Origin of the sequence: Streptosporangium amethystogenes subsp. fukuiense (genome assembly GCF_042665875.1) — a bacterium.
Lineage (GTDB): Bacteria > Actinomycetota > Actinomycetes > Streptosporangiales > Streptosporangiaceae > Streptosporangium > Streptosporangium fukuiense.
The window spans coordinates 5,266,640-5,381,982 of record NZ_JBHTEE010000001.1 but is presented as its reverse complement, the minus strand read 5'-3'; the positions used below and the strand labels follow the sequence as shown (position 1 = coordinate 5,381,982).

98 protein-coding genes and 1 pseudogene (2 of these 99 running past the window's edge) are annotated in these 115,343 nt (G+C 70.3%); 62 read left to right on the top strand and 37 right to left on the bottom strand.

Translation table 11 applies throughout. The annotated features are described in order from the left end of the window. From ACFQVD_RS22975 to ACFQVD_RS22960, 4 genes are all read right to left on the bottom strand, one after another. Positions 1-1,213 carry the 5' end (the start) of a DNA repair ATPase gene (locus ACFQVD_RS22975; protein WP_343975826.1) on the bottom strand. 3,836 nt of this gene lie to the left of the window's left edge, so the window shows 1,213 of its 5,049 coding nt (coding positions 1-1,213); the start codon lies at positions 1,211-1,213; its stop codon lies off the left edge, out of view. Further along, a complete protein-coding gene (locus ACFQVD_RS22970; protein WP_343975820.1) occupies positions 1,210-3,321 on the bottom strand; it encodes a flotillin family protein in 2,112 nt (703 codons plus the stop codon). Before ACFQVD_RS22970 ends, ACFQVD_RS22975 begins: the two co-directional genes overlap by 4 nt. Positions 3,322-3,334: 13 nt before the next feature. Beyond that, entirely contained in the window at positions 3,335-3,934 is a 600-nt protein-coding gene (locus tag ACFQVD_RS22965; RefSeq protein ID WP_343975817.1) for a hypothetical protein, read from the bottom strand. A 559-nt stretch (positions 3,935-4,493) separates the two neighbouring features. Next, the gene (locus ACFQVD_RS22960) at positions 4,494-5,255 is read right to left on the bottom strand and encodes a PP2C family protein-serine/threonine phosphatase (protein ID WP_343975814.1); all 762 of its coding nucleotides are present in this window, start codon (positions 5,253-5,255) and stop codon (positions 4,494-4,496) included. 251 nt (positions 5,256-5,506) lie between these two features. On the opposite strand from ACFQVD_RS22960, the gene ACFQVD_RS22955 reads away from it, so the two are divergent. The 3 genes from ACFQVD_RS22955 to ACFQVD_RS22945 all read left to right on the top strand — a co-directional run bounded on the left by ACFQVD_RS22955 (position 5,507) and on the right by ACFQVD_RS22945 (position 9,745). Next, a complete protein-coding gene (locus ACFQVD_RS22955) occupies positions 5,507-7,090 on the top strand; it encodes a peptide chain release factor 3 (protein WP_343975810.1) in 1,584 nt (527 codons plus the stop codon). 74 nt (positions 7,091-7,164) lie between these two features. Continuing rightward, positions 7,165-8,145, top strand: coding sequence for a Gfo/Idh/MocA family protein (locus tag ACFQVD_RS22950; protein WP_343975807.1), 981 nt, complete (start codon positions 7,165-7,167; stop codon positions 8,143-8,145). Positions 8,146-9,013: 868 nt separating this feature from the next. Next, complete coding sequence (locus ACFQVD_RS22945; protein WP_343975804.1) at positions 9,014-9,745, top strand: sulfite exporter TauE/SafE family protein; 732 nt, start codon at positions 9,014-9,016, stop codon at positions 9,743-9,745. Positions 9,746-10,280: 535 nt separating this feature from the next. On the opposite strand, the gene ACFQVD_RS22940 is transcribed toward ACFQVD_RS22945, so the two are convergent. Then, complete coding sequence (locus tag ACFQVD_RS22940) at positions 10,281-10,919, bottom strand: hypothetical protein (protein WP_343975801.1); 639 nt, start codon at positions 10,917-10,919, stop codon at positions 10,281-10,283. Between the two features lie 69 nt (positions 10,920-10,988). Continuing rightward, positions 10,989-11,417, bottom strand: a complete 429-nt coding sequence (mscL, locus tag ACFQVD_RS22935; protein ID WP_343975798.1) for a large conductance mechanosensitive channel protein MscL — start codon at positions 11,415-11,417, stop codon at positions 10,989-10,991. A 229-nt stretch (positions 11,418-11,646) separates the two neighbouring features. Between mscL and ACFQVD_RS22930 the strand changes: the two genes are divergently transcribed. The 4 genes from ACFQVD_RS22930 to treZ all read left to right on the top strand — a co-directional run bounded on the left by ACFQVD_RS22930 (position 11,647) and on the right by treZ (position 21,370). Next, positions 11,647-14,949 (top strand): BTAD domain-containing putative transcriptional regulator, encoded by a 3,303-nt coding sequence (locus tag ACFQVD_RS22930; protein ID WP_343975795.1) that lies wholly within the window; start codon positions 11,647-11,649, stop codon positions 14,947-14,949. A gap of 118 nt (positions 14,950-15,067) precedes the next feature. Further along, positions 15,068-17,173 (top strand): glycogen debranching protein GlgX, encoded by a 2,106-nt coding sequence (glgX, locus tag ACFQVD_RS22925; protein WP_343975792.1) that lies wholly within the window; start codon positions 15,068-15,070, stop codon positions 17,171-17,173. After that, positions 17,166-19,640 carry a malto-oligosyltrehalose synthase gene (treY, locus tag ACFQVD_RS22920; RefSeq protein WP_343975789.1) on the top strand — a complete coding sequence of 825 codons (2,475 nt, stop codon included), beginning with the start codon at positions 17,166-17,168 and terminating at the stop codon, positions 19,638-19,640. Before glgX ends, treY begins: the two co-directional genes overlap by 8 nt. A gap of 2 nt (positions 19,641-19,642) precedes the next feature. After that, entirely contained in the window at positions 19,643-21,370 is a 1,728-nt protein-coding gene (treZ, locus tag ACFQVD_RS22915; protein WP_343975786.1) for a malto-oligosyltrehalose trehalohydrolase, read from the top strand. 20 nt (positions 21,371-21,390) lie between these two features. Here the strand turns inward: treZ and ACFQVD_RS22910 are convergent, their stop codons facing one another. From ACFQVD_RS22910 to ACFQVD_RS22900, 3 genes are all read right to left on the bottom strand, one after another. Further along, positions 21,391-21,891 (bottom strand): YbgA family protein, encoded by a 501-nt coding sequence (locus ACFQVD_RS22910; RefSeq protein WP_343975783.1) that lies wholly within the window; start codon positions 21,889-21,891, stop codon positions 21,391-21,393. Continuing rightward, positions 21,888-22,412 (bottom strand): RNA polymerase sigma factor, encoded by a 525-nt coding sequence (locus ACFQVD_RS22905; RefSeq protein ID WP_343975780.1) that lies wholly within the window; start codon positions 22,410-22,412, stop codon positions 21,888-21,890. The genes ACFQVD_RS22910 and ACFQVD_RS22905 overlap by 4 nt, the downstream gene beginning before the upstream one ends. A gap of 139 nt (positions 22,413-22,551) precedes the next feature. Further along, positions 22,552-23,466 carry a MerR family transcriptional regulator gene (locus tag ACFQVD_RS22900; protein ID WP_343975777.1) on the bottom strand — a complete coding sequence of 305 codons (915 nt, stop codon included), beginning with the start codon at positions 23,464-23,466 and terminating at the stop codon, positions 22,552-22,554. A 151-nt stretch (positions 23,467-23,617) separates the two neighbouring features. On the opposite strand from ACFQVD_RS22900, the gene ACFQVD_RS22895 reads away from it, so the two are divergent. After that, the gene (locus ACFQVD_RS22895; RefSeq protein WP_343975774.1) at positions 23,618-24,907 is read left to right on the top strand and encodes a cryptochrome/photolyase family protein; all 1,290 of its coding nucleotides are present in this window, start codon (positions 23,618-23,620) and stop codon (positions 24,905-24,907) included. Between the two features lie 87 nt (positions 24,908-24,994). Here ACFQVD_RS22895 and ACFQVD_RS22890 read toward each other — a convergent pair whose 3' ends face one another. The 6 genes and pseudogenes from ACFQVD_RS22890 to ACFQVD_RS22865 all read right to left on the bottom strand — a co-directional run bounded on the left by ACFQVD_RS22890 (position 24,995) and on the right by ACFQVD_RS22865 (position 31,232). Then, positions 24,995-25,363 carry a hypothetical protein gene (locus ACFQVD_RS22890; protein WP_343975771.1) on the bottom strand — a complete coding sequence of 123 codons (369 nt, stop codon included), beginning with the start codon at positions 25,361-25,363 and terminating at the stop codon, positions 24,995-24,997. 90 nt (positions 25,364-25,453) lie between these two features. Continuing rightward, positions 25,454-26,131, bottom strand: coding sequence for a uracil-DNA glycosylase (locus ACFQVD_RS22885; protein ID WP_343975768.1), 678 nt, complete (start codon positions 26,129-26,131; stop codon positions 25,454-25,456). Positions 26,132-26,213: 82 nt separating this feature from the next. After that, positions 26,214-27,091: pseudogene (locus ACFQVD_RS22880) on the bottom strand (carbohydrate ABC transporter permease). Beyond that, positions 27,088-28,548, bottom strand: a complete 1,461-nt coding sequence (locus tag ACFQVD_RS22875; RefSeq protein ID WP_343975762.1) for an ABC transporter permease subunit — start codon at positions 28,546-28,548, stop codon at positions 27,088-27,090. The pseudogene ACFQVD_RS22880 and the gene ACFQVD_RS22875 overlap by 4 nt, the downstream one beginning before the upstream one ends. A 12-nt stretch (positions 28,549-28,560) precedes the next feature. Beyond that, positions 28,561-29,871, bottom strand: a complete 1,311-nt coding sequence (locus ACFQVD_RS22870; RefSeq protein ID WP_343975759.1) for an ABC transporter substrate-binding protein — start codon at positions 29,869-29,871, stop codon at positions 28,561-28,563. Between the two features lie 104 nt (positions 29,872-29,975). Further along, positions 29,976-31,232, bottom strand: a complete 1,257-nt coding sequence (locus ACFQVD_RS22865) for an ABC transporter substrate-binding protein (RefSeq protein ID WP_343975756.1) — start codon at positions 31,230-31,232, stop codon at positions 29,976-29,978. A gap of 140 nt (positions 31,233-31,372) precedes the next feature. Between ACFQVD_RS22865 and ACFQVD_RS22860 the strand changes: the two genes are divergently transcribed. Genes ACFQVD_RS22860 through ACFQVD_RS22850 form a run of 3 tightly spaced genes read left to right on the top strand, consistent with a single transcriptional unit; the run spans position 31,373 to position 34,985 of the window. Then, entirely contained in the window at positions 31,373-31,870 is a 498-nt protein-coding gene (locus ACFQVD_RS22860; RefSeq protein ID WP_343976006.1) for a PadR family transcriptional regulator, read from the top strand. After that, positions 31,867-32,610: an ABC transporter ATP-binding protein gene (locus tag ACFQVD_RS22855; protein ID WP_364159115.1), complete on the top strand. Its 744-nt coding sequence runs from the start codon at positions 31,867-31,869 to the stop codon at positions 32,608-32,610. The genes ACFQVD_RS22860 and ACFQVD_RS22855 overlap by 4 nt, the downstream gene beginning before the upstream one ends. Continuing rightward, the gene (locus ACFQVD_RS22850) at positions 32,607-34,985 is read left to right on the top strand and encodes an ABC transporter permease (RefSeq protein ID WP_343975750.1); all 2,379 of its coding nucleotides are present in this window, start codon (positions 32,607-32,609) and stop codon (positions 34,983-34,985) included. The genes ACFQVD_RS22855 and ACFQVD_RS22850 overlap by 4 nt, the downstream gene beginning before the upstream one ends. A gap of 42 nt (positions 34,986-35,027) precedes the next feature. Here ACFQVD_RS22850 and treS read toward each other — a convergent pair whose 3' ends face one another. Continuing rightward, on the bottom strand, positions 35,028-36,725 hold the full coding sequence (gene treS, locus ACFQVD_RS22845) for a maltose alpha-D-glucosyltransferase (RefSeq protein WP_343976003.1): 1,698 nt from the start codon (positions 36,723-36,725) through the stop codon (positions 35,028-35,030). 474 nt (positions 36,726-37,199) lie between these two features. Further along, the gene (locus tag ACFQVD_RS22840; protein ID WP_343975747.1) at positions 37,200-38,870 is read right to left on the bottom strand and encodes an asparagine synthetase B family protein; all 1,671 of its coding nucleotides are present in this window, start codon (positions 38,868-38,870) and stop codon (positions 37,200-37,202) included. Between the two features lie 71 nt (positions 38,871-38,941). On the opposite strand from ACFQVD_RS22840, the gene ACFQVD_RS22835 reads away from it, so the two are divergent. From ACFQVD_RS22835 to ACFQVD_RS22810, 6 genes are all read left to right on the top strand, one after another. Further along, on the top strand, positions 38,942-40,849 hold the full coding sequence (locus ACFQVD_RS22835) for a glycosyltransferase (protein ID WP_343975744.1): 1,908 nt from the start codon (positions 38,942-38,944) through the stop codon (positions 40,847-40,849). A 30-nt stretch (positions 40,850-40,879) separates the two neighbouring features. Next, the gene (locus tag ACFQVD_RS22830; RefSeq protein ID WP_343975741.1) at positions 40,880-41,536 is read left to right on the top strand and encodes a DALR anticodon-binding domain-containing protein; all 657 of its coding nucleotides are present in this window, start codon (positions 40,880-40,882) and stop codon (positions 41,534-41,536) included. A 43-nt stretch (positions 41,537-41,579) separates the two neighbouring features. Further along, positions 41,580-42,392, top strand: a complete 813-nt coding sequence (locus ACFQVD_RS22825; protein ID WP_343975738.1) for a neutral zinc metallopeptidase — start codon at positions 41,580-41,582, stop codon at positions 42,390-42,392. Between the two features lie 140 nt (positions 42,393-42,532). Continuing rightward, positions 42,533-43,915, top strand: coding sequence for a diaminopimelate decarboxylase (gene lysA, locus ACFQVD_RS22820; protein WP_343975735.1), 1,383 nt, complete (start codon positions 42,533-42,535; stop codon positions 43,913-43,915). Between the two features lie 60 nt (positions 43,916-43,975). Next, positions 43,976-45,268 (top strand): homoserine dehydrogenase, encoded by a 1,293-nt coding sequence (locus ACFQVD_RS22815; RefSeq protein ID WP_343975732.1) that lies wholly within the window; start codon positions 43,976-43,978, stop codon positions 45,266-45,268. A gap of 206 nt (positions 45,269-45,474) precedes the next feature. Then, positions 45,475-46,281, top strand: coding sequence for a polysaccharide deacetylase family protein (locus tag ACFQVD_RS22810; RefSeq protein WP_343975729.1), 807 nt, complete (start codon positions 45,475-45,477; stop codon positions 46,279-46,281). 66 nt (positions 46,282-46,347) lie between these two features. Here the strand turns inward: ACFQVD_RS22810 and ACFQVD_RS22805 are convergent, their stop codons facing one another. From ACFQVD_RS22805 to ACFQVD_RS22790, 4 genes are read right to left on the bottom strand one after another with little or no spacing between them, the layout of a single operon-like run. Then, complete coding sequence (locus ACFQVD_RS22805) at positions 46,348-48,138, bottom strand: glycosyltransferase (protein ID WP_343975726.1); 1,791 nt, start codon at positions 48,136-48,138, stop codon at positions 46,348-46,350. After that, the gene (locus ACFQVD_RS22800) at positions 48,135-50,057 is read right to left on the bottom strand and encodes a glycosyltransferase (protein ID WP_343975722.1); all 1,923 of its coding nucleotides are present in this window, start codon (positions 50,055-50,057) and stop codon (positions 48,135-48,137) included. Before ACFQVD_RS22800 ends, ACFQVD_RS22805 begins: the two co-directional genes overlap by 4 nt. Further along, entirely contained in the window at positions 50,057-51,742 is a 1,686-nt protein-coding gene (locus ACFQVD_RS22795; protein WP_343975719.1) for a glycosyltransferase, read from the bottom strand. Before ACFQVD_RS22795 ends, ACFQVD_RS22800 begins: the two co-directional genes overlap by 1 nt. Beyond that, positions 51,739-52,212 carry a hypothetical protein gene (locus tag ACFQVD_RS22790; RefSeq protein WP_343975716.1) on the bottom strand — a complete coding sequence of 158 codons (474 nt, stop codon included), beginning with the start codon at positions 52,210-52,212 and terminating at the stop codon, positions 51,739-51,741. The genes ACFQVD_RS22795 and ACFQVD_RS22790 overlap by 4 nt, the downstream gene beginning before the upstream one ends. A gap of 213 nt (positions 52,213-52,425) precedes the next feature. Here ACFQVD_RS22790 and ACFQVD_RS22785 point away from each other — a divergent pair, with 213 nt between their 5' ends. Then, complete coding sequence (locus tag ACFQVD_RS22785) at positions 52,426-53,562, top strand: glycosyltransferase family 2 protein (RefSeq protein ID WP_343975713.1); 1,137 nt, start codon at positions 52,426-52,428, stop codon at positions 53,560-53,562. After that, a complete protein-coding gene (locus ACFQVD_RS22780) occupies positions 53,559-55,298 on the top strand; it encodes a glycosyltransferase (protein WP_343975710.1) in 1,740 nt (579 codons plus the stop codon). Before ACFQVD_RS22785 ends, ACFQVD_RS22780 begins: the two co-directional genes overlap by 4 nt. 531 nt (positions 55,299-55,829) lie before the next feature. On the opposite strand, the gene ACFQVD_RS22775 is transcribed toward ACFQVD_RS22780, so the two are convergent. Further along, the gene (locus ACFQVD_RS22775; protein ID WP_343975707.1) at positions 55,830-57,389 is read right to left on the bottom strand and encodes a glycosyltransferase; all 1,560 of its coding nucleotides are present in this window, start codon (positions 57,387-57,389) and stop codon (positions 55,830-55,832) included. Between the two features lie 236 nt (positions 57,390-57,625). Here ACFQVD_RS22775 and thrC point away from each other — a divergent pair, with 236 nt between their 5' ends. Then, entirely contained in the window at positions 57,626-58,684 is a 1,059-nt protein-coding gene (gene thrC, locus ACFQVD_RS22770; protein ID WP_343975704.1) for a threonine synthase, read from the top strand. Positions 58,685-58,720: 36 nt separating this feature from the next. On the opposite strand, the gene ACFQVD_RS22765 is transcribed toward thrC, so the two are convergent. Beyond that, positions 58,721-58,876, bottom strand: a complete 156-nt coding sequence (locus tag ACFQVD_RS22765) for a hypothetical protein (protein ID WP_364151991.1) — start codon at positions 58,874-58,876, stop codon at positions 58,721-58,723. An 88-nt stretch (positions 58,877-58,964) separates the two neighbouring features. On the opposite strand from ACFQVD_RS22765, the gene thrB reads away from it, so the two are divergent. The 23 genes from thrB (at position 58,965) to ACFQVD_RS22650 (ending at position 81,742) form a co-directional block, all read left to right on the top strand. Continuing rightward, positions 58,965-59,951, top strand: a complete 987-nt coding sequence (gene thrB / locus ACFQVD_RS22760; protein WP_343975701.1) for a homoserine kinase — start codon at positions 58,965-58,967, stop codon at positions 59,949-59,951. Positions 59,952-60,417: 466 nt separating this feature from the next. After that, the gene (gene rho, locus ACFQVD_RS22755) at positions 60,418-62,436 is read left to right on the top strand and encodes a transcription termination factor Rho (RefSeq protein ID WP_343975698.1); all 2,019 of its coding nucleotides are present in this window, start codon (positions 60,418-60,420) and stop codon (positions 62,434-62,436) included. Between the two features lie 130 nt (positions 62,437-62,566). Further along, positions 62,567-63,889, top strand: a complete 1,323-nt coding sequence (locus ACFQVD_RS22750; protein ID WP_343975695.1) for a sensor histidine kinase — start codon at positions 62,567-62,569, stop codon at positions 63,887-63,889. A 12-nt stretch (positions 63,890-63,901) separates the two neighbouring features. Continuing rightward, positions 63,902-64,546: a response regulator transcription factor gene (locus ACFQVD_RS22745; protein WP_343975692.1), complete on the top strand. Its 645-nt coding sequence runs from the start codon at positions 63,902-63,904 to the stop codon at positions 64,544-64,546. Positions 64,547-64,741: 195 nt separating this feature from the next. Beyond that, positions 64,742-64,960: a 50S ribosomal protein L31 gene (rpmE, locus tag ACFQVD_RS22740; protein ID WP_343975689.1), complete on the top strand. Its 219-nt coding sequence runs from the start codon at positions 64,742-64,744 to the stop codon at positions 64,958-64,960. Between the two features lie 112 nt (positions 64,961-65,072). Then, a complete protein-coding gene (gene prfA / locus ACFQVD_RS22735; RefSeq protein WP_343975686.1) occupies positions 65,073-66,125 on the top strand; it encodes a peptide chain release factor 1 in 1,053 nt (350 codons plus the stop codon). 9 nt (positions 66,126-66,134) lie between these two features. Beyond that, positions 66,135-66,989 (top strand): peptide chain release factor N(5)-glutamine methyltransferase, encoded by an 855-nt coding sequence (gene prmC, locus ACFQVD_RS22730; protein ID WP_343975683.1) that lies wholly within the window; start codon positions 66,135-66,137, stop codon positions 66,987-66,989. Between the two features lie 98 nt (positions 66,990-67,087). Then, entirely contained in the window at positions 67,088-67,753 is a 666-nt protein-coding gene (locus ACFQVD_RS22725; protein ID WP_343975680.1) for an L-threonylcarbamoyladenylate synthase, read from the top strand. A 108-nt stretch (positions 67,754-67,861) separates the two neighbouring features. Further along, entirely contained in the window at positions 67,862-70,003 is a 2,142-nt protein-coding gene (locus ACFQVD_RS22720) for a hypothetical protein (RefSeq protein WP_343975677.1), read from the top strand. A gap of 98 nt (positions 70,004-70,101) precedes the next feature. Then, entirely contained in the window at positions 70,102-70,482 is a 381-nt protein-coding gene (locus tag ACFQVD_RS22715) for a hypothetical protein (protein WP_343975674.1), read from the top strand. Positions 70,483-70,701: 219 nt separating this feature from the next. Continuing rightward, a complete protein-coding gene (locus ACFQVD_RS22710; RefSeq protein ID WP_343975671.1) occupies positions 70,702-71,967 on the top strand; it encodes a serine hydroxymethyltransferase in 1,266 nt (421 codons plus the stop codon). Positions 71,968-72,024: 57 nt separating this feature from the next. Continuing rightward, the gene (locus tag ACFQVD_RS22705) at positions 72,025-73,407 is read left to right on the top strand and encodes a glycosyltransferase family 4 protein (protein ID WP_343975668.1); all 1,383 of its coding nucleotides are present in this window, start codon (positions 72,025-72,027) and stop codon (positions 73,405-73,407) included. Positions 73,408-73,559: 152 nt separating this feature from the next. Continuing rightward, the gene (locus ACFQVD_RS22700; protein WP_343975665.1) at positions 73,560-73,985 is read left to right on the top strand and encodes a hypothetical protein; all 426 of its coding nucleotides are present in this window, start codon (positions 73,560-73,562) and stop codon (positions 73,983-73,985) included. 71 nt (positions 73,986-74,056) lie between these two features. Continuing rightward, complete coding sequence (locus tag ACFQVD_RS22695; protein ID WP_343975662.1) at positions 74,057-74,272, top strand: AtpZ/AtpI family protein; 216 nt, start codon at positions 74,057-74,059, stop codon at positions 74,270-74,272. Positions 74,273-74,339: 67 nt separating this feature from the next. After that, the gene (gene atpB / locus ACFQVD_RS22690) at positions 74,340-75,128 is read left to right on the top strand and encodes a F0F1 ATP synthase subunit A (RefSeq protein ID WP_343975659.1); all 789 of its coding nucleotides are present in this window, start codon (positions 74,340-74,342) and stop codon (positions 75,126-75,128) included. 65 nt (positions 75,129-75,193) lie between these two features. Further along, complete coding sequence (gene atpE, locus ACFQVD_RS22685) at positions 75,194-75,415, top strand: ATP synthase F0 subunit C (RefSeq protein WP_343975656.1); 222 nt, start codon at positions 75,194-75,196, stop codon at positions 75,413-75,415. Positions 75,416-75,445: 30 nt separating this feature from the next. Continuing rightward, positions 75,446-75,991, top strand: coding sequence for a F0F1 ATP synthase subunit B (locus ACFQVD_RS22680; protein WP_343975653.1), 546 nt, complete (start codon positions 75,446-75,448; stop codon positions 75,989-75,991). Further along, positions 75,991-76,800, top strand: coding sequence for a F0F1 ATP synthase subunit delta (locus ACFQVD_RS22675; RefSeq protein WP_343975650.1), 810 nt, complete (start codon positions 75,991-75,993; stop codon positions 76,798-76,800). Before ACFQVD_RS22680 ends, ACFQVD_RS22675 begins: the two co-directional genes overlap by 1 nt. Positions 76,801-76,823: 23 nt before the next feature. After that, positions 76,824-78,473, top strand: coding sequence for a F0F1 ATP synthase subunit alpha (atpA, locus tag ACFQVD_RS22670; protein WP_343975647.1), 1,650 nt, complete (start codon positions 76,824-76,826; stop codon positions 78,471-78,473). 3 nt (positions 78,474-78,476) lie between these two features. Beyond that, positions 78,477-79,379 carry a F0F1 ATP synthase subunit gamma gene (locus ACFQVD_RS22665; RefSeq protein WP_343975644.1) on the top strand — a complete coding sequence of 301 codons (903 nt, stop codon included), beginning with the start codon at positions 78,477-78,479 and terminating at the stop codon, positions 79,377-79,379. A 1-nt stretch (position 79,380) separates the two neighbouring features. Beyond that, positions 79,381-80,808, top strand: coding sequence for a F0F1 ATP synthase subunit beta (atpD, locus tag ACFQVD_RS22660; RefSeq protein ID WP_343975641.1), 1,428 nt, complete (start codon positions 79,381-79,383; stop codon positions 80,806-80,808). A 68-nt stretch (positions 80,809-80,876) separates the two neighbouring features. Beyond that, positions 80,877-81,284: a F0F1 ATP synthase subunit epsilon gene (locus ACFQVD_RS22655; protein ID WP_343975638.1), complete on the top strand. Its 408-nt coding sequence runs from the start codon at positions 80,877-80,879 to the stop codon at positions 81,282-81,284. Positions 81,285-81,328: 44 nt separating this feature from the next. Then, positions 81,329-81,742, top strand: a complete 414-nt coding sequence (locus tag ACFQVD_RS22650) for a DUF2550 domain-containing protein (protein WP_343975635.1) — start codon at positions 81,329-81,331, stop codon at positions 81,740-81,742. Positions 81,743-81,753: 11 nt separating this feature from the next. Here ACFQVD_RS22650 and ACFQVD_RS22645 read toward each other — a convergent pair whose 3' ends face one another. Then, positions 81,754-82,344, bottom strand: a complete 591-nt coding sequence (locus tag ACFQVD_RS22645; protein WP_343975632.1) for a cob(I)yrinic acid a,c-diamide adenosyltransferase — start codon at positions 82,342-82,344, stop codon at positions 81,754-81,756. A 67-nt stretch (positions 82,345-82,411) separates the two neighbouring features. On the opposite strand from ACFQVD_RS22645, the gene ACFQVD_RS22640 reads away from it, so the two are divergent. The 6 genes from ACFQVD_RS22640 (at position 82,412) to ACFQVD_RS22615 (ending at position 89,859) form a co-directional block, all read left to right on the top strand. Beyond that, entirely contained in the window at positions 82,412-85,564 is a 3,153-nt protein-coding gene (locus ACFQVD_RS22640; protein ID WP_343975629.1) for a S41 family peptidase, read from the top strand. Between the two features lie 94 nt (positions 85,565-85,658). Further along, entirely contained in the window at positions 85,659-86,717 is a 1,059-nt protein-coding gene (locus tag ACFQVD_RS22635) for an ABC transporter ATP-binding protein (protein ID WP_343975626.1), read from the top strand. Positions 86,718-86,719: 2 nt separating this feature from the next. Next, a complete protein-coding gene (locus tag ACFQVD_RS22630) occupies positions 86,720-87,517 on the top strand; it encodes an ABC transporter permease (protein WP_343975623.1) in 798 nt (265 codons plus the stop codon). A 118-nt stretch (positions 87,518-87,635) separates the two neighbouring features. Further along, positions 87,636-88,757: a sensor histidine kinase gene (locus ACFQVD_RS22625; protein ID WP_343975620.1), complete on the top strand. Its 1,122-nt coding sequence runs from the start codon at positions 87,636-87,638 to the stop codon at positions 88,755-88,757. Next, positions 88,754-89,347 carry a response regulator transcription factor gene (locus tag ACFQVD_RS22620; protein ID WP_343975617.1) on the top strand — a complete coding sequence of 198 codons (594 nt, stop codon included), beginning with the start codon at positions 88,754-88,756 and terminating at the stop codon, positions 89,345-89,347. Before ACFQVD_RS22625 ends, ACFQVD_RS22620 begins: the two co-directional genes overlap by 4 nt. Before the next feature lie 194 nt (positions 89,348-89,541). Beyond that, positions 89,542-89,859: an STAS domain-containing protein gene (locus tag ACFQVD_RS22615; protein ID WP_343975614.1), complete on the top strand. Its 318-nt coding sequence runs from the start codon at positions 89,542-89,544 to the stop codon at positions 89,857-89,859. A gap of 114 nt (positions 89,860-89,973) precedes the next feature. Here the strand turns inward: ACFQVD_RS22615 and ACFQVD_RS22610 are convergent, their stop codons facing one another. The 4 genes from ACFQVD_RS22610 to ACFQVD_RS22595 all read right to left on the bottom strand — a co-directional run bounded on the left by ACFQVD_RS22610 (position 89,974) and on the right by ACFQVD_RS22595 (position 94,388). Continuing rightward, entirely contained in the window at positions 89,974-90,555 is a 582-nt protein-coding gene (locus ACFQVD_RS22610) for a TetR/AcrR family transcriptional regulator (RefSeq protein WP_343975611.1), read from the bottom strand. Between the two features lie 151 nt (positions 90,556-90,706). Beyond that, positions 90,707-92,311 carry an aldehyde dehydrogenase family protein gene (locus ACFQVD_RS22605; RefSeq protein ID WP_425580482.1) on the bottom strand — a complete coding sequence of 535 codons (1,605 nt, stop codon included), beginning with the start codon at positions 92,309-92,311 and terminating at the stop codon, positions 90,707-90,709. Positions 92,312-92,490: 179 nt separating this feature from the next. After that, on the bottom strand, positions 92,491-93,102 hold the full coding sequence (locus tag ACFQVD_RS22600) for an RNA-guided endonuclease InsQ/TnpB family protein (RefSeq protein WP_343975608.1): 612 nt from the start codon (positions 93,100-93,102) through the stop codon (positions 92,491-92,493). Positions 93,103-93,866: 764 nt separating this feature from the next. Next, complete coding sequence (locus ACFQVD_RS22595; protein ID WP_343975605.1) at positions 93,867-94,388, bottom strand: hypothetical protein; 522 nt, start codon at positions 94,386-94,388, stop codon at positions 93,867-93,869. Between the two features lie 212 nt (positions 94,389-94,600). On the opposite strand from ACFQVD_RS22595, the gene ACFQVD_RS22590 reads away from it, so the two are divergent. Together ACFQVD_RS22590 and ACFQVD_RS22585 are read left to right on the top strand one after the other, a co-directional pair. Further along, positions 94,601-95,224, top strand: coding sequence for a TetR/AcrR family transcriptional regulator (locus ACFQVD_RS22590; RefSeq protein ID WP_343975602.1), 624 nt, complete (start codon positions 94,601-94,603; stop codon positions 95,222-95,224). Between the two features lie 10 nt (positions 95,225-95,234). Further along, positions 95,235-95,456, top strand: a complete 222-nt coding sequence (locus ACFQVD_RS22585; RefSeq protein WP_343975599.1) for a hypothetical protein — start codon at positions 95,235-95,237, stop codon at positions 95,454-95,456. Here ACFQVD_RS22585 and nucS read toward each other — a convergent pair. The 5 genes from nucS to ACFQVD_RS22560 all read right to left on the bottom strand — a co-directional run bounded on the left by nucS (position 95,453) and on the right by ACFQVD_RS22560 (position 99,095). Next, positions 95,453-96,112 (bottom strand): endonuclease NucS, encoded by a 660-nt coding sequence (nucS, locus tag ACFQVD_RS22580; protein WP_343975596.1) that lies wholly within the window; start codon positions 96,110-96,112, stop codon positions 95,453-95,455. The two genes, ACFQVD_RS22585 and nucS, sit on opposite strands and share 4 nt — an antisense overlap. Positions 96,113-96,290: 178 nt before the next feature. Next, positions 96,291-97,445 (bottom strand): ABC transporter permease, encoded by a 1,155-nt coding sequence (locus ACFQVD_RS22575; protein ID WP_343975593.1) that lies wholly within the window; start codon positions 97,443-97,445, stop codon positions 96,291-96,293. Then, the gene (locus ACFQVD_RS22570) at positions 97,442-98,320 is read right to left on the bottom strand and encodes an ABC transporter ATP-binding protein (protein ID WP_343975590.1); all 879 of its coding nucleotides are present in this window, start codon (positions 98,318-98,320) and stop codon (positions 97,442-97,444) included. Before ACFQVD_RS22570 ends, ACFQVD_RS22575 begins: the two co-directional genes overlap by 4 nt. Continuing rightward, positions 98,317-98,640 carry a winged helix-turn-helix domain-containing protein gene (locus tag ACFQVD_RS22565; RefSeq protein WP_343975587.1) on the bottom strand — a complete coding sequence of 108 codons (324 nt, stop codon included), beginning with the start codon at positions 98,638-98,640 and terminating at the stop codon, positions 98,317-98,319. Before ACFQVD_RS22565 ends, ACFQVD_RS22570 begins: the two co-directional genes overlap by 4 nt. Continuing rightward, complete coding sequence (locus tag ACFQVD_RS22560; protein ID WP_343975584.1) at positions 98,637-99,095, bottom strand: hypothetical protein; 459 nt, start codon at positions 99,093-99,095, stop codon at positions 98,637-98,639. Before ACFQVD_RS22560 ends, ACFQVD_RS22565 begins: the two co-directional genes overlap by 4 nt. Positions 99,096-99,264: 169 nt before the next feature. Here ACFQVD_RS22560 and ACFQVD_RS22555 point away from each other — a divergent pair, with 169 nt between their 5' ends. The 4 genes from ACFQVD_RS22555 to ACFQVD_RS22540 all read left to right on the top strand — a co-directional run bounded on the left by ACFQVD_RS22555 (position 99,265) and on the right by ACFQVD_RS22540 (position 102,737). Next, positions 99,265-100,731: a 3-hydroxyacyl-CoA dehydrogenase family protein gene (locus tag ACFQVD_RS22555; protein WP_343975581.1), complete on the top strand. Its 1,467-nt coding sequence runs from the start codon at positions 99,265-99,267 to the stop codon at positions 100,729-100,731. Continuing rightward, on the top strand, positions 100,728-101,048 hold the full coding sequence (locus tag ACFQVD_RS22550) for an ATP/GTP-binding protein (protein ID WP_343975577.1): 321 nt from the start codon (positions 100,728-100,730) through the stop codon (positions 101,046-101,048). The genes ACFQVD_RS22555 and ACFQVD_RS22550 overlap by 4 nt, the downstream gene beginning before the upstream one ends. A gap of 34 nt (positions 101,049-101,082) precedes the next feature. Next, a complete protein-coding gene (locus tag ACFQVD_RS22545; RefSeq protein ID WP_343975574.1) occupies positions 101,083-101,796 on the top strand; it encodes an alpha/beta hydrolase in 714 nt (237 codons plus the stop codon). 149 nt (positions 101,797-101,945) lie between these two features. After that, complete coding sequence (locus ACFQVD_RS22540) at positions 101,946-102,737, top strand: alpha/beta fold hydrolase (RefSeq protein WP_343975570.1); 792 nt, start codon at positions 101,946-101,948, stop codon at positions 102,735-102,737. Between the two features lie 162 nt (positions 102,738-102,899). Here the strand turns inward: ACFQVD_RS22540 and ACFQVD_RS22535 are convergent, their stop codons facing one another. Then, a complete protein-coding gene (locus ACFQVD_RS22535; RefSeq protein WP_343975567.1) occupies positions 102,900-104,180 on the bottom strand; it encodes a DivIVA domain-containing protein in 1,281 nt (426 codons plus the stop codon). Between the two features lie 156 nt (positions 104,181-104,336). After that, entirely contained in the window at positions 104,337-104,798 is a 462-nt protein-coding gene (gene mce, locus ACFQVD_RS22530; protein ID WP_343975564.1) for a methylmalonyl-CoA epimerase, read from the bottom strand. An 85-nt stretch (positions 104,799-104,883) separates the two neighbouring features. On the opposite strand from mce, the gene ACFQVD_RS22525 reads away from it, so the two are divergent. Together ACFQVD_RS22525 and meaB are read left to right on the top strand one after the other, a co-directional pair. Then, positions 104,884-106,071, top strand: coding sequence for an acetyl-CoA C-acetyltransferase (locus ACFQVD_RS22525; RefSeq protein ID WP_343975561.1), 1,188 nt, complete (start codon positions 104,884-104,886; stop codon positions 106,069-106,071). Continuing rightward, complete coding sequence (gene meaB / locus ACFQVD_RS22520) at positions 106,068-107,021, top strand: methylmalonyl Co-A mutase-associated GTPase MeaB (RefSeq protein ID WP_343975559.1); 954 nt, start codon at positions 106,068-106,070, stop codon at positions 107,019-107,021. Before ACFQVD_RS22525 ends, meaB begins: the two co-directional genes overlap by 4 nt. A gap of 142 nt (positions 107,022-107,163) precedes the next feature. Here meaB and ACFQVD_RS22515 read toward each other — a convergent pair whose 3' ends face one another. Then, positions 107,164-107,841: a DUF4230 domain-containing protein gene (locus ACFQVD_RS22515; RefSeq protein ID WP_343975556.1), complete on the bottom strand. Its 678-nt coding sequence runs from the start codon at positions 107,839-107,841 to the stop codon at positions 107,164-107,166. 55 nt (positions 107,842-107,896) lie between these two features. Next, complete coding sequence (locus ACFQVD_RS22510) at positions 107,897-109,321, bottom strand: hypothetical protein (RefSeq protein WP_343975553.1); 1,425 nt, start codon at positions 109,319-109,321, stop codon at positions 107,897-107,899. A 291-nt stretch (positions 109,322-109,612) separates the two neighbouring features. Here ACFQVD_RS22510 and ACFQVD_RS22505 point away from each other — a divergent pair, with 291 nt between their 5' ends. The 5 genes from ACFQVD_RS22505 to ACFQVD_RS22485 form a co-directional block, all read left to right on the top strand. Beyond that, positions 109,613-110,167 (top strand): MarR family winged helix-turn-helix transcriptional regulator, encoded by a 555-nt coding sequence (locus ACFQVD_RS22505; RefSeq protein WP_343975550.1) that lies wholly within the window; start codon positions 109,613-109,615, stop codon positions 110,165-110,167. A gap of 330 nt (positions 110,168-110,497) precedes the next feature. After that, a complete protein-coding gene (locus ACFQVD_RS22500; RefSeq protein ID WP_343975547.1) occupies positions 110,498-112,165 on the top strand; it encodes an acyl-CoA mutase large subunit family protein in 1,668 nt (555 codons plus the stop codon). A gap of 46 nt (positions 112,166-112,211) precedes the next feature. Next, positions 112,212-113,147 (top strand): tetratricopeptide repeat protein, encoded by a 936-nt coding sequence (locus ACFQVD_RS22495; RefSeq protein WP_343975544.1) that lies wholly within the window; start codon positions 112,212-112,214, stop codon positions 113,145-113,147. Positions 113,148-113,347: 200 nt separating this feature from the next. After that, complete coding sequence (locus ACFQVD_RS22490) at positions 113,348-114,760, top strand: NAD-dependent malic enzyme (RefSeq protein ID WP_343975541.1); 1,413 nt, start codon at positions 113,348-113,350, stop codon at positions 114,758-114,760. Between the two features lie 165 nt (positions 114,761-114,925). Beyond that, a protein-coding gene (locus ACFQVD_RS22485) for a YqgE/AlgH family protein (protein ID WP_343975538.1) crosses the window boundary here: on the top strand, positions 114,926-115,343 show its 5' portion. It continues 161 nt past the right edge of the window; the window shows 418 of its 579 coding nt (coding positions 1-418); the start codon lies at positions 114,926-114,928; its stop codon lies off the right edge, out of view.

The window sequence follows — 115,343 nt, the reverse complement described above, 5'->3', positions numbered from 1 at the left end:
TGGGCTCGTCGGAGGTGGCCCTGAAGACGACCAGCGTGCCGTCGTCGAACAGCGAGTAGCCGTGACAGGAGAGCGGATTCGCCACCTGCTTGCGGATCACGTTGTACGGCAGCAGCAGCGAGCGCCCCTCGGCGCGGGCGTGGAAGACGTACAGCACGTCCTCGCCGTTGGGGGAGCGGATGACCCGCTCGAACTCCAGCTCGGACACGTCGGTGTCGAAGGTCTTGCTGACCCCGGTGGACAGGTAGTAGCCGCCGGGGAAGATGATCCCCTGGTCCTCGGGCAGGCGCTGGCAGGCCTGCCCGATGCCGTCGAGGCGGACCACGTCCTTGGTCCGGGTGTTGAAGACCAGGTGCCGCCAGTCGGGCTCCTTGTACGGCCGGATCCGGAGCAGGATCAGCGGGCCGATCCTGGCGTGCTGGACCTCCGCGTCGGCGAGGCTCTGCAGCGGCTCGGTGACGGGCTCGCGGTAGACGCCCTCGCCGGACTCGGTATTGTTCTCGATCTTGATGGTGAGGTCGCCGCCGACGGTCTCGACGAACACCTCGCCCTGGATCGAGATGTGCGGGTGGCGGCCGAGCACGTGGTCGTCACGGGTGGCCGGGGTCCACTCGAAGTCGTGCGAGGGCGGGAACGTGTGGTCGCGCTCCCCCCGGTCGTCGATGTAGGTGAGCGTGCCGTCCGCCCCGACCTGCCAGCGCAGCACCCGGGTGTCCTGCGGGCCGGTCTGGAAGACGGCCAGCAGCTTGCCCTCGACCCGGCGGAGCTGGAGCAGCCGGGTCTCCCGGTAGTACCGGTAGAGCTCGGCGAAGTCCCGCTCGAAGCGCGGGTCACGGAACATCGGCGCCGGGTCGAAGCGGAACGCGTCCGCCTTGTCCCGTACGAACGTGTGCATGGAGAAGACGTCCGCGACGGCCGTCTCCGGCTTCAGCCCGATGAACACGTTGTAGCCGAAGAGCATGAGCCCGCCGACCGAGACGATGTCGCGCGGCACGCAGTTGTTCTCGGTGCGTATCCGCTCGGTGCCGATCAGGCGCAGCTCGGCTCCGCCGAACACCGCCAGGCGTTCGGCGTTGAGCGCGTCGGACCGCCTGGCCAGCTCGGCGGCCTGTTCGGCCAGCCGGGCGCGGAGCACCTCGTAGGTGCCCGCGTCCAGCCCGGCCCCCTCCGCGCCGGGGGCGTCGGTGACGGCCTCCGCCGTGGAGGACGTCACTTGACGGCGGAGTTGAGCGCGGCGACCGGGACCTCGGTGGTGGTGGCCGCGGCCTGGGCCTCGCTCAGCAGGCCGCGGAGCCGGTCGGCGTCGGGGCCGCCATCCTTGATCAGTTTCATCAGCAGCGCGGACAGCGAGAGGTTCCGCACGTCGGCGGTGTCGATCGAGCCGAGGACCCTGCCCAGGTCGGCGGGGATGCTCGACGAGCCGTTCAGGTAGGGCTCGGCCAGCGTGCGGGCGACGTCGGAGTGGTCCACGAAGCCGTCCACCGCCTTGCCCATGCTGATCGAGTTCATCAGCTTGTCGAAGAACACGGTGTCGCCGCCGACGATGTCGATGTTGGCCTTGGACAGGCCGGCGGAGACCACGGAGGCCTGCGCCTCGGCGATCTTGAGCTGCACGTTCACTCCGGCGAGACGGATCTCCTTCTCGGCCTCCAGACGCAGACGGTACTCCTCGTGGGCGCGGGTCGCGTCGGTGAGCGCGGCCATCGCCGCGGCCTTCTCGGTGAGACCCTCGGCCTCGGCCTTGAGCTTCTCCCCGACCGTCGCGGCTGCGGCCATCGCCATGGCCTGCTCGCCCTCGGCCTCCGCCTTCAGCTTCTCGCGTACCGCGGTGGCCACGGCGTGCGCCTTGGCCTGCTCGCCCTCGGCGATCGCCAGCGCCTTCTCCCGCTCGACGGCGGCCTCGGCGCGGCCGATCTTCTCGATCGCCGCGGCGTCCCGCTCGCGCACCTGCACCTCGGCCAGGCCGGGAGCGGCGGTCTCGGCCTGGACGCCCTCGGCCAGACGGATCTTGGCGCGGGCGTCGAGCTCGGCGGCCTGCTGCCGGGACTCGGCCAGCACCAGTGCCTCGCGGGCTCGGTGCTTGGACGCCGCCTCGGAGGCCTCGGCCGCCTTGATGTCCTTGACCAGGCTCTCCTGGGCCTCGGCCTCGGCCTGGATGATCACAGCCTGACGGGTCCGCTCGGCCTCCTCGACCACGCGCAGGCGCTTGATGCTCTCCTCCTGCTCGGCGACGGTCTTCTCCACCACGATCCGCTCGCGGATCACCTCGGCGATGGAGCGCTTCTCGCCCTCCAGTTCCTTGTCCTTGGAGATGCGCGACAGCTCGGTCTCGCGCTCGCGGGCGATGACCTCCAGCAGGCGGTCCTTCTCGATCCGCTCGGTCTCGATGGCGAGGACCCGCTCGCGGTTCTTCGCCGCCACCGCGATCTCGCGGGCCTGGTTCTCCTGCTGGATGCCGAGCTGCTCGTCGGTACGGAGATTCGCGGCGTGCGCCTTGAGCCGCTCCTCGGCCTGGACCTTGGCGGTCTCCGCCTCCTCGCGGGCACGCATGGTCTCGACCTCGCGCTTCTGCTTGGTCTCCGCGTCGGCCTGGCGGCGCTCAAGCTCCAGGATGGCCTCCCGCGCGTCCACGTTCTGGCGGGTGATCTCCTTTTCCTCGCGACGCTGGAACTCGTTGGTCCGCACGTGCTCGATGGCGGTCAGCTCGGTGATCTTCCTGATGCCCTGCGCGTCGAGGATGTTGTTCCGGTCGAGCGAGGTCAGCGCGGTCTGCTCCAGGTAGTCGATGGCCGCGTCCTCAAGGCTGTAGCCGTTGAGGTCGGTGCCGATGACCTGGATGATCTGGTCGCGGAACCGGTCACGCTGGGTGTACAGGTCCACGAAGTCGAGCTGCTTGCCGACCGTCTTGAGCGCCTCGGAGAACTTGGCGTTGAACAGCTCCTGCAGCGTCTCCTGATCGCTCGCGCGGGCGGTGCCGATGGCCTGGGCGACCTTCACCACGTCCTCGACGGTCTTGTTGACCCGGACGAAGAAGGTGATGCGGATGTCGGCGCGGATGTTGTCGCGGCAGATCAGGCCCTCGCGGCCGGTCCGGGCGATCTCGATGGTCTTCACCGAGATGTCCATCAGCTCCGACTTGTGGAAGATGGGCAGCACGATGGCGCCGGTGAAGGTGACGTCAACCTTGTTGATCTTCGAGATGATCAGGGCCTTACCCTGTTCGACCTTGTTGAACAGGCGGCTGATCATGATGAGCAGGCCGACGACGACGAGCAGGACGACGGCGAGGAAGATGCCGAGCCCGGTGGAGATGACGTCCAAAATGGTCCCTCGGTTAAATAGGACGATCAGGGTCGAGTTCCGCGGCGTAGGGCATCACCCAGAAGAACTCGCCAGGGGAGTCGTAGGCGAATATCAGGGCGGTGCTTCCGGCGGCGAAGACGTCGTCGCCGGTCTGACGCACTTGAACGAGAGCGGAGGAGCCGTCCGGGGCGGTGACCTCGGCCTGACCGAAGTCACTGGCGACCCGGCTTGTGCGGATGACGCACGCACGGCCCACGAAGTCGGCGCGGGAGGGGACGCGCTCCTTCGGGATGAGACGTCGCAGCGGCAGCACGATGAGGCGTGTGCACGCCCAGGCGCAGACCAGCGCCGCGACCAGTACCGCCACCAGGGCGGGGGTGCCGGTGAACAGTGTGCCGCCCACCAGGCTCGCGAACCAGGCGACGACGACCAGCAGCGAGATGACCAGTGCGGCCGGGACCCCGCCGAGTCCCAGACCGCTCAGGAAGGCTTCGGAGCCGTCGCCGTCGCCGTCGCCGTCGAACCCGAACACGCCGAACACGACGAGCACCCAGTACGCGATGATCACCAGGAGCAGGAACGTGAACAGGACGGTCGGAAAAGACAGTGTGGCATCGACGAACTGGCCCATTGGTGTGTGTGGTCCCCCTGCTGGCGTACCGGATCGCGCTCCCCCGAGCGCATGTAGGTGACTATATACAGGTAAAGATTGGTTAAAGATAATAGTTCCCAAATTGGAAAAATATCCGTATTAGTCGCTCCAGCTGCGGGTTTCCGGGGCCTGTGCGCAGGTGGCGGCGCGGAGCCGTCCGGGGGCAGGCGGAAACCGAGGAGCGCGGGCGTGGCCTCGCGTCCTCGGCGGGCCCCCGAAAGATCAGACGGGCCGGGTGATCATGTAGGCGAGACCGACGAGAATAACGACGGGGATGAGCCACACGATGGCCTCGATGGCGAATTCCTTGTACATGGGGACATCCCTCCGATGGGGGGCGGCGAGGAACGTGGGTCTCCGACGATAACCGCTGTCCTCCGGCTGTGACCAGGGCTCGCCGGGCAGCGGGAAGCGGCCGGGGCATCCCGGGGACACCCGCCGTACCTCCGTGCCGTGACCTGTCCGCACGAGCGGTGGCCGGCCACGGGCGGGCGGCTTCCGCGAGCCGCTGTAAGCCCCTGTGAGCCTCCGTGAGCGCCTATGAGGGAACGGCCGAGCCGACCACCACGGGATTGTCGGTGACCTCCCCCTCGACCACGTCGGCGACCACGCAGGTGATGTTGTCGGGTCCCCCCGCCTCGCAGGCGAGTGCGATCAGCTGCCGGGTGACCTCCTGAAGGTCGTCGACCTCGGCGAGCACCTGGCGGAGCCGTTCGGCCTCGACCACCCCCGACAGCCCGTCGGAACAGAGCAGGTAGCGGTCGCCGACCTCGGCGTCCCGCAGGGAGAGGTCGAGTTCGAGGTTCTCGCTGCCGTCGAGGACCTGCAGCAGGATCGACCGGTGCGGGTGGCGGGCGGCCTCCTCGGCGGTGATCCGGCCGTCGTCCATCAGCGTCTGGACCAGGGTGTGGTCGTAGGTGATCTGATAGAGATCGCCGTTGCGGAGCAGATAGGCGCGGGAGTCGCCGATGTGGGCGAGGGCGACGCGCGAGCCGTTCCAGAGCATCAGGGTCAGAGTGGTCCCCATGCCGGTGAGTGACGGGTCTTCGGCGACCAGTTCGCGCAGGCGCTGGTTGGCCTTGCGGACCCCGGCCTCGGCGGCGGCGGCGAGGTCGCCCGGGCACTCCTGGTCCAGGGACGCCACGGTGGCGATGGCCGCCGAGCTGGCGACCTCACCACCCACGTGACCGCCCATTCCGTCGGCGACGGCCAGGAGCCGCGCGCCCGCGTAGGCGGCGTCCTCGTTGCCTTGCCGGATCCGGCCGACGTCGGACCCTGCCGTATAGCGCAGCGTGATCATCTGCGCATCACTAGATCGTCGAGTTGCACGAGCTGAGCCGCTTTCGGACAGTTGGGATGGGCCTATGGCGAACCGAGATGTTCCACGATCCACTTAACACCATGGTGGCGCAAGCGGCCTGGGGAAGTGTTGCCACATCTGTTGACACCGGTGGTGGCGCGTAAGCTGTTTCAGTGGCCGTCCAGTGCCTCCTCAGTGCCCCCGCACTGTGCCCGGAGTTCCCCACCTTACGCACCGCTAGGAGATCAGGAATGACCGCGATCATGCAGGAGGCGGCACGTCGCCGCACGTTCGCGGTGATCAGCCACCCCGACGCGGGCAAGTCGACCATGACCGAGGCGCTGGCGCTGCACGCCTCCGCGATCAGCCAGGCGGGCGCGGTGCACGGCAAGTCCGGTCGGCGTGGGGTGACCTCCGACTGGATGGAGATGGAGAAGGCCCGGGGCATCTCCATCACCTCCGCCGCGCTCAGGTTCGAGTACCGCGGCCACATGTTCAATCTGGTCGACACTCCCGGCCACGCGGACTTCTCCGAGGACACCTACCGGGTGCTGGCCGCCGTCGACTGCGCGGTCATGCTGCTCGACGCGGCCAAGGGCATGGAGCCGCAGACGCTGAAGCTGTTCGAGGTGTGCCGGCACCGCCGCATCCCCGTCATCACGTTCGTCAACAAGTGGGACCGGCCGGGCCGCGAGGCTTTGGAACTGCTGGACGAGATCGAGGAGAAGACCGGTCTGAAGCCCACGCCGATCACCTGGCCGATCGGTACCGGCGGCTTCTTCCACGGGGTGGCCGACCGCGCCGCCGACCGGATCGTCCGCTACACCCGCACTCCCGGCGGCGCCACCAAGGCGATCGAGACCGACCTGAGCGCCGAGCAGGCCCTGATGGAGCTGGGCGGCGACTGGGAGCGGGCCAAGGACGAGATCGACCTGCTCTCCGCGATCGGCGCCGACCACGACCAGAAGACCTTCGAGGCGCACGAGTCCACCCCGGTGCTGTTCGGGGCCGCGCTGTCCAACTTCGGCGTCGGCCGCCTGCTGGACGCCATGGTCGACATCGCCCCCGCCCCCGCGCCCCGGCCGGACGTCGACGACGACCCGCGCCCGCTGGAGGAGCCGTTCTCCGGCCTGGTCTTCAAGGTGCAGGCCAACATGGACCCCTCGCACCGCGACCGGATCGCCTTCGTCCGGGTCTGCTCGGGCAGGTTCGAGCGCGGCATGGTGCTCGTCCACGCGGCCACCGCCCGCCCGTTCGCCACCAAGTACGCCCAGTCGGTCTTCGGCCAGGAACGCGCCACGATCGACGAGGCGTACCCCGGCGACGTGGTCGGGCTGGTGAACGCCAGCGCGCTGCGTCCCGGCGACACGCTGTACGACGGCTCGCCCGTCGAGTTCCCCCGAATTCCGAGCTTCGCCCCCGAGCACTTCTCCACGGCCAGGGTCCGTGACTCCAGCCGGTCCAAGCAGTTCCGCAAGGGCATCGAGCAGCTCGACGCCGAGGGCGTGGTCCAGGTGCTCCGCTCCGACGTCAGAGGCGACCAGTCGCCGGTGCTCGCCGCGGTGGGCCCGATGCAGTTCGACGTGGTCAAGCACCGGATGGAGGCCGAGTTCAACACCGAGATCCTGATGGACCGGCTGGACTTCGGTATCGCCAGGCTCACCGACGCCGAGTCGGCGCCGATCCTGGCCCGTCAGCGCGGGGTGGAGGTCTTCACCCGCTCGCTGGACGGGGCCCTGCTGGCGCTGTTCACCGACGAGTGGCGGATGCGCGGCGTCATGCGCGACCACCCCGACCTGGTGTTGAACGCCCTGCTCGCCGACACCCGGGGCTGACCGGCTCGGGTACGGCCTTTTCCGAGAGCCGTACCCGGCCCGGCTGCCTGCCGCGCATGGTGAGATATGTCGTCATGAGTGCGATTAAGTGGGGAATTCTGGCGACCGGCGGCATCGCCACCACCTTCACCGAAGACCTGAAGCTCCTGCCGGACGCCGAGGTGGTCGCGGTCGGATCGAGGTCTCAGGAGTCCGCGCGAGCCTTCGCCGACCGGCACGGCATCCCGCGGGCGCACGGCAGCTGGGCCGAGCTGGCCGCCGACCCGGACGTGGACATCATCTACGTCGCCAACACCCAGAACGCCCACTACGCCGCGGTACGGACCTGTCTGGAGGCGGGCAAGGCCGTACTGTGCGAGAAGGCGTTCACGCTGAACCGGGCCGAGGCCGCCAAGCTGGTCGACCTCGCGCGGGAGCGGGGCCTGTTCCTGATGGAGGCCATGTGGATGCGCTGCGTCCCGGGCATCCGCAAGCTCGTGGAGCTGGTCGAAGGCGGGGCCGTCGGCCCGGTCGACTCCGTGCACGCCGATTTCTCGATCTCCGTCTCCGTCGAGCCCGACCACCGGCTCCGCGACCCGAAGCTGGGCGGCGGCGCCCTGCTCGACCTGGGCGTCTACCCGATCTCCTTCGCCCACCTCGTGCTCGGTGTCCCCGCCGGGGTGCGGTCCTGGGCGCGGCTGACCCCCGAGGGCGTGGACGAGAACACCGGCGTGCTGCTCGGCTACGACAGCGGAGCCGTCGCCCTGCTCTCCTGCGGCATCACCGCGAGCAGCCCGGTCACCGCGTCGATCTCCGGTCCGCTCGGCCGGATCGAGCTGCCGAACCCGTTCTTCCGTCCCGACACCTTCGTCCTGCACCGCGTGGGCGGTGAGCCGGAGACCTTCCACGTCCCCTTCGAGGGGACCGGCATGCTGCACGAGGCGGCGGAGGCCATGCGCTGCCTGCGCGAGGGGCTGCTGGAGAGCCCACTGGTGCCGTGGCAGGCGACGTTGGACGTGATGGGCATCCTGGACGAGGTACGCGCACAGGTGGGCGTCCGATTTCCCGGCGAATGACTGATCTGGAGCTTTCCGCCGTACACCTGGGGTCCTCCTGGGGGTGTTCGATGTGATGGGGCTCCGTTGCGTGTGCGGGGTTCTCGCCGTGCCCGCTGTGGTGGGCGGGTGTTCCGGGTCGGCATCTCGTCTGACTGATTCGGGTACGCGGCTTGTTCGCCGTGCCCGCTGCGGTGGGCGGGTGTTCCGGGTCGGCATCTCGTCTGACTGATTCGGGTACGCGGCTTGTTCGCCGTGCCCGCTGCGCGGCTTGTTCGCCGTGCCCGCTGCGGTGGGCGGGTGGTCCGGCCGGCCGTCTCAGTGGCCGTCTGGTGATTTCGGCCTCCGGCCTGTTCGGGCGCGGTGGTTGCGGGCTTTTTTAAGCCGGCCGGACCACCCGCCCACCTCCGCTGCACGCGCTCTGGCCGTATGTGGTGCGGGCCGTAGTCGCTCACTTTCGGTGGGCCGGGCTACGCGCCGTCGCTGAAGCGTCCCTTTGGAAGCCGTTCAGGGTGGGGCACCGTAGCTGAAGCGCGACCGCATGACCCAGTCCAGGGCCGGGCGCCGTAACCGGTCCAAGGCCGGGGGGCCTGAGGGTCCGGGAGTGGGGGTTCTGCCGCTTCAGGGGTGTCGTAACCGGTCCAGGGCTGGCGGTCTTACGGTCCAGGGCTGGTGGTCTTACGGTCCAGGGCTGAGCGTTGTGACGGTCCGAGGTCGGGGGGCGGGTTCTGGCTTCCAGGTGGGTCGATTTGGGGGTAGGCGTTCATGTTCTGGCTTTTCCGTTCGCGTGACCTGCTGCCTGCTCTCCTGTCGGCCTGCATGATGGTGCCTGCCGCGTGGGTGGGTGTTGTGCGGGATCGCTCATGAGGAGAAGCCGCGAGGAGCGTCTGTGCTGGATGACTGGACCGCCGGTCTCCTGCTGGGGGGCATCGTCCTGTTGGGCGCGTCCGTGCAGCGGTTGGCGGGGATCGGGTTCGCGCTTGTGGCGGTGCCCGCCCTGGTGCTGCTTCTCGGCCCGGCCGAGGGGGTGGTGCTGGCGAACTGCGCGGCCGGTGCCATCAGCGCGGTCGGGCTGGCCGGCACCTGGCGGGAGGTCCGCCTGACCGCGATGGTTCCGTTGGTCGCCGCGGCCGCCTGCACCGTGCCGGCCGGTGCCTGGGTGGCCGCCCGGTTGCCCGAACCGATGCTGCTGGTCGGTATGGGGATGCTGGTGAGCGTGGCCGTACTGCTCGTGATGCGGGGCAGCCGAGTGCCCGCTCTGCGCGGCGTCGGGGGTGCGGTGGCCGCCGGCGCGGCGAGCGGGTTCATGAACTCCTCCGCCGGGGTGGGCGGTCCGGCGGTTTCCCTGTATGCGGTGAACGCGGGCTGGATGGTGCGGGAGTTCGTGCCGAACGCGCAGTTCTACGGGGTGGTGGTGAACGCGCTCTCCGTTACGGCCAAGGGCGTGCCGAAGCTCACGGTGCCGCTCTGGTTGCTGGTCGCGGCCGGGATGGCGGCAGGCACCGTGCTGGGGAAGGCACTCGCGGAACGAGTGCCGGAGCGGCGGGCCCGGGCGCTGGTGCTACTGCTCGCGCTGGTAGGCGGGTTCACCGCGATAGGCAAGGGGCTGTGGAGCCTGTGACCCTTGACCAGCGCGGACTCCACCCCTGGACCTTTAGGACCCCGGCCTCAGGATTGGTTACGCCCTTCCCCCTGGATCGTTAGGACCCCGGCCCCGGACTGGCTACGGCGCCCGGCTTCAGGATTGGTTACGGCGCCTGGCCCTGGACTGGGTCATGCAGCCACGCTTCAGCTACGGCGCCCCTCCTTGAACGACCTCAAAGGAGGCTTCAGCGACAGCGCGCAGTCCGGCCCACCGAAAGTGAGCGACTACGGCCCGCACCACATACGGCCAGAGCGCGTGCAGCGGAGGTGGGCGGGTGGTCCGGCCGGCTTAAAAAAAGCCCGCAACCACCGCGCCCGAACAGGCCGGAGGCCGAAATCACCAGACGGCCACTGAGACGGCCGGCCGGACCACCCGCCCACCGCAGCGGGCACGGCGAACAAGCCGTGTACCCGAACGAGTCAGACGAGATGCCGGCCCGGAACACCCGCTCACCGCAGCGCACAGCGAAAACCCGCCATGCGGCACACAGCGAGAACCGCACCCGGAAAAGTCAGACAAGACGCCAGTCGTGACGCTCCAGGAAAGCGCGCTCCCCAGTGGCGTACTCGGTGAAAGCGGTCTGCACCGCCTCCAGGTCGGGAACATGTGTGCGGAACATCCGGTTCCGGACGCTGTCCTTGTACTCCAGTTCGTAGCCCGAGATCTCCGGCGAACTCTGCACGAAGTGCTCGCCGAAGACGACCAGCGCCGTGAACGGGTTCTGCGGTGACATGCCGGCGAGCGCGTCACGGATGAGCTGAAGGTCCGGCGAGACCACGATCATCCCGTCACCCGTACGCATCTCCATGGCGGGATAGACGCCGCGCGGAGACAGGTTGTGCACCAGGCCGCGCTGCGGGTCGTAGCAGACCAGCCCGCACTCGGCGGCCAGGGCGAAGACCTCGGCCGCCACCTCGTCGGCCCGTTCCAGGTCCACGGTCACCAGGGCGAAGGCCGCGGAGAGCCGCTCGGCCTCGGGAAGCCGCTCGACGAACGCCGCCACCCCGGGGTGACCCTCCTCGGGCTCCTGCCCTTCGGGGTGGGACCTTCCGCCATGCGGCCTCCCATGGCGGAAGGTCTGGAAGACGTGCTCAGCGTGTTCCCTGGTGATCGGCTTGTGCTCGTGCCAGACGGCCAGTTCGAAGCTCACGCCCCCATTGTCCTCCGAAGGACCCTCCCGGCCGACCGGAAGGTCGTACCGCCCGGGGGAAGAAGGCTCCTACGCCGGGGGTCTGTCGGCGATGAGGATCTCCGACAGCACCGCGGTGCAGAACGCGCAGCGCCTGGCGGCGACCGGGATGTCGCTGAGGCACTCCGGGCATTCCTTCTCGGTGGCCTCCTTGTTCCGGTCGAAGTAGCCGATCAGCCGGGTCATCGGCATCACGACGAGCCAGTAGATGACCGCGGCGATGATCAGGAAGCTCAGCAGGTGGTTGATGAAGTCGCCGTACATGAACTTGGCGCCGTTGACGGTGAACACGTACTCCGAGAAGTCCGGTTCCCGGCCGCCGGTGACCGCCCCGATCAACGGCGTGATGAGGTCCTTGACCAGAGCCTGCACCAGCCCGCTGAAGGTCGCCCCGACCACGACCGCCACGGCCAGCTCGACGAGGTTCCCTCTCAGTAGGAACTTCTTGAATCCACCCATTCCTCATGTCCTCCACTCGTGAAGAAGGGCCGCTGCCCGGGGAGGGCGGCGACCAGAGTTCCGCTGTTTTCCGGCAGTCCACCGGAGCCCCCTGATGGGTGGTCTGGACGGAGGTTAACGCGTCCGACTGAGAATATGCGGAGCTGGAAGCCTCGGGACTGTTACGGGTTGGACGGGACAGCTGGTGTGAAAGGTTAATATCGGCGCAGTTCGCGAGCGAGGTGGCCGGATGGACTTTCGTGTGCTTGGCCCGGTCGAGGTGACCGCCGACAGCGGGGCGGTAGTGGACATCGGCCCCTACCAGCAGCGGCTGGTGCTGGCGATATGCGTCCTCGCGGCCCCGCGACCGGTCGGGCCGAACCGGATGATCGACGCCCTCTGGGAGGACGCCCCCCCTCCGGGGGCGCTCAACACCGTGCAGGCGTACGTCTCCAAACTCCGCCGCGTCTTCGAGCCGGGCAGGCCGAGGGAGGTGCCCCCGAAGGTCCTGACCAGCAGGCCGGGAGGCTACCTCCTGGACGTCCCCGCCGCCGCGATCGACCTGGGCAGGGTGCGGGGGCAGATGGCCGAGGGCAGGAGCCTGGGCGCGGCGGGAGATCACGAGGGGGCGGTGCGGGAGCTGCGGCTGGCCCTGGGGGAGTGGCGCGGAGAACCGCTCGACGGTCTCGCGGAGTCCTCCTGGGCGGCGGAGGAGCGCGCGCACCTGATCGAGTTGCGGCTGACGATCGAGGAGGACCTGGCCGAGGCGGAGCTCGCGCTCGGCCGGGGAACGGCGGCGACGAACAGGCTGGCCAAGCTGGTCGCCGCCCATCCGTTCAGGGAGCGGCTGCGGGCGCTCGCCGCCCACGCGCTCTACCAGGCGGGGCGGCAGGCGGACGCGCTCGGCCTGCTCGCCGAGGGACGCCGGTTGCTGATGGAGGACCTGGGTCTGGACCCCGACCCCCGGTCGCGGGAGATGGAGCGGCGCATCCTCGGGCAGGATCCCGCGCTGAGGCCCAGGCACACGGCGGAGCACGCGGGAAGGACAGCCGTCGTGGCGGCGGCGACCGGTGCCGAGACGGCGGCAGGGGCGGCGGGGCCGGTCGGGCCGGAGAACGGCACCGGGCTGGTGGGCCGGCAGGCGGAGGCCGGAGTTCTGGAGCGGGCGGTCACCGGAGACGGGCACCGGGTGGTGCTGCTCGCCGGGGAGCCGGGTATCGGCAAGACCAGCCTCGCCGAGTACGCGGCCGACGTCGCGCGGGCGCGGGGCCGGCGGGTGGTGTGGGGCCGCTGCTGGGACGGCACCGGCGCGCCGCCCTTCTGGCCCTGGACGCAGGCGGTGCAGGACCTGGTCGGCAGGGTCGGCGAACTGCCGCAACTCGCCGGAGCCGGAGCCGGAGCCGGGACCGGGCAGGCGGGGCAGTTCGAGTTGTACGAGGCGTTCGCCCGGCTGCTGAACGAGCACGGCCGGGTGCTGGTGGTCCTGGACGACCTCCAATGGGCGGACACCTCCTCGCTGCGGTTGCTGGAGTTCCTGGCCTCCACCCGGCTGTGCCCGGAGCTGGTGGTCGTGGCCACGTACCGCGACACCGACGTGCGTCCCGGCGAGTCGCTGGAGCGCACCCTCGGCGTGCTGCTCCGGCTGCCGCACGTGCGGCGGCTCCTGTTGCGCGGCCTGGCGGAGGAGGAGATCCGCGAGTATCTGGGACGGGCGGGCGCCGACCCGGGACGGGCCGGGGAGATGGGCAGGCTGACCGCGGGCAATCCGTTCTTCCTGGGTGAGGTGCTACAGCTGGGGGAGACCCCCGAGGCGCTCTCGGACGTGGTGCGCGGCCGGATGGCTCACCTGCCACCCGACACCGAGGAGGTGCTGACCGTCGCGGCGCTGCTGGGCAGGGAGGCGGCGACCGACATCCTGACGCACGTGGCGGAGTTGCCCGAGGGGCGGGTCCTCGACATCGTCGACGCCGCCGTGGGGGCCCGGCTGCTGGTCGAAGGGGAGGGGGCGAGCTGCCGGTTCGTCCACGACATCGTCCGCGACGTGCTGCGCGAGGCGCTGCCGCCGCTACGCCGCAGGAGGTTGCACACGCGGATCGCGGAGGTGCTCCAGGAACGGAACGGGACGCGGCTGACCGAGATCGCCCACCACTGCCGCGAGGGCCTGCTGACTCCCGCGATGGCGGGCAGGGCCATCGGCTACACCCGGCGCGCGGCGGCCCAGGCGACCGCGCAGTTCGCCCACGAGGACGCGGTGGAGAGCCTGGAACAGGCGATCGCGTTGATCGACCGGCTGCCGGGGGCCGACAACGGGCTCCGCTGCGACCTCCTGCTGGACCTGGCCGAGGCGCAGGCGGCCTCGGGGACGAGCGGCGCGGCCCACGCCTCGCTGGAGGCCGCGGCGCAGGCCGCCGAAGGGCTCGGCGACGACAACCGGCTGGCCAGGGCGGTGCTGGGTTTCTCAAACCCGATCTATCTGGCCATGTACGAGGAGATGACCGGGATCGACAGGCTGGCCGAGCGCATCGACCGGGTGCTCGCCTCCGACCTCGTGGAGGACTCGCCGTGGCGGGCCCAGTTGCTCGCCGCCGCCGCGCTGACCGGCTCCACCGGCCGGCCCGTCGAGCGAAGCGTGGCGATGGCGGAGGAGGCGGTGCGGCTGGCTCGCCGCACCGGGGAGGACCGGACCCTGTCCAGGACGCTGATCGCCCTGGAGATCCTGCTGCGGTCCGGCCACGATCACGACCGCCGGCGGGCGGTCGTCGCCGAGATCGTGGACATCGGCCGCCGCACCGGCGACCTGGCCACCGAGTGGATCGGCAGGGAGAACGAGTACGTCGAGCTGAACGCCCAGGGCGCCGCGGGCCCTGCCGCGGAGCTGCTCGTCTGGCTGCGGGAGAGCGCGGAGAGGCTGCGGCTTCCCTCGATGGTCAGCCTGGCCGCCTGGCAGAGTGCGGTCCACGCCTACCTGGCCGGGCGGTTCACGGACGCGCTCGCCGCGGCCGACGCGTCCGGCGCGGCCCACCCGGAGGGTGCGCTGGGCAGGGGCGACGCGCTGCTGCGGCGGGAGACGTTCCGCTTCCTGGAGCTGCGGGCCGAGGGCGCGGCGGGCGAGGCGCTCGCACTCTCCGATGAGATGCTCGCCCACCGTCCGGGGCAGATCCCCTGGCGGATCCTGCGCTGTCTGGCCCTGATCGACCTGGGCAGGACGGACGCGGCACGGGAGGTCTTCGCCGAACTCGCCCGCGACGGCTTCGCGGCGCTCGGCCCCGAGCTGGCCTACCGGTTCGTCCCGGACGCCGTCAGCGAGATCTGCGCGGCGCTCGGCGACGAGGTCGCGGGGAGGATCCTGTACCGCAGGCTCGCCCCGCACGCGGGACGGTTGCTCGGCTGGTCGCTGACCGACCTGTGCCTGGCCCGGCTGGCCCTGCTCGACGGTGACGAGGAGCGGGCCGGAGTTCACCTGCGGGCGGCGGAGGCGTTCGCCGCCGGGGCGGGTCCGCGCGTGTACGAACCCGCGATCCGCGCGCTGGCCCAGGAGTTTCGCCCGGCCTGACCGGGGTCCGTCCAGGCATGTCGTCGGGTGACTCCGAGATCACTTTCGCAGGAGTGGAGATGTGCGCATGGCCAGGCTGAGACGGGGCATATCTGTTCACCGCTGAAGGGGCGGTGCAATGATCGAGATATGGCCGGGTGATCCCTATCCTCTCGGGGCCACCTACGACGGCGCGGGGACCAACTTCGCGCTTTTCACCGAGGCCGCCGAACGTGTCGAGCTGTGCCTGTTCGACGAGGAGAACCGGGAGACACGGGTCACCTTCACCGAGTGTGAGGGCTTCGTCTGGCACGGCTACCTGCCCGGCGTCGGTCCCGGACAGCGGTACGGCTACCGCGTGCACGGCCCGTACGATCCGCGGAGGGGACAGCGGTGCAATCCGGCCAAGCTCCTGCTCGATCCGTACGCCAAGGCGGTCGAGGGGGACGTGAACTGGGACGAGGCGGTGTACGACTACCGCTTCAGCGATCCGGAGAGCCGCAACGACGCGGACTCGGCCGCGTTCGTGCCGCGCTCCATTGTGATCAACCCGTTCTTCGGGTGGGGGCACGACCGGCCGCCGAGCACCCCGTACCACAACACGGTGATCTACGAGGCGCACGTCAAAGGGTTGACGATCAACCACCCGAAGATCCCTGAGCGGATCCGGGGCAGCTACGCGGCGATCGGGCATCCGGAGATCATCGATCACCTGACCGCCCTCGGGGTGACGGCGATCGAGCTCATGCCGGTACACCAGTTCGTCACCGACCACGTCCTCGTCGAGCGGGGGCTGACGAACTACTGGGGCTACAACAGCATCGGGTTCTTCGCCCCGCACAACGCCTACTCCAGCACCGGGCAGCGCGGCGGGCAGGTGCTGGAGTTCAAGGCCATGGTCAAGGCCCTGCACGAGGCGAACATCGAGGTCATCCTCGACGTGGTCTACAACCACACGGCCGAGGGCAACCACATGGGCCCGACGCTGAGCATGCGGGGCATCGACAACACCGGCTACTACCGTCTGGTCGACGACGACAGGCGGTACTACCTGGACACCACGGGCACCGGCAACAGCCTGTTCATGCGCTCCCCGCACGTGCTTCAGATGATCATGGATTCGCTCCGCTACTGGGTCATCGAGATGCACGTGGACGGTTTCAGGTTCGACCTGGCCGCGACGTTGGCGCGGGAGCTGCACGAGGTCGACCGGCTGAGCGCCTTCTTCGACCTGGTCCAGCAGGACCCGGTGCTGTCACAGGTCAAGCTGATCGCCGAGCCGTGGGACGTCGGCCCCGGCGGCTACCAGGTGGGCAACTTCCCCGCCAGGTGGACCGAGTGGAACGGCATGTACCGCGACACGATCCGCGACCTGTGGCGGGGCGAGCCCGCCTCGCTGCCCGAGTTCGCCTCCAGGCTGACCGGCTCCAGCGACCTCTACCAGGACGACAGCCGCCGCCCCGCCGCCTCCATCAACTTCGTCACCTGCCACGACGGGTTCACCCTGCAGGATCTCGTCTCCTACAACGGCAAGCACAACGAGGCCAACGGCGAGGACAACCGGGACGGCACCGACGACAACCGCTCCTGGAACTGCGGTGAGGAGGGGCCCGCCTCGCTGGCCATCGAGTCGCTGCGCGAGCAGCAGAAGCGCAACTTCCTGACCACTCTTTTCCTGTCCCAGGGCGTTCCGATGATTTCCCACGGCGACGAGTTGGGCCGCACCCAGCGGGGCAACAACAACGTGTACTGCCAGGACAACGAACTGAGCTGGGTCGACTGGTCCGACGTCAGGGAGAACTGGCTGCTGCTCGAGTTCACCCGGCGGCTGGCCAGGCTCCGCGCCGACCACCCGGTCTTCCGGCGGCGCAGGTTCTTCTACGGGCGGCCCGTACGAGGCTCCGAGGAGAACCTCAGCGACATCGCCTGGCTCACTCCGAGAGGGGAGAAGATGACCGACGCCGACTGGAACGTTGGCTATGCCAGGTCGCTGGCCGTCTTCCTGAACGGTGAGGCCATCACCGAGCCCGACCGCAGGGGGCGGCAGATCGTCGACGACTCGTTCCTGCTGCTGTTCAACGCCCACCACGACGTCATCAAGTTCACCCTTCCGAAGGACTACGGTGAGATGTGGCTGACAGAGATCGACACGGCGATGCCGATCACGGTTGACACCCGGGTCTGCCGGGCCGGAGAGAGCGTGCCGGTGGTCGGCCGCTCGGTGAGGGTGTTGCGCCGTGTCTGAGCCCATCACGCAACCCACCCCCGAGCCCGCTCCGCTGGAGCCCGCGCCCACCGTGGTCCCGCCCGAGCCCGTGCCCACCGTGGTACCGCGAGAGCCGGTGCCCGGTGTGGTCCCGCCGCAGGTCGCCCACGGCGAGGTCCCGGCGGACCCCGGGGCGGCACTGTTCGGCGAGAACGTGCCGGAGCCGGTGGAATTCCCCGAGGAGGTACCCGAGCCCCCGCCCTCGCCCGACTCCTACGAGGTGCCGGTCTCGACCTACCGGCTCCAGCTGACCCCCGACTTCGGATTCGACAAGGTGGCCGAGCTGGCCCCGTACCTGCGGGATCTGGGGGTGAGCCACGTCTACCTGTCGCCGATCCTGCAGGCCGTGCCGGAGTCGCGGCACGGCTACGACGTGATCGACCACTCGCGCGTCCGCGAGGAGTTCGGCGGGATCGAGGGGCTGCGGGCGATGTCGGCGACGCTCGCCCAGCACGGGATCGGCATCGTCGTCGACATCGTGCCCAACCACATGACGGTCCCGGTGCCGGAGTCGGACAACGCGCAACTGTGGTCGGTGCTCGCCGAGGGGCAGAAGTCGCGGTACGCGTCCTGGTTCGACATCGACTGGGCCGGCGGCGACGGCAAGGTGAACATGCCGGTGCTCGGCGACTCGGGGGAGGCGGTGGTCGACGGTGACGTGCTGCGCTACCACGACCACGTCTTCCCGCTGCCGGACACCAACTACCGGCTGGTCGACTGGCGGCGCGGGCCCGGCTACCGCCGGTTCTTCGACGTCTCCTCGCTGATCGGGCTGCGGGTGGAGGACCCGGAGGTGTTCGACGCCACGCACGCCGTCATCCTCTCGCTGGTCCGGGAGGGGGTCATCCAGGGGCTGCGGGTGGACCACCCCGACGGGCTCGCCGAGCCGCGCGGCTACCTGTCGCGGCTGCGCGCCGCCTCGGGTGTGTGGACCGTGGCGGAGAAGATCCTGATCGGCTCCGAGCGGCTGCCCGCGGACTGGGAGTGCGACGGGACCACCGGCTACGAGGTGCTCAACCGGATCACCGGGCTGTTCGTCGACCCGGCGGGGAAAGAGCCGCTGGTGGAGCTGTTCACCCTGCAGACCGGTATGCCCGCCGGCTACGCCGCGGTGGTCCGCGAGTCCAAGGCGGAGGTGCTGAGCCTGTTCTTCGACGCGGAGATCGACAGGTTGCACGCCGTCGTCGGCTCCGACCGCCGGACACTGGTGGAGTTGCTCGCCGCGATGCCGGTCTACCGGGCCTACGCGGTGCCGGGCGAGCCGGTGCCGGAGATCTCGGCCCAGATCGTCGAGGAGGCCGGACAGGTCGCCGCGGGGCGGCTGCCCGAGGGCGCCCCGGTGGCGGAGGTCGTCCAGCGGGTGCTGGCCGGGCCCGCAGAGGCGGTCGTCCGCTTCCAGCAGACCTGCGGCCCGGTGATGGCCAAGGGCGTGGAGGACACCGCCCTCTACCGCTGGTACCCGCTGTCCTGCCTGAACGAGGTGGGCGGCGAGCCCGACAGGTTCGGCGAGCCGATCGAGGAGTTCCACGCGTTCTGCCGGCGGATGTCGCCGGGCACGATGACGACGCTGTCCACCCACGACACCAAGCGCTCGGAGGACGTGCGGGCCCGGCTGGCCGTGCTGTCCGAGCTTCCCCAGGAGTGGGCGGCGGCGGTCGGCGAGTGGTCCTCGAAGGTCTCCTTCGACCCGGCCCTGGACTACCTGGCCTGGCAGAACCTGATGGCCTCCTGGCCGATCGGCCCCGACAGGTTCTTCGACTACCTGTTCAAGGCGGCCCGCGAGGCCAAGACCTCGATCTCCTGGGCCGCCCCTGACCCGGCCTACGAGCGCGGCATCCGCGACTTCGTCACCCGGGCCGTCGAGGAGTGCGGCGCCTCGATCAAGGAGTTCGCCGCGCGGATCGAGCCGTACGCCAGGTCCAACTCGTTGGGCCAGAAGCTGGTCCAGCTCATGCTGCCCGGCGTGCCCGACCTCTACTGGGGCAACGAGATCACCGACTTCTCCCTGGTCGACCCGGACAACCGCCGCCCGGTCGACTTCCCGCTGCGCCGCCGGATGCTCTCGGCGGCCCAGGCTCACGCGAGCCAGGCCCATCCGGAGCAGGCACACCCGAGTCCCGCCACCGAGGGCCTGTCCTGGGACGAGGCCAAGCTGGCGATCACCAGCCGGGCGCTGGACCTGCGGCGGAGGCTGGACCCCGCGGCGCCGTACGTCCCGATCGAGGCCGGGGAGCACGCGGTCGCCTTCGCCAGGGGGGAACGGGCGGTGGCGGTGGCCACCCGGCTGCCGGTCGGCCTGGAGCGGCGCGGCGGCTGGGGGAGCAGCACGCTCACCCTGCCGCACGGTACCTGGCGGGACCTGCTCTCCGGTGCCGAGCACACCGGCAGGATCCCGCTCGCCCACCTGCTCTCGGTCCACCCCGTCGCACTCCTGGAAAGGGACTGAGCATGTTCGAGGTCTGGGCGCCGCGGGCGACGGCGGTGGATGTGGAGATCGGCGAGGTGCGCTATCCGATGTCGTCCGCGGGCGGCGGCTGGTGGTTCGCCGAGGTGCCCGGTGCCGGGCACGGCACCGACTACCGGTTCCGGCTGGACGGGGGCGAGGCGCTGCCCGATCCCCGTACCCGCTGGCAGCCGGAGGGGATCTTCGGCCCGAGCCGGCTCTACGACCACGACCGCTTCGAGTGGGGGGACGCCCTGTGGCGGGGGCGTGACCTGCCGGGCTCGGTCATCTACGAGCTGCACATCGGCACCTTCACCCCCGAGGGCACCTTCGACGCGGCGATCGGCAAGCTGGAACACCTGGCGGAGCTCGGCGTCGACTTCGTGGAGATCATGCCGGTGCCGCCGGTGCCCGGCGGGCGCAACTGGGGCTACGACGGCGTGGACCTGTGGGCCGTCACCGACAACTACGGCGGCCCTGACGGGCTCAAGCGCCTCGTGGACGCCTGCCACCGGCGCGGGCTCGGTGTGATCCTCGACGTCGTCTACAACCACCTCGGTCCCTCGGGCAACTTCCTCACCCCCTTCGGCCCCTACTTCCACTCCACCGCCTCCTCCTTCTGGGGGCAGGCGGTCAACCTGGACGGCCCCGGCTCCGACGAGGTGCGCGCCTACCTTGTCGGCAACGCGATGCAGTGGCTGCGCGACTACCACATCGACGGCCTGCGGCTGGACGCCGTGCACGCCCTGCGCGACGACCGGGCCGTCCATCTGCTGGAGGAGATCGCCGCCGAGACGGAGGCGCTGTCGGCGGCCGTGGGCAGGCCGCTGACGCTCATCGCCGAGTCCGACCTCAACGACCCCAGGCTGATGACCCCCCGCGAGGCCGGGGGGTACGGCCTGGCGGCCGCCTGGAACGACGACGTCCACCACGCCCTGCACGTGGCGGTGAGCGGGGAGCGGCACGGCTACTACGACGACTTCTACGGGGCACTGCCCAAGGTGCTGACCCGCGCCTACTACCACGACGGGACCTACTCGTCCTTCCGGGGGCGGTCCCACGGCCGATCGGCGGCCCACCTGCCCGGTTACCGCTTCGTCTGCTGCGCGCAGAACCACGACCAGATCGGCAACCGCGCGGAGGGCGACCGGCTGGCGCCCGAGGCGCTCCGGCTGGCCGCCGGGCTCCTGCTGACCTCGCCGTTCACTCCCATGCTGTTCATGGGGGAGGAGTGGGGCGCGCGCACGCCGTTCCTGTTCTTCACAGATCACGTCGAGCCGCGGCTGCGCGAGGGCGAGGCCGACCGGCGGCGGCGGGAGTTCGTCGGCTTCGGCTACGACGACTGGGCGGAGAAGGCCCCCGACCCCGGCGAGGAGCTGACCTTCCTGCGCTCCAAGCTCGACTGGAGCGAGCTGGACGACGACGCCCACCGGGCCCATCTCGACTGGTACCGGGCCCTGATCGCGCTGCGCCGGGCACATCCCGAGCTGACGGACCCGAGACTGGACCGGGTCCGGGTCGACCACGGCGAGTCCTGGCTGGTCGTCCACCGGGGAGGACTCAGGGTGGCGGCCAACCTCGGCCCGGTCCCGCTCACCGTCAGGCTCGGGCCAGGACGGTCCGCGCCCGGCCACATCCTGCTCGCCTCGGAGGCGTCGGCGACGGTGCGGGGGGAGGAACTGTCCCTGCCCGCCCGCTCCCTCGCGGTGGTGAGACTGAATCCGCCCGGCTGACCGCCGCGGTGGCCACGGGCTCAGTCGGCCACCTGGTCGCGAAGATCCTCCGAGTACGGGGAGAAGAACGTCTGGTCCCGTACGTACCGCGCGGCCTCGCCCCGGGCGTAGCCGCGCAGCAGGGCCGCCGGGACGCTCAGCGCCACCTGACCGGCCTGGTAGGAGGCGATGGCCCGGACCAGTTCAAACCGGTGCGCCGGGTCGAGCGAGCCGCCCAGCATGCCCATGCAGTGCTGCAGGACGTTGACGTTGCGGCCGATGCCGGCCTCGACGGCGAAAGCCGCGTGGAAGAGGCGCGCGTAGTCGGCGGCCAGCTCCTCGCGGGGCCGCGTGCCCGCCTGGGCCACCACCCGCCCCGCCTGCCGGTAGGCCACGGGGTGGTGGGCCAGCAGCTGCATCTTGTGCCGGGCGTGGAAGGACACCAGGTCCCGGGGGCGCCAGTCGCTCTCCAGCAGCGCGCGGAGCCGGAGGCCGGCGAAGATCCGCTCCATGACGGCCGTGCCGTCCGTCCAGCCGTTCACGCCGCGGCCGGGGTGAGGATGTCGGACAGGCGGCGCAGTCCGCGGGCGGTACGGGCCTTGACCGTGCCGAGTGGGACGCTCAGCCTCTCGGCGATCTCCCGCTGGGTCAGGTCGCCGTAGTAGGCCAGTTCGATCGCCTGGCGCTGCGGCCCGGGCAGCTTGGTCAGCGCCCAGCGCACCTGGTCGCGCTCGGCCATGCCGTCGCCGTCGATCCTGCCGTCGTCGCCGGCCGGATCCGCCACCACGTCCAGCGGCACCGTGCGCAGGGTGCGCATCCGAAGCTGGTCGACCGCGCGCTTGTGCGCGATGCCGAGCATCCAGGCGGGGAGGCTGCGGGCCGGGTCGAAGCGGTGCCGTGACCGCCAGACCTCGGCGAACACGATCTGCTGAAGGTCCTCGACCTCCTGCTGCGGCACGAATCGCCGCAGGTAGGAGCGGACGAGGGCGCCGTGGGCGGTGAAGCACTCGGCCAGGGCCGCATCGTCGCCCTCGGCGAACCGGATGTTCAGGTTGTCCGTCATGACGCCTCCGTCCGTCGAGAAAACTTATTCAAAACCTATTCATACCCGGCCGGTCGATGTGATCGCAAGCAGGGCACGGCGGCACGCCGGTCAACGGGAGGGGAGAAGGGGGTCCGGTCCGCCGGTGAAAAGCCGGAACTCAGGCCAGAGCGGCGAGGACGCGGGTGAGTGCGTCCTGGAACGACGTGACGTGGGGGACCGACGCCGGCAGTCCCTCCCACCAGCCCGGACCGCCCGCGACGACCAGGCTCGGCGGGCGGAGCACGGGCAGCGACGCGAGCGGGGCGGGATCACCGGTCGCAGGCAGCTGGGACCAGACGAAGACCACCGAGGGGCCCAACCGGCGCATCGCGTCCGCCAGCGCCGGGTACGGGGTCCTGGCACCCAGCACCCGGGTCTCCACCCGGTGGTCGGTGGTCAGCGTGGCGGCCAGCGCGTAGATCGGCAGGCTGTGCTGCTCGTCCTCGGCGCAGGCGAGCAGTACGGGGCGGGTGTTGACCGGCTGGGCGGGACGCGTGGTGAGCTGGATCAGCGCCGCCAGCAGCCGGTCGGAGAACAGGTGCTCGATCTCGACGCTCGCGCCGCTCTCGGCCTGGCGGTCGCAGATCGTCTCGAAGACCGGTATCACCAGCCGCTCCCAGGTCCACGGCACGCCGTGCCTGACCAGCGACGCCTCTATCCAGTCGTAGACGGTTCGGCTGTCCAGTGTCATCGCCGCCCGCGCCAGCATCGCCGCCGTGGGGACGCCGGGCCGCTCCGCGACGGGAGAGGAGGGGATCTCCTCGGTGCCCGCCTCCGGAGCCGCCGGTGGGACGACCTCGATCCTCAGGACCTCCCGTGCCGCGTCGGAGGGGGGAACCCCGCTCCTGATGAGCCGGTTCATCTCCTCCAGGCGCCACAGGTCGCGGGCGTCGTAGCGCCGATGCCCCCCGGGGCTCCGGCGGCTCGGACCCACGCCGTAGCGTAGGTTCCAGGTCCGCAGCGTGGGGGCGGGCACGCCGAGGCGTCGTGAGACGGCGCCGATGCCGTATCCCGGCTCCTCGTCAGCGGTCACCTGTCGCTGCCTTTCCATCCCATCCCATTTCAAGCCCGCTACCGCCGTACCAGCGTGACCGGCGACACGAGCGGCCGATCCCCGGACATTCCTTCGACTTCCGAGCTCCGGCGGATGCAACCGGCGGAGCGTGACCCGGCGAAGGGGAAACGTGACCGATACTGTGATCGTTTTGTTCAGCCGCGATCTCCGGGTGCACGACCACCCGGCGCTCGCCGCCGCGTGCGAGCGCGCACGTCATGTCATACCACTCTTCGTCATCGATCCCGACATACCCGCGGGCAACCGCCTGGGATTTCTCGCCGAATGCCTGGCCGACCTGCGCGGATCGCTCCGCGAGCGGGGCGGTGAGCTGGTGGTGCGCAGGGGTGACCCGGTCGCGGAGACGATGCGCCTGGCGGGGGAGTCGGGGGCCGGGGCGGTCCACACCGGCGTGGACGTCAGCGCCCTCGCGCACCGCAGGCAGCGGCGCCTGGCGGCGGAGTGCGAGCGCGCGGGGGTGGAGTTCCGCGCCTTCCCCGGCCTGACGGTCGTGCCGCCGGACGCGCTCAGGCCGTCGGGCGGCGGTGACCACTACCGGGTCTTCACCCCCTACTGGCGGGCCTGGAGCCGGCAACCACGCAGGGACGTGCTCAAGGCCCCCGGCGTGGTCCATGTCCCCGAGGGCCTGAGCCCCGGCAGGCTGCCCGAGCCCGGACACGAGACGTACGAGCTGTTCAGGGGGGGTGAGACGGCCGGGCGCCGGAGGATGGAGCAGTGGTTGAGACACTGCGTGGACGACTACGCCGACGGCCACGACGACATGGCGGGCAACCGCACCTCCAGGCTCAGTCCCTATCTCCGTTTCGGCTGTGTCTCGCCGCTGGAGCTGGAGTCGCTGGCCGGGGAGGCCGGGGACGCCGGCGAGTTCGTCAGGCAGCTGTGCTGGCGGGACTTCTTCCATCAGGTGACACGGGCCTTCCCGCGGATCAACCGGGACGACTACCGCCCACGCGGGCACGAGTGGTGCGACGACGAGCACGCGGCGCAGGCGTGGCGGGAGGGCATGACCGGAATCCCCATCGTGGACGCCGGGATCCGGCAGATGCTCGCCGAGGGCTGGATGCACAACCGGGCCCGCCTGATCGTGGGCTCGTTCCTCGTCAGGCGGCTGCGTGTCGACTGGCGTGTCGGGGCCGACCACTTCTTCGAGCGGCTGCTCGACGGCGACGTGGCCAACAACTACGGCAACTGGCAGTGGGTCGCGGGGACCGGCAACGACACCCGGCCCAACCGGCCCGTCAACCACATCCGGCAGGCCAAGAGGTACGACCCGGAGGGTGAGTACGTCCGCCGCTACGTCCCCGAGCTCGCCACCCTGCCGAAGCGGGTGATCCACGAGCCGTGGAAGCTCCCCTCGGGCGTCCCCGGCTACCCCGCGCCGCTCGTCTCCATGGCCTGACGTGAGTGCTCCGGCGCCGAAAACCCCGCCGGTGGGCGGCCTTTCCAGCTGGAAAGGCCGCCCACCGGCGGGGTCGCCGGGTCGCTCTCAGTGCCGGTGGTTGTGACCGGCGTGGTCGTGGCCCGCGTGGTCGTCCTCGTCCTCGTCCTCGTCCTCGTCCGAGGGGCCCTCGGAGGGCTCGACGCCCAGCACGGCCTCGCGGGGCTCGATCTGCTCGACGTGCTCGATCAAACCCAGGACGTGGTCCGGCTCGATCAGCCACTGCAGCGCCGTGGCACCGGTCTCGTCGGCCGAGACCAGTTCGGCCTGCTCCTTGCGCTCGTCGTCGTCCAGGTCGGCGTCAGGGTGGTTGATCTCCTTCAGCGCGGCGGCCTGCAGGGAGGCGATGTCCTGCACCTCCACGGTCAGCTCAACAGTCAGACGCAGATAGCGTTCAGTGCCCGATTCATCACTCATGGTGGAAATCCTAGTGCCTGGTAAGGGTCGGACAGGGCCTGCGCCCTGTCCGTTGGATCTTTTGCCCGCCGAGAGATCCGCGGGACGGGGCTAGGGGAGCTTCCACTCCACGGGGGTCGCACCCTGCTGCTGGAGAAGCTCGTTGGTCTTGCTGAACGGGCGGGAGCCGAAGAAGCCGCTGCGGGCCGACAGGGGGCTGGGGTGGGCCGACTCGATGGCCGGGATGTCGCCGAGCATCGGGCGCAGGTTGCGGGCGTCGCGCCCCCACAGGATCGCCACCATCGGCTGCTCGCGCGCGACGAGGGCCTTGATGGCCTGCTCGGTGACCTCCTCCCAGCCCTTGCCCCGGTGCGAGGCGGGTTTGCCCGGCATGACGGTGAGCACCCGGTTGAGCAGGAGCACGCCCTGCTCGGCCCAGGGGGTCAGGTCGCCGTTGCTCGGCATCGGCAGCCCGAGATCCTCGGTGAGCTCCTTGTAGATGTTGCGCAGGCTGGCCGGGATCGGGCGTACGTCCGCGGCGACGGAGAAGCTCAGACCGATGGGATGACCCGGCGTAGGGTACGGATCCTGTCCCACGATCAGCACTTTGACCTGGTCAAAAGGCTGTTGGAAGGCGCGGAGCACGTTGGCCCCGGACGGAAGGTACTGCCTGCCCTCCGCCACTTCCCTCCGGAGGAACTCGCCCATCTCGGCGATCTTCTCAGCAACGGGTTCCAGGGCCTTGGCCCACCCGGCTTCCACGACTTCGTTCAAGGGACGTGCGGCCATGTGCAGGACCCTATCGATGTTTTAGGCCCGGTACGGCGCGTGCCGGAAATCGGCGCGCGCCGTACCGGGCCTGCCCCTGTCGTTACTTCACCGAACCGGCCATCATTCCCTGCACGAAATACCTCTGGAAGGCGAAAAGAGGATCAATGGGATGATCAGCGACAGGAAAGCGCCTGGCGCAAGAATGTCCACATTGGTTCCGAATTGCCGCATCTGGGACTGCAGGGCCTTGGTCATCGGCTGGTTCTCGGTGTTGGCGAAGACCAGGGCGACGAGCAGGTCGTTCCAGACCCAGAGGAACTGGAAGATGCCGAGCGAGGCGACCGCGGGCTTGGCCAGCGGGAACACCACGGTCGAGAAGATCTTCCACTCCCCGGCGCCGTCCATCCGCGCCGCCTCGAGCAGCGAGCGGGGGATGCCCGCGAAGAAGTTGCGGAGCAGGAAGATGGCGAACGGAAGCCCGAAGGCGACGTGGAAGAGGACGACGCCCGCGATGGAGCCGAAGATGCCGACCGTGCCGTAGAGCTTCGCGATCGGGATCAGCGCGATCTGGATCGGCACCACCAGCAGGGCGACCACCACGAGGAAGAGCGCGTCCCTGCCGGGGAACTCCATCCAGGCGAACGCGTACGCCGCCATGGCCGCGATGCCGATCACCAGGAGCGTCGCGGGCACCGTGATGAACACGGTGTTCCAGAACGACGCGGTGAACCCGCTCGCCAGCAGGTCGGTGTAGCTCTTGAGGGTGAACTCGGCGGGTTTGGTCAGGGCGGTCCACCAGCCGGTGGAGTTGTTGGCCGTCTCCTCGCGGAGCGAGACCACGAACAGCCCGAGAGTCGGGACCAGCCAGAAGACGCCGATCAGCACCAGCACCGCCTGGACCAGGCCGCCGCCGATCCGGTCGACGACGCGGCCCGCCACGCTGCGCGGTGGAGCGCCGAGGGTGGTGGAGGTGGTCACTGGTTGTCCCTCCTGAACCGGCGGATGTTGAGAATCATGAAGGGCAGCACGAGGACCAGCAGGAAGATGGAGAGCGCGCTGCCCAGCCCCTGGTCGCCTCCACCGCCGAAGGAGACGCGCCACATCTCCAGCGCGATCACGTTGGCCTGCGGCTGCACCGATCCCGGCGCGATGACGAAGACCAGGTCGAAGACCTTCAACGTGTTGATGATCATCGTGACGAACACGACGAGCAGCACCGGGGCGAGCAGCGGGACGGTGATCTTCCGGAACACCTGCCACTCGGTGGCGCCGTCGATGCGGGCCGCCTCGAGCGCGTCACGCGGGATGGCGGCCAGGCCCGCCGCGATCAGCACCATGGCGAATCCGGCCCACACCCAGATGAACGCCCCGATGATCGCCGGGGTGATCAGCGTCGGTCCCAGCCAGGAGATCCCGTTGAAGGGCGCCTGGAAGTTCGACGCCGGCAGCCGCACCTGGTAGTCGCCGGGGGCGAGGCCGGTGAAGCGGAAGGTGCCGTCGGCCTCGGTGTGGGCGGTGGCCTGAACGGCACCGTCTCTCACCGCCTCCACGGTCACCCCGACCAGACCTTTCTCCTGGGGGTCCACCTGGTTGACCGCTCCGCCGCCGCCCTGGGTGAAGTCCACCCACACCGTCCCGGCCAGCTCGCCGGGACCCGGCTGGGCCACCTTCGCCGGCGCGGCCGAGGCGAGGGAGTCCGGTTTCACGCCGACCAGCGGGACGAGCACCGTCTTCCCCGGGGCGGCGGGCTGCCTGCTCACCACCGCGCCCTGCGAGGCGGCGACCGGTGCCTGGTCGTTCTCCCTGGGACGGGCGTCCGGGTAGCCCTGGTCGGAGCCGAAGAGGCCGCTCACCGAGGTGATCACGGCGTTGGCCACGCCCCGGTCGGGAGCCTGCTCGTACACCAGGCGGAAGATGACGCCGGAGGCCATCAGGGAGACGGCCATCGGCATGAACACGATCAGCTTGAAGGCCGTCGCCCAGCGGATCCGCTCGGTGAGCACGGCGAAGATCAGACCCATCGCGGTGACCAGGAGGGGGGCCACCACCACCCAGATCAGGTTGTTCCTGATCGTGATCAGGGTGGCGGAGTCACTGAAGATCGTGGCGTAGTTCCCCGCGCCGACGAAACCGTCACCGTTGGCGTCGTAGAGGCTGCGGAAGATCGAGTAGATGATCGGATAGATCACCATCACGCCGAGCAGGAGCGCTCCCGGCAGCAGGAACCAGATCGCCATGCTCGGCGGCGGTCCCAGCCGGGCGGCCTTCTTCGCCGGCTTCACCGGCGCGGCGTCCCCGGCGGGGGCGTCGGGTGGGGGGGTGCGGACCTCGGGGCCGGCGTCGGGCGCCGGCCGCAGGGTGTCGTTCGGTCCGGGGGAGGACCCGCCGGCGGTGTCGCCGTGCGGGTCCTGCGGGCCGTCTAACCGGTTGGTCACGGCCTTGCTCCCTTACTTCCAGGCTTTCTTGGCCTCGGCCTCAAGCTTGGTCTGGATGCCCTTGATGTCCGAGGGGTCGCGCACGAAGTCCTGCAGGAGCTTCCACTGGCCCTTGCCGTCCGTGCCGCCGAAGGCGCTCGGCGCCAGGTCGGACATGTCGTAACGGACCGCGTCACCGGCGGAGATGATCGTCTGGGCGAGCTGCTTGGTCAGCTCGGCGGGGTAGTTGTCGGGTGAGACGTTGCGGTTGGGGGAGAGGTAGCCGGGAAGCTTCGCCCAGATCTCGCCGCCCTCCTTGGAGGCGAGGAACTCCAGCAGGGCCATCGCGCCCTTGGAGTCCTTCAGCACCACCGCGATGTCGCCGCCCAGCACGACCGGCTCGGTGTCACCGGCCTTCGGGAACGGGAAGTACTTGGCCTCCTCGCCCAGCTTGGCGCCCGACTCCTCGGCGGTGGTGCCCACGAAGTCGGCCTCGATGACCATGGCGGACTTGTCCTGGCCGTAGACCTGGGTCACGCAGGTCGGGAAGTCGGTCTGCAGGGCGCCGGAAGAGCCGCCGAGCAGGAACTCCTTCTTGCCGACGAGCTGCCCGATCTTCTCCAGCGCGGTGGTCACGCTGGGGTCGGTCCACGGGATCTCGTGCTTGGAGAGCTTGGTGTAGTTCTCCGGGCCCGCGCTGGACAGGTAGACGTTCTCGAACAGGTCGGTCAGCGTCCAGCCGGAGGCGCCGCAGAGGGAGAACGGCGGGGTGCCGGAGTCGGCGATCGTCTGGGCGGCCTTGACCAGGTCGTCCCAGGTGGCCGGAGGCTGCACCCCGGCGTCCTGGAACGCCTGGTCGCGGTACCAGATGAGCGACTTGTGGGCCGCCTTCACCAGCACGCCGTAGGACTGGCCGCCCGCCGACCCGAGCTCCTTCCAGTACGGGGTGTAGTTGTCGTCGATCTGCTTCTGGACCTCGGCGGTGAGCGGCTTGAGCGCCTTCTGGTCCGCGTACTGCTGGACCAGGCCCGGCTGGGGCAGGATCGCGATGTCCGGCGGGTTGCCGCCCTCGATACGGGGACCGAGGTAGGCGCCGGTGTCCTCACCGGTGGAGGCGTAGGTGACCTTGGCGCCGGTCTTCGCCTCGAACGCCTTGAGCACTTCCTGGAAGTTGGTCTGCTCGGCGCCGGTCCACTTGGCGGCGACCTCGATGGTCACCCCTTCGAGGGTCTTGGCGGCGGGCGCGGACGCGCTACCGGCCGGTGTGGTGGGGGTCGACTCGCCGCACGCGGCGAGTGCCAGGGCGAGTCCTGCCGTGGTCACCGCTGCAATGGTTTTACGCATGCCGGGTAGACCTCCTGAGGTATTGAGGTTTTGAAATGGGGGATATAGGGACTTGCCAGCGCTTGAGGTGGGGATGACGGTTCGCTCCGAGGGGTGGCCCCGGGTCAACGAACCCGAATGATCTCGTCGAGCTGGCCTTTCATGGAGGCGACAACGTCGTCGCCGGCCTCCTCGAAAGGGGGAGTGAGCGCGTTGGAGACCGCGCTGGCGATCACCAGGCTCACCTGGTTGTAGTTGGCGCTCGCCGGTCTGGGGCGGGCGGAGAGGATGCTCTGCTTCAGAACCGGCAGGTAGGGGAAACGCTTGATCAGATCGGGGTCGTCGTACAGCTCGGCCCACACGGGCGGGAACGAGCCGTCGGCGAGCACCCGCCGCTGGTTCTCCAGGCTGGTGAAGTAGCGGATGAACTCGGTGGCCGACTTCTGCCGCTTGGAGAAGGCGCTAACCGCGAGGTTGTAGCCGCCGAGTGAGCCGGCTCCCGGGCCGTTCAGCCCGGGAAGCCTGGTGACCCCGAACTTGTCCGCGACGGAGGAGAGGGTGGCCGGCCCGTACGCGTGCGGCCAGTTACGGGCGAAGGCCAGCTTGCCCTCCTGGAAGGCCATTCGCGACTCCTCCTCCTTGAAGGAGAGCGACTCGGGCGGAATCCAACCCTCTCTGAACCCGTCCACCAGGAAGTCCAGACCGGCCTTCGCCCTGGCCACGTCCATGGTCACCGAGGTGCCGTCCGGGCTGAGGATCTGCCCACCCGCCGACTGCACGGCCTCGGTGAAGTTGACGGTCAGGCCCTCGTAGGCCAGGAACTGACCCGCGTAGCCGCCGATGTCGTACTTGGTGCGCAGGGTCCGCGCCTGCTTGCGCAGTTCGGCCCAGGTCTTCGGAGGTTCGAACCCCTCCTTGGCCAGCAGGTCCTTGCGGTAGTAGAGCAGTCCGGCGTTGCTGGTGTACGGCACCGCCCAGAGTTTGCCCCGGTAGAGTGCCGTGTCGACGACCGGTGGCAGGAACCGGTCGAGCGGGAACATCGCACGGTCCAGCGGCAGGATCCAGCCCGCCTCGGCGAACTCCGCCGTCCAGACCACGTCCAGCCCGAGCACGTCGTAGCGGTCACTCCCCGCCTGCAGGTTGGCGACCATCTGAGCGCGCTGCTCGTCGGCCGCCTCGGGCAGTTCGAGCAGGCTCACCCGCTCCTCGGGGTGCGTCTGGTTCCACCGATCCAGCAGCGGTTGCAGATACGCCGTCGTGTCGCGGCCGATGACGAGGGTGAACGGGCCGGTCCCGCCGAACCGTTCGGTCTCCTGCGAGCCGGCCGCCGAGCACCCCGCCACCAGAAGCACGGCGAGCACGACGGGGATGAGTCGGCGCACCGTGACCTCCGGGTTTCCCGTTGATTACATACGTGTTAGGTAGATGCATGCATGTTATGCATAGCGATAACATCATCGTCAACGGATAAACCCGTAACGCTCACGTAACGAGCTCTCCGAGGAGGTGGGGCGTGCGGCCGATGCTGCTGGCGCTCCTCGCAAAGGAACCTGCCCACGGGTACGAGCTCAAACAGGCCCTTGAACAGATCTTCGGCAGCGCCTATCCTTCCCCGAACATCGGGCAGATCTACGTCACGCTCGGCCGTCTGGAGAAGGACGGCCTCGTGCGCGTCGTGGACGTCGAGCAGTCCAACCGGCCGAACAAGAAGGTCTACTACCTGACGGCCGCGGGCCGCGAGGCCCTCGAAACGTGGGTGGACGAGCCCACCGAGGGGCCCAGGGTCAGAGACGAGTTCTTCATGAAGCTCGTGCTGGCCCCGATGACCGGCATCGCCGACAGGATGGCGATGATCAACCGCCAGCGCCGTCACTACCTCGGACTCATGCGTGACCTCAACGAACTCGCCGGACGGGCCGACCGCGACAATCGCGCCGCGCTCCTGCTCATCGAGGGGGCCATGCTCCATCTCCAGGCTGATCTCGACTGGCTCGAACGTTGTCAGGAGGAGCTGAGTTGACGTCCCCCGTGGTCGACACCGTCAATCTTGTCAAGATCTACCAGGACGGCGAGGTGCCGGTGCCCGCCGTGCGAGGGGTCGACCTGCGGGTGGAGGCGGGAGAGTTCGTGGCGGTCATGGGACCGTCGGGCTCCGGCAAGTCCACCCTGATCCACATGATCGGCGGCCTTGAGGCCAGAACCAGCGGCGAGATCTGGCTCGACGGACAGCGGACCGACATGCTGAAGGAGAGCGCCTGGGCGCTGCTCCGCCGCAAGAAGATCGGCTTCGTCTTCCAGTTCTTCAACCTCGTCGCCAACATGACCGTGGCCGACAACGTCGAGCTGCCCGCGCTGCTGGCCGGGGTCTCCGCGAAGGAGGCCCGCAGACGCCGCGAACACCTCCTCGGTGAACTCGGCCTGACCGCCCGCGCCGACGCCGCGCCTGCCCAGCTCGCCGGCGGCGAGCAGCAGCGGGTCGCGCTGGCCCGCGCACTGGCCAACAAACCGAGCCTGCTGCTCGCGGACGAGCCCACCGGCAACCTCGACAGCCGCAACACCCGCGACGTGCTGCGCCTGCTCGGCGAGGTCCACCGCGAGGGCCAGGCCATCGTCCTGGTCACCCACGACGCCCGGGTGGCGAGCCTGGCCGACCGGGTGGTCTCCCTGCTGGACGGCCAGATCGTCGACGACGGCGGCGCCGGCCTGGCCCGCCGCCGTCCCCGGGGCGGCCCCGGTGACGTCATCGAACTGAGAGGTTGACCGGTGCGACTCCCCCCTCCCCGGCCGACATCGCCGGGGATCGCCCGAACCATGCCTTCGCGGGCCGTACGGCCTTCGCCGCCGGGAGCGCCGCGGTGAGCACGGTCCACGCCTCCGTCAGGTGGATCCGGGCCGACCTCAGAGCGCGCAGGGCGCAGGCACTGCTGACGGTGCTCGCCGTGGCCGGGATCGTCACGGCGCTGATCACCTCCGCGACCCTGCTGGAGGACGGCACCAACCCCTGGCGCGGCCTCTTCGCCGAGTCCAGGGGCGCGCACGTGTGGATACACACCAGGGACGCCCCCGATCCGGCCGCGCTGGCGAGGCTCCCCGGCGTGGTCCAGGTCGCCGGTCCCTACCGGTCGGCCCCGGTCACCCTCACACTGGAGGGCAGGAAGTCGCCGGTGGCGCTGCGGGAGATCGCCGCGACACCGCAGCAGGTCGCCGTCCCGCTGGTCCGGGAGGGGCGCCCGCTCCGCTCCGGCGACACCGACGGCGTGGTCGTCGAGCGCTCCTTCGCCAAGGCGGTCGACCTGAAGGTGGGCGCCCCGTTCCCGGTGACCGGGCTCAACGGCGCCACCCACCCGCTCATCGTGGTCGGCCTGGCCGACAGCGCGGAGCAGGGCTTCTACCCCGAGTGGACGCCCGGCCTGGCCTGGACGCTCGCGCCGATCCTGGCCAGGGTCGAGCCCGCGCTGGGCCGCAGCGAGTCGGTCACCGGGCTGCGCCTGGCCGACGGCGAGGCCACGCTGCCCGCCGTGCACGGTGCCGTCACCCTCCTGGAGGGGCAGATCCAGCGGATGTCCACCTGGCGCGAGGTCCGCGCCTCGATGGAACTGGACAACCGGCTGCTCGGCCTGCTGCTCGCGCTGTTCGGCGTCACCGGGCTGGTCGCGGCCGCGCTCGCCATCGCCAACGCGGTGGGCGGCCGGGTACTGACCCAGACCCGCGACATCGCCACCCTCAAGTCCCTCGGCTACACCCGGGGCCAGGTCTTCGGCGTGCTCATGGCCGAGCATGGCGCGCTCGGGCTGCTCGGCATCGTCATCGGGCTCCTCTGCGGCCAGGTCGCCGCCTCGTTCGTGCTGGACGGGATGCCGATCCTGCCGCTCTCGCCGGGCCCGCTGCTCGCCATCGTCGGCGGTACCGCCGCGGTGGTCTGCGTGGCGGTGGCCCTGCCGGCCTGGCGCGGCGGGCGCACCCCTCCGATCCCCGCGGCCCCCGCGGCGCCGCTCCGGGGGCACCTGTCGCGCCTGGCGCGGCTGGCGCTCCTGCTGCGGCTGCCGCCCGCCCTGGTCCTGGGCACCCGCGACGCCTTCACCAGGCGGGTCCCGGCGTTCCTGAGCATCTTCGGCGTCGCGATCCCGATGATGATGATCACCATTGGGCTCGGCTGCTGGGCCACCCTGGACGACTTCCTCCGCCACCCCGAGCAGGTGGGCCAGGCGGCGGCGCTCACGGTGCGCCCGGACAAGCTTTCCGCGGACGAGGCCCTCAGGACCGCCAGGGCCGACCCCGAGGTGCTGGCCGCCTATCCCGGCGCCGAGGTGCTCGCCCTGGAGCCCGAGCAGACCAGGAGCGTGCTGGCCCGCGCCGCGGGCACCTCGGCCGAGCCGTACCCGTTCTCGGTGGTCGAGGGCCGGATGTACGCCGCCAGGGGAGAGGCGGTCGCCGGGCAGGGGCTGCTCGACCTGCTGGGGGTGCGGATCGGCGACCGGGTCCGGCTGACCGTGGGCGGCACCCCGCTGATCGTGCACCTGGTGGGCCGGGTGGTGGAGCCGGACCAGGACGGGGAGGTGCTCTCCTTCGGCATCGACAGCCTCGCGGCCAAGGACGCGGTACCGCCGCAGTTCTACAGCCTGGTGCTCAGGCCGGGCGCGGACCCGGCCGAGGTGCGGGCGCGGCTGCTGGCCGCCTCGGCAGAGGCCCTCGAGGTGCACCGGGTGGTCAATCCGGCCGAAAGGCTCGCGATCATCCGGGTGGTGATCGTGGCGCTGATCGGCGTGCTCGCCCTGCTGGGCCTGGCCAACCTCCTCACGGCCGCCGCCCTGGGCCTGCGCGACCACGCCTTCGACCTCGCGGTGCTCAAGGCCATGGGCCTCACCCCCAGGCAGGTGGCCGCCACCCTGGTCACCGGGACCGGCCTGCTGATCGTGCTGGGCGTGGTCGCGGGTACCGCGGCCGGGGCCTCGCTGGTCGGCGGGCTGATCGACCTGCAGGGCCACACCAGCGGCGTCGGCGCCGGCATCGGCCGTACGCCCTCGGCCCTGACACTCGCCGTCGCGATGCTCGTCGCGGTCGGCTCCGCCCTGCTGGTGACGCTGATCCCGGCGGGCCGCGCGGCCCGCGCCCAGGTCCCGGTAACGGCCAGATAGCCCCGGGACACGTGTCTCGGGGCTATCCCTCGAAAGCCGTTCTCAGGGCCTGAGCGAGAACCAGTAGAAGCCGTGACCCGGCAGGGTCAGCAGGTACGGCAGGGTGCCCACCGCGGGGAAGTGCACCCCGCCCCTGGCCTCGACCGGGGTCATCCCCGCGAAGCGGCGCAGGTCGAGCTCGACCGGCTGGGGGTACTTCGACAGGTTGTTGACGCAGAGCATCAGGTCGTCCCCGTCCTCACGGACGAAGCTGAGCACCGCGGGGTTGCTGGACCACAGTTCGTTGTAGACGCCGGTGCCGAAGACCGGGTGTTCACGGCGGATCGCCAGCATGTTCCTGGTGAAGTGGAGCAGCGACGCGGGGTTCCGCTGCTGCGCCTCCACGTTGACCGCCTGGTAGCCGTAGATCGGGTCCATCACGGCGGGCAGGTAGAGGCGTCCGGGGTCGGCCGTGGAGAAGCCCGCGTTGCGGTCCGGGCTCCACTGCATCGGGGTGCGGACCGCGTCGCGGTCCTCCAGCCAGATGTTGTCACCCATGCCGATCTCGTCGCCGTAGTACATGACCGGGGAGCCGGGCAGCGAGAGCAGCAGCGCGGTGAACAGCTCGATCTGGTCGCGGTCGTTCTCCAGCAGCGGGGCGAGGCGGCGCCGGATGCCGAGGTAGGCCCGCATGCGCGGGTCCTTGGCGTACTCGGCGTGCATGTAGTCGCGCTCCTCCTCGGTGACCGTCTCAAGCGTGAGCTCGTCGTGGTTACGGAGGAAGATGCCCCACTGGCCGCTGTCGGGGAGCTTCGGAGTCCGCGACATGATCTCGGAGATCGGCTCGCGGCTGCCCCGCCGCACGCCCATGAAGATGCGCGGCATGAGCGGGAAGTGGAAGGCCATGTGGCACTCGTCGCCGCCGACCGCGGGGTCGCCGAAGTACTCGACCACGTCCTCGGGCCAGCCGTTGGCCTCGGCCAGCAGCACCCGGTCGGGGTAGAGGCGGTCGACCTCGGCGCGGACCTTCTTCAGGTAGGCGTGGGTCTCCGGCAGGCCGGAGCAGTCGGTGCCCTCGCGTTCGAAGAGGTAGGGCACCGCGTCGAGGCGGAAGCCGTCGATGCCCAGGTCCAGCCAGAAGCGCAGGACCTCCAGCATGGCCTCCTGGACCGCCGGGTTCTCGTAGTTCAGGTCCGGCTGGTGGTGGAAGAAGCGGTGCCAGTAGTACTGCTTGCGGATCGGGTCGTAGGTCCAGTTGGACTCCTCGGCGCCGATGAAGATGATCGGCGCGTCGGGGTAGCCGGTCGGGCTGTCCGACCAGACGTAGAAGTCGCCGTACGGGCCCTCGGGGTCGTGCCGGGACGCCTGGAACCAGGGGTGCTTGTCGCTGGTGTGGTTCATCACCAGGTCGGTGATGATGCGCAGGCCCCGCTGGTGCGCCGACTCGATCAGCTCCACGAAGTCTCCGAGGTCGCCGAAGTCCGGAAGGATCTTCATGTAGTCGGAGATGTCGTAACCGCCGTCACGCAGGGGGGACTCGTACAGCGGGAGCAGCCACAGGCAGTCGACGCCGAGCCACTGGACGTAGTCCAGCTTCTCGATGAGGCCGCGCAGATCGCCCGTGCCGTCGCCGTTGGAGTCCTTGAACCCGCGGACCAGCACTTCGTAGAAGACGGCGCGCTTGTACCACTGGGGGTCGGCCGAGACGAAGTCCTCGGCGACGGACTCGTGCGCAGGGGAGGGGGAGGGGGATGAGGTCATCGTGTTCTCGCTCACGGTGATGAAGGGCAGGACGAAGTCACCGGATGCTCCGGCTGATGATGTGTGGTGACCGCGCCGGCTGGAGTCGTCATCCCCATGAGCTCCATGCCCTCGGACAACCGAATTTGTGATTCGGGGCCATCCGTTGTGGCGCTTTCTGGGCCGAACACTACCAGCCGAGTGAACCCGTCGAAGCCCTCTTGGCAGGGGAGGTCGCCTCTGTCACACGGAATCGGGGCGCGCATCGCGCCATGCCCGCGTAATCGCCGCGTCGCTTACTGTTTTCCTGCCTGAAACACGACACGCCCCAACGGGGTGACCTCGGCTTATGGCGGCGGCCCCGGCCGGGGCGCGCGCGGTGCGGCGGGGACGCGCTCCGGCGTTCCCGCAGGGAGGCCGAGCCTGATTCCGGGGGCGCCGGAAAACTCCGCGGGGCCGTGTGGTACGGCCCCGGCGGGCGGAGGCGTCAGGAGGTCAGCTCCAGGGCGGGGTGAGGTCGGGCAGCCGGTCCTGGTAGTCGCCGAGCCAGGCGCCGAACAGCACCAGGCCGCGCACCCAGAAACGGTCGTTCCAGCCGTTGAACCGCGTCAGGCCGTCGGGGCCCTCGGCGATCACGGTGTGCAACTGCTCGGAGAGCAGCGAGGGCACGGCGTCGGCGACGAGGGTGAGCATCCGGTGGCCGTACTCCCTGGCGGGTGCGGCGGCCGAGCGGAGCGGGACCCGCGCCAGCGGCTGCTTGACCACGTTGGTGGAGGGCAGCGCGGCCACCCGCGGGTTGGCCGCGTACAGCAGCTCGCGGTAGAAGCGCCCCTGGTCCTTGCGGTTCACCCCGACGGAGAGCGCCGCGTCGAAGAAGTCGGGGTGCATGAACGGCGCCGTGAACGAGACCTCGGGGCCGACCAGGTTGACCGGGGAGCGGGCGATGCCCCGCGCCGTCCTGGTGTGCAGGACCGACAGCGGCAGCTCCGCCCGGTGGCCGTTGAGCATGGAGGTCGACTGGGTGAAGGCGTGCCCGACGCTGTCGGTGATCCACTCTTGCGCCTGCTCCGACAGGAAGGGCGTGGAGGGGGAGCCGAGCGCCAGCGAGCCGAGCAGCGCGGCCTTGCGCCCGGCCTGGCTGGAGGCCTCCAGTGCGGCCCCGCTGACCATGAAGTTCTTCAGCAGCGGCCCCCCGGCCAACCCGTCGACCAGGGTCCGCCCGGCCCGGTGCACCTCGCGGGCGAAGGGGGTGTACCAGGCGTGGTGCGGGGTGAGGAACTCCAGCCGTCGCGCCGCGGCCAGCGCGTCGTCGGGATAGGCGGCGGCGTCCTGGGGGATCACCCGGTGGCGCACGCCCAGCTCGCGGGTTATCGCCTTGGCGAAGACGATGTCGGTGTCGGTGCCGTCGTCGGGACTGGTCGTCCACGACTCCACGTCGGCGCCGCGGGCCACCGCCACCGAGCAGAGCAGCCGCGAGTCGTAGCCGCCGCTGACCGGTACGAGCAGCGGACGCCCGTCGAGCTCCTTGTAGACCTCGTGCAGGATCTCCAGGATCTCCCCGGCGGTCCTTCCCGCCTCGTACGGCTCCTCGCGCAGCCACCGGGGCAGCATCCGCTCGACGGAGATCCGGCCCGACGCCCGGTCGAAGACCAGCGCGCTCGCCCCGGCCAGCCGCTTCACCTGCGTGTACGGGGTGTCGTCGCGCAGCGGGAAGGTGAGCTGGATGATCGAGGCCCAGGCGTCCCAGTTGATCTCGTACGGGGTGCGCGCCAGGGAGAGCAGCGGTTCGAGCAGCGAGGAGAAGTAGAGCGCCCCGCCGCGGAACAGGTAGTAGACGTCCACGAGGCCGAGGCCGCCGGCGTGCAGGGTGATCCGCTCGCCGTCGTCGATCAGGCCGGGCGTCTCGTAGGTCTCGGCCACAGTGATCCACTGCGCCTTCCCCGCTGCCGCCCCGCCGGGTTTGCGCTCCCCCCAGGCGAAGGCCCAGCTGTGCTCGTCCCGCCGGTAGGGCGGCAACGGGGAGGAGCTGAACAGGGTCGCGTGCCGGTTCTGGACGGCGGGCCCGACCCGCGGTCCCGCCCCGCGCAGCGTCTCCAGGACCGCCTCGTCGAGGTGCCCGATGCCGCCGCAGACGTACGGCCTCACATTGAACGTCGGCCACTGCACCGTGCTGACTCCTCTATGTCGCGATTGAGCAAAGGGTATCCTTTCGCCCGGCTGAGGAAACGGAGGACGGCGTGACGGGCGACCAACTCGAAAGCACACGACAGGCGTTACGGGAGGCGGTGGCCCACGCGGAAAGGGCTTCCGAACTGGCCCGTCTGCTTGACGCGGCACAGGCCAAGATCGCTGACGCGGAGCGGGTGACCGAAGAACTACGTGGGGTGCGAGAACTGCTCAGCGAGACCGAGGAGCGGCTGGAGGCGGCGAACGCGGCCGAGGAGAAGCTCCGCAAGGACCTGGCGGAGCAGCGCTACCAGGCCGAGGTGGCCAGGTGGAAGCTCTCCTCGGTGCAGGTGGCCCGCTGGTCCCGGCTCGGCGACGCGATCAAGACGGGCAAGAGCAACCCGGTGCGGCTGGCACGTGGCCTGCGCGGGGCGGCCAAGCCCGCCAAACGCCCGACCGCTCCCAAGCGCCAGCCGGTGCCGCGCAAGAGCGGCGACAAGGCGGTGGTGCCCGGCGCGTCCTTCCAGGCCACCAGCTCCGTCAGGACCGTCGGCGGCAGGTCGGTCAAGCTCAAGCCGTTTCGCGTCCCGACCGGGCCGAACACCCGCCCGCACCTGACCGCCGCCGTGATCGCCACGCCGCACGGCGAGGCACTGCTGCGCTACGAGTGGCGCCAGAGCACCGGCTTCACGCCCAAGGACTTCGCCCGGGTGCTGGCGGCGGAGGTCCCGCACCTGCTGCTGGTCGAGTCGGTGACCGAGGGGCCGTGGGCACCGGAGCTGCGCGAGCCGGGCCAGGGGCTGCGCGCCCTGCTGTCCTGGTGCGCGGAGCGGGGCATCCGCACGGTCTTCTGGCACACCGGGGGCGAGGTCGCCGGATTCGTCGCCGCGGCCAGGCTGTTCGAGCACGTGGTGACCGCGCTGCCCAAGTCCGTGGGGGCCTGGGGCGCCGCGCTGGCGGCCCAGGAGCCCGAGCCCGGCCGCCGGGCGCCCTCGCTGGGAATCCTGCCCTTCGCGATCCAGCCGCGCGTGCACAACCCGCTGCCGCTGGCCGGGGACCGGTTCGAGCGGGTGCTCTCGCTGGAGGAGCTGCTCCCCGGGCACCTGTCGTATCCGGACGTGCTCACCTCCTACCGCTGGCCCGTCGCGGTCGACTGCCCGCCGGGCACCGAGCCCTGGCGGATGGCCGAGCTGGCCGCCTGCGGAACCTCCATCGGCAGCGAGCCCGACCCGCGCCGGGCCCACCTGGCGCTCCGCCAGGCGTACGCCTCGGGCACGATGACCAACAAGGTCGACGATCTGCTGGACGCGATCGGCCTGCCCAGCGGCCGGGCCACCCTGAACATCTCGGTGATCATGATCGACCGGGGCGACCTGGACTACACGCTGGCCCAGGTCGCGCCGCAGAAGGGCGTCGTCCAGCTGGTGCTGCTCTCGGACGTCCCGGACGCCGCCGCGCGGGCCCGTGCCGCGCTGCCCGACCAGGTGCACGTCACGGTACGCCGCCCCGACCCCGGCCTCACCACGGGCGGCATGCTCAACCGCGCCCTCGACCTGTGCCAGGGGGACCTGGTGGCGGTCATGGACGCCCGTGACCGGTACGGAGAGCACTACCTGACCGATCTCAGCCGGGCGTTCCTGTTCGCGAGTGCCGACATCGTCGGCAAGGCGGCCTACTACGCCCACCTGCGCGACGTCGCGGCGACGGTGCTGCGCCAGCCCTCGGCGGAGTACTCCTACCTTCCCGACGTCGCGGGGGCCACCCTGCTGGCCCGCCGTGCGGTGCTACGCGGCATCGGCTTCGCCGACGTCTCGGAGAACTGGGCCGACGTGCTGATGCGCCAGTGCCGCGCGGACGGGATCAAGGTCTTCTCCGCGGACCGCTTCGGCTACGTCTGCCTCCGTGACCGCGACCGCTGGCTGCTCGGCTCGGCCCAGCTCGTCGACTACGGCCCGGCCGACCCGCACGCGCTGATCTGAGCGCGTACGTCCGGACCCTAGGCTGATCCGATGAGGCCAGGCGCGCTCGGTGAGGTCCTCGGCCTGCCGCCGATCCCCAAGGGGACGTGGGCCGGGGAGGCGATCTACCTCTCCCCGGCCGCGCTGCGCCGGGGAGAGGACCCGGAGAGGACGGCCGCCCGGCTCCGCGCGCTGCCGGGCATCGCGGCCGTCCGGGTGCTGGCCGGCGGTTTCCTGGAGATCGCGGTGTCCGTGCCCGGCGAACTCGTCACGGAGATCGGCGGGCCCGTTCCACCCGTCACGGGCACGTCCCCGTGGGACGACCTCCCCAGGACATGGGCCAACCCCGGGTTCGTCGTCAGGTACGCGCACGCGCGGGCGGTCGCCGTGCAGCGCTGGGCGGCGGAGCTGGGCGTCGGCGGGGACTTCAGGCCCGAACTGCTCGACGACCGCAGGGACAGGGCGGTGCTCAGGTCGCTGGCCGAGGTGCACGGCAGGCGGGTGAGCCGGGATCCCGGATGGGCCGCCTACGCCGAGCACCTGGCCCTGGCCTACCACGACGCCTTCGAGGGGGCCGCCGCGCTCCCCGCCGGTGACGAGGAGCCGTCGGAGCTGCACACCGCCCGCGTACGCCTGGCGCGGGCGGTACGGGACGTGCTGGCCGAGGCGCTGGCGGCGCTTGGCGAGACGGCCCCCGACAGGTTGTGATAAACCCTCTCAAAGAAGATCAAAAGGATCAGGAGAGCGGCGAATGGGCGGTCCTCGCGACTGGGAGGCGTACGAGCCGCGCCGCCCCGGGATGATCCGCCGAATGCTGCCGATGCTCCTCGCCTTCGCGGTGATCCTCGGCGGGCTCGCCTATCTGGGAGGCGACCTGCGCGAGCTCCTCGGAACCGCGCCGGGCTCGCCCCGCTCGGCCGCGGCGACGCATCGCCTGTACGAGGAGACGGGACCGATCGACGCCCGCTGCGGCACGCTCCCGCGAAACCTCGACGCCGACGCCCGCACGTCGCTGAAGGCCCTCGCCGGATGCCTGGACCGGATGTGGGCGGACACCCTGGCGAAGGCGGGCATCGACTACGCGCCGCCGGAGGAGGTGCGGCTGATCGCCGCCCCCGAGGCGGCCGCGTGCGGGATCGACGACTACGACTGGGCCGGGATCTACTGTCCCGACTCTCGCGTCGTCAACGTGCTGGTCGAGGACGAACGGGCCTTTCCGATGATGTTCACGCTCGCCCACGAGTACGCCCACCACGTCCAGGAGGTCAGCGGGATCGCCGACCAGAGAGGTTCCGAGGCCTTCGACGAGGCGTGGTCGCGGCGGCTGGAACTCCAGGCGGACTGCCTGGCGGCGGCGACGCTGCGCATCGCCACGCCGCGCCGGCTGGAGAGCCTGCGCGGCTTCGCCGGACGCGGCTCCGGCGTCGAGGACGGCACGGAGGCGGGCTACCGGCAGTCGCACGGCTCGGGCGCCAGCAGCGCCGAGTGGATGCGGCGCGGCCAGGAGGGCGGCACGGTGGCGTCCTGTAACACCTGGGGCGCTCCCGCCGAGCGGGTCTCCTGAGGATCTTGTTGCGACGCGACATTAAAATATGTCGCCAAAGTGGTCGATAACGTAAAAAGTTCGCGTGTTCGAGGGCGATCGCGTCTCGATAGGTGGGCAATCGTCTCAGGGGGATCACCGGGTCCGATAGCCTCGATCGGGTGAGTCGATTCGCCCATCCCGCCGGTGACCGGCATGCCGAAGTGCTGCCCGAGGAGCGCCCTCCGCACGCACCCGCCGACCTGAACACGCTCGACCCGACCATCTGGCCGCGAACGTCGGGCCGAGCCGACGGCTCGATCACGATCGGTGGCGTGGACGTCAGGGACCTGGTCGCCGAGCACGGCACCCCGCTCTACGTGGTGGACGAGGAGGATTTCCGCTCCCGCTGCCGCGACTACGCCGGCGCGTTCTCCGGGGGCGAGGTCCACTACGCGGGCAAGGCGTTCCTGTGCCGCGAGGTCGCCCGCTGGATCATGCAGGAGGGCCTCGGCCTCGACGTGTGCAGCGCCGGCGAGCTCGCCGTCGCGCTCAGCGTCGGATTCCCGCCCGAGCGGATCACCATGCACGGCAACAACAAGTCGTTCGCCGAGTTGGAGAGGGCCGTCGAGGCCGGTGTCGGGCACATCGTGGCCGACTCCTTCGAGGAGATCGCCCGCCTGGGCTTCCTCGCGGACAAGTACGGCAGGCGCCCGCAGGTGATGATCCGGGTCACCGTGGGCGTCGAGGCCCACACCCACGAGTTCATCGCGACCGCCCACGACGACCAGAAGTTCGGCTTCTCGCTGAGCTCCGGCGCGGCGGCGGAGGCGGCCAGGCGGATCCTCGCCCTGCCCCAGCTGGAACTCGTCGGCCTGCACTCCCACATCGGTTCCCAGATCACCGACACCGCGGGGTTCGAGGTGGCCGCGGGCCGCCTGGCCAAGCTCCTGGTGCAGATCAAGGACGAGCACGACGTCGTGCTGCCCGAGCTCGACCTCGGCGGCGGCTACGGCATCCCCTACGTCGACGGTGACATCGCGCTCGACGTCAAGGAGATCGCCGACAGCCTGCGGGAGATCGTCAGCAAGGTGGCCGGGAACGCCGGCCTGCCGGTGCCCAAGCTCACCGTCGAACCCGGCAGGGGCATCGCCGGGCTCGCCGGGGTGACGCTCTACGAGGTCGGCACGATCAAGGACGTCGAGGGGCTGCGCACCTACGTCAGCGTCGACGGCGGCATGAGCGACAACCTCCGCACCGCCCTCTACGGGGCCGAGTACACCGCGCGCCTGGCCTCCAGGGAGAGCGCCGCCGAGCCGATGCTCTCCCGGATGGTCGGCAAGCACTGCGAGAGCGGCGACATCGTCGTGCGCGACCTGTGGCTCCCCGGCGACCTGGCCCCCGGCGACCTGGTCGCCGTCGCGGGCACCGGCGCCTACTGCCGCTCGCTCGCCAACAACTACAACTACCTCCCCAAGCCCGCCGTGGTCGCGGTCAAGGACGGGGCGTCCCGCGTGATCGTCCGCAGGGAGACCGAGGACGACCTGCTGAGAGGACAGCTGTGAAACGACCAGGAGCGGACGAGAAACCCGTGCGTGGCGTGGGCGAGAGGGGGGCGTGATCGTATGGCGCTGAAAGTCGCACTTCTGGGGTGCGGAGTCGTCGGCTCCCAGGTGGTCAGGCTCCTGCACGAGCAGGCCGACGACCTCGCCGCACGCATCGGGGCACCGCTGGAGCTCGCCGGGGTGGCCGTGCGGCGCCTGGGCCGCAGGCGGGACGCCGAGGTGGACCCCGCCCTGCTCACCACCGACGCCGAGGCCCTGGTCACCCGGGACGACATCGACATCGTCATCGAGGTGATCGGCGGAATCGAGCCTGCCAGGGCGCTCATCCTGGCCGCGCTGAACAGCGGCAAGTCCGTCGTCACGGCCAACAAGGCGCTGCTCGCCGAGGACGGCGCGACGGTCCACGCCGCGGCCAGGGCCGGCAACGCCGACCTCTACTTCGAGGCCGCCGTCGCGGGCGCGATCCCGCTGGTCCGCCCGTTGCGCGAGTCGCTCGCCGGGGATCACGTCCACCGTGTGCTCGGCATCGTCAACGGCACCACCAACTACATCCTCGACAAGATGGACTCCACCGGGGCCTCGTTCTCCGACGCGCTGGGGGAGGCCCAGGCACTGGGTTACGCCGAGGCGGACCCCACCGCCGACGTGGAGGGCTTCGACGCCGCGGCCAAGGCCGCGATCCTCGCCGGAATCGCCTTCCACAGCCGGGTGACGGCCGCCGACGTGCACCGCGAGGGCATCACCGAGATCACCGCGGCGGACGTGGCCAGCGCCAAGGCCATGGGCTACGTCATCAAGCTGCTGGCGATCTGCGCCCGCTCGGAGGACGGCAGGTCGTTCGGCGTACGGGTGCACCCGGCGATGATCCCCAGGACGCATCCGCTGGCGGGGGTCCGCGAGGCGTACAACGCCGTGTTCGTCGAGGCGCAGTCCGCCGGCCGGCTCATGTTCTACGGCGCGGGCGCCGGTGGCGCGCCGACCGCGAGCGCGGTGCTGGGCGACATCGTGGCCGTGGCCCGCAACGTGCTGGCGGGCACCCGGGGCTCGGAGGAGTCCACCTACGCGGACCTGACCGTGCACCCGATGGGCGAGACCGTCACGCGCTACCACGTCTCGCTGGACGTCGCCGACAAGCCCGGCGTGCTCGCCAGGGTCGCCGACATGTTCGCCAAGCAGGACGTCTCCATCCAGACCGTCCGCCAGGAGGGCCACGGCGCGGACGCCCAGCTCGTGCTGGTCACCCACCGGGCCAGCGACGCCGCGCTCTCGGCCACCATCGAGGGCCTGCGCGAGCTGGACATCGTCCGCGACGTGGTGAGCGTCATGCGGGTGGAGGGCGAGGACACCCCGTAGTGCGGTGACCGCCCCTCCCGGGACACCGGCGACTCGCACCGCCCGGCGGGTCCTCCGCGAAGCTCTTCGCGGAGGACCCGCCGGGCGGTGTCATGCCGGGTCGGTATCAGGTTCCTGGGTATTTGATAACGGCTAAATCGGTGGTCTCCATAGGCTTATATGGTGTTTTTTTGTGCTTTATTTGCTGTTCCGGGAGGGGGTCCGCCATGAAGATCTTTCGTCGGGTGGCCGTGTTCTCCGCGGCGCTGGCCATCGCGATGGCGCCGGGACAGGTCGGTCAGGCGAAGACCGCGAAACCCGTCAAGAAGGTGGAGACCGTCGTCTCGCTCACCTTCGACGACGGTGACTCCACGCACCTGGCCGTGGCCCGCATGCTGGAGAGGCGCGGGATGCGTGGAACGTTCTACATCAACACCGACACCATCGGCGACGAGCTCAAACTGACCCGTCGCCACCTCGCCGCGATAGCCGGGAAGGGCCACGAGATCGGCGGTCACACGCTGACCCACATCCGCCTCACCGAGCTGACCCAGAGCGAGCAGGAGGGGCAGATCTGCGACGACCGCAGGAGGCTGGTGGCGTGGGGGTACCGGCCGGCCACCCTCGCCTACCCGTTCGGCGCGGTCGACTCCGACGCCAAGGCGGTGGCGAGGCGGTGCGGCTACGACGCGGCCCGCTCGGTCGGCGGGCTCAGGGAGTGGAAGTGCCCCGGCTGCCCGGCGAGCGAGACCACACGCCCGAAGGACCGCTACGAGATCCGCACGCCGAGCTCCGTTCGCGAGGACACCCTGCTGCGGCACATGAAACAGCAGGTGCTCAACGCGGAGAAGAGCGGTGGCGGCCTGGTCCCGCTGGTGTTCCACCGGGTCTGCGACCGCTGCGGGCTCTACTCGGTGACTCCCGAGCGGCTGAACCCCTTCCTCGACTGGCTGGCGGCGCGCAAGTCCCGCGGCACCGTGGTGAAGACGCTGCAGAGTGCCGTCGGCGCCCGCTACCGCCCCGTGCCCGGCTGAGAACGGCCCCCTCAGGACCTTCCCGCGATCCGCGCAGGGCCGGGGCCCCGGCGCGGGGGAAGGCCGTCAGGAGCCCTCGGTGAGCCTGCGGAGACCGCGGGCGGCGCGGCCGAGCAGGGAGCGTTGCCGGGCCTGGCGCAGGGCGACGGCCTCCAGGCGGCGCTGTTCGGCCTTCTCCTTCCACCTGGCGGTGTCGCGGCGGCCCTTGGCGGCCACCGCGCGCAACTCCTTGAGCTCGGCCTTGAGCGTGGCGATCTGCCGCTGGGCCCGTTCGGCCTCCCGGGCCCGCGACTCGGCCGCCGCGCGCCAGCGCACGGCCTCCCGGTTGCGGTTCGTGGCCCAGTAGGGGTAGGCGTGCGCCGCCGGCCGCAGCCGCCAGGACTCCGCGTCCAGCCAGGTCGCGCCGTGCAGTTCGGCGATCACGTCGTCGAGCGACTCGCCCTCGCGGGCCACCCGCCTCGCCCTCGCCACGGCGGAGGTCCGCTCCAGGCGGGCGGCCAGGACACCTGACTCGTCCTCGTCCAGCGCCACCAGCAGCAGGCCCTCGTCGTCCTGCTCCGCCCGCTCGACCAGCATGGCCAGCGACTCCGTCCCGGGCACCCAGCCGGCCGGGCAGACGAGCCGGAACGGCGCGGGAGCCGAGGTCGGCGGGACCCGCTCGACGAAGGAGACGCGGCCGTCGTGGGCGTACTGGCCGCGCAGCAGCCGCAGGTCGAGCAGCGGGTCGTCCAGCGGCCCGCCCGCCGCCCCATGGCGCTCGCCCGCGGGCGACGCCCACGGCCCGGCCAGGGTGACGCGCACGTCGGGCAGGCTGCTGGCCAGTGCCCCGTCGACGCTCGCCCTGACGTCCTCGAAGGAGGCGCCTCGGGCGTCCACCACGACGTCGACGTAGGGGACCAGCCACTGCCGGCCCGCGTCGGTGCGCAGGTGGCGCCGGTAGGGGACCCGGTCGGCGATGAAGGGGTCGTTGTGCCGCCTGACGTCCGCGGGCCTGCGCATGGCGGTCGTCGTGCCCAGGTGCCAGCTCAGCGCCTCGGCGTCGGGGACGAACACCGCGCCCGTCTGGGTGAGCCGGTAGCCCAGCTCGGTGTCCTCGCCGAGCCGCAGGGAGGTGTCCAGCCCTCCCGCCTCCTTCAGCAGGGCGGCCGGTAGCGAGACCGTCGCGCCCACGTGGACGCGGTGCAGCAGCGAGTTGGGCGCGTCGCGGAAGCCGCGGTGCGCGGCGACGAGCTCGGCGATCCAGTCGTGCCCGTGCTCGGGATCCTCGGTGAAGAGGGAGTCCGCCCTGTCCTTGGCCACGGCGATCTGGACCTCGGCGGGGGTGGGCGGGGTGCCCGTCATGGCGGTGAAGCGCAGCGTCCCCAGCACCACCAGGTAGCCGGCCAGATGGTGCCAGCGCATGTGCGCCTCGACGTGCTCCCGGTAGGAGACGATGTCGGCGTCCATCCGGTGGATCACCTCGCCGTCCGCGACGGCGGTGCCGGTCTCCAGGGCCCAGGCGATGCCCCGGCGGCCGGGGGCACCGGGAACGATCCGGGTGCGTTCGGGGGCGATCTCGGGAAGCCGGAGCGGGGGCGCGCTGCCGTCGTCCACGACGATCACCTCAAGGAGGTGAGCGGGGTAGGTCTGGGCGGCGAGCCCGGCCAGGGTGAGGTCGAGCCTGTCCTGCCCTCCCCTGGCGGGGATCACCACGCTCACCGGCAGGCGCGGCTCCCATGCGCCGAGGGCGGGCGCCGGCAGCACCCCGTAGTCGTTGCCGGGAATCCGCGGCGCGGCGGCCTGGGCCGGAACCGGCGGTGCGTCCGGTGCGTCCGGTGTGTCCCCGGCCGGGACCCGCGGTGCGCGCGGCGTGTTCACGGGGCCTCCGGGGGGAGTTCCATGAGCGCGCTGGGCCGGAAGCCGCGCCACTGGCGCTTGTTCCGTCGCAGGAACGTGCCGATCGGCTCGCGCCAGGTGTGGTCGGCGACGTTGCCGCGCCGCAGGATGTAGCCCAGGCCCTGGGTGCGGTAGATCTGCCCGCCCGCGGCCTGTACGGCGTGCTGGAACTGGGCGTCGATCGTGCCGGGCAGGGGGCGGAAGCCGCCCACGGCCTCGAAGGCGGAGCGTTCGGCGAAGATGGTCCCTCCGGCGATGAAGTTGGTGATCTGCTCGGTGACCTGCTCGCGGTGGACGGTCACCCCGATCGAGGCGAGGTAGACGAACTCCGGGACCATGCCCACCACCTGGGCCCCCGAGTAGGAGTGGGCCAGCAGCAGGTCGGAGACGAAGTCGGGCCCGTACCAGTCGTCGTCGTCCATCTTCAGCAGGAACGATCCCGACGCCCTGGCCGCGGCCTCGTTCAGCACGGCCCCGAACACGCTCTCCTCGTTCGCCTCGAACACGGTGACCGGCCGCTCGAAGGAGGCCAGCGCCCCGGCCACGCCGGGATGCGTCGCCGGGATGCCGTGCAGGGCGAGGATCACCTCGAACTCGGTGCCGCGCTGCCTGGCCAGCTGCTCCAACGCGAAGCCCACCATCTCCGGGCGGCGGGTGGCGAGCAGCACCGAGACCGGCTGCGAGGGCCTCGCGGGGGCACCGAGCTGTTCCCAGCGGGCACGGACGCCGTGGCCGCGCAGCGCCTCGCGGCGCAGCCGGATGCTGTGTTCCTCGCGCTCCAGGTCGTCCTTGAGCACGGGCTCGTCGACCGAGGTGATCAGTCTGGCCAGCTCGGGGCCGAGGGCGCCCGCCCAGCGCGGCACGGCCTCGGAGACCAGCGGCACCCCGGCCGCCGCCAGCCCGGTGACGACGCGGAGCGCGGCCACCGGGCCGCTGTGGCCGCGCCGCCAGTCCACCCGTACCCCTCTGACCTGCCTGATCCGGTTGACGTCCACGTCCGTGACGGCGCCGGAGGCCGCGAAGGCGGTGAGGGTCCGGCCATCGCAGGTGATCGCCCAGCGGCCGGATTCCACGGACAGATCGGCGGTGCCGAGGGACGGTACGGTGACGAAGCCCATGGGGTTGACCGAGCGGTCGTCGACCGGTGGGACGGTCCGGGGTTCTGACAGGTCGCCGAGACCGGCCTGGAGGATCCTGCCGCCGCCGGGGCGGCCGAGCCGCTCCCAGCTCATCAGCTCGGCGACCGGGCGGTCCGCCGGGTCCTCGTCGCCGGACCAGGGCGGCGGCGCCTCATCGACCGTACGCACGACCAGGTCGGCGCCGCGGGCGCCGAACCTGTCGGGGACCGGCCCTTCGGGCGGGGACGGGGCCGCGTTCGGGTCGCCGGGACGCCAGTGGGCCGCCCCGGGGCCGGCCAGACCGGCGACGGGCGCGGCGACGGCGTCCATCCGGTGTCCCGCGAACGCCCTGGCGGTCGCGGCGAGCGTCCGCCCGGCGGGCGCCGGTTTGGAGAACCGCGCCTCGATCACCCAGGCGGGCGCTTCCGGCTGGTGGACCCGGAGCTCGACGAGCGACCGCCAGCGGTGGGCGGGAGTGGGCGAGGGCACCGGCGCGGTGTACCAGTGCGGTGTCTCCTCCACGGCGACGACCACCCGGGTGGCCATGGCCAGCAGTGACTGCAGGCTCGCGGCCCTGCGGAGGTCCGTCGGGGTGCGGGCGAGCACCAGGATCTCCGCGGCGCCCTCCTCCGCCCGCGGGATGCCGTCGAGGTCGCCGTCGAGGTCCATCGCCCCGTACGACTCCAGCTCGCCGAGTGTCTCGAAGCCCGCGCAGTAGACGAGGACGCGTCGCTTGCCGTTCCGTTCCCCGGCGGCCCGGACGAGATCGATCAGCAGGGACATCAGCCGCTCTTCCCCCGGCGCGGAGCCGTCTGCCGCCTGGTCGTCGGGATGATCCCTCCCAGGGGGCCACGCCGCCGCTCGTCCCGGGAGTGCCCGGCCTCCGTCCGCAGCCGTTCGGTCTCGGCGCGCAGGCTCTCCACCTCGCCCCGCAGCCGTTCCGCCTCGCGCTTCCACCGGGTGCTCTCGGCCCGCCACTTCGCGGGGTCACCGGCGACGGGCTCCGCCTCCCCGGCGGTCGCCACGCCGAACTCGGCGGCACTCACCCACAGGGAGCCGAAAAGCCTGTGGACGGCATCGTCGATATCACCGTCGATGTCACCCCCTGGAGTGCCTCCGGTCACCAGCGCCGCCCTGGCGAAGGCGGCGGTGCGCTCCAACCTGGCCGCCCTGACCCCGTCGGCCCCCTCGTCGAGCACCGCGCTCAGCAGCCCGTACCCCTCGCTCTCGGCGAGTTTCACCAGCTCGGCCAGGCTGTCGGCGCCGAGTGCCCACCCGGCGGGGAAGGTGAGGCGGAACGGCGCGGGTGCCGAGCCGGCGGGCGCCTCCTCGGCGAAGGAGACCCGTGGCTCATGGGCGTACAGGTTGTGCACCAGACGCAGATCGAGCAGCGGCTCGTCGAGGGAGGGGTGGCGGCCGGCGGGGAGCCGGGCCCAGGGCCCGACCACGGTGACGGCGACGTCGACGAGGGTGCCCGCGAGCGCGCTGTCCACGCTCGCCCGCACGTCCTCGTAGCGGGCGCCGCCGACGTCGACGACGACGTGCACGTACGGCACCAGCCAGGTCCTGCGCGGGTGGGTGCGCAGCCAGCGCAGATCGGGGATGAGGTCGGGCAGCACCGACCAGTTGTGCCGGTGCACCTCCTTCTCCCTGAGCATGACCGTGGACGGGCCGAGGTGCCAGCCGCGGGCCTGCGGGTCGGGGATGAAGACCGCGCCCGCCTGCGCGAGGCGGAAGCCGAGATCGGTGTCCTCACCCATGTTCAACGCGGTGTTCACGCCGCCGGCCGAGCGGAGCAGTGCCACCGGGACCGATGTGCTGGCCCCCGAATGGAGCCGGTAGGCCCCGGTGCCCGCGTCCCGCAGCCACCGGGTCTCCGCCAGCACGCCCGCCCGCCACTCGTGTGGCGCGGACCCGTCGAACAGCCTCTCCGCGTCCCCGGCCTCCACGGCCGAGAGGACCTCCCCGGCACGGGGCCGGGTCCCGTCGGGGGTGAAGCGGACGTCGCCCATCACGACGGCGTAGGGGAGGAGGTGGTGCCAGCGCATGTGCGCCTCGACGTGCTCCCGGTCGAGGATCATGTCGGAGTCGACCCAGTGCAGGATGTCGCCGGCCGCCGCCTCGGCACCGGTCTGGCGGGCCCAGCCCCGCCCCCAGCGGCCTTCCGGTACCCGGACGAGGCGGGTGCCCGCCGGGGTGATCTCGGGGACGCGCAGCGGCGGTTCGCTGCCGTCGTCGACCACGACCACCCCCATCAGATGCGCGGGGTAGGTCTGCGCGGCAAGGGAGGCGAGCGTACGGTCCAGGGCGTCCTGGCAGTCGTACGCCGGGATCACCACGCTCACCCTGAGCCGGGGCTCCCACCGGCCCAGGTCGGGTGGGAGCAGCGGCCCGTAGTCGTTCTGCCCGACCTCGGCGCGAGGGACGCCGCTCCGGCCGGCCAGGTCGCCGTGCCCGGCCCCGCTCACGCCTCTCCCTCCGGGGTGGCCTGTCCGGTCCGCGCCTCCACGGCGGCCAGTCGCGGCAGCAGGTCGTTGACCACCTCCGCCATCTCCTGGCGCTGCGGTATGGAGACCAGCCGGTCCTCGCCCAGCGAGACCAGGATCGTCTGCAGGTCCTCGTCCCGCTTCCGCTCGTGCTCCCTGAGCAGTTCGACGATCTCGTCCAGCCGCCGGTCCAGCCGCTCGGTGGCGGCCTTGACCGTGGTCAGCTCCGCTTCGTAGCGCTTGACGCGGGTGTCGATCCGCAGGGCCTTGCCGTCGACCCTGCGCACCGTCGCGATCGCCAGCATCTGGACGGCGAACACCGTCGCGATCGCGCCGAGTACGACGGCCGCCGTGACCGAGATGACATCGGTGCCCGCGAGCAGCGTCAGCGCGATCAGTACCACCGGACCGATGGTCGCCGCCAGAAGCGTCAGTTTTCGGGGCGTGGGCATCCGCGCTTACCTTCCATGCCGCTCTGTCATTACCTGTTCATTGACGGGGAGATAAATGAGGCTATCCGCTCTTCAAGTGCAAATATGGCTGGAAATGGGAAATTCCAAGGTTTCTGTGACCTGTGTGACAGCTGTGAGTGATTAATGGTGATCGCTCGGGTCAAGTGTGAGGTGTGGTGAGAAGGGATCTTCCTACCTCGCTATCCTTCGGTCGTGCCCGCGCAGTCGATCTCCCTTCCCCCGTCCCTTCTCGCCACACCGGCGGGCTTCCTGCGGTCGGCGGCCGGGGAGACGGCCGAGCTGTCCTGGACCGGTGAGGGCTGGCTGGCGGCCGGTTCGCCGCTCGGCGACCGGCCGGACGCCGAGGAGGTGGCCCGCCTGCGCCCGCTGCGGGGACTGGTCGTCCGGTGGCCCGCCTCCGAGGTTCCGGCCGACGCGGTCACCGGCCTGGCCGCGGCCGGGGTGCCGCTGCACGCCGCCGTCTCGCCGGACTGGGTGGATCCCGAGCTGGCCCGCCTGCTCGCGGCCTGGGCACCCGAGGAGGACGACGGCTCAGGCCTCCGGTCGGTCACCGCTCTGCGCAGGGAGGAACACAGCGTGCGACTACGCCGCCACGGGCTCCGCGACCGGATGGGGACGGGCAGGGCGGAGACGCCGCCCACGGTCAGCGTCGTGATGTCCAGCATGCGGCCGCACCTGCTGGGCGCCGCGCTCGGCCAGATCGCCGGGCAGCGCCGGGTACGGGTCGAGGTCCTGCTCGGCCTGCACGGCGTGCCCGCCGCGCACGAGGAGGTCAGGCGGGCGCTGCGCGGGTGCGCCCTGCCCGTCACGGTGGTCGAGGCCGCGAAGGAGACCCCCTTCGGGGAGGTGCTCAACCTGGCCGCCTCCAGGGCGGAGGGCGACTATCTGGCCAAGTGGGACGACGATGACTGGTACGGCCCCGAGCATCTGGCCGACCTGCTGCTCGCCCGCGCCTACTCCGGGGCGGACATCGTCGGCACCGCGGCCGAGTTCTTCCACCTGGAGCCGCTGAACGCCACGGTCCGCCGTACCGACTACGCCAGCGAGGTCTGGTCCGAGCACGTCGCCGGGGGCACGATCCTGCTCCCCGCCGACACCTTCGGGGACGCGGGCGGCTTCCCCCCGCTGCCCAGGGGCGTCGACGCCGGGCTGCTGAAGGCCGCGCACGCCGCGGGGGCGCGCATCTACCGCACCCACGGCCTGGGCTACGTGCTGCGGCGTTCGGTCGGTGCCGAGCACACCTGGCGGCTCTCCCTGGCTCACTTCCTGCGCGTCGCGTCGAACCAGTGGCGCGGTTTCCGCCCGAGTCTGATCCTGGAAGCGCGATGACAGCACGGGTAGCCGGTAACGACTACCGGAGCCTCACACCGCCCGCCCTGGGGGCCTGGACGCCCTCGCTCCGGGTGAGCGTCGTCATTCCCGCCTACGGCGACCAGGAGAAACTCGACCTGGCACTCGCCGGGCTGGCCGTGCAGACCTACCCGGCCGCGCTTACCGAGGTCATCGTGGTCGACAACGGCAGCAGCCCGCCGCTGCGCCTGCCCGAACTCCGCCCGGAGGGCACCAGCCTGATCGTCTGCCCGACCCCCGGCCGGGCCCACGCCCGCAACGCCGGTCTGTCGGCCGCCACCGGTGACGTGATCCACTGGCTCGACTCCGACGTGGTTCTCGACCGCAGGTCGGTCGAGGCGCACATGCGCTGGCACCATGCCGCCCCGTATCTGGCGGTCACCGGTTACCTGCGCTTCACGCCGGCCCGGCTGCCCGCTCCCGAGGTGGTGGCCGCCGCCGACGACCTGGCCAAGCTCTTCGAGCCCGCCGAGCCGCATGCCTGGCTGGTCGACCTCGTCGAGCGCACCGACGGCCTCACCGCCAACCCGCACCGCGCGTTCAGCCTGCACGTCGGCGGCGCGACCTCGGTCAACGCGGCGCTGCTCGCCGCCGCCGGGCCGATGGACACCGACCTGATCCTCGGCCAGGACACCGAGATGGGCTACCGGCTCGCCCAGGCGGGTGCCGTCTTCGTCCCCGAGCCACTGTCGCGCGCCTTCCACCTGGGCCCGACCATGCGCATGCGCGGCAAGGCCCCGATCGACCGGGTCAGCCACGCGTTCGTGGCCGACCGGATCCCCTCCTACCGCTGGCTCCGCTCCCATCCGAGCAGGCAGTGGAAGGTGCCGTACCTGGAGGTGGTCGTCGAGCCCGGGGAGGGGACGGGACGGGAAGGTCCCGGATACTCCTATGACGAGGTCCGCGCCACGGTCGACGCCGTCCTCGCGGGTACCCTGCCCGACGTCGCGGTCACCCTCACCGGTCCGTGGGGCCGCATCGGCACGGAGGGGCGCGCCCCCCTGAAGGATCCGGACCTGGACCTGGTGCTGATCCGCGGCCACTACGCCCACGAGGCCAGGGTCCGCTTCGTCGACGAGGCCTCCGTCACCTCCGCTGCCACCTCCGCCCCGTCCGCGGCCTCCCGGCAGCCCCGCGCCGGTGGTCCCGCCACCCCCTACCGGCTCAGGTTGCCCGCCGGGTGGGTGCCCGGTGACGACACCCTGGCCCGCCTGCTCGACCTGGCCGGGGACGACGGCTACGGCCTGGTCGCGGTGCTCCTGGCCGAGGGGGGACAGGACGGCGAGGGCGGAGCGGGCTCGGAGCGGATGATCGTCGCGGCGCGGCTGGAGCGCGCCGCCGCGTTCGCGCGTGCCGCGATCGTGCTGGAGGAGGGAGAGGACCTTGACGACGCCGTGGAGGACACCTTCGGCGTGGTCTGGGTGGACGGCGAGACCTACGGGTTCGCGTCCGAGCCCCGCCCCATCGTCGGCCGCCGGGGCGCCCACCGGGCCAGGATCGAGGCCGAGGCTCAGGTGGCCCGCCTCACCAGGGAGAACGAGCGGCTCCGCGGTCAGGTGACCAGGTGGCGTGACGAGGCGGGCCGCTGGCGGAAAAGCGCGGTCGAGCTACGGCGCGAGGTCGGCACCCTGCGCAAGGAACTGGCCGCCGCCAGGAAGATCGTCCAGTACGGGCTGCTCTCCTCGGTCAAACGGGCCATCACCCGCCGCCGCTGACCTTCCCGCGCCGATCTTCCCGTGCGGCGCCGGTCAGCGCTCGTTCCCGGCGGCGCCGGCGCCGCGCGGGAGGTAGGGGCCGATATCCCGGTACGGCACGGTGATGCCGGGCCCGGCCATGTTCGACTGAATATCAGTGGTGCATACGTGCGGCGTTAGGAATGTGAGCTTGAACACCCTTTGGTGCCCAACCGATCACGCACCGCTCCCTCATAGAGATATTTCGTGAATTATATTGATCACGGTCATTCGGGCCATTAGGGAAGCTGCACTGGGACCGGTGGGATCGCGCCATGGCCGTCTCCCCGGAGCTCCGTCATCGGTCTCCGGCTCGCCGACCGTCGACGGCGCCCAGGCTCGACCATGAGCCTCTCTTCTCGTCCGCCGCGCGGATGGTCCCCGGGCAGTGCGTCACGCCGCCGGCGAAGCGGCCTGAACCGTCGAATCCGCCGACGATGGGAGTCCCTTCGGGGCCGGGGGGCGCCCCTGTCGAAGAGTGACCCTGAGCGCCTTCCACGGCGACGGTACGGGTCAGTTCCTGAGGGAGGTACGGAGCCTGCCGAGGAGCGTGCTCCACCCACCCTGGGCCTGGTGCCGCCGGGCCTGCCCGGTGCCCTGTCTCGCCGCCTGCGGCGCGCTCTTCCGTTCGGGGGCCGGAGCCTGCGGGCGGGGCGAGGACGGAACGGGGGGCGCCGCCTCGGCGGGCCAGAACTCCGGCCGCGCGCCGCGCCGCACACCGTGGGTGGCCCTGACCGCGGCGGCGACGGCGGCGTCGTCGTCAGCGCCGAGCAGTCTCGCCCGGCCCAGCGCCTCGGTCCGCTCCAGCGTCGCCTCGCCGTCGGCGCCGAGATCGACGACGAGCATGCCGGAACGGTCGTCCTGCATCGCGGCGATCATCCGCTCCAGCGAGTCACGCCCCAGCGGGACCGAGGCCGGACCGGTGTAGCGGAACGGGATCGGGGCGGGGGTCGCGGAGACCTCGTCGGCGAACCGCACCCGCTCGTCGTGGGCGAAGTGCTCACGCAGCAGCCGCAGGTCGAACAGGGGGTCGTCCAGCACCGGCCGGCGCTCCGCGGACAGCTTCGACCAGGGGGCGACCAGGGTGACGACCACGTCGCCGAGCGATCCGTCGAGCGCCGCGCCCACCGCCTCGCGCACCTGCTCCTCCGGCCCCTCGGCACCGAGCACCACCTCCACGTACGGGACCAGCCAGTGGCGGCCGCGGTCCTTGCGCAGGTCGCGGCGGAGCGGTACCCGGTGGGCCAGATAGGGGGCGACGACCCGTACCGCCCGCTGCCGGTCGCGGCGCTGGGCGGGGAGTCCCAGGTGCACGGCCTGGGCCTTCATGTCGGGGATGAAGACCACGCCGTGCGCGGCCAGCCGGTAGGCGAACTCGGTGTCCTCGCCCCGCAACACCTCCGCGTCCACCCCGCCCACGGCGCGGAAGATCTCGCGCCGCATGGACATCGTCGGCCCCGTGCACACGTGGTAGGGGTTGCGGCTGGCCCGCAGGCCGTTGGTCCGGGAGATCGTCTGCTCGGTGGAGCTGGGCAGGGCGTCCGCCAGGTCGAAGACGGCCTCCAGCCGGCCCGCGCGCACACCGTCGTGCACCTGGGCCGCCGTCAGTGACGGCTCCTCGACGAACTTCTTCGCGCCGATCGCGACCAGGTAACCGGCCAGATGGTGCCACCGGGCCAGCGCCTCGATGTGCTCGCGGCAGACGACCATGTCGGCGTCGAGGCGCTGGATGATCCGCCCGTCGGCGAGGGCGGCGCCGGTGTTCACCGCGTGGGCGATGCCCCAGCCCGAGGGGTCGGTGGGCACGAGCCTGGTGTCCCGCGGAACGATCTCCGGCAGCCGCAGCGGAGGTTCGCTGCCGTCGTCGACCACGATCACCTCCATGAGGTGATCCGGATAGGTCTGCGCCGCCAGGGAGGCGAGGGTCAGATCGAGCCTGTGCTGTCCGCCGCGGGCCGGGATGATCACGCTGACCGAGAGTTCCGGATCCCACGCGCCGAGCGCGGGCGGGTCCAGAGGGGAGTAGTCGTTGTGCCGGATCGGTGGCAGGTCCGCCGCCGCGCCGCCCGTCATGATGTGGCACCCCTTGTCTGGTTCGTCGCCCGTCAAGTGTCCGGCCCATCGCTTGTCAAGGCCTGTCAAGCTCCGCAGACCCTATCGGCCCATTCTTAGGGTTTCCTGTAGGCAGGACGCCCCAGGTGTCCATTCGGTGGACAGCGCATCCCAAGGCTGAACAGGTTGCCCGTAGACTCCTTTTCAACACCGCAGGTAGCACGCGCACGGATCGGCCGCGCGCGGGAGGAGCAATCATGACCAGGGCGTGGCGTGGCCTCATCGAGGAGTACCGTGACCGACTTCCGGTGACCACGGCGACGCCCGTCGTCACGCTCCTGGAGGGCGGCACCCCGCTCGTCCCGGCGAACCGGGTGTCGGCGCTGACCGGCTGCGAGGTCTACCTGAAGGTCGAGGGCCTCAACCCGACGGGAAGCTTCAAGGACCGTGGCATGACCATGGCCATCAGCAAGGCCGTCGAGGACGGGGCGAAGGCGGTCATCTGCGCCTCCACCGGCAACACCAGCGCCTCCGCCGCCGCCTACGCGGTCCGCGCGGGCCTGACCTGCGCCGTGCTGGTGCCCCGGGGCAAGATCGCGATGGGCAAGCTGGCCCAGGCGCTGGTCCACGGGGCCCGGCTGCTCCAGGTCGAGGGCTCCTTCGACGACTGCCTGGAGATGACCAGGAAACTCTCCGAGAACTACCCGATCGCGCTGGTCAACTCGGTGAACCCGTTCCGGCTCCAGGGCCAGAAGACCGCCGCCTTCGAGATCGTCGACACGCTCGGAGACGCTCCCGACATCCACTGCATCCCGGTCGGCAACGCGGGCAACATCTCGGCGTACTGGATGGGGTACACCGAGTACGCGGGTGACGGCGTCGCGACGAGGACGCCCCGCATGTTCGGCTTCCAGGCCAGCGGCTCCGCGCCGATCGTCAACGGTGCGCCGGTGACCCACCCGCACACGATCGCCACCGCGATCCGGATCGGCAACCCCGCCTCGTGGCGGCTCGCCGAGGCCGCCCGTGACGAGTCCGGCGGCGTCATCCAGGCCGTCACCGACCGCCAGATCGCCGCCGCGTACAAGCTGCTCGCCCAGGAGGAGGGCGTCTTCGTCGAGCTCGCCTCCGCCGCCAGCGTGGCGGGCCTCCTCCAGGCCCACAGCCAGGGCCTGGTCGAGCCGGGGCAGCGCGTCGTGTGCACGGTGACCGGAAACGGCCTCAAGGACCCCGACTGGGCCATCTCCGGCGCTCCCGCCCCGGTGACGATCCCGATCGACGCGCACGCCGCGGCCGTCGCCCTCGAACTCGCCTAGCTCCGGTGCCGCGGAGTCTGCTGTGACAGGGGGCGGTCAGCCGGTCAGGCGGTGCCCCGCGGGACGGCGCGGGGAGCCGTGGCGTTCCGCGGCGACCGGCGACAACGCGGCGAGGAACCGCCCGGCCACGACGGGCGGAAGATCCAGGGGGCAGGGCCCGGCGAACCCGGCACGCCGCGACCGTCCCGGCATCGCACTTGGAAATCCCGCAGAACCGGGCAGATAGGAGAAGCCACTTGTCCGCCATGGCCACGCCATCGAGCCGTGCCCCGGGAGATCTATGATCAGCGGCAAGGTGACCGTCCAGGTCCCCGCGACCTCGGCGAATCTCGGCCCGGGATTCGACACGCTGGGTCTGGCACTCGGCCTCCACGACGAGGTCGAGGCCGAGCTGTTCGAGCCCCCGGAGGGCCCCGGCTCCCGGAGCGTGGTCATCGAGGTCGAGGGAGAGGGCGCCGGCGAGCTTGACGGGGGCGAGGGGCACCTCATCGTCACCACGATGCGCACGACTTTCGACCGGATGGGGCTCCGGCAGCCGCCCGGGATCCGGTTGCGCTGCCTCAACCGCATCCCGCACGCCCGCGGCCTCGGGTCGTCCTCCGCCGCGATCTGCGCCGGGATCATCGCCGCCCGCGCACTGGCCGGCACCCCGTGTCAGGACGGCTCCGCCCTCGCGCACCGGTCGAGGGCACGGTCCGGGCTCCCCGAGTTCACCGACGACGAGGTCTTCGCGCTGGCCACCGAGATCGAGGGCCACCCCGACAACGTGGCGCCGTGCCTGGCGGGCGGCCTCACCGTCGCGTGGACGGACGGAACGGGGACGCCGCACCTGGTACGGCTGCTCCCGCACTCCGACGTCAGGCCCGTGGTCCTCGTCCCCGGGTACCGGCTGTCCACCGAGGTCGCCCGCGGGCTGCTGCCCAAGGAGGTCCCGCACGCCGACGCCGCCGCGAACGCGGGGCGGGCCGCGCTGCTGGTCGCGGCGTTGACGGCCAGGCCGGAACCGGAACTTCTGCTGGCCGCCACCGAGGACCGCCTCCATCAGGACTACCGCGCGCCCGCGATGCCGCTCACCGCCGACCTGGTACGGCGGCTGCGCGGGGCGGGCGTCGCCGCGGTCGTTTCGGGAGCGGGGCCCACGGTTCTTGCGTTTTCGACCGTGAATACGCAGGATTTGATCGCAACGGAAGTGGGTAATGACTGGCACATCCGGCCACTGGATGTCGAAACCCGGGGTGCCCGCGTTGTTTCTCTTGAGACACGCTGACATCTCTCGACCTTCAGGGAATAGCTGTGTGCGCTGGTGATGTTAGGCTGATAGCCGCACCAGGTGCCCCGCGTTGGGTGCGTGCTTGTCAGCCACACATCGCTGCATCATGTCTCACTCCGTGAGGCGTGATCGCCGCAGTGGCCTCCCCGAATCCGTCGCCTCCGAATGCTCCACATTCGGCTGGGGCAACGAAGAGGCGGCGTTTTAGGGGACATGCGCGTTCGATCTACCTCGACATCTGGTTGCCGGTAGCAATCCGGGGGGGTGTCCTCCAAGTCCCACCGTCGGCGATTCTCGATGGTGACGGCCTGGATCAGCCCTTCTCCGACAGTGGCGGCGGCTCTCCATGGGCCGTCGAGGATCGCAACGTGCAACCCGACCCGGTCTGTCCCACCGGGTCGATCGCACCACCGGGACGATTGGCTGATCATGGCCACGCCCGACCCCTGGGAAGGACCCATTAGTGAGCGACACCACCGAACTCCTCTCCGACGTCACCGGCACGGCGCCGACGTCCGGCGACACCCCCACCCGCCCCGCGGCCAAGCCGCGCCGTCGCTCCGGCACCGGCCTGTCCGCCATGGTGCTGCCCGAACTGCAGGCCATGGCCTCCGGTCTCGGCATCAGCGGGACAGGGCGGATGCGCAAGAGCCAGCTCATCGCGGCCATCCAGGAGAAGCAGGGCGTCTCCGCCGAGAGTGCCCAGGCTCCCGCCACCGCCAAGGAGACTCCGGCCGTGGCCGTCCCCGCAGCCGCGGCCGAGCCGGTCGTCGAGCGTCCGGCGCGCACCCGCAGGGAACGTTCCCGTCCCGTCGTGGCCGCCGAGCCCGTTGTGGAGCAGGCGCCGCCAGCTCCCGAGCCCGTGGCCGCCGTCGTCGCTGCCGAGCCCGTCGTGGAGCAGCAGACCATCGACGCCGTCCCGGCCGAGGGCCGCGGCGAGCGTGGCGAGAGCCGCCGTGAGCGCGGCGAGCGTCGCGGTCGTGGCGGCGAGCGCGGCGAGCGCGGCGAGCGCACCAACGACCGCCGCGAGCGCGGCGACAACCGCGGAGATCAGCGCGGAGATCAGCGCGGAGACCAGCGCGGAGACCAGCGCACCGACTCCCGCGCCGCCGACGCCGGCCAGAACCGTGGCGAGCGGATCAACGACCGCGGTGAGCGCGGTGACCGTGGTGAGCGCGGTGAGCGCGGTGACCGTGGCCCGCAGAACCGGGGGCCGCAGGACCGCAGCGACCAGCACGGTGTGGGCGACGACGACGACCGTCGCGGCCGCCGCGGCCGGTTCCGCGAGCGCAACCGCCGTGGCCGCGACCGCTTCGACAGCAACGAGCCCGTGGTGGGCGACGACGACGTTCTGATCCCGATCGCCGGAATCCTCGACATCCTCGACAACTACGCGTTCGTCAGGACCAGTGGTTACCTGCCGGGTTCCAACGACGTCTACGTCTCGCTGGCCCAGATCCGCCGCAACGGCCTGCGCAAGGGCGACGTCGTCACCGGCGCCGTCCGCCAGCCCCGCGACGGCGAGCGCCGCGAGAAGTTCAACGCGCTCGTCCGCCTGGACACGGTCAACGGCATGGACCCGGAGCAGGCGCGGCAGCGCCCCGATTTCAATAAGCTCGTCCCGCTCTACCCGCAGGAGCGCCTGCGCCTGGAGACCGAGCCGAACATCCTGACCACCCGGATCATCGACATGGTGGCGCCGATCGGCAAGGGCCAGCGCGGTCTCATCGTCTCCCCGCCCAAGGCGGGCAAGACGATGGTGCTTCAGGCGATCGCCAACGCGATCACCCACAACAACCCCGAGTGCCACCTGATGGTCGTCCTGGTGGACGAGCGTCCGGAAGAGGTCACCGACATGCAGCGGTCGGTGAAGGGCGAGGTCATCCACTCGACCTTCGACCGCCCGGCCGAGGACCACACCACGGTCGCGGAGCTCGCCATCGAGCGCGCCAAGCGCCTGGTGGAGCTGGGCCACGACGTGGTCGTGCTGCTCGACTCGATCACCCGTCTGGGCCGCGCCTACAACCTGGCGGCCCCGGCCTCCGGCCGCATCCTGTCCGGTGGTGTCGACTCCACCGCGCTCTACCCGCCGAAGCGTTTCTTCGGTGCCGCCCGCAACATCGAGAACGGCGGCTCGCTGACGATCCTCGCCACCGCGCTGGTCGAGACCGGCTCCAAGATGGACGAGGTCATCTTCGAGGAGTTCAAGGGCACGGGCAACCTGGAGCTCAAGCTCAACCGGCAGCTTGCCGACAAGCGGATCTTCCCCGCGGTGGACGTCGACGCGTCCGGTACCCGCAAGGAGGAGATCCTCATGGGCAAGGACGAGCTCCAGATCATCTGGAAGCTCCGCCGCGTGCTGCACGCCCTTGACATGCAGCAGGCTCTCGAGCTTCTCCTGGAGAAGATGAGGGAGACCAAGTCCAACGCGGAGTTCCTGCTCCAGGTGCAGAAGACGACCGTCAGCTCCGAGCGCGACTGACCGCTCACCGCACGTTGAACGCCTCGGCCCCTCGGGCCGGGGCGTTCGGCGTTTCCAAAGCGCTTGTCTGGCCCAGACCTTCGGGATATCCCTACTTCAGGACGCATTTCCGCGGATGACAGGGGGGCGCGTGACTGCCGAGACAGTGGTGAGCACGCCCGTGGTCAGGACGCCGCTCCGGCGGCGCGTGCCCTTGGGGCCGAACGGCCCCTTCGGCATGTTCGTCGACCCGATGACCTGGCGGGCCGTTCCCTACCTGCTGGTGAGCCTGTTCCACGGCCTCGCCTGGTTCGCGTTCCTCGCCTCGGTGATCCCGCTCTCCCTGGCGCTGGTGATCGTGTGGATCGGGCTGCCGCTCCTCGCCCTGACCATGCTGGCCTGGCGGGGGGTGGCGATGCTGGAGCGCCGGTTCCTCCGGCTGGCCTTCGGCGTCGACATCCCCACCCCCTACCGGCCGTCGGAGGGCGACAACCTGTTCCTGCGCTGGAAGGACATGTTCGTCGATCCCGCCACCTGGAAGGATCTGCTCTACCTGCTGTTGCTGCTGCCGATCGGGATCGCGGAGTTCACGGTCTCGGCGGTGCTGTGGACGCTCGGGCTCGGCCTGACCGTGGCGCCACTGCCCCTGCTGCTGCTGCTGGGGGAGCCGATGACACCCATCGGCGAGCTGCCGATCGACAGCGGGCCGAAGGCGCTGCTGTGCACGCTGATCGGGATGGGGTTCCTGCTCGCGGCCCTGTACGCGACCCGGGGGATGGCCTGGCTGCACGGCCTGTTCGGCGCCGCCCTGCTGGGCGCGGGGGAGAAGAACCTGCTGGCGGCCCGCGCCGCGCACCTGCGGGCCAGCCGGGCCCGCGGGGTGGACGCGGCCGAGGCCGAGCGGCGGCGGATCGAGCGTGACCTGCACGACGGCGCACAGCAGCGGCTGCTGTCGGTGGCCATGGACCTGGGCCGGGCGCAGGCCAAGCTGGACTCCGACCCCGAGGCGGCCCGGGAGCTCCTGGACCAGGCGCATCGGGGCACCAAGGCCGCCATCGCCGAGCTGCGTGACCTCGCCAGGGGCATCCATCCGGCGATCCTCACCGACAGGGGGCTGAACGCCGCCCTGTCGTCGCTCGCCGCGCGCGCGCCCGTACGGGTGGATCTGGCGGTGGAGGTCTCGCACCGGCCCCCGCCGGCGGTGGAGAGCATCGCGTACTTCGTCGTGGCCGAGTGTCTGACCAACCTGGCCAAGCACTCCGAGGCCACCGAGGCGTCCATCCGGGTCAGCCGGCAGGAACAGCGGGTGATCGTCGAGATCTATGACAACGGGGTCGGCGCCGCGGTGCCGCGGCCCGGAGGCGGCCTCGCCGGGCTGGCCGACCGGGCGGCGACCATCGACGGCACCCTGAGCGTCGACAGCCCGCTCGGCGGCCCCACGATGATCAGAGCCGAACTGCCCTGCGAATGGTGAGGGCCTGAACACATGCGGGTGGTGATCGCCGAAGACTCGGTGCTGTTGCGCGAGGGGCTGGCCAGGCTGCTGGCCGACGGGGGCATCGATACCGTCGGGGCCGTGGGCGACGGCCCAGGGCTGGTGGCCGCGGTCGTCGAGCACGATCCGGACCTGGCGATCGTCGACGTCAGGATGCCGCCGACGCACACCGACGAGGGACTGCGCGCGGCCCTGGAGGCCAGGAGCCGGCGGCCGAGACTGCCGATCCTCGTGCTGTCGCAGTACGTCGAGGAGCAGTACGCCACGGAACTGATCGGCGGTGGCGCCGCGGCGGTCGGCTACCTGCTCAAGGAGCGGATAGCGGACGTGGCCGAGTTCCTCGACGCGGTACGCCGGGTGGCCGCCGGGGGAACGGTCATCGACCCGGAGGTGATCGGGCAGTTGCTGGGCCGCCGACGCAGGGGAGACCCCCTGGAGTCGCTGACCGCGAAGGAACGCGAGGTTCTGGCCCTGATGGCGGAGGGCCGTTCCAACGCCGCGGTCGCCGGGCGCATGCTCGTCACCGAGGGCGCCGTGGAGAAACACATCTCCGGCATCTTCGGCAAGCTCGGCCTGGGGCCCGCCACCGACGACCACCGCCGGGTTCTCGCCGTGCTCGCGTATCTGGGCAGGTGAACGCCCGCGGCCCCGGTCTCTCCGGGGCGGGGAATGTCTTGTGGCCTGGGATGGTTGCAGGATCTGGCACACTGGTAGCCGAACCGCAGCGGTTCCGGTTCCCGCCCGCGCGCACCTCGGTGTGCCAGCGCGCAAGCCTCATCGGCGAGAGACAGTGGCGACCCGGCGGCCGCGTTTTGGAGAGGAAAAGACGACATGAAGCCCGACATCCACCCGGAGTACGTCGCCACTCAGGTGACGTGCACCTGTGGTAACTCCTTCACCACCCGCAGCACCGCCAAGAACGGCGTGATCCACGCCGACGTGTGCTCCGCCTGCCACCCCTTCTACACGGGCAAGCAGAAGATCCTGGACACCGGCGGCCGGGTGGCGCGCTTCGAGAAGCGCTTCGGCAAGAAGTCCACGGGCCAGTAGCCCCCATCCCGACGCCGGCTCGGAACAACCCTCCCGGGAAAGGGGGGGGTGCCCGGGTCGGCGTTCGTGGTGATGAGGCAGGCTTGGCAGGGCTTTAAAGGAAGGACGCACGGTGAACCTCGACGAGTTGCTCAGTGAGTACGCCGAGCTGGAACTCAAGCTCGCCGACCCCTCCGTGCACGCCGACCAGAAGCAGGCGCGCACCTTCGGCAGGCGCTACGCCGAGCTGACCCCGATCATCAACACCTACCGTGAGCTTGAGGGCGTCCAGGCGGACCTCGGGACGGCGCGGGAGCTGGCCTCGGAGGACGAGGCGTTCGCGGAGGAGGCCAAGGAGCTCGAAGCGCGGGTTCCCGAGCTGGAGGAGAAGCTCAGGCACCTGCTCGTCCCGCGTGATCCCAATGATGACAAGGACATCATCATGGAGATCAAGGCGGGCGAGGGCGGCGAGGAGTCCGCGCTGTTCGCCGGGGACCTCCTGCGGATGTATCTGCGGTATGCCGAGCGGATCGGCTGGAAGACCGAGCTCATCGACGCCACCCACTCCGACCTCGGCGGCTACAAGGATGTCACGATCGCCCTGAAGGCCAGGGGCGACGAGGGCGTCTGGTCGAGGCTCAAGTTCGAGGGCGGTGTGCACCGCGTCCAGCGGGTGCCGGTCACCGAGTCCCAGGGACGCATCCACACCAGCGCCGCCGGGGTGCTCGTCTACCCGGAGGCCGAGGACGTCGACGTCCAGATCGACCCGAACGACCTCCGCATCGACGTCTACCGCTCCAGTGGTCCCGGTGGTCAGAGTGTCAACACCACCGACTCGGCCGTGCGGATCACGCACCTGCCGACCGGGGTGGTCGCCTCCTGTCAGAACGAGAAGAGCCAGCTCCAGAACAAGGAGTCGGCCATGCGCATCCTGCGGGCCCGCCTGCAGGCGATCGCCGAGGAGGAGGCCAACGCCGCCGCCATGGCCGAGCGCAAGTCCCAGATCCGCACCGTCGACCGCTCCGAGCGCATCCGCACCTACAACTTTCCCGAGAACCGCATCTCCGATCACCGCGTCGGTTTCAAGGCGTACAACCTCGACCAGGTGCTCGACGGGGATCTCACGGCCGTCATCCAGTCCCTGCTCAACGCTGAGATGGCGGAGAAGCTCGCCAACCATTCATAGAACGCGCCCATGACCTTTCTGCTGGACGAGATCGCCCTCGCCACCGCCCGGCTCGCCGAGGCAGGTGTGCCGTCGCCGCGCACCGACGCCGAGGAGATCGCCGCATGTGTGCACGGCGTACGGCGCAGCGAGCTGCACACCGTGAAGGACTCCGACTTCGACGCCCTGTTCTGGGAGGGCGTCGCCCGCAGGGAGTCCCGCGAGCCGCTTCAGCACATCACCGGGCGGGCCTACTTCCGCTACCTGTCCCTGGAGGTCGGGCCGGGAGTGTTCGTGCCGCGCCCGGAGACCGAGGTCGTGGTGGGCTGGGCGATCGACAGGTTGCGGGAGATGGACGTCGCCTCGCCCGTGGTCGTGGATCTCGGCACCGGGTCCGGTGCCATCGCGCTGTCCATCGCCCAGGAGGTCGCGCTGGCCACCGTGCACGCGGTCGAGGTCGACCCGGACGCCTACGGCTGGGCCAAGCGCAACATCATCGAGCACGGTCAGGGCCGCGTCCACCTGCACCCGGAGGATCTGGCCGACGCCCTCTCCGAACTGGACGGCCAGGTCGACCTGGTGGTCTCCAACCCGCCGTACATCCCGCCCGGCGCGATCCCCCGTGACCCCGAGGTCCGCGACTACGACCCGCACCGCGCGCTGTACGGGTCGGGCAGCGACGGCCTCGACGAGGTCAGGGCCGTCGAAAGGACCGCCAGGCGCCTGCTGCGCCCCGGTGGCTTCGTCGCCGTGGAACACGCCGATCAGCAGGGTACGCCGGTCTATCTGATCTTCTCTGAGGAGAACGGCTGGCGCGACGTCCGCAGCCGCCAGGACCTGACGCGCAGGGACCGCTTCGTCACCGCCCGCTTCGGCCAGGAATAGGATGCACGCCGTAAGCGAGGGGGTCCTGGCCGCCGGCGAGGCGCCGGCGGGCGAGGAGGTGCGCGAATGCGCGTAGCGATCGATCGACAGGAGGCACAGTGAGCCGACGTTTTGACTGCATCGATGCCGAGCAGCGCGCCACGGGCCTGGCAGAGGCCGCGTCCGTCCTGGGGCGGGGGGAGCTCGTGGTGCTGCCGACCGACACCGTCTACGGTATCGGCGCCGACGCCTTCACACCCGCCGCGGTCACCGCCCTGCTGGATGCCAAGGGCCGCGGCCGTGACATGCCGGTGCCCGTACTGGTCGGGACCGTCCGGGCGGCCAACGCCCTGGTGGAGAACCTCGGTCCGTACGGCCAGGATCTCGTCGACGCCTTCTGGCCGGGGCCGCTCACGCTGATCTGCCGCGCGAACCGGTCCCTCTCGTGGGACCTGGGGGACGCCAAGGGCACCGTCGCCATCCGGATGCCGCTGCACGCGGTCGCCCTCGACCTGCTCAAGGAGACCGGCCCGCTGGCCGTCTCCAGCGCCAACCGCTCCGGTGCCCCCGCCGCGACCAGCGCCGCCGACGCGGAGAAGCAGCTCGGCGACTCGGTGTCGGTCTATCTCGACGCCGGGCCGTGTGAGAGCGGCACCCCTTCGACGATCCTGGATCTGACCACCGCGGTGCCCAGGTTGCTGCGGCGCGGGGCGGTCACGGTGGAGAGACTACGCGGCGTGATCGGCTACGTGGCGACGGACGCGGGGCCGGAGTCCGACGACTGACCAGCGCGTCCACGGCATATGCCGTGATCCATGCCATCTGATTATCACCGTGACGCGGGGCGCTCTCCCCGGTACCTTGAAGTGGGCCGACACTTCCGGGAGACGTCCATGGGCAAGTTCGAAGGAATGGACCCCAAGCTGGTCCGCGACCTGTTGTCCGAGGTGCGGCGGGCGGCCGACCAGATGCGGAACGTCGAGGGCAAGGTCACCCAGCTGATGAGCGGGGCCGGCCTGTCCTCGCAGTCGACCCACAGACCCGTCCAGATCGCCGACGCGTGCGACGTGATGGTCCGTGACGTCTCCGCTCGCGTGACGTTGCTGGAGAAGAGGATCAACCAGAACGCGACGGCGCCTCCCGCCGAGCCCAAGGCCGGGGACACGAAGCCTGACAGCGGCGCGGCGGGCGACGGCGCGAAGCCGGAGGGTTCCCAGAACGGCGCGAAGCCCGGGACCGGCGCGGCGGGTGATGGCACGAAGCCCGGGACCTCGGGGGCCGACGGTCTCAAACCGGACGACAAGCCCCGCGTCGGTGACCAGTCGGCCGAGAGCACTCAGCGTGACGATCCGAAGGACTCCCCCAAGCCGGAGACCCCGAAGGGGGACGAGACCAAGCCCGAGACGGGCTCGAAGGGCGACGAGACCAAGCCGGAGGCGGGCTCGAAGGGCGACGAGACCTCCCCGAGGGACGGTTCGAGGGAGACGCCGAAGCCGGAGGCGTCCGGGACCGATGACCGGAAGCCGGACACGGGTTCGAAGGGGGACGAGACCTCTCCGCGCGACGGAGACACCCCTAAGGAGAGCGTCAAGCCGGTTGACACCGCACCACGCGAGACCCCGAAGCCGGATCCCGTACCGGAGGCGCCCAGGGGCGAGGACACGCCGCGTGAGGCTCCGAAGCCGGATCCCGCGCCCACGCCGGAGGCGCCCAGGGCCGAGGACTCGCGGCCGGAGACGCCGAAGGTCGAGGATCTGAAACCCGCGGTTCCAGGGCCCGGTGAGGGGCCTCAGGACGGGGGGCGGCCGGTTGACGACGTGCCACGACAGACGCCCGTGCCCGAGGCCCCCGGCCCGGACGCCACCCCCGTACCGGAGACGCCCAGAGTCGATGACGCACAGCCGGAGATCGTCAATGTGCACGACACGATGCCCGGTGGGGAGGATTCCGACGCCAAGGGTGACTCCGGTTCCAAGGGGGACGAGACGACGCCGCGTGGGGACGGTGGCGCGCCGGTGAACGATCCTGATGCCAAGGGCGATTCCGGTTCCAAGGGGGACGAGACGACGCCGCGTGGGGATGGTGGCGCGCCGGTGAACGATCCCGATGCCAAGGGCGATTCCGGCTCCAAGGGCGACGAGCGCTCGCCCAGGCAGGAGGGCGGCACGTCCGGCGACAACATTCTCGACACTTCCCGGAAGGACCATCCAGACGACATCGACCAGAGCGGCGATCATCGGGCGAAGATCGTGGAGGTCGATGGTGTGAAGGTGCTCCAGATCCCGCTCGACTCGCCCACGGCGGCCGAGGTCGACGAGTTGCTGAAGAACATCGAGGACATCCCGCCGCTGGAGATGCCCACGGTCGACAATGTTTCCGCCACGGCGGGGCAGCCGGGCTGGGTCGAGCCGCACGGCCCGCTCGATTCGGCCAAACCCGACTATCCGCTCCTCGACACCGCGGGACCCACCACCGACCAGACCGTCCAGCCGCCGGGCACGGGAGGCGAGGCCACCCCCGGGCCCGCCGGTACGACCTCAGCTGAGGCCGATGTTCAGCCGCAGGCCACCACCTCCGCCGTACCCGCCGTCCAGACGGCGGGTACGGTCTCCGGTGAGGCGGCCGCGCAGCCCGCTGTGATGCCGCGAGGAGACGTCGGCGCGCCGTCCATCGGCGACGCGGTCTTCAGCGAGGCGCCAGGGGCGGAGGATGCCGCAGGGGGCGCGGGACAGTCGGCTGGGGCGGCTCCCGGGGGCCTGGCCGCCGCACCGGACGGTCCGGCCGCCCGGTGGGCCGGCGACGGCGACGTCGTCACCGCGGAGGCGGGCCCTCTCGACCTGGACGCTCTCAGGACGCTCGCCGACAACGCCCGGGAGATCGAGCCGCTGGAGATGCCCGGCGTCCAGGTACCGGAGGGGGAGACCTGGGGCGAGGGGGCCTGGGTGCCCATGGACATCGGACCCGACGGGCCGGCCGGCGACGTGGAGCCGGGAGATCCGCTGCGGCCGATCCCGCCTCCGGGAGGCGGGCGGTGAGCGGGGCCGAGCCCGGTTTCCGAGCCGGTCGGCACCACCACGGTGTCGGGCAGTGAACGGGAGGCAGGGACTGTGTCAGCGAGGGTGAGGAGCCTGTGATGTTCGTGGATCCACCCGCACCGCAGCCGCTGCAGCCGGGGGAGACCCCACCGGCCTCGGGCGGCGGTGGCCTGCCGTCCTCGGACGCCGCCACGGCGTGGGAGTTCAACCCCGAATACCAGCGGCTGGTCATGATGTGGCGGCAGGTGCTTCCCGAACTCGACACGCTGACCGCCAGCCTGGACAAGGCCTATCAGCTCGCCAGGAGCAGGGATGTCTGGGATGCCCCGGTCTCCGGCCGCTACGTCGAGGACATGACGGAGTGGCGTACCCGTCTCGGCCTCTACCGGCAGGCGATCCTGACCTCGATCAGCGACCAGGCGGCCGACACGCCGAGATGGGTGCCGGTGGGAGCCGGGGCCCCGCACGCCTTCTCCTGACGTCCTTCCCGGCCCGGTGGCGCCGGCCGGGTCCTTCGGCGCGAGGCCCGCGGGCCGGGCTGTTCTCGAAGCCTCCCGGGTGGACGGTGCCAGGGGCCTTTTGGGGCGTGTGTTTCCGCACGGAGACACGTCTTCCCGTGGCGACACCTCTCTGACCTGGGATAACCAGGGTGACCGGGCTTACAGTGGGGGTGAGTTGTCATCTTCGGGATGTGAGCCATGGGCGCAGAGCCGTACTACGGGCCAGATTTCGACCTACTGCAGCGCGAGGATCCGGAGATCGCCTCCGTACTCCTCGACGAGCTCGACAGGCTCCGCGGCGGCGTCCAGCTGATCGCGAGTGAGAATTTCGCCTCGCCCGCCGTGCTCGCCGCGCTCGGCTCGACGCTCACCAACAAGTACGCGGAGGGCTACCCCGGCAGGCGCTACTACGCCGGATGCGAGGTCGTCGACCGGGCCGAGCAGCTCGCGATCGACCGGGCCAAGCGGCTGTTCGGCGCCGAGCACGTCAACGTGCAGCCCCACTCCGGCGCCTCGGCGAATCTGGCGGCCTACGCGGCACTGCTCCAGCCGGGCGACACGGTGCTGGCGATGGCGCTGTCGCACGGCGGCCACCTCACGCACGGCTCCAAGGTCAACTTCTCCGGTCGCTGGTTCGACGTCGTGGCCTACGGCGTGCGCAGGGACACCGAGCTGATCGACTATGACGAGGTCAGGGAGCTGGCGTTGCGGCACCAGCCCAAAATGATCATATGTGGGGCCACCTCCTATTCCCGAAAGATCGACTTCGCTGCCTTCCGGGGGATCGCCGACGAGGTGGGCGCCTGGCTGCTCGCCGACGTCGCGCACACCATCGGGCTGATGGCCGGGGACGCCCTGCCGTCCGCCGTGCCGTACGCGGACGTGGTGACCTTCACCACGCACAAGGCGCTGCGCGGCCCGAGGGGAGGCGGGATCATGTGCACCCGGGAGCTGGCCCCCAGGGTCGACCGCGCGGTCTTCCCCTTCGTGCAGGGCGGCCCACTCATGCACGCGGTGGCGGCCAAGGCCGTGGCGTTCGGCGAGGCGCTGCGCCCCGAGTTCGCACGGTACGCGCGGCAGGTGGTGGCCAACGCCCAGGTGCTGGCCGACGCCCTGGCCGCCGAGGGGATGCGGTCCGTCTCCGGGGGCACCGACAGCCATCTGGCGCTGATCGACCTGCGTGACGTCGGGGTCTCCGGCGCGGTGGCCGAGCAGCGGTGTGGTGCGGCCGGGATCACGCTGAACCGCAACGCGATCCCCTACGACCCGGAGCCGCCCACGGTGACATCCGGGATCCGGGTGGGCACCCCCTGCGTCACGACCCAGGGGATGGGGGCCGAGGAGATGAAGGCGGTGGCCTCGATGGTGGCACAGGCCATCCGCAACCCCGACGCAGTGGGTGAAATACGGGAGCGCGTCGCGGCGCTGACGAGCCTCCACCAGATATATCCCAGCGAACTATGAGCTGTTCTGTGGCGTTTTCCGGTCACAGGTGGCCGGACTATCCGCGAAACTGGTTCCGTGCGCGAATACCTTCTCATGGCGCTCGTCGCGGCCGCGGTGACATACCTGCTGGTCCCACTGGTCCGCGTTTTCGCCATCCGTATCGGTGCCATGCCCGAGGTCCGCGACCGTGACGTGCACACCACGCCGACGCCCAGACTCGGCGGCCTGGCGATGTACGGCGGTCTCGTCGCCGGTCTGCTGATCGCCGGCGAGCTGCCCTACGCCGGGGGCAAGCTGGCGGCCGAGGGCCAGGGCAAGACGGTGATCGCGCTGATCGCCGCGGGAGGGCTGATCACGCTGACCGGCTTCCTGGACGACTGGCTGGGAATGGACGCCCTGGTCAAGCTCGCCGGGCAGATCGGCGCGGCGGGCGTGCTCGTCGCCTTCGGTGTCAGCCTGCCGTGGCTCCCGCTGCCCACGGCGCTGGGCGGGCAGACCATTCTCGACTCCACGCTGAGTCCGCTGATCACGATCCTGATCGTGGTCGTCATGATCAACGCCGTCAACTTCGTCGACGGCCTCGACGGTCTGGCCGCCGGGATCGTGGGCATCGCCGCGATGGCCACCTGGACCTACTCGGTGGCCCTGTCGAAGGACTACGGCAACACCAGCATCAACGTGACGGCGGTCATCGCCTCGGTGCTCATCGGGATCTGCCTGGGCTTCCTGCCGCACAACTTCCACCCGGCGAAGATCTTCATGGGGGACACCGGGGCGATGCTGATCGGCCTGGTGCTCGCCTCCACGATGATCCTGGTGACGCCGCTCGACTCCAGCAGCATCAACCGCTTCCCCGTCATCCTTCCCCTGCTCGTGCCGGTCGCGATCCTGGTGCTTCCGCTGCTCGATCTGATCATGGCGGTGGTCCGGCGCACGTCCAACGGCCTGTCGCCGTTCGCGCCCGACCGAGGGCATCTCCACCACCGCCTGCTGGACATCGGACACTCCCACCGCCGCAGCGTCATGATCATGTACGCCTGGACCTTCCTGTTCGCCTTCGCGGTCGTGGCGCTGTCCATCGAGGGTGTCCCGCTCGTCCTGTTCCCGCTGACCGTGCTGCTCGCCATCGGCGTGCTGGTGATGATGGCGCTGCCCCGCTGGCGGGCCCGCCGCGACGTCGGCGGCTCCGGAGAGCAGGGCCCGACCGGCACCGCCGGGCCCGCCGGGCCCGTGGCCCCCACCGGATTCAGCGGTCCCGTCGAGGGGCCGGGGCGGCAGGTGTGGCCGGGCGAGCCGCAGGCCCGGGTCCGGCCCCACCCCTATCCCTCGGAGACGTCGGGGCCCCGCCGGGCCGTCACCGGCGACGACGGCGACGGCACCGCCACGCGCTCGGCGCTGCCCGACCTGTCACTCACCGCTCCGCGCCAAGGCTTCTCAAACCCTGAGACGCGGCGTTGAGCGGTCCACCTCAGCTGATTGATCATTCACTTGAAACGGCAGGTAAAGGCGCTCTTCCATGAGCTTGTGATAGCTTTCACTAACGGATCCATGGTTCAGCTGGATCTGTGAGGTAGCAATCGCTCGCTTGATAACAGTCACTGGGAGTGCCGATGCAGGCCAATGACGTGCGCGTCCTCAAAGGGGCCGTGATACCCACCGCCGCCGCGGGTGCGGTCGTCATCCTCGCGACGGCTCTGCTCTCCGGTGCCAAGGGGGCTCTGGGGGCCGCGATCGGCCTGTTGGTGGTGGCGGTCTTCTTCACGATCAGCCTGGTCGCGGTCTCCTCCGCGAGCCGGGTCTCTCCCGTCGTGATGATGGTCACCGCGATCGCCACCTACGCGGTGAAGGTCCTGATCATCATGGCGCTCCTCAAGGTGTTCGAGAGCGCCACCGCGTTCGAGCCGCGCGCCTTCGGCTGGTCGGCGATCATCTGCACCGTCGTCTGGACGGCCGGCGAGATGCGGGGCTTCGTGAAAACGAAGATGCTCTATGTCGACCCGAGTGCCGCGGTTCCCGGACAGGGCGGCCCCCGATGAGGCGTATCATGACCGGGCGACGGGACCCGATATGACTAGTCATCTCCCCGGCTGCTATTGTCATGCCCGCAATGAGCGAACAAGAACGCAGGCCCGAGAGCGATGGCCGCGACTTCGCCAACGCTGCCTGGTCGGTTCCCAGCTACATTCTCTCCGGGATCATCCTGTACGGCGGCGGCGGTTGGTTGCTGAGCCGTTGGACTGGCGTGGCCGTGTTCACACCGATCGGAGTGATCGTCGGTGTCGTTCTCGCCATCTACCTGGTCTACCGGAAATACGGTCGCTGACCTCGCGCGGCGGTCGCTTCGCTGACGAAGCAGTCTTGATCCACTACCACGTTGAAGGGAACGCCGCGTGAAGGCGCTGACGGTCCTCGCCGCCGACGAGTTCAAGGCCCCGGGGCTTGAGCTGTTCGATCTCCCCCCGATCATTCCCGGCGTCACCTGGTTCACCAAGCCGGTGCTGCTCGCCCTGTTGAGCTCGATCGTGGTCATAGCCTTCTGCTGGTCGGCCTTCGCCAACCCGAAGCTGGTGCCCAGGGGCATCCAGAACATCGGTGAGTACGGCTACATGTTCGTCCGCGACCAGGTCGCCCGTCCCTTCCTGGGCAAGGACGCCGACCGCTGGATGGGCCTGCTGCTGAGCCTGTTCTTCCTGGTCTGGATCTGGAACCTGATGGGGGTCGTCCCCTTCCTGCAGTTCCCGATCGCCTCGCACATCGCCTTCCCGATCGTCCTGGCGGTAAGCGTCTACGTGCTGAAGATCTACCTGGGCATGAAGCACCAGGGGGGGCTCGGCTACTTCAAGAACATGATGTTCCCCCCCGGCCTGCCCAAGCCGATCTACGTGCTGCTCGCGCCGATCGAGTTCCTCTCCAACATGATCGTGGCGCCGTTCACCCACGCGGTGCGACTCTTCGCCAACATGTTCGCGGGCCACATCATCCTGGCCTTCTTCAGCGCCGTTGGTTTCTGGTTCCTCTTCGAGCAGCTCACGCCGCTCGGCGCTCCGGTCGGTGTCGTCGCCGTCATCATGACGATCGCGATGACCGCGTTCGAGATGTTCATCCAGTTCCTGCAGGCCTTCCTGTTCGCGCTGCTCGCCGCGATGTACATCGGCGGCTCGCTGCACGCCGAGCACTAAGACCCTTCTCCTCCAGTTCAGACCGGTGAGACCCGTTCACCGGCCATCTTGTAAAGGAAACAGCAATGAGCATCCTCGCTGAGGTCACCGGCAACATCGGCTCCATCGGTTACGGGCTCGCCACGCTCGGCCCCGGCATCGGTGTCGGTCTCATCTTCGGTAACGGTCTGCAGGCCATCGCCCGCCAGCCCGAGACCTACGGCCTGATCCGCCAGAACATGCTGCTGGGCTTCGTGCTCGTCGAGGCGCTGGCCCTGATCGGCCTTGTCGCGCCGTTCATCTACTGATCGAATACACCCTGACGGAAGGCTGCATCGATGACATCCGCAGCTACGCTCCTGGCGGCCGAGGGCTCCAGCCCGATCATGCCGCACCTCTACGAGCTGGTCGTCGGCGGTTTCGCGTTCTTCGTCGTCCTCTTCGTCGTCGGTAAGATCCTCACCCCGCGAATCCAGAAGACCCTGGCCGAGCGGACCGATGCGATCGAGGGCGGCATCAAGCGAGCCGAGGACGCCCAGGCCGAGGCCCAGGCGCTGCTCAAGCAGTACAAGGACCAGCTCGCCGAGGCTCGTCACGAGGCTTCCCGCCTGCGTGAGGAGGCTCGCGAGCAGGGTGCGCAGATCAAGGCCGAGCTCCGTGAGGAGGCGCAGGCCGAGGCCCGCCGTCTCGTCGAGGCCGCGCACCTGCAGATCGAGGCCGACCGTCAGCAGGCGTTCGCCCAGCTCCGCGCGGAGCTCGGCCGTCTGTCGATCGATCTGGCCGGCCGTATCGTCGGCGAGTCCCTTGAGGACGAGGCGCGCCAGCGCCGCACCGTGGACCGGTTCCTTGAGGAGCTCGAGTCGAGCAGCGCGGCGGTCCGCTGATGAGAGGTCTGAGCAGGGCTTCGCTGGCCGAGGTCGAAGAGCGCTTCAACGCCGTCGCGGGGAGCGCCGACCTCGGCACGCTGGCCGACGAGCTCTTCTCGGTCGCCGACCTGTTCGACCGTGAGCACGGGCTCCGCCGCAACCTCTCCGACCCCGCCCGGCCCGCGGCCCAGAAGGCGCAGGTCGTCCGGGTGCTGCTGGAGGGCAAGGTCAGTGATGCCGCGCTGGAGACGGTCGTCGCGGCCGTGTCCGCGCGGTGGGCCCGCTCCGGCGACCTGGCCGACGCGCTTGAGCGTCTCGGTGTCATCGCGGCCTCCGCGGAGGCCGAGGCGCAGGGCAGGCTCGACGACGTCGAGGACGAGCTGTTCAGGTTCGGGCGCATCGTCGCCTCGAACCTGGAACTGCACCGGACCCTGACCTCCACGGCGGCACCGGAGCAGGGCAGGCGGGAGCTGCTGGGCTCCCTGCTCGCCGGCAAGGTCGCCCCCACCACTCTCCGCCTGGTCACGCAGCTCGTGGTACACCCGCGAGGACGTAGCCTGGACAGTGGCCTTGAGGAGTTCGGAAAGCTGGTCGCCGCCCAGCGGCAGCGCCTCGTCGCGGTGGTGCGCAGCGCCATCGTGCTCTCAGAGGAGCAGAAGCAGCGTCTCGCCACGTGGCTGCGCACCTCGTACGGCCGCGACGTTCATCTGAACGTCGAGGTGGATCCGCGGGTGCTGGGAGGGTTCTCGGTGCACATCGGGGACGATCTCATCGACACCACCATCGCGGGACGAATCGAAGAAGTCCGCCGCCGGTTGGCCGGCTAGGCGAATAGGGAGACTGAAGAGAGATGGCGGAGCTTACGATCCGGCCGGACGAGATCCGGGACGCACTTGAGCGCTTCGTCCAGGCGTACGAGCCGGAAGGCGCCGCGCGTGAGGAGATCGGGACCGTCGTCGACTGCGGCGACGGTATCGCCCATGTCTCCGGCCTTCCCTCGGCGATGGCGAACGAGCTGCTTGAGTTCGAGGACGGCACGCGTGGCCTGGCACTGAACCTGGACGTCCGGGAGATCGGTGTCGTTGTTCTGGGCGACTTCAGCAAGATCGAGGAGGGCCAGTCGGTCCGCCGGACGGGCGAGGTCCTGTCCGTGCCGGTCGGCGACGGCTTCCTCGGCCGAGTGGTCGACCCGCTGGGCAATCCGCTGGACGGCAAGGGTGCCATCGAGTCCGAGGGTGTTCGTCCCCTCGAACTTCAGGCGCCTTCCGTCGTGCAGCGCCAGCCGGTGAAGGAGCCCCTCGCCACCGGCATCAAGGCGATCGACGCGATGACCGCGATCGGCCGTGGCCAGCGCCAGCTGATCATCGGTGACCGTGGCACCGGCAAGACCGCGATCGCCGTGGACACCATCCTCAACCAGCGGGAGAACTGGCTCTCCGGCGACCCGGACAAGCAGGTCCGTTGCGTCTACGTCGCGGTCGGCCAGAAGGGTTCCACGATCGCCCAGGTCAAGGCTCGCCTTGAGGAGGCGGGCGCGCTGGAGTACACCACCATCGTCGCCTCTCCGGCGTCCGACCCGGCCGGTTACAAGTACCTCGCCCCCTACACCGGTTCGGCCATCGGCCAGCACTGGATGTACCAGGGCAAGCACGTTCTCATCGTCTTCGACGACCTGACCAAGCAGGCCGACGCCTACCGCGCGGTCTCCCTGCTGCTCCGTCGTCCGCCGGGCCGTGAGGCCTACCCCGGCGACGTCTTCTACCTGCACTCCCGCCTGCTGGAGCGCTGCGCGAAGCTGTCGAAGGAGATGGGTTCCGGCTCGATGACCGGTCTGCCGATCATCGAGACGAAGGGCAACGACGTCTCGGCGTTCATCCCGACCAACGTCATCTCCATCACCGACGGCCAGGTCTTCCTGGAGACGGACCTGTTCAACGCCGGTGTCCGTCCCGCCATCAACGTCGGTGTCTCGGTCTCCCGAGTCGGCGGCTCGGCCCAGACCAAGGCGATGAAGTCGGTCGCCGGCACGCTGCGCCTGTCGCTCTCCCAGTACCGGGACCTGGAGGCCTTCGCCTCCTTCGCCTCCGACCTGGACGCGGCCTCCAAGGCCCAGCTGGAGCGCGGCCAGCGCCTGGTCGAGCTGCTCAAGCAGCCGCAGTACAGCCCCTTCCCGGTCGAGCAGGAGGTCGTCTCCATCTGGGCCGGCACCACCGGTGAGCTCGACGAGGTCCCGGTCGAGGACATCCGCCGTTTCGAGGCGGAGTTCCTGGACTACATCGGCCGGGAGAAGAAGGGCATCTTCGACAGCATCCGCGAGACCAAGGCCCTGTCCGAGGACACGGTCACCGCTCTCAAGGACGCCGTCACCGCGTTCAAGAGGACCTTCGAGACCTCCGCGGGCGAGCTGCTGGTCAACGAGGAGCCGGTCGAGGCGCTCGGCGCCGAAGAGGTCGGCCAGGAAAAGATCACCAAGCGCGTCCGTACGGCTGAGAAGAAGTAGCCGATGGGTGCCCAGCTAAGACTGCTGCGGCGGCGGATCAAGTCGGTCAAGTCAACGGCGAAGATCACGCGCGCCCAGGAGCTCATCGCTTCATCGCGCATCGTGAAGGCGCAGTTGCGGATGCAGGCGGCGGTGCCGTACGAGCGCGAGATCACTCGCGCCGTGACGGGCGTCGTCAGCAACACCGCCAGCGTCGACCACCCGCTGACCGTGGAGAAGGAGCGGCCCGCCAGGGCCGCCGTGCTCATCGTCACCAGCGACAGCGGCTTCTGTGGCGGCTTCAACGCGAACGTGCTGCGTGAGGCCGAGGCTCTTGCCGGTCTGCTGAAGGACAGGGGCATCGAGCCCGTGCCCTTCGTGACCGGCCGCAAGGGTGTCGCCTGGCACAGCTTCCGTGGCCGTGAGATGAGCGGGCAGTGGACGGGGTTCTCCCGAAAGCCCGCCTACTCGGACGCCAAGGAGATCGCCGGAGTGCTGATCGACTCGTTCTCGGCCGAGGACGGGGTGGACGAGATCCACATCGTCTCGACCCAGTTCGTCTCGATGCTGACGCAGGAGGTCGTGATCAAGCGAATCCTGCCGCTGGAGGTCGAGGAGACCGTCGAGCCGGTGGACAGCACGCCACTGCCGTACTTCGAGTTCGAGCCCAGCGCGGCCGATGTCCTCGACACGCTGCTGCCGCGCTATGTGGAGTCGCGCATCTTCAGCGCGCTGCTCCAGTCGGCGGCCTCGGAGGAGGCGTCACGTCGCCGGGCGATGAAGTCGGCGACCGACAACGCCAACGAGCTCATCCGAACGTTCACCCAGCAGATGAACCAAGCTCGCCAGGCCGAGATCACCCAGGAAATCAGCGAGATCGTCGGTGGCGCGAGCGCGCTGGCTGACGCCGCAGCGGGGAAAGAGTGAAATGACTGCACAGACTGTTGAGACCGGCGTGGGCCGCGTCGCGCGGGTCACCGGTCCCGTCGTCGACGTGGAGTTCCCCGTCGAGGCGATGCCCGATATCTACAACGCGCTCACCACCGAGGTCACCCTCGCCGGGGAGACCAAGCTGCTGACCCTGGAGGTCGCCCAGCACCTGGGTGACAACCTGGTCCGGGCCGTCTCCATGCAGCCCACCGACGGTGTGACCCGTGGTGCGGCGGTGACCGACACCGGCGCGGCCATCTCCGTGCCGGTCGGCGACGTCGTCAAGGGCCACGTGTGGAACACGCTCGGCGAGGCGCTGGACGTGCCCACCGCGTCGCTCAAGATCGAGGAGCGCTGGGGCATCCACCGCCCTTCGCCCGCCTTCGACACCCTTGAGTCGCGCACCGAGATGCTGACCACCGGCATCAAGGTCATCGACCTGCTCACCCCGTACGTGCAGGGTGGCAAGATCGGCCTGTTCGGCGGCGCGGGCGTGGGCAAGACCGTGCTGATCCAGGAGATGATCCGCCGGGTCGCCCGCAACTTCGGTGGCACCTCGGTGTTCGCCGGCGTCGGCGAGCGCACCCGTGAGGGCAACGACCTCTGGCTGGAGATGGAGGAGGCGAACGTCCTCAAGGACACCGCCCTCGTCTTCGGCCAGATGGACGAGCCCCCGGGCACCCGTCTGCGCGTCGCGCTCTCCGCCCTGACCATGGCGGAGTACTTCCGTGACGTGCAGAAGCAGGACGTGCTGCTCTTCATCGACAACATCTTCCGGTTCACCCAGGCCGGTTCCGAGGTGTCCACCCTGCTCGGCCGCATGCCGTCCGCGGTGGGTTACCAGCCGACCCTGGCCGACGAGATGGGTGTTCTGCAGGAGCGCATCACCTCGACCCGCGGTCACTCGATCACCTCCATGCAGGCGATCTACGTCCCCGCGGACGACATCACCGACCCGGCCCCGCACAACGCGTTCGCGCACCTCGACGCGCAGACCGTGCTTTCGCGGCCGATCTCGGAGAAGGGCATCTACCCCGCGGTGGACCCGCTCGACTCCACCTCGCGGATCCTCGACCCGCTGATCGTGGGCGAGGAGCACTACCGGGTGGCTCAGGAGACCAAGCGGATCCTGCAGAAGTACAAGGAACTGCAGGACATCATCGCGATCCTCGGTATCGACGAGCTCTCCGAAGAGGACAAGGTCACCGTCAACCGGGCCCGTCGTATCGAGCGCTTCCTGTCCCACCCGATGTACGCCGCCGAGGCGTTCACCGGTCAGCCCGGAGAGAACGTGCCGCTGGACGAGACCATCGCCTCGTTCAAGGGCCTGTGCGCCGGCGACTACGACCACCTGCCCGAGCAGGCGTTCTTCATGGTCGGTGGCATCGACCAGGCCGTGGCCAAGGCCAAGGAACTCGCCCGCTAGTCGCCTTCGGTGCCGGTACGGTCACGCGGTCGTACCGGCACCTGGTTCGATAAGGAACTGGAGAGAAAGTGGCGAAGCTGCGAGTAGGCGTCGTCTCCCCGGAGCGGGAGATCTGGTCCGGCGAGGCCGACATGGTGATTGCCAAGACCGTCGACGGCGAGATCGGTATCATGCCTAAACACGCACCCGTGCTCGGCGTTCTCGTCGAGGGCGGGCTGCTGAAGATCAAGCGAGGTGACGGCGAAGCCGATCTCGTCGCCGCCGTCCACGGAGGATTCCTCTCGGTGGCCGACGACGAGGTGTCGATCCTGGCCGAGATCGCCGAGCTTGGTTCCGAGATCGACATCGCCCGGGCCAGGAGCGCGCTGGAGCGGGCTCAGGCCTCGGTCGAGTCCGGCCAGGAAGACGCGGACGCGGCTGCCGAGGCCAAGCGTGCCAGGGCCCGGCTGCGCGCGGCCGGAGAAGAAGTCGGATAAATTCGGCTTCTCAGCGGTAAGGGCTTGTTGGGGGGCGGGCAGACATGGTGGTGCTGGACGTACTCATCGTGGTGGGGCTGCTCGTCGCCCTCCTGGCGCTCAGGGTGCTCATCCTGACCCGCTTCCGAGGATCGGTGCTGTGTTGCCTGCGCCCCATGTCGAGGGAGCGAGGGTGGCGGGTCGGAGTGGCCCGCTATGCCGACGGCCACCTCAACTGGATCCCGCTCATAGGTCTGCTGCCAAGGCCGCGCCACGTCATCGTGAGGCGCGGCCTTGTCGTTTCCGGCCGTCGTAAGGTCGGCCCCGGTGAGTTCTTCGGGTTCATCGAGGGGGTGACGGCGCTTGAGTGCCGCAACGGGCAGAGCGCCTTCGAACTCGCCATGGGATACCGCGCGCTGACCGGTTTCGTGGCCTGGCTGGAGTCCGCCCCGCCCAGCGCCCATCTCGACGTCGCCTGATCCTTTCCGCGTCAGCGGGTGCCGCCGGGCTTCCAGAGGATCTCGTCGCCGCCCGCGGCCACCCGGCAGAGGATGAACATCAGGTCGCTCAGCCGGTTGAGGTACTTCGCGGTCAGCGGGTTGACGTCGTCGTGGGCCTCCATCGCCGACCAGACGGTCCGCTCGGCCCGCCGGACCACGGTCCTGGCGACGTGCAGCCAGGACACGGCCGGGGTGCCGCCGGGCAGGATGAAGCTGCGCAGCGGCTTGAGGCGCTCGTTGAACTCGTCACAGCGCGCCTCAAGCCATTCGATGTAGGAGGGCTCGACCCGCAGCGGCGGGAACTCGGGGTTCTCCGTGACCGGGGTGCAGAGGTCGGCTCCGACGTCGAACAGCTCGTTCTGGATCCGGGTGAGAACGGCGGTGACGTCCGCCTCCAGGGAACCCGTGGCCAGTGCCACACCGATCGCCGCGTTGGCCTCCTCGACGTCCGCGTAGGCGGCCAGGCGAGGGTCGGTCTTGCGGGTACGGCTCATGTCGCCGAGCGCGGTCGTGCCGTCGTCTCCGGTGCGGGTGTAGATCTTGGAGAGCACCACCGGGTTGTCTCTGTCAGCTCGCGTCATGCCGTCCAGCTTATCCGGGGCGAAAATTACCCCCGATTCACCTGATAGTCGACAATATGATTTGTTAATGGTTTCTGGTTTCTACCTGCGATACCCACACCTCTCCCACAAGACACTGACCTTCGTCGCGGACGACGACGTCTGGGTGGCTCCGGCGGACGGCGGCCGGGCGTGGCGCCTCTCCGCCGACCGGGCTCCCGCGAGCCATCCCCGCCTCTCACCCGACGGCACCAAGGTCGCCTGGTCCAGCGTTCGTGACGGCGCCTCCGAGATCTACCTGGCGGATCTGGACTCCGGATCCGCCGAGCGGCTGACCTACTGGGGGAACGCGCGGACCCGCGCGCGCGGCTGGACACCGGAGGGAGAGGTCCTCGCGACCAGCGCGACCGGCCAGCCGTTCCTCTGGCAGACCTGGGCCTACGCGCTCGGCGACGGAGTCGAGCGGCTGCCGTACGGTCCGGTCAACGACCTCTCGGTCACGGAAGACGCGGTGGCACTTCTCACCGCGGCGCTCTTCCGTGATCCGGCGACCTGGAAACGCTACCGGGGCGGTACGGCGGGCCGGCTGTGGGTGCGGCGGGGAGAGGGTGACTTCACCCGGATCCTGACCGATCTGAACAGCCAGCTGGCCGATCCGATGCTCGTCGGGGGCCGGCTCGCCTTCCTCTCCGACCACGAGGGCATCGGTAACCTCTACTCCTGTGAGCTGGACGGCACCGGCCTGCGCCGCCACACCGACCACGAGGCCTTCTACGCCAGGAACGCCGCCACCGACGGGAGACGGATCGTCTACCAGAACGCCGGTGACCTCTACCTTCTGGACGACCTTGACGCCGAGGCCCGCAAGCTCGACGTCACGCTCGGCTCCCCGCTGCGGGGGCGGCAGCCCTACCAGGTCAACGCGGGCAGGCGGCTGCACGACCTGGCCGTGGACGCCACCGGGCGGGCCAGCGTGGTGGAGGTCGCCGGGACGGTGCACTGGGTGACCCATCGGGATGGCCCGGCGCGGCAGCTCAGCACCGGCCTGTCGGCCGGGCGGCCCCGCCTTCTCGGCGACGACCGGGTGGTGTGGGTCTTCGACGACGGTGAGACCCAGGGACTGGAGATCGTCCCCGCGGGGGGCGGGGAGAGCCGCAGGATCGCCGCGGGCAAGCTGGGCGAGGTCGGGGACCTGGCCGTCGCACCCGACGGGAACGCGATCGCGGTGAGCGCCAGGGACGGGCGGCTGCTCCTGGTGGACGTGGCCTCCGGCGAGGTGGTGGAGCTGACGAGGGCCCACGGTGAGATCCGGGGTCTCGCCTGGTCGCCGGATTCGGGCTGGCTGGCCTGGTCACACCCGGACAGCGAGCATCTGCGCAGGATCAGGCTGGCCAGGGTGGCCGACCGGGTGGTGACCGATGTCACCGACGGCAGGTTCGCCGACATCTCGCCCGCGTTCGCCGGGGACCACCTGGCGTTCCTGTCGCGGCGTGGCTTCGACCCGATCTATGACGCGCACTCCTTCGACATGTCCTTCCCGCTCGGCTACCGGCCCTATCTGGTGCCGCTGGCCGCCTCCACGCCGTCCCCGTTCGCGCCCAGCTCCGCGGGGCGGCCCGTCGCCGACTCCGGTGACGACGACAAGCGGGACGAGGCCGCGATCACCGTGGACCTGGACGGCATCGCCGCCAGGGTCGTGCAGGTGCCGGTCCCCGAGGGACGGTATTCGGACCTGCGGGCGGTCAAGGGCGGGTTCGTCTGGCTGCGCGAGCCGCTGGCCGGGGAACTCGGCGAGGACAGGGACGAGGTGGGGAGCGAGGCGCCCCGGGCGGCGCTGGACCGTTACGACCTGGACAAGCGCAAGTGGGAGGAAGTGGTCGACAAGCTCGACTGGTACCGGGTGAGCGGTGACGGCACGCAACTCGTCGTCAGTGACAAGGGCACGCTCACGGTCCGCCCGGCCGCCGGCAAGCCGGGCACCAAGAACGGCGACGAGACGACCGTCGACCTGTCCAGGATCCGGATCACCGCAGATCCTCAGGCCCTGCGCCGGCACGCCTACGCCCAGGCGGGCCGCCGGATGCGCGCCGACTTCTGGGTCGAGGACATGGCCGACGTCGAATGGGAGGCCGTGCTGGAGGAGTACCGGCCGCTGGTGGACCGCGTCGCCACCGCCGACGATTTCGCCGACCTGCTCTGGGAGGTCGTGGGGGAGCTGGGCAGCTCGCACGCCTATGTCGACGCGGCGGCCTGGGGTTACCCGGCCTCGGAGCCGGTCGGCCTGCTCGGTGCCGATCTCTCCCTGGGGGCCGACGGCCGCTGGCAGGTGGACACGGTGCTGCCCGCCGAGTCCTCCGACGTGCACGCCCGCTCGCCGCTGGCCGGGCCCGGGGCGGCGGTCATGGAGGGAGAGGCGCTGCTCGCGGTCGACGGCCGCCCGGTGCCACCGGAGGGTCCCGCCCGGCTGCTGGTCGGCGCCGCGGACAAGCCGGTCGAGCTGACCCTGGGCGGTGGCCGGAGGGTGGTCGTCACGCCGCTCGGCGACGACAGGCGCCTACGTTACCAGCACTGGGTGGCCGGGCGCCGGGCACGGGTCAGGGAGCTCGGTGGCGGCCGCCTCGGCTACCTGCACATCCCGGACATGGTCGCCGAGGGCTGGGCGCAGTTCCACCGCGACCTGCGCAGGGAGATGACCTTCGAGGGGCTGGTGGTGGACGTACGGAACAATCGAGGCGGTCACACCTCCGAGCTGGTCATCGAGAGGCTGATCCGCCGGGTCATCGGCTGGGACCTGCCCAGGGGCATGAAGCCGATCACCTATCCCGAGGACGCGCCGCGCGGCCCGCTGGTCGCGATCGCCAACCAGAACGCCGGATCCGACGGCGACATCGTCACCGCGGCCTTCAAGATCTACAAGCTCGGACCGGTGGTGGGCACTCGCACCTGGGGTGGCGTCATCGGCATCGAGGGCAGCCACCGGCTGGTCGACGGGTCGCACATCACCGTGCCCAGGTACTCCTTCTGGTTCGAGGGGCTCGGCTGGGGCGTGGAGAACTACGGCGTCGAGCCGGACGTCGAGATCGACATCAGCCCCGACGACTGGGCGGCGGGCAGAGATCCGCAGATCGAGGAGGCGGTACGGCTCGTGCTGGCCGCGCTGGACGAGCGCCCGGCGGCGACCCCGCCCGACGCCTCCACCCGGCCGTCCCGCCGCCGCCCCGCGCTGCCGCCCCGCCCGTAGTTGACATTTGTCATCTAAAAGATCTTAAAGATCATATTTTTCCAGTGATATTGGCGACTACCTGCTCAAACGCGGGAAGACGACGATTGTCGCCATGAGAACACCACAGGTGACGGATCCGCCCGGCGCCGCGACCGCCGGCCTCGACAACGTGATCGAGGTCGGCGGGCTCCGGCAGGCGTACGGCGACTTCGAGGCGGTGCGCGGCGTCTCCTTCAGCGTTCCGAGGGGCGAGCTGTTCGCCCTGCTCGGCACGAACGGCGCGGGCAAGACCACCACCGTGGAGGTCCTGGAGGGGTTCAGAGCCGCGACCGGCGGTACCGTCCGAGTGCTTGGACTCGACCCGGTCGGCCAGCGCCGCCAACTGCGGCCCCGGGTGGGGATCATGCTGCAGGAGGGAGGGTTCATCGGTGACCTCACGGTTGCCGAGACCGTCGGCCTGTGGAAGGGACTGAGCGAGGACGCGGGCCGGCCGGTCACCCTCTCCGGCACCACAGAGCCGCCGGCGGGCTCCGGACTGCTGGGGCGCTTTTGGGGCGTGGACCGGCAGACCATGGGCGCGCTGGAGTTGGCCGGGCTGGAGAGGAAGGCCAGGACGAAGGTCCGGCAGCTCTCCGGCGGCCAGCGGCGCAGGCTCGACCTCGCGCTGGCGGTGATCTCCCGGCCGGAGGTGCTCTTCCTGGACGAGCCGACCACCGGGATGGACCCCGAGGCGCGCCGCGCCACCTGGAAGGTGATCGAGGACCTGCGGGTGGGGGGCACCACGGTGCTGCTCACCACCCACTACCTGGAGGAGGCCGAGCGTCTCGCCGACAGGCTGGCCATCATGCACGAGGGCCTGATCCACCTGCACGGCACCGTCGAGGAGGTGGTGGCCGGGGCCGGTGACCGGGTCTCTTTCCGCCTTCCCGGCATCACCTGGAGCTTCGACGATCTCCCTCGGCTGGACGGCGCGGCCCCCGTGCTCACCTACGGCGGCGCCACAGAGGTCGCCTACACCCTGACCGTCGGGCGGCCGGAGACCCGCGCGCACGAGGCGGTCCGGCACCTCCTGGCCTGGGCCGACGTACGGGGCGAGAGCCTGGAACGGCTGGCCGTACGGCGCGGAACCCTGGAAGACGCCTTCATGCGAGTCGCCGGAGAGGTCGAGTAGTCATGAGGATCGACGTTCTGCACGCGGTACGGCTCGCCAGGCTCGACCTGACCCTGATCGGCAGGAACACCACGGTCCTGTTCAACGTGCTGTTGCTGCCGTTCCTGATGGCCTGGGCGTTCACCCAGACCGTCGGTGACGCGGAGATCGACGGTGTGGCCGGAAGGCTGTTCGTGCTGACCGGGGTGCCGGGGTTGATGCTGGCCTTCGCGGTCTTCGTCAACCTGGTGAACTCCTTCACCGCCCGGCGTGAGGAACTGGTGCTCAAAAGGCTGCGCGCCGGCCAGCCGTCCGGTCTGGCGATCCTCGGTGGCAGTGCTCTCGGGGCGCTGGTGCTCTATCTCGGCCAGGTGCTGCTGCTGGCCCTCTGGATCCAGCGGTCCGAGGGCGTCACGGTGGCCAACGTGCCGCTGCTCGTGACCGCCGTGGTCCTGGGGGTCCTGCTGTTCGGCCTGCTGGGCGCCGCCTTCTCGGGGATCACGCCCAACGCCGAGGTCGCCCAGGTCACGGTGCTTCCGGTGCTCCTGATCGTGCTCGTCGGCGCCCCGATCGCCTTTCCCTCCGACGCGCTGCCCGGCACGCTGGGCACCGTCTCCGCCCTGCTCCCGGCGACCCCGGTCGTGGAGATCGTACGCACCGCCTTCCTGGGCGGGGACCACGTCTCCGGCGGTGGGGAGGCGTTGAGCACGGCTGGGCAGTGGGCGGCCGCACTGCCCTCACTGGCGATGCTGCTGGCCTGGATCGCGGTGGCGGGGCTGCTGGCCCGGTGGCTGTTCCGCTGGGAGCCCCGGCGCGGATAGCGTTGATTACGAAATGTCATCCGAAACTAGCCGGAAAGGGATGAGGCGTCTCGGACGCCTCATCCCCTTCGCGCTTCCCCGGGGGAGGAAGCGGTCACACCTCCAGCGGCTCCGCCGGATGACCGTTCTCTCCCTGAGCATGGGTATCGTCATGGCCTGGGCCGGTCCCCTGGGCGCGCTGGCGAAGGTGGACGAGCGGCTCCCGCTCACCCCACTGCTTGTCGGGGTGCCCGGCCTGGTGGTTTTCACAGTCCTCTCCCTGAGGATCCTTCAGGCGGCGGTGGCGGGGAGCAGCGCCGGAGGCGCGATCCTCACCTCGGCCATGGTCGCGGTGGTCCTCATGCTGACTCAGGACGGCCATCTCTGGTCCTGGGGGCTGCTCGCCCCGGCATGGGCGTCGGGTGCCGCGCTGCTGCTGAACAGGTCCGCCACGATCGCCGCCTGCGTCGCCGCGGCCGTCGTCGGCCCGCTTCTTACGTCACCGGTCGCCGATCTCGCCAACGTGTTCGCGCCGCCGTACGCGGACGATCCCCGCCCCCTCCTCATCATCTACCTCGTGGTGAGTGTGGTGGCGCCGTGGACGAACCGGTTCCAGCTCTGGTTCTGGCAGGTGGTCAGGGCCGCCGAGGAGGGCAGGGAAGCACAGGCCAGGCTGGCCGTCACCGAGGAGCGGCTCCGTTTCTCCCGCGACCTGCACGACCTGGTCGGGCACAGCCTCACCGCGATCGCGGTCAAGAGCGAGGTGGCCGTCAAGCTGTCGAGGGTGGACATCGGGCGTTCCACCGGGGAGATGGAGGAGGTGCGGACCTTGGCGCGGCAGGCGCTCAAGGAGATTCGCGCGGCGGTGCGCGGCTACCGGACCGTCGATCTCGCCGCCGAGCTGCGCGGGATGATCGCGGTGCTGGAGGCGGGCGGTGTCCGCTGCACGCTGAAGGAGCCGGGTGATCAGGTGCCTGAGAAGGCGGCCACGCTGCTGGCCTGGGTAGTGCGCGAGGGCACCACCAACGTGCTGCGGCACAGCTTCGCCACCAGGTGCCGGATCGCGATCACGATCCAGGAGGGGAACGCCGTGCTGGAGATGACCAACGACGGGGTGGCCGAGATAGACGGCGTCGGCGGCACCGGTCTCATCGGGCTGTCGGAGCGGGTAACCGCCACCGGCGGATCCGTCACGGGAGGCCCGGGGGGCCCGGGGGAGTTCAGGCTGCGGGCGACGGTTCCGCTGGAGGAAGCACGATGATCCGGGTACTGCTGGCCGATGACGAGCACCTGGTCAGAGGGGCGATCGCCACCCTGCTGGGCCTGGAGCCGGACATCGAGGTGGTGGCCGAGGTGGCCAGGGGGGACCTGGTGGCCGAGGCCGTGAGGGAACACCGGCCCGACGTGATCGTGCTGGACATCGAGATGCCGGGGATGGACGGGCTGAGCGTCGCCGAGACGTTGCCGGGCCACGCGGTGCTGGTGCTGACCAGCTTCGGCAGGCCCGGCTACCTGCGGCGGGCGCTCGCCGCCGGGGTGCGTGGCTTCATCCCCAAGGACACCCCCGCCGATGAGCTGGCGAAGGCGATCCGCAAGGTCTGGTCGGGCGGGCGCTACCTCGACCCGGAGATGGCCGCCTCGGCGATGATGGCCGGTGAGAGTCCTCTCACCGAGCGCGAGCGCGGCTCCCTGGAGCTGGCCGCGCAGGGGGCCTCGGTCGCCGAGATCGCTGCCTCGCTCCATCTCACCCAGGGCACCGTGCGCAACTACCTGTCCAGCGCCATCACCAAGCTGGGCGCGACCAACCGGATCACCGCCATACGATTGGCTCAGCAAAAAGGTTGGCTTTGATCCGAGTTTTATCTGTTGATTCGGGCACGGGGTTCTCATGTGGGTAAGAAGAGTGAATTCGGAAGCGGGAGAGGTTCGCGGCTTCTTGCACGCTGTGCCATCATATGGATGCGGTGCGTGATCGACTGGCTGCGGTGACGCACCGCCGTTGTGCCTGGCCACATCTCCTTCGTGGTCAGGCGTGAGGGGGAGGCATGCGCGTCTCTGGTAACTCACGGGCCCAGGTGGTCGGCATCGGGGCCCGTCTCGACGTGGGAACCGTCACCGGAGTGCGCCCGCGGCTGCACGAGGCGGTCGACTCCGGGCGCGGCGACCTGGTCGTGGATCTTTCCGGGCTGGAAATGATCGACGCCACCGGGCTGGGAGTGCTGGTGGGCACGCATCGCCGCGCTGTGGGCGCGGAACGCCGCCTCATTCTCAGGGGGGTGCCACCGAGGATCATGCGGGTGCTGGCGGTGACCCGGCTCAACCGGGTCCTCACCGTCGAGGACCCCATGGCCGCGGTGGCCTGATCCGGTCGCCCGTCGGAGTCCGGGACACCGGCGGCACCGGAACATATCGGAGGACGGGCCGGCTGAGGCCCGTCCTCGTCTCCGCCTCGTCGAGGCCGTACCAAGGTGACCCGGTCAGCCGGTGAAAGACCGGTAGAAAATGTGAACGGCAGTGCTGATCATGCTCTCGGTCGAGGGTGGGTCGTCGGCCAGCACCCACTCGATGAGCAGCTCCTGGATCGCTCCGATCATGCCCAGCGCGAGCAGGTGCCGGTTGGCCTTGACCGCCTCCGGCAGATCTGCGACGTTCATTTCGATCATGGCGGTGAAGGCCGTGACGGCCAGCTGCCGTGAGCTGACCAGACAGTCACCGGCTCTGCGCACCTCCAGATGCATGATCCTGGCCCGGCGCCTGTCTTCGGTGACGAAATTGATGTATCCCGAGATTCCCGCCTCGACCCGGGTGGCCAGGGTGTCGGGGGCCTGTTCTATGGACTTCGCCACCGATTGCAGCGTCTCGTGCACGCATCGGTCGTGCACGGCCCGCATCAGCTCGTTACGCCCGGAGAAGCATTCGTAGAAGGCGCGGTTGGAGATGCGTGCCGCGGCGCACAACCTCTCGATCGTGGTTTCGGGGAATCCTGGATCGGAGTAGAGGTTGTACGCCGCGGAGATCAGACGTTCCCGACGTTCCGCCAGCCGCTCCTCCGCTGACATTCCCCGATAAGACCGTCCGTTCATGTCAAGCCCCTGAACGTCGGCATAGGGTTGACAAATAATCGCTTTATCACTTCCACCTCATGGCTCTGGCCCCCAGAATCAACCATTATGGGTGCAAGATCCTTTTTGTGGAAGGGGCGCTGTGGTATTACCTGCGTCGTCCATGCAAGAAGGTGACAAGCCTGACCAGTCGGTCAAGTTCCTTCTGGCCACGGGTGAACGAGGTGAGGTTCATCCCGGGCAGCGCGAAGCGCTGGCGGGAGACGGCCTTGGGGCGGGCGAACTCCCGCAGCCCGTCCGCGCCGTGAATACGGCCGAATCCGGAGTCTCCGACCCCGCCGAACGGCAGCGCGGGGATCGACGCGAAGGAGATGATCGAATTGATCGCGGTCATCCCGCCGCGCATCCGGCGAGCGAGTTCCAGAGCCCGCCGGGTGTTTCCCGAGAAGACGGTCCCGGCCAGGCCGTACGCGGTGGCATTGGTCTTCTCCAGTGCCTCCTCCACATCGGCGACCCGCTTCACCGTCACCGTCGGGCCGAACGTCTCCTCGCGGACCGCGGAGGAGTCCTCGGGCACGTCCTCGACGATCACCGGGTCGACGAAGGGCGCCCGGACCGAGTCGGTCCCGCCCAGCACGGCCCTGCCGCCCGCGACCGCGTCGTCGATGTGCCGCCGGATGATGTCCAGCTGGGCGGGCATGGTGATCGGGCCGTAGTCGCGTCCGGCCCTCACCTGCCCGGCCCGATCGGTGAGTTCCTTCATGAAGGCGTCGTAGACCGCGTCCACCACATAGATCCGCTCCACCCCGACGCAGGTCTGGCCCGCGTTGGACAGCGCGCCCCACAACGCCGCGTCCGCGGCGGCGGGCAGGTCGGCGTCGGCGTCCACGATCAGCGCGTCCTTGCCGCCGCACTCGGCGACCAGCGGCGTCAGGTTCGTCGCGCACGCGGCCATCACCCGCTTGGCGGTGGCGGTCGACCCGGTGAAGGCGATCTTCGCCACCCCGGGATCCCCCGCCAGGGCCGCGCCGGTCTCGCCCAGCCCGGTGATGGTCTGGAAGACCTGGCGCTCCGGTACCGCCTCGGTGAACAGCGTGGCCAGTAGCACGCCCACGCCCGGGGTCAGCTCGCTGGGCTTGAACACCACCGCGTTCCCCGCGGCCAGCGCGTAGGCGATCGACCCCATCGGGGTGAAGACCGGGTAGTTCCACGGCCCGATCACCCCGACCACCCCCAGCGGCAGGTACTCCAGGGTGGCCGCGAGGTTGGCACCGACCAGTCCGGGGGAGACCCGTCGCATCCCGAGCACCTTGTGCGCGTTCCTGGCGGCCCAGTCGAGGTGGGTGATGGCCAGGACGACCTCCAGGGTGGCGTCGGCCTCGGGCTTGCCCGTCTCCTCATGGACGAGGCGGGCGATCCTGGTCAGATCACGGGTGAGGACCGCCTTGTAGTCGAGCAGCCGGCGCCTGCGCTCGGCCCGGTCCAGCCCGGCCCACCACGCCGCGGCGATCCCGGCCTCCGCCACCGCGGCGCGCACCGCCGCGGCGTCCTGGATCGGGTGGGTGCCGACGACGGCACCGGTGGCTGGGTCGAGAGAGTCGAAGGTGCGCTGTCCGGTCGCCGTGGTCAAGGTCGTCTCCTCTGTGCCGTGACGGATGCCCTGGAAGGCGAAACGCCGCTCGGGGAGGTCGGCGCCCGCCGGAAAGGCGAGATGCGCGGCGCCCGCCGCCCCGGCAGCGGGCGGTACGGGCACGTTCCGCTCACGATAGACCGTAAGTCGTTGCACAGTAAACCATTACTTACAAGCTGAGCTGTCCACCTGCCGGGGCATCTGCCGCCCGGTTCCGCCGGTCATCGACGTTCTTCCGCTGTTGTCGGATCTTTGAACTCCTCCCCGGCCTGAAGGCCGTGGATTCTTCCTGTCGCGTCGGGCTAGGCGGCGCGCGGGGGTTGACGCTTCACAGACCGGGCATTCCCGAAGTCTCCACGTCCTGACACCGGCGTTCCGACGGCGTTGTTGATATTGATCGCGGCGTTGGTGTCGGCATGGCCGACCCAACCGCACGCGGGATTGGTACAGGCGTACCGTGTCCCGTCCCGGGCCGCCGCATCACGGTGGCCGCACCGGTGACAGGTCTGCGAGGTCCCCCGCGCGCAGACCTTCACCACCTGGCCGCCCCGCTCGCAGGTCTTGTACTCCAGCAGGGTGACCGTCCGGCCCCATGCTTCCCCGGCGATCGAGCGGTTCAGCCCGGCCTTCTGCGCGACGTTCACGCCGGGGTCCTCGATCGTGCCCCTGGCCGAGCGGACCATGTTCGTGATCTCCAGGTCTTCCACCACGATTACGCTGAAGGTGGCGGCGAGTTCGGTGGTGGTCTGGTGCTGCCAGTCGACGGCTCGGCGCTTGGCTGTCGCGCGAAGCCGGGCGATCCGGTCGTAGGTGCGGGCCAGCCGACGCGAGATCGGCTCACCGCGCCGGCGGGTGCGTCGTTGGCGGGCCGCTTTCTTCTCCAACCGGCGCAGGTGTTCCCTCTGCTGGTCCACTACTCGCCGAAGATCGTCCCCTCCAAGCTCGTCAACTCAACCAAAGGGCCTCTCGACGCGGATGCTCGGCAAGGAATACAGCGCTCACGTCCGCCGGTACCTGTGGGGCGGGCATTTGCGGTCCGGCTCCTCCTTCGCCGCAACCGCGAGCGACGCACCGCTCACGGCCCCAAGGAGTACATCGAACAGCAGCAACGACCCGTGTGAGCCGGCCTGCTCGCGGGCACGGAAGGCCAGGGCACGCTCGCGCCCTGGCGGGCACTCCCGCGTGGGCTTTCACCCCCGGCGTGAACGCCGGAGCACTGGCCCACAGCTCGGTAGAAGAGGTACCGTACGGACCTGCTCGCCTGCTGGCAGATCTTGGCGTTCTCCCGGGCGGCGGAGGCGGTTGCCGGATGAAAGTGAGTCCGGTCAACGTGACCATGGCCACAAGTGCGATGGCGGCCTTTTTTCAGGCGCTTCTCTTCTGCTGATACGGCACGGCGGGGACGGACTGCCTGTTCTGGGTGCCGGAAATCGCGTCTCTGGATGAGGACTGGGCGCAATATCGTTTGAGGGCAGGCTGAAATGAGGCCGAAGGTGGGATTTCCGGTAGCGGGCCGGATCTTGCCTGTCAGCGCACGGTGGTTTGCCGTCCGCGCAAACCCCGAAAACACCACACTCGCGAGCTCGTTGACATCGCGCATGGCTCACAGTGACGCAGAGGGATGTTCCGTCACCGCCGAATCTGCGACAGAGCCGAAAACCGTACAGTCCCGAACCGCTCAGGGGTAGCTCACATAGAGGACCTTCCACCCGCCGCTCTCCACGCAGTGCAGCGATGGCCTGGTGCCTTCCGGGCGCTTGCCGTCGGTGCACGCCTTGACTTCGAGCTGGTGGACATTCGGGTAGGAGAACTCGAAGGTCATCGCGGTCTTGCCCTTGCAGTTCCGGTAGTACTTCATGGTGGGCAGCAGGCTTCCGTCGGCGGTGCGATAGGTGATGCGGAAGAGCCCGAAGGCGCAGCGGAAGTCGCCCGTGGTGTGGTTGGTCACATTGCCTTTCACGTGGGCGGTGCCGACCGGCTGGAAGAGGTCGGGGTGGATGCCGGTTATCTCGTAGGTGCCCTTCGTCGAGGCCTCGAACTTGTCCGTGGCGGGGTCGTAGTCGTACCTGAGGAACGAGCCGGATTCCGGCCAGTCGGCCGCCGCGGCCGGACGCTGCACGTCCGCGTGGGCGGTGACAGGCGCGGGTGCGGTGATAGCCGTGGCCATGACGAGCCCGGCAAGGAGGGGGGTGCCGATCACGGTAGGTCCTCTTTCTGCGGCTTGGGGATGCGTCGGTGGCCGGCCCCGGCGGTGCTGCCGGAGCCCTGGAGCCGGGTGGCCGAGGGCGCGCCGGTACCACTCCAGGCTCTTGTGCACGCTCGAGACGGGCGGCTTGACGTGGTGTAACCCGCCCAGGACGGCCGTGAACCATCTCATCTTGTAGTGCCACTTTAAAGTGTTACTCTAAATCGATGGAGGACGTCAAGAGCCCCAAGCGGCGCTCGGCACAGACCAGAAGCCGTATCGTGAACGCCGCGCAAGGGCTGTTTGTGGTGCGCGGCTATGCCGGGACGACCTTCCAGCAGATCGCCGACGCGGCAGAGGTATCGGTGCAGACGGTCTACTTCCACTACGGAACCAAGAGCCAGCTGCTCAAGCACGTGGTCGATGTCGCCTCTGTCGGAGACGACGAACCCGTGCCGCTGCTGAAACGGCCCTGGTTCGCCGCCTTGCAGGCGGCGCAGGACCCGATGGCGGTGGTGCGGGGATGGGTGCACCAGAGCGGCGTCATCCTCGACCGGGTCGCCCTCGTCCTCGCGGTGGTTCGCGACGCGGCGGCCGGCGACCCCGACATGGCCGCCCAATGGGCCGCCAACAGCGAGCAGCGGCACACCGCTCACGGGGAGGTCGTCGCCATCCTGGCCCGCCTGCAGGCCCTGCGGCCCGGCCTGACCGAGGGCCAAGCCACCGATATCACGGTCGGGCTGCTGTCGCCGGATCTGTTTCTGGTGATGACCCGCGAATGCGGGTGGAGCACGGCACGGTGGCAGGACTGGAGTGCCGACCAGCTGTGTCACGGGCTGCTGTCACCCTGACGGCCGGGGTGTGCGACGTGCCGCACCGGACTCGCTCAGCGCACCGGGCGGCCTGACCGCTGTCCTGGCGCTGCGCCGCCTGGAGCCAACGGTGACGGTCGCGACCGGCCTTTCGCCACTCGGCGCCGTCGGTGTGGCGATGCTCGAAGAAGACGTCATCGACGACCCGCGCGACGTGAGGCCCTCCGCCGCCACCTGCGTGCGGGCATGGCCCGCCCGTAAGCCCTGTTAGAACAGCGTGTCGTTGCGCTCGATGCCGCGTAGTTCGTCGTAGTCGAGGGTGACGCAGCGGATTCCGCGATCCTCGGCCAGCGTCTTGGCCTGCGGGGCGATGCTCTGGGCGGCCAGGATGCCGGTCACGGGGGTGAGCAGGGGGTCGCGGTTCATCAACTCCAGGTAGCGGGTGAGCTGCTCCACGGCGTCGATGCCGGCGCGGCGCTTGAGCTCCACGGCCACGGAGGCGCCCGTGTGGTCGCGGCAGAGGATGTCCACCGGGCCAATGGCCGTCATGTACTCGCGGCGGACGAGCGTCCAGCCCGCACCCAGGGTGGTGATGTGCTCGGCGAGCAACTCCTGCAGGTGGGCCTCGACACCGTCCTTGATGAGCCCGGGGTCCACGCCCAGCTCGTGACTGGTGTCGTGGATGATCTCCTCCATGGTGAGGACGAGCTTCTCACCGGTCTTGCCGTGGGTCACCGTCCAGGTGCCCTCCTCCTCGCGGAGCTTGCACGGCGGGTTCATCCAGTTCAGCGGCTTGAAGGCCCGATCGTCCGCGTGAATGGAGACGCTGCTGTCGGCCTTGATGAGGATGAGCCGAGGCGCCATCGGAAGATGGGCGGTGAGCTTCCCGACGTAATCCACGCTGCACCGCGCGATGACCAGACGCATGACCGAACCCTATCGGCCCGGCGGAGCCCGGATCCCCGCGATCCGTCAGGCCGGGCGGGCGGGGCGGTGTGCGGGCTCGGCGTTCGAACCGGCACGCCGTCGACCCGCGGGTCCGCGCCGGTCCCGTCCGTACGGGCGGCCCACGTGCCGGGGCACCGGTACGGACGGGGTACGGACCTCAGCGGACCGCCTCGGAGAGTTTGACGCGGGCACCGGTGCGCAGGACGGCGCGCTGGTAGATGCGCGCGCCGAGCAGGAGCGTGCCCACCGTCGCCAGGAGCATCAGGACCGCGCCCGTCGCGATCTCCCAGGCGAGCACCTCGCCCCCGGCCATCCGGACCGGCATGACCATCGAGGAGAACGGCGGCACCAGCGACAGGATCCTGGCCACCGCGCTGCTGGGCTGGACCGCCGAGAAGTAGGCCACCAGGTAGGTGATCGTCATGAGCATCGTCATCGGTGTCAGGACACTGTTCGCGTCCTCCTGCCTGGACACCAGCGACCCGAGCGCCGCCGCCAGCGCGGCGAAGAACGCGTAACCGAGGATGAACCAGAACAGGGTGCTGATCACGATGCCCGTCATGCCCGGAGGCAGGTCGGCGGTGAGGCCGGTCGCCACCGCCGCGCCGAGACCGGCCACGATGATCACGACGAGGTTGGCCAGCGCGAGCGCGCCCAGCCCCACGATCTTGCCGCCGAGTAGCTGCCAGGGGCGGAGCGAGCTCAGCAGGATCTCCACGATCCGGCTGCCCTTCTCCTCGATCACGCCCATGGCGACGTACATGGAGGAGTAGATGAGCAGGAAGAACAGGACCATGACCAGCAGGGAGGCGAGGCCCGTCCGGATGCCCGCGTAGCGGGTGTCGGCGCCGACCGAGACCTGTTCCAGGGGGGTGACCCGCATCGCCTGGGCCACCTTGGCCGCGTCCAGCCCCGCCTCGGCCAGCCGGCTCTGGGTCTGGACGGTCTGGTGCGCGTTCTCCAGCAGCAGGCCCAGCTCGCGGTCGACCTCGCCGTCGGCGAGCACCCTGCGGCCGTCCACCACCGCGGCGTCCACGTCGCCGGTGTCGACCGCGTCGCTCGCGGCGGTCTCGTCGGGGAACTCCCTGACGGTGACCGTCACGTCCTTGGCCGTGTCGGTCAGGGCCGGCCGCAGCGCCTGCGACTGCGGTCCGACGAGCGCCACGGTGTAGGTGTCGGGCCCGGAGAAGAGCTTGGGCAGGAACGCGAGCGCGCCGACCAGCACCGCGCTCACCACCAGCCCGATGACGAACGCCTTCGTACGGCCGCGCGTGACGATCTCCCGCCGCGCGACCAGCCACAAACCGTTCATGCGACGGCCTCCCTGAAGATCTCGGTGAGCGTGGGGCGCTGCCAGCCGAAGTGCTCGACACTTCCGGCCCTGACCGCGAGGTGCAGGATCTCCTGGCCGTCGTCCTCCACGCCCGTGACGAGGACCTCGTCGCCCTTCTCGACGACCTCTCCCGGCAGGGAGGCGGCCCAGCCGGGGGCGGCGCCCCTGACGACCACCCTGAGGGTGCCGCGCCCCTCCCGGTCGCGCAGCTCCTCGACCGCGCCGGTGGCCGTCATACGACCGGCGGAGATGATGCCGACCGAGTGGCAGAGCCGCTCGACGAGGTCCAGCTGGTGGCTGGAGAAGAGCACGGGCACGCCCGCTTCGCACCGTGCGGCGAGCACCTCGGCCAGCGCGTCGACGGCGAGTGGGTCGAGTCCGGAGAAGGGCTCGTCCAGCACGAGCACCTCGGGGGTGTGCACCAGCGCCACCGCGAGCTGCACGCGCTGCTGGTTGCCCAGGGAGAGCGCGTCCACCGTGTCGTTCGCGCGTTCGGTGAGCGAGAGCTGTTCGAGCAGGTCGCCGGTGGCCTTCCGCGCCCCGCCTGCGGTCAGGCCGCTGAGCCTGCCGAAGTACTCGACCTGTTCGGCGACCCGCATCTTCTGGTAGAGGCCACGCTCTTCGGGCATGTAACCGAACCGGCGCCGGTCTTCGAACGTCAGGGGCCGGCCGTCGCGGAGCACCGAGCCCGAGTCGGCGGTCAGCACGCCCATCAGGATGCGCATCGTGGTGGTCTTGCCCGCGCCGTTGGCTCCGACGAAGCCGAACATCTCGCCCGGTCTCACGGAGAACGTCACCCCGTCCAGGGCGGTCTTGTCGCCGTATCGTTTGTGCAGGTCGTTTATCTCGATCATGGGGGAGGTCCCTCGGTAAGGCGTCTCAGCACGGAGACGTAGTCATGGAACGCCCGGCGGCCCTCGTCGGTGAGGGCCAGCCAGGTGCGCGGGCGTTTACCCACGAAGGCCTTCTCCACGCGCACGTAGCCGGCCTCCTCCAGGGTGATGACATGCTTGGAGAGCAGGGAGTCGCTGACCTCGATGGTGTCGCGGAGGAAGCGGAACTCGGCCCTGTCGGTGGCCGCCAGCGCGGCCATGATCGACAGTCGGACGGGCGCGTGGATGACGTCGTCAAGGTCGTGCCGGGGGTGCGAGCCCGTACCGCTCCTGCCGCTCACCGCTCCGCCCGCAGCACGCGCCACGCCGCGTAGAGGGGCGGGACGCTCGCGCAGGCCGCCAACGTGACCAGCGTCGCGATCCAGCCGCCGCCCGGGTCGTCGGGGCGGAAGAAGACCCCGAACACGAACAGGGCCAGGACGGCGGCGAGGTAGGTGACCGTCACCGGCCCGGTGAATCTGTTGGCCCAGGTGACCTCGCGGTCCTCGATTCCCATCCGGCCGAGGTGCCGGGCGAACATGACGGTCAGCGTCACCCACGCCACCCCGGCCAGGGCCTGGGACCAGGCGGGGCCGAGATACATGATCGGCCAGTACGCGATCGTGGCCAGGCCGAGGACCGCGTAGAGCAGGCCCGCGACGCGTGCCGGTCGCCGGGTGCGCCGGTCGACCTCACCGATCCGCCGCAGGGCTTCTTCCGGTGTCAGGTCCTCTCCCACGACTCCTCCAGACTTCATGTACTCGAATACTAATTACTACTCAACTCCCATTCAAGTACTTTCTTTCGGCTCCCGGGATGTCCGACCGGCTTTTGGGTAGCCGATCCCTCTCTGGGAGACTGTTGCGGTTCAAGGAGCGGGCGGTTTGTCGCGCGGAGCGGGATCCGCGAACAGGGTGGGGAGAACGATGGCGGGCAGTTTCGAGACGGTCGGCGTGGTCGGCCTTGGCACGATGGGCGCCGGGATCGCCGAGTGCTTCGCCCGTGCCGGCATCGCCGTGATCGGCGTGGAGGCCGGCCCGGAGGCGTTGACCCGAGGCCGGGGCCATCTGGAGGACTCCACGGGCCGCGCGGTCGCCAAGGGCAGGCTGAGCGAGGCCGAGAGGTCGGAGATCCTCGGCCGGGTGACCCTCACCGTCTCGCTGGAGGATCTCGCGGACGCCGACCTGGTGATCGAGGCCGTACCGGAGGTCATGGACTTCAAACGGGCGCTCTTCACCGACCTGGATCGGATCTGCAAGCCGTCCGCGGTGCTCGCCACCAACACCTCCTCGCTCTCGGTCACCGAGATCGCGGCCACCACCGGCCGCCCCGGCCGGGTGATCGGCATGCACTTCTTCAACCCGGCCCCGGTCATGAGGCTGGTTGAGGTGATCCACACGCTGATCACCGACGACGGCCTGGCCGGCGAGGTCGCCGATCTCGCGCGCCGGCTCGGCAAGACCCCGGTGACCGTCGGCGACCGCGCCGGGTTCGTGGTCAACCGGCTGCTCCTGCCCTACCTCAACCACGCCGCGGTCCTGCTGGAGAACGGCGTGGCCACCCGCGACGGCATCGACACCGCGATGCGGCTCGGCGCCGGGCTGCCGATGGGACCCTTCGCCCTGCTCGACCTGATCGGCCTGGACACCTCGTACGAGGTGCTGAGCGTGCTGTTCAGGGAGAGCCACGACCGCCGTCACGCCGCCGCGCCGATCCTGCGCGAGCGGGTCGCGGCCGGCCTGCTCGGCCGCAAGTCGGGTGGCGGCTTCCACCGGGCTTCCGAACCCGTGGCACCGACGGCGGACGAGCCCTCGGCCTGCCTGGTCGCGGTGCTGGGCGAAGGAGGCGACGCCTTCGCCGCCAGGCTCTCCGCCGCCGGCCTCAAGTCGGTGCCGGTGGAGGACGCGGAGGTGGTCGTCGCGCTGTCCAGCGTTCCCGTCGTCGAACTGGCCCCCGGGCTCCCGCACCCCGAACGCCTGGTCGGCCTGCACCTGGTGGGCGACCAGGTCGCCGAGGTCGCCTCCACCGCGCTCACCGGACCCGAGGTCGCGCGCGCCGCGGAGGGGCTGGTCCGGCTCGTCGGCTTGGTCCCGGTGCCGTGCCGGGACAGGGCCGAGTTCGTGGTCGACGCGCTCCTGTACCCGTACCTCAACGACGCCGTCCGGATGTACGACTCCGGCTACGCGACCCGCGACGACATCGACACCGCGATGCGGCTCGGCTGCGGCTACCAGACGGGACCGTTCGAGAAGCTCGACGAGCTGGGCCTGGAGACCGTCCGTGACGGCCTGCGCGCCCTGTACGCGGAGTACCGTGAACCGTTCCTCGCCCCCGCACCACTGCTGGAACAGCTTGTCGCGGCGGGGGTCCGGAGCTTCCGAGACCTGCCGTGAGCCCCCGCAGGGCCCGTCGGGCCGATCCGTTCGACCGCGGCGGCAACCGGGGGGCGGCCCGTCCTCTCGGCGGCTCCGTGCCCGGTGTCGACCGGACGGAGGAGTGGCCCGACGGTGACTGGCAGGTGCGGCGGGTCACCGGCGGCGCGGCGGACAAGGTCTACCGCTGCCCGGGCTGCGACCAGGAGATCAGGCCGGGCCTGCCGCACCTGGTCAGCTGGCCCGCCTGGCAGGGTGGCGAGGAGGAACGCAGGCACTGGCACACCGCGTGCTGGCGCAACCGGGTCAGGCGCGGTCCTGGCAGAAGCAGATACTGACCGGCGTGGATCGCCGGTCGCGATGAGGAGAGACATGGAGATCCGGGCCTCTACGGTGTTGCCCGCGCGCAGGGAGCCGATCGAGCTGCACACCGGTGACGGGCTGACGCTCGTCGGTGAGCTGGCCCTTCCCGCGGAGCGGCCTCCGGTGGCCACACTGGTCTGCCTGCACCCGCTGCCCACCCACGGCGGCATGATGGACAGCCACGTCTACAAGAAGGCGGCCAACCGGCTGCCCGCCCTCGCCGACCTGGCGGTGCTGCGGTTCAACACGCGCGGCACCACCTCCGAGCGGGGAACGTCCCAGGGGGCCTTCGGCAAGGGCGAGGACGAGCGCCTGGACGTCGTCGCGGCCCTGGAGTACGCCGAATTCCACGACCTGCCCCGGGTCTGGCTGCTCGGCTGGTCCTTCGGTACCGAGCTGGCGCTCAAGTGGGGCCGTGACCCGCTGGTGGAGGGGGCGATCCTGCTCTCCCCGCCGCTGCACCGGGCAGGAGACGCCGACCTCGACGGGTGGGCGGAGTTCGGGCGGCCGCTGATCGCGCTGGTTCCGGAGTTCGACGACTATCTCCGCCCCGAGCAGGCCCGCGAGCGCTTCGCCAGGGTGCCCCAGGCCGAGGTCGTCGGGGTGGACGACGCCAAGCACCTGTGGGTCGGCGAGCCGTACGTGCGGATCGTCCTCAACGAGATCGTCCTGCGGGTCAATCCGGTCGCCCATCCTCTCCCCACCGAGGTCGCCGGCTCGTAGCCGCCCTGCCCGGTTCGGGCCCGTCCCGGACCCCTCGTCGCCGTATCGCCTGCCGGGTCCCATTCGTTGACCGCGGAGTTACCACAACGTCATAAACGGTTGTGGAACCGGGGGTGCCAGATGGGGGCTCCGGGAATACGGTGGACGGCGTGCGGTTGTACACGCGATCGGCTGGAGAGGGGCTTCCGGTCGTCCTCCTTCACGCGTTCCCCCTGTCATCGGCCATGTGGCTGGCCCAGCGTGAGGGCCTGGCCGAGGTCTGCAAGGTCATCACCCCCGATCTGCGCGGCTTCGGCGGCTCGGTGCTGGGCGGGGACGACCCCTCCCTCGACGTGATGGCCGACGACGTCGTGCGCCTGCTGGACAGCGAGGGCGTCGACCGCGCGGTCGTCGGCGGCCTGTCCATGGGCGGCTACGTGACGATGGCCCTGTGCCGCCGCCACCCCGACCGGCTGCTGGGAGTGATCCTCGCCGACACGAAGGCGGGCGCCGACCCGGAGGCCGCGAGATCCAACCGCGAGCGGATCGCCGCCGCGGTGCTCCAGGAGGGCGCCTCCGTCCTGCTGAAGGAGTTGCTGCCGGGGCTGGTCGGGCAGACCACGGTGCGGAGCAGGGCGATGGTGTTCGGCCGGGTGCGCGGGCTGGTCCAGTCGGCTCCGCCGACGGCCGCGGCCTGGGCGCAACGGGCCATGGCCGGCCGTCCCGACTCCTTTGACACGCTGCGGGCGATCAAGACGCCGGTCCTGGTGATCGTGGGCGAGGAGGACGAGATCACCCCGCCCGCGGAAGCGGACGCGATGGTCGAGGCGGTGCCCGACGGGCGGCTGACCGTCATCGAGAAGGCCGGCCATCTCAGCGCGATCGAGCAGCCCGAGGCGTTCAACCGGGCGGTGGCGGAATTCGTCGCCGAGCTCGCCGGGGGATCAGCACCTCGCGGATGAGCAGGGCGATCGCCGCGGCCACCGGAACGGCGGGCAGCGCACCTGACGGTGACCGCTCCCGATGGTAGGTAAGCGGGACCGGTAGACGAGAGAGCCTGGTGACCGTGCGGGTCACCAGGCTCTCTCGTCAGCCGTCGTCAACGCCCCGGAGTCAGCGGCCGCCTATTCCTGCCACCACTCCGCGTCGTCGTCCTTCTCCGCCCTGGCGGGAGTCGGAACCGGCTTCTCGGCACCGTTGGTGGCGGCGGGGATGGCCGGCTTCGGCGGGGCCGCGGCGATCGCGGGCTCCGGGTCGGCGGCCGGGAGCGGCGCGCCACCGAGCAGCTGGCGCAGCTGCGCGAGGTGGCTGGTGATGCTGTCGCGCTGGCGGGTCAGTTCGTCGACCTGGCGCTGGGCGACGGAGCGGCTCCGCTCGGACTCCGCCTTGGCCTCGGAGACGATGGACTCGGCGCTCGACTTGGCCTCGGACACGACCTGGTCGGCGTTCTTGCGAGCGTTGGCCAGCAGCTGCTTGGCGTGCGTGTCGGCCTCGCGGCGGGTCTGCTCGGCCTGCTGGGTGGCCTTGGTGGCGCGCTGCTCGGCGGTGGCCGCACGCTGCTCGGCCTCGGCGACCAGCTTCTGGGTGGCGGCCTGCGCGGTGGCGTGGCGCTCGGCCTCCTGGCGCTCGGCCTCCTCGCGCCGGGCGGCGAGCTGGATCTCGAACTCCGCCTCGTCCTGGGCTCGCTTGGCCTCGGACTCCTCGAGCACCCGCTGGGCCTGGGCGCGCATCTCGTCGGCCTGGCGCTTGGCGGTGGTGAGGACCTCGTCACGCTCGCGCTTGGTCGAGGCGCGTAGCTGGGCCACCTCGCGCTCGGTGGTGGTGCGCAGCTTGGCGATCTCGCGCTCGGCGTCGGCGCGCTTCTCGGCCACCTCGTGGTCGGCGGTGGCCCGCAGCTTGGAGACCTCGCGCTCGGTGGTGGCGGTCAGCTCGTCGGCCTCGCGGCGGGCGGTCGAGCGGATCTCCTCGGCCTCGCGCTCCGCGGTGGTGCGCATCTCGTCGACCTCGCGGGTGGCGAGGGCACGCTTCTCCGCGGCCTCGTTCTCCGCGGCGGCGCGCAGGTCGGCGGCCTCGACCTTGGAGGCCGCCTTGATCTCGTTCGCCTCGGACCTGGCCGCCTGGACCAGCTCGGTCGCCTGTTCCTCCGCCAGGCGGAGCAGTTGCTCGATCCGGGCGCCGAGGCCGGAGTAGGTCGGACGCTCCTGCTCCTGAAGTTGGCGCTGGGAGTCGGACAGGTCCCGCTGCAGGTTCTGCACCTGCTCCCGGGATTGCCGGAGCTCGCCGTCGAGTTGCTTCAGGTGGTCGTGGACCTGGTGCCGGTCATAGCCCCGGAGCACCACGTCGAATTCCCGAGCGGGGGCGTCTTCAAAGAAATTGTTGAGCTGGGCGTCGATGTCGGACTGCATGGAGGCTCGATCCTGGGTTGTCGAGACGGCTACACGGGCCGGACGGGGGTTTCGGGCATCCGAGCGGGAGCCGGGGCGGGACCCACGTCCGGTGGTACGCCAGCGTACTCCGCCGTTGCCGAGTTGGCGGTCTCGTCCGACTTTATGCGCGACTTGTTACGTATCGGCGTTTCTTGCATTCGACATGGTCTCGGCTTGCCTTTCCGGAGCCTGTACGAGTTCGGTAAGCATTCCCCCCACGTCTTTGGGGTGAAGAAAGGCGATGGACGAACCCATGGAGCCGTGGCGCGGCCGTTCGTCGAGCAGCCGGACGCCTCTGCCGCCGATCGTGTCCAGGGCCTGCACGACATCCGGAACGCCGAAGGCGACATGATGCACACCCTCCCCGCGCCTCGTGAGAAATTTACCGACCGGCGTGTCGGGGCTGAGCGGTTCGAGGAGCTGGATATAGGATCCACCGCCCTCGCCGTCGGCGATGTGCAGCATCGCCTCCTTCACCCCCTGCTCGGTGTTCACCTCGCGGGCCACCACCGTGAGCTCGAAGGTCCGCTCGAAAAAAGCGATCTTCTCCTCAAGGTCGTGGCAGGCGATCCCCACGTGGTCGATGCGCATGAACATAGAGCCATCCTCCTTCAAGGTCGCCGATGTGCCCATGGGTATGGTGGCAAAGTCGCTCCAAGCCCTGTCAGGGAGGCCCCCTGTTATGTCCGTTTCCGTCATCGTCTCCGGGGCTCGAACCCCCATCGGCCGACTGCTCGGCTCGCTGTCCGGCCTGTCGGCCGTCGAACTCGGCGGCATCGCGATCAAAGCCGCACTGGAGCGTTCCGGCGTCGCTCCAGAGGCAGTGCAGTACGTGATCATGGGGCAGGTGCTCCAGGCGGGTGCGGGTCAGATGCCCTCCCGCCAGGCCGCCGTCGCCGCGGGCATCCCGATGTCCGTGCCGTCCCTGACGATCAACAAGGTCTGCCTCTCCGGCCTGGACTCCATCGCCCTGGCCGACCAGCTCATCCGGGCCGGTGAGTTCGACATCGTGGTCGCGGGCGGCATGGAGTCCATGTCGAACGCCCCGCACCTGCTGCCAGGCCTGCGCAAAGGCGTGAAGTACGGCGCCGCCGGCATCATCGACTCGATGGCCTTCGACGGCCTCACCGACGTCTACGACCAGGTGGCGATGGGCGAGTCCACCGAGCGGCACAACGCGCGCTTCGGTGTGACCCGCCAGGAGCAGGACGAGTTCTCCGCCCGCTCCCACGCGCTCGCCGCCGCCGCGATCAAGAACGGGGCCTTCGACGACGAGATCGTGCCGGTGACGATCCCGCAGCGCAAGGGCGAGCCGACGGTCTTCTCCGCCGACGAGGGCGTACGCGGGGACACCACGGTCGAGGTCCTGTCGCGGCTGCGACCGGCGTTCGCCAAGGACGGCACGATCACCGCGGGGTCCGCCTCGCAGATCTCCGACGGCGCCTGCGCCGTCGTCGTGATGTCCAAGGCCAAGGCCGAGGAGCTCGGCCTTGACTGGCTGGCCGAGATCGGCGCCCACGGCAACGTCGCAGGGCCCGACAACTCGCTCCAGTCCCAGCCGGCCAACGCGATCAAGCACGCCCTCGGCAAGCAGGGGCTCGTCGCCGGTGACCTCGACCTGCTGGAGATCAACGAGGCCTTCGCCCAGGTGGTCCTCCAGTCGGTCAAGGAGCTCGACGTCCCCCTCGACAAGGTCAACGTCAACGGCGGCGGCATCGCGGTCGGCCACCCGATCGGCGCCTCCGGCGCCCGCATCGTCCTCGCCCTCGCCTACGAGCTCAAGCGCAGGGGCGGCGGCCTCGGCGCGGCCGGCCTCTGCGGTGGCGGCGGGCAGGGTGACGCTCTGATCATCCGCGTTCCCCAGGCATGACCTCGGAGGTCTCCGACCTGGTCGCGACGGCCAGGGAGGGCCGACCCCGGGCCGTGGCCCGGTTGATCTCCATGGTCGAGAACGGTTCCCCCGGACTCAGGGAGATCACCGCGCTGCTCTGCGCCGACCGGCCACACCGGGCCCGGATCATCGGCCTGACCGGCCCGCCCGGTGTCGGCAAGTCGACCTCCACAGGGATGCTGGTACACGCGTTCCGCAGGCGTGGCATGAGGGTCGGCGTGCTCGCCGTCGACCCTTCCTCGCCGTTCACCGGCGGGGCGCTGCTGGGCGACCGGGTCAGGATGCAGGACCACGCCACCGATCCGGACGTGTTCATCAGGTCGATGGCGAGCAGGGGCCACCTGGGCGGGCTGGCGTGGGCCACGCCCCAGGCGCTGCGCGTCCTGGAGGCGGCCGGCTGCGAGGTCGTCCTCGTCGAGACCGTCGGTGTCGGCCAGGCGGAGGTCGACGTCGCCTCGCTGGCCGACACCACGGTCGTGCTGCTCGCCCCGGGGATGGGCGACGGCGTCCAGGTGGCCAAGGCGGGCATCCTGGAGGTCGCCGACGTGTTCGTGGTGAACAAGGCCGACCGAGAGGGCACCCAGGCCGCGATCCGCGAGCTCCGCAACATGATCGCCCTGGCCGACCGGCCCTGGAGACCGCCGGTCGTGCCGACCGTGGCCCTGCGGGGGGAGGGCGCCGAGGAGGTGGTCGCGGCCCTCGACGGCCACCTGGCCTATCTGGAGGGGTCGGGCGAGCTCGTCCGCCGCCGCCAGGCCAGGGCCCGGAACGAGATCGAGGCGATCGCCCTCACCACCCTGCGCTCCCGCTTCGCCGACCTGCACGGAGACCGGCGCCTCGACGTCCTCGCCGCCCGTGTCCTGGACGCGGAGCTCGACCCCTACACCGCGGCCGACGAGCTTCTGGCGGCGGCTGGGCGGCCGGGGTGATTCCCCGCACCGCGCTTCCCGGATCTCCGAGGTGTCCCGAGAGGGCGGCGCGCCGCCGAACCCGGTGAGCGTGGGCGGGCCCCGTACCGGCCGGAGCCGGCAGGCGTCCCGGCCGCCGAGGGCCGGGACGTGGGGGGGGGCGTCAGGTCTCGTCGGCGAACTTGACGACGACCTTCTCGAAGCCGAGACCCTTCAGCATGCCCTCAAGCATGATCTTGGTGTTCTGGTCGGCGCGGTTGCGCAGGTCGCTGGCCAGAGCGGCTTCGGCGATCTTCTTCTCGGCCAGCACGTAGAGTTCCTGCTGGTCCGAGGGGGAGGAGGACAGGAAGTCCTCGACCCGGTCCAGCAGGCCGCGCTGCTGGGCGTAGACATAGGAGCGCTTGTTGTCGAGGTTCGGCTTCTCCAGCTGGGCGCGGGGCAGCCTGACCGTGACCTCGGTGCGGTCGGGGGAGACCGTCAGTCCGCCGCTGCCGATGCCGCCGAAGTCGACGTAGGCGTCGACCCCCCCGGCGCCGACGAAGAGCGTCCGGCTGCCCTTGACCGCGTCGGGCAGGAAGGCGGCGTCCTTCTCCAGGTCGACCACGACCTGGAAGTTTCCGGTGGCGGCCTCGAAACGGCTGAGGTTGTGAATGGACTCCAGCAGCACGGGCTGGCTGCGGTCGATCGCGGTCTCGCCGAACGGGTTCAGCCACGACCAGGTCAGGCGAGCACCCACGACGAGAAGAACCATGACGACGAGCAGCCCGGCGAGGAAACGCCAGCGGCGCCTGCGAGGCGCCGCCTGGGGGGGCTCGGGCGGAGCTTCTTGGGAGGCTTTCACGAAGCTCTTCTTCCCCTGGGACCGACCTTCTCACGCCGAGCCTATGCCGATCTTGTCAACCTCGTGGCGACGGCGGCGTGCCGCCTTCGGCGAAGGGGGCACGCCACGGGGCGCCCGGGACGCCCGTCCCGGGCGGCGGTGGCCCGCCGGGTGCCTGGTGGCCGGGGCCTGACCTGGGCTCAGGCCCGGTCGAGGTGCCTCCCGCGCCCTGCCCGAGCTGGCCGTACTGTCCTGTCTGGGCGGTCTGCCCGGACTGGCCGCCAAAGTGAGTGCTTTGTAACCGGCAGCCGGTGAAGTCCGTGTAGTAGAGCCGGAGCCAGTCGCGCCGCTGGACGTCCGTGAGCCCCGAGAACCACGCCGCCGCGTACCGGTGTTCCGCGAGCGGCCCGCCGGGAAGCGGCTCACCCCGCAGCCACGCGGCCACGATGTCGCGGTAGCCCGCCGCGGGAGTGGCGTCACACCGCGCGGCCAGACCGTCGACGAACTCGTCGGCCGCCTTCTCGGCGAACCCCGCGGCCAGATCGTCCACGTGGATCGCGATCACGCCCGCCGAGAGGGCGGAACCGTCACGCCTGGGGTGCTGCTCCACCCGGGAGAACTCCCCGGGCGTCCCGGCCAGCCGGGAGGCGATCTTGATGAACTCCGAGCCCAGTTCGGGCAGTCCGGCGCGCATCCCCGGGTGCACGCAGACCATGATCGGCCACTCCTGGCAGCTGTAGACGATCTGCTGGGCCGAGACCGGCTGCTCCTCGGTGAACAGGCGGGCCATGCCGGTCCCCGCCGCCAGCACCGCGATCAGCGCGGCGGCCAGCACCAGGGCCTGGCGTGTCACGACCGCGGCCCAGCCGAGCAGGAGCGCCGCGCTGACCCCCACCAACCAGAGCGTCTGGTCGGTGAACGCCGCCGCGTTCAACCCCTGGAACGGGTCGTACGGCTCCCGCGTGGCGGGGGCCAGCCGGTCGGCCCAGGTCGGCCCGTGACACAGCCAGGTGAACAGGCTGTAGCAACCGAGTCCGGCCAGGACCGGCGTGATCGTCCATGGCAGCAGCCAGCCGACGACCCAGCCGATGACGACGTACAGCGCCAGCCCGGCCACGCCCATCACCAGGCCGCTGGGCAGCAGTCGCCCGGCCTGCTCGGTGATCATGGTCCTGACCGCCAGGACCATGACGGTGGCGGTGAACGCGCCACCCGTCACCACCAGGATCGCCAGCGGCGCCCGCACCGCCTGCCACGGGGTCAGCGATCGGCCACCCGTCCCGCGCCGCCTGCGCACCGCCACCCACGCGGCGAACGCGGCCGCCACCGGACCGGTCAGCCGGAGCGAGCCGATCACCGCGACGACGATGTTCTCCCACGCGCTGACACCGGGAACCAGGACGCTCCACGCCGCGACCACCCCGAGCACGAGCAGGATGGCGACCGCCATCAACCCGCTCTGCTGGAGTTCCTCGCGTGAAACGCCCCTGTGCTCACGCACCGGCGGGCGTGGTGAGAACCCACGCCGAGCCGGTGTAGCCGAAGTGCGTCCGGCGTTCGAACGCCGTCAAGTTGTCGTTCATCAAGCACCCCCCGTGCCGTGAATGTGCGGATGCCGGTCCCCTCGGCACCGGTCCGGCTCGCTTCCCCCGCAGGCCGGACTGAGTCAGCGCGGCCACTTGGCCACGGCCTCACCATTCGATGTGGGAACCATAACGGAGCGTGACGTTTGGCGTCCGGGTTCTTGGTGAAGCCATCAGGCCGGTGACTCTACGTATATGGGCGAATCGGGATGAGGCCGCGCTACCGTAGCCCTGTGGTTACCGGTCAGCTGAATCTCCCGTTTGACCCCATCGAACGTGCAGCGGAGACGTGGCGCGTTCACTTCGGGCCCTCCTCGGCCATGGCCGCCGTCACATCGATCATGAGAGCGCAGCAGATCCTGCTGTCGCAACTGGACACGCTGCTCAAACCGCATGACTTGACCTTCGCCAGGTACGAGGCCCTGGTGCTGCTGACCTTCAGCAGGACCGGGGCGCTGCCGCTCTCCAGGCTCGGTGAGCGGCTGATGGTCCATCCCACGAGCGTGACCAACACCGTGAGCCGTCTGGAAGGCGCCGGTCTGGTACGTCGCACGCCCAACCCCCGCGACGGCCGGGGGGTGCTCGCCGAGATCACCGACCGGGGGCGGGAGGTCGCCCGCGCGGCGACCGCCGACCTGATGGGGGCGGACTTCGCCATGCCCATGTACGGCGAGGACGAGCTGGACCAGATGTTCGACCTCCTCAGAACCCTCCGCGTCGCCGCCGGGGACTTTTTTGCCGGCGACGCTGACGCGTCGCGGTGAGGCCACGTGTCTGTGGCGACGCTAACGCGTCGCGGTGAGGCCGCTCTTATCCGGCTCCTTCCCTCGTCGGGTGGGGGCGTTCGTTCCTCACGACCCCACCCTCCTCAGTCCAGTCCCCGGCGCGGCCTCACGGGTGGTCCCTTGGGGCATGAGTCGAAGCACGTCCCTGTGGCTTTGGCGACGTCGGTGTGGCCTTGCGGGTGGTTTCCTAGAGGGAAACTGTGCGTTTCTGGGGCTGCCTGGGATTCTGGGCAAGGATTAGTAGGACGTCCTAGTATTTGTGTGAGGCCGCAAGCCGGGGGTAAGCCGCTGCCGTACAGGGGGTTGGCCATGGACGCTGAGCGGGTCGAGGCGGGGCGTGCGCGCTGGCAGGCGCGGTTCGACGGGGCTCGCAGGCGTGCGGCCGAGTTCCGCACCCTGTCCGGGCTCGACGTCGAGCCGGTCTACGGTCCGGACGGCGGTGATCCGCGGATGGAGCGCATCGGCTGGCCGGGGGAGTTCCCCTTCACCCGCGGTCTGCATCCCACCGGTTACCGGGGCAAGCCATGGACCATCCGGCAGTTCGCCGGGTTCGGCAACGCGCGGCAGACCAACGAGCGCTACAAGATGATCCTCGCCGCGGGCGGTGACGGGTTGAGCGTGGCCTTCGACATGCCGACGCTGATGGGCCGCGACTCCGACGACCCGCGATCGCTCGGCGAGGTGGGTCACTGCGGCGTGGCGATCGACTCCGTGCTGGACATGGACCTGCTCTTCGAGGGCATCCCGCTCGGCGACATCACCACCTCGATGACGATCAGTGGTCCGGCCGTCCCGATCTTCTGCATGTACGCCGTCGCCGCCGAGCGGCAGGGGGTGCCGGTCACCGGGCTCAACGGCACCCTGCAGACCGACATCTTCAAGGAGTACATGGCCCAGAAGGAGTGGCTGTTCGCCCCCGAGCCGCATCTGCGGCTGATCGGCGACCTGATGGAGTTCTGCGCGGCGGAGGTCCCCGCGTACAAGCCGCTCAGCGTCTCGGGCTACCACATCCGCGAGGCCGGGGCCACGGCCGCCCAGGAACTGGCCTTCACCCTGGCCGACGGGTTCGGCTATGTGGAGCTCGGCCTGTCGCGCGGCCTGGACGTCGACGTCTTCGCCCCCGGCCTGTCCTTCTTCTTCGACGCGCACATCGACTTCTTCGAGGAGATCGCCAAGTTCAGGGCCGCCCGGCGGATCTGGGCGCGGTGGCTGCGCGACGTCTACGGGGCCGGCACCGAGAAGGCCCAGTGGCTGCGCTTCCACACCCAGACGGCGGGCGTGTCACTGACCGCGCAGCAGCCGTACAACAACGTGGTGCGTACCGCGGTCGAGGCGCTGGCGGCGGTGCTCGGCGGCACCAACTCGCTGCACACCAACGCGCTGGACGAGGTCCTCGCGCTGCCCTCCACAAGGGCGGCGGAGATCGCGCTCCGCACCCAGCAGGTGCTCATGGAGGAGACCGAGGTCGTCAACGTCGCCGACCCGCTCGGCGGATCCTGGTACGTGGAGGCGTTGACCGACCGGCTGGAGGCCGAGGCCGAGGCGATCTTCACGAGGATCCGGGAGATGGGCGTCGACGGCACGATGACCTCGGGCATCCTGCGCGGCATCGAGGACGGCTGGTTCGTGTCCGAGATCGCCGAGGCCGCCTTCGACTACCAGCGCAAGCTGGAGAAGGGCGAGAAGAGGATCGTCGGGGTGAACTGCCACACGGCGTCCGTCGACGAGCCGCTGGAGACCCTCCGGGTGGGTCACGAGGTCGAGCGCGAGCAGAACCGCGTCCTCGCCGCGCGCCGCGCCGCCCGTGACCAGGCGGCCGTGGACGACGCGCTGGCCGCGATGAGGCGGGTGGCCGGGGGGAAGGGCAACATGATCCCCGCCATGCTCGACGCGGCCAGGGCCGAGGCCACGCTGGGTGAGATCTGCGACGTGTTGCGCGGTGAGTGGGGCGTCCACACCGAACCGGCGCGTTTCTAGCGAGGCCGCGTCGGGGCACCGGCCGGGATACGGCAGGATTGGAACCATGAGCCCAGCGGACTTCACTCGACCCGGATCGCTCTACGGCGCCGTCGATCTCGGCGCTCGCAAGCAGGCACTGGAGGCACAGGCGCGGCGGGAGAGCGCCGCGCAGGAAAGCGGCGGTGTTCCGGCACCGGTCATCGACGTCGACGACGCCAACTTCGCGACCGAGGTCGTAGAACGCTCCATGAACGGCCTCGTGCTGCTGGAGCTCACCGTCACCCGCGCCGAGCAGGCCAAACAGTACAGCCTGCTGCTGGAGAAACTGGCCGCCGAGAACGCCGGCCGGTGGATCCTGGCCAGGGTCGACGTTGAGATCAACCAGCAGATCGCGCAGGCGCTCCGGGTGCAGAACGTGCCCGCCCTGTACGCCATCTTCCAGGGACAGCCGGTGGCCGTGGTTCCGGGCATCGCCACCGAGCCGCAGCTCCGTGACTGGCTGTCGCAGCTCATGGAGGCGCTGGCGCAGTATCTCCCGCCCCCCACCGAGGAGGACCAGGGCAAGCAGGAGCAGCCGCAGGAGCCCTCGGTCGACCCGGACGTGCTCGCCGCCGAGCAGGCCGTCGACGCCGGCGACCTCGACGGCGCGGTGGCCGCCTACGAGCGGCTGCTGGCCCGTTCGCCGAACAACCAGGACGCGAAGCTGGGCCTGGCCGGGCTCGGCCTGATCCGCAGGACGCAGGACGTCGACCCGGCCGACCTGCAGAGCAGGCTGGCCGACCCCGCCGACATCGAGGCCCAGCTTCTGGCGGCCGACTTCGAGATGCTCTCCGGCGAGGTGGACAGGGCCTTCGACCGGCTCGTCGACGTGGTGCGCCGCACCTCGGGGGCCGAGCGGGACAGGGCCAGGGTGCACCTGCTCGGCCTGTTCGACACGCTCCCCGGAGACGACCCGTCCATCGCCAGGGCACGCAGGAACCTGGCCAGCGCCCTGTTCTGAGCATCCCGCCTCCGAGCACCCCGGCCCGGCGGCCCGCCCTCCGGGCCGTCCTCGGTGACAAGCGTCACATGGGCCGGGGCGAGGTGTTCCGTGACCGCATCTACACGTGCGGGTCCGCCACCTCCGGTGCGTACACGCCCCTGGTGATGGCACGATGGAGGCATCCCAACTTAAGTTAGTCGCAAAGGAGCGGATCGGCTGTGGCCACCGTGCCGAGTGTGTCGTACTCCATCACCGTGCGCCTGGAGGTGCCCGCCGGCGGCAAGGCCGTCAGCCAGCTCACCCACGCGGTAGAGTCCGCCGGAGGTGTGGTCACCGCGCTCGACGTGACCACGGCCGGGCATGAGACGCTGCGCATCGACGTCACCTGCGCCGCGCGTGACACCGATCACGCGCAGGCGATCGTCGACAAGCTGGAGGGCGTCGAGGGCGTCGTCATCCACAAGGTCTCAGACCGGACCTTCCTCATGCACCTCGGTGGAAAGATCGAGATGCGGTCGAAGGTGCCGCTGCGCAACCGTGACGAGCTCTCCATGGCGTACACGCCCGGCGTGGCCCGGGTCTCGATGGCCATCGCCCGCAATCCCGAGGACGCCCGCCGCCTGACCATCAAGCGCAACACCGTGGCCGTCGTCACCGACGGCTCGGCGGTGCTCGGCCTGGGCAACATCGGCCCGGCCGCCGGACTCCCCGTCATGGAGGGCAAGGCCGCGCTGTTCAAGCGGTTCGCCGACATCGACGCCTGGCCGATCTGCCTGGACACCCAGGACGTCGACGAGATCGTGCGGACCGTGCAGATCATCGCTCCCGGTTTCGGCGGCATCAACCTGGAGGACATCTCGGCGCCGCGCTGCTTCGAGGTGGAGCGGCGGCTGCGCGAGCTGCTGGACATCCCGGTCTTCCACGACGACCAGCACGGCACCGCGATCTGCGTGCTGGCCGCGCTCACCAACGCGCTGCGCGTGGTCGGCAAGGACCTGGGCGAGGTCCGCATCACCCTCGCGGGCGCGGGCGCGGCCGGTACGGCGGTGCTGCGACTGCTGCTCGCGGCGGGCGCCCGCAACGTGGTCGTCTGCGACTACCTGGGCGCGGTGCACCGCGGGCGCCAGGACCTGGACGACTCGCTGCGGTGGATCGCCGACCACACCAACGCCGACGGCTACGCGGGCGACCTGCGCGGCGCGGTCAAGGGCGCCGACGTGTTCATCGGCGTGTCCGCGCCCGGCATCCTCAACGGCGACGACATCGCCACGATGGCCAAGGACGCCGTGGTCTTCGCGCTCGCCAACCCCGAGCCCGAGGTCTCGCCCGACATCGCCCGCGAGCACGCCGCCGTGGTCGCCACCGGCCGCTCCGACTATCCGAACCAGATCAACAACGTGCTGGCCTTCCCCGGCGTCTTCCGCGGCCTGCTCGACGCGCAGGCCACCGTGGTCAGCCAGGAGATGCTGCTGGCCGCGGCCAAGGCGCTGGCCGACGTGGTGACCACCGAGGAGCTCGGTCCCAACTACATCGTCCCCAGCGTGTTCCACCCGGACGTGTCGGGCGCCGTCGCGGCGGCCGTGCGCGAGTCGGCCGGCGGCCGCGCGCGTACGGGCATGACGGAGGCCTGAGGCCCCGTCGGGCCGCCCGCCAGGCCGTCGGCGCCGTTCCGTTCCGCGGTCTTCGCTGCATGGAGTTCCCTCATGTGCGCGTCGCGTGACGAGCACATGAGGTCCGGGTCATCAGAAGGGCGGGGGGAGCAGCGCGAAGGGGCGTTCACCCCTCATGATGGAGGTATGGCGGAGGCGATCTACGTCGGTGGGCTTCTGGTGGCCACCCCGCAGCTGGAGGATCCCAACTTCCGGCGCAGCGTGGTCCTGGTGCTGGAGCACGACCTCGACGGCGGCACCCTGGGCGTGGTGCTCAACAGGCCGAGTGACATCTCGGTGACCCAGGTGCTCCCGACCTGGGACACCATGGTCACCGGCCCGTCCGTGCTGTTCCAGGGAGGCCCCGTGCAGACAGACAGCGCCCTGGCGCTGGCCGCGGTGCCGAGCGGGCAGGAGCCGCTCGGCTGGCGGCGGCTGCACGCGGGCACCGCGGCGGTCTCCAGGCTCGGCACCGTCGACCTCGACGCGCCGCCGGAGATCCTCGCCGGGGAGATCGCCCAGATGCGCATCTTCGCGGGGTACGCCGGATGGTCGGCCGGGCAGC

What these genes read in the sequence shown, in the direction of transcription:
- ACFQVD_RS22955 (WP_343975810.1), top strand. Translation starts at nt 5,507, where the DNA reads ATGACCGCGATCATGCAGGAGGCGGCACGTCGCCGCACGTTCGCGGTG.
- ACFQVD_RS22615 (WP_343975614.1), top strand. Translation starts at nt 89,542, where the DNA reads ATGCGCGTCTCTGGTAACTCACGGGCCCAGGTGGTCGGCATCGGGGCC.
- ACFQVD_RS22590 (WP_343975602.1), top strand. Translation starts at nt 94,601, where the DNA reads ATGGAGGACGTCAAGAGCCCCAAGCGGCGCTCGGCACAGACCAGAAGC.
- ACFQVD_RS22780 (WP_343975710.1), top strand. Translation starts at nt 53,559, where the DNA reads ATGACAGCACGGGTAGCCGGTAACGACTACCGGAGCCTCACACCGCCC.
- atpD (WP_343975641.1), top strand. Translation starts at nt 79,381, where the DNA reads ATGACTGCACAGACTGTTGAGACCGGCGTGGGCCGCGTCGCGCGGGTC.
- ACFQVD_RS22635 (WP_343975626.1), top strand. Translation starts at nt 85,659, where the DNA reads ATGAGAACACCACAGGTGACGGATCCGCCCGGCGCCGCGACCGCCGGC.
- meaB (WP_343975559.1), top strand. Translation starts at nt 106,068, where the DNA reads ATGACCTCGGAGGTCTCCGACCTGGTCGCGACGGCCAGGGAGGGCCGA.
- treZ (WP_343975786.1), top strand. Translation starts at nt 19,643, where the DNA reads ATGTTCGAGGTCTGGGCGCCGCGGGCGACGGCGGTGGATGTGGAGATC.
- ACFQVD_RS22630 (WP_343975623.1), top strand. Translation starts at nt 86,720, where the DNA reads ATGAGGATCGACGTTCTGCACGCGGTACGGCTCGCCAGGCTCGACCTG.
- ACFQVD_RS22825 (WP_343975738.1), top strand. Translation starts at nt 41,580, where the DNA reads ATGGGCGGTCCTCGCGACTGGGAGGCGTACGAGCCGCGCCGCCCCGGG.
- atpA (WP_343975647.1), top strand. Translation starts at nt 76,824, where the DNA reads ATGGCGGAGCTTACGATCCGGCCGGACGAGATCCGGGACGCACTTGAG.
- ACFQVD_RS22620 (WP_343975617.1), top strand. Translation starts at nt 88,754, where the DNA reads ATGATCCGGGTACTGCTGGCCGATGACGAGCACCTGGTCAGAGGGGCG.
- ACFQVD_RS22720 (WP_343975677.1), top strand. Translation starts at nt 67,862, where the DNA reads ATGGGCAAGTTCGAAGGAATGGACCCCAAGCTGGTCCGCGACCTGTTG.
- ACFQVD_RS22790 (WP_343975716.1), bottom strand. Translation starts at nt 52,212, where the DNA reads ATGCCCACGCCCCGAAAACTGACGCTTCTGGCGGCGACCATCGGTCCG.
- ACFQVD_RS22610 (WP_343975611.1), bottom strand. Translation starts at nt 90,555, where the DNA reads ATGTCAGCGGAGGAGCGGCTGGCGGAACGTCGGGAACGTCTGATCTCC.
- thrC (WP_343975704.1), top strand. Translation starts at nt 57,626, where the DNA reads ATGACCAGGGCGTGGCGTGGCCTCATCGAGGAGTACCGTGACCGACTT.
- ACFQVD_RS22800 (WP_343975722.1), bottom strand. Translation starts at nt 50,057, where the DNA reads ATGTCCCTGCTGATCGATCTCGTCCGGGCCGCCGGGGAACGGAACGGC.
- ACFQVD_RS22575 (WP_343975593.1), bottom strand. Translation starts at nt 97,445, where the DNA reads ATGAACGGTTTGTGGCTGGTCGCGCGGCGGGAGATCGTCACGCGCGGC.
- glgX (WP_343975792.1), top strand. Translation starts at nt 15,068, where the DNA reads ATGATCGAGATATGGCCGGGTGATCCCTATCCTCTCGGGGCCACCTAC.
- prmC (WP_343975683.1), top strand. Translation starts at nt 66,135, where the DNA reads ATGACCTTTCTGCTGGACGAGATCGCCCTCGCCACCGCCCGGCTCGCC.
- thrB (WP_343975701.1), top strand. Translation starts at nt 58,965, where the DNA reads ATGATCAGCGGCAAGGTGACCGTCCAGGTCCCCGCGACCTCGGCGAAT.
- ACFQVD_RS22815 (WP_343975732.1), top strand. Translation starts at nt 43,976, where the DNA reads ATGGCGCTGAAAGTCGCACTTCTGGGGTGCGGAGTCGTCGGCTCCCAG.
- atpE (WP_343975656.1), top strand. Translation starts at nt 75,194, where the DNA reads ATGAGCATCCTCGCTGAGGTCACCGGCAACATCGGCTCCATCGGTTAC.
- ACFQVD_RS22525 (WP_343975561.1), top strand. Translation starts at nt 104,884, where the DNA reads ATGTCCGTTTCCGTCATCGTCTCCGGGGCTCGAACCCCCATCGGCCGA.
- ACFQVD_RS22890 (WP_343975771.1), bottom strand. Translation starts at nt 25,363, where the DNA reads ATGAGTGATGAATCGGGCACTGAACGCTATCTGCGTCTGACTGTTGAG.
- ACFQVD_RS22860 (WP_343976006.1), top strand. Translation starts at nt 31,373, where the DNA reads ATGCTGCTGGCGCTCCTCGCAAAGGAACCTGCCCACGGGTACGAGCTC.
- ACFQVD_RS22645 (WP_343975632.1), bottom strand. Translation starts at nt 82,344, where the DNA reads ATGACGCGAGCTGACAGAGACAACCCGGTGGTGCTCTCCAAGATCTAC.
- ACFQVD_RS22885 (WP_343975768.1), bottom strand. Translation starts at nt 26,131, where the DNA reads ATGGCCGCACGTCCCTTGAACGAAGTCGTGGAAGCCGGGTGGGCCAAG.
- ACFQVD_RS22775 (WP_343975707.1), bottom strand. Translation starts at nt 57,389, where the DNA reads ATGACGGGCGGCGCGGCGGCGGACCTGCCACCGATCCGGCACAACGAC.
- ACFQVD_RS22640 (WP_343975629.1), top strand. Translation starts at nt 82,412, where the DNA reads ATGGTTTCTGGTTTCTACCTGCGATACCCACACCTCTCCCACAAGACA.
- ACFQVD_RS22745 (WP_343975692.1), top strand. Translation starts at nt 63,902, where the DNA reads ATGCGGGTGGTGATCGCCGAAGACTCGGTGCTGTTGCGCGAGGGGCTG.
- ACFQVD_RS22625 (WP_343975620.1), top strand. Translation starts at nt 87,636, where the DNA reads ATGACCGTTCTCTCCCTGAGCATGGGTATCGTCATGGCCTGGGCCGGT.
- ACFQVD_RS22710 (WP_343975671.1), top strand. Translation starts at nt 70,702, where the DNA reads ATGGGCGCAGAGCCGTACTACGGGCCAGATTTCGACCTACTGCAGCGC.
- ACFQVD_RS22905 (WP_343975780.1), bottom strand. Translation starts at nt 22,412, where the DNA reads ATGACGGACAACCTGAACATCCGGTTCGCCGAGGGCGACGATGCGGCC.
- ACFQVD_RS22680 (WP_343975653.1), top strand. Translation starts at nt 75,446, where the DNA reads ATGACATCCGCAGCTACGCTCCTGGCGGCCGAGGGCTCCAGCCCGATC.
- ACFQVD_RS22560 (WP_343975584.1), bottom strand. Translation starts at nt 99,095, where the DNA reads ATGAAGTCTGGAGGAGTCGTGGGAGAGGACCTGACACCGGAAGAAGCC.
- ACFQVD_RS22930 (WP_343975795.1), top strand. Translation starts at nt 11,647, where the DNA reads ATGGACTTTCGTGTGCTTGGCCCGGTCGAGGTGACCGCCGACAGCGGG.
- ACFQVD_RS22870 (WP_343975759.1), bottom strand. Translation starts at nt 29,871, where the DNA reads ATGCGTAAAACCATTGCAGCGGTGACCACGGCAGGACTCGCCCTGGCA.
- ACFQVD_RS22570 (WP_343975590.1), bottom strand. Translation starts at nt 98,320, where the DNA reads ATGATCGAGATAAACGACCTGCACAAACGATACGGCGACAAGACCGCC.
- ACFQVD_RS22950 (WP_343975807.1), top strand. Translation starts at nt 7,165, where the DNA reads ATGAGTGCGATTAAGTGGGGAATTCTGGCGACCGGCGGCATCGCCACC.
- ACFQVD_RS22695 (WP_343975662.1), top strand. Translation starts at nt 74,057, where the DNA reads ATGAGCGAACAAGAACGCAGGCCCGAGAGCGATGGCCGCGACTTCGCC.
- ACFQVD_RS22715 (WP_343975674.1), top strand. Translation starts at nt 70,102, where the DNA reads ATGTTCGTGGATCCACCCGCACCGCAGCCGCTGCAGCCGGGGGAGACC.
- mce (WP_343975564.1), bottom strand. Translation starts at nt 104,798, where the DNA reads ATGTTCATGCGCATCGACCACGTGGGGATCGCCTGCCACGACCTTGAG.
- treS (WP_343976003.1), bottom strand. Translation starts at nt 36,725, where the DNA reads ATGACCTCATCCCCCTCCCCCTCCCCTGCGCACGAGTCCGTCGCCGAG.
- ACFQVD_RS22495 (WP_343975544.1), top strand. Translation starts at nt 112,212, where the DNA reads ATGAGCCCAGCGGACTTCACTCGACCCGGATCGCTCTACGGCGCCGTC.
- ACFQVD_RS22650 (WP_343975635.1), top strand. Translation starts at nt 81,329, where the DNA reads ATGGTGGTGCTGGACGTACTCATCGTGGTGGGGCTGCTCGTCGCCCTC.
- ACFQVD_RS22500 (WP_343975547.1), top strand. Translation starts at nt 110,498, where the DNA reads ATGGACGCTGAGCGGGTCGAGGCGGGGCGTGCGCGCTGGCAGGCGCGG.
- ACFQVD_RS22675 (WP_343975650.1), top strand. Translation starts at nt 75,991, where the DNA reads ATGAGAGGTCTGAGCAGGGCTTCGCTGGCCGAGGTCGAAGAGCGCTTC.
- ACFQVD_RS22555 (WP_343975581.1), top strand. Translation starts at nt 99,265, where the DNA reads ATGGCGGGCAGTTTCGAGACGGTCGGCGTGGTCGGCCTTGGCACGATG.
- ACFQVD_RS22765 (WP_364151991.1), bottom strand. Translation starts at nt 58,876, where the DNA reads ATGCCGGGACGGTCGCGGCGTGCCGGGTTCGCCGGGCCCTGCCCCCTG.
- ACFQVD_RS22965 (WP_343975817.1), bottom strand. Translation starts at nt 3,934, where the DNA reads ATGGGCCAGTTCGTCGATGCCACACTGTCTTTTCCGACCGTCCTGTTC.
- ACFQVD_RS22665 (WP_343975644.1), top strand. Translation starts at nt 78,477, where the DNA reads ATGGGTGCCCAGCTAAGACTGCTGCGGCGGCGGATCAAGTCGGTCAAG.
- ACFQVD_RS22535 (WP_343975567.1), bottom strand. Translation starts at nt 104,180, where the DNA reads ATGCAGTCCGACATCGACGCCCAGCTCAACAATTTCTTTGAAGACGCC.
- rpmE (WP_343975689.1), top strand. Translation starts at nt 64,742, where the DNA reads ATGAAGCCCGACATCCACCCGGAGTACGTCGCCACTCAGGTGACGTGC.
- ACFQVD_RS22505 (WP_343975550.1), top strand. Translation starts at nt 109,613, where the DNA reads ATGAGGCCGCGCTACCGTAGCCCTGTGGTTACCGGTCAGCTGAATCTC.
- ACFQVD_RS22830 (WP_343975741.1), top strand. Translation starts at nt 40,880, where the DNA reads ATGAGGCCAGGCGCGCTCGGTGAGGTCCTCGGCCTGCCGCCGATCCCC.
- nucS (WP_343975596.1), bottom strand. Translation starts at nt 96,112, where the DNA reads ATGCGTCTGGTCATCGCGCGGTGCAGCGTGGATTACGTCGGGAAGCTC.
- mscL (WP_343975798.1), bottom strand. Translation starts at nt 11,417, where the DNA reads ATGGGTGGATTCAAGAAGTTCCTACTGAGAGGGAACCTCGTCGAGCTG.
- ACFQVD_RS22545 (WP_343975574.1), top strand. Translation starts at nt 101,083, where the DNA reads ATGGAGATCCGGGCCTCTACGGTGTTGCCCGCGCGCAGGGAGCCGATC.
- ACFQVD_RS22700 (WP_343975665.1), top strand. Translation starts at nt 73,560, where the DNA reads ATGCAGGCCAATGACGTGCGCGTCCTCAAAGGGGCCGTGATACCCACC.
- ACFQVD_RS22810 (WP_343975729.1), top strand. Translation starts at nt 45,475, where the DNA reads ATGAAGATCTTTCGTCGGGTGGCCGTGTTCTCCGCGGCGCTGGCCATC.
- ACFQVD_RS22960 (WP_343975814.1), bottom strand. Translation starts at nt 5,255, where the DNA reads ATGATCACGCTGCGCTATACGGCAGGGTCCGACGTCGGCCGGATCCGG.